Source organism: Microbacterium sp. EF45047, assembly GCF_028472845.1.
GTDB lineage: Bacteria > Actinomycetota > Actinomycetes > Actinomycetales > Microbacteriaceae > Microbacterium > Microbacterium neungamense.
Window position 1 is genome coordinate 2372357 of the sequence record NZ_CP069429.1, and the last position, 110885, is coordinate 2483241.

Sequence of the window (110885 nt, forward strand, 5' to 3'; positions counted from 1 at the left end):
AGCCCGGCGGCGGCGAGGATGACGGCGTCGAGCTCGCCGGAGGCGACCCGCTCCAGCCGCGAGTCGACGTTGCCGCGGATGTCGACCGGCTGCGCGTGCGGGGCACGACGGCGCACCTGCGCGATGCGCCGGGGAGCGCCGGTGCCGACCGTGCTGCCGGAGCGCAGCTCGTGCAGCGGCGTGCCGCCGCGGGTGATCACGACGTCCCTGGCATCCTCCCGCGGCGGGGTGGCGGCGATGACGAGGCCTTCCGGCACGGCGGTGGGGAGGTCCTTCAGGGAGTGCACCAGGATGTCGCAGTCACCGGCGAGGAGCGCCTCCCGGAGGCGGGTCGCGAAGACGCCGCGGCCGCCGATCTCGGACAGGGATGCCCGGTTGGTGTCGCCCTCGGACGTGATCGGCACGAGTTCGACGGGGCGCCCGGCGGCCTTCTCGAGGGCGGCGGCGACCTGGCCGGACTGCGCCTGCGCGAGGGCGCTGCGGCGGGTGCCGAGGCGGATCGGGGCGGACATCACTGCAGGACGTCGGCGATCTCGTCGAAGCGGAGGCGGCGGCCGGTGTAGAACGGCACCTCCTCCTTCACGAAGCGGCGCGCGTCGGTGTAGCGCAGGTCGCGCATCAGGTCGACGAGCTCGACGGGGTCGTCGGCCTCCAGCGGCAGCAGCCACTCGTAGTCGCCGAGGGCGAAGGCGGCGACGGTGTTGGCGATGACGCCGGTGAACGCTGCGCCCTTGCGGCCGTGCTCGGCCAGCATCCGCCGGCGGTCCTCCTCGGGGGCGAGGTACCACTCGGGCGTGCGCACGAACGGATACAGGCAGAGCCACTGCTTCGGCTCGACACCGCGCAGGAACCCGGGCACGTGGGCGCGGTTGAACTCGGCGTCGCGGTGCACGCCCATCACGTTCCAGACCGGCAGCAGGGTGCGCAACAGCTCGGTGCGGCGCAGCCGGCGCAGGGCCCGCTGCAGCTCCTCGGCGGTGTCGCCGTGCAGCCACACCATCAGGTCGGCGTCGGCCTTCAGCCCGCTGACGTCGTAGAAGCCGCGGACGGCGACGCCGGAGTCCTCGATGTGACCGACGATGGTCTCCAGCTCGGTGGCGTCGCTCTCGGTGACGGCGAGGTCGGGGTTGCGCCGCCACACGGCCCACAGGGTGAATCCGGACGGGTTCTCATCGCGCTGCTCGGACATGCTTCCAGTCTGCCCCTTCCGCGCGAGGACGGCGAACCGGAGGACGACGAACCGGGCCGCGGCAGCGGGCTGAGCGCGTCGAGCGCGCCGGATCAGCGGGACAGTGCGCGGGCGATCACCCAGACCAGCCCGCCGACGGCCACCGCCGCGCCGACGGCCGCGGCACCGGCGCCGACCGGATTGCGCTGCGCGAAGATCTTCGCCCTGGCGATGCCGCGCCGGGACGCCTGCTCGATCCGCCGCGGGAAGTTCCCCTTCACCTCGATGGCCGCCAGCGCCGCTTTCAGCTCGGCGCGGGCGGACGCCACCGGGTCGGTGATGCCGGCGGGCACGGCCGTGCGGGGAAGCGGATGCGAGACGGAAAGCGATTCAGGGGTGGTCATGACCGGCGCTCCTCACGATGCGGACGTCTTCGGCGACCGCCTGGGCGGGGTTCTCGCGCCGAAGCACCTTGCGGAACTTCAGGATGCCGAGCAGCGCGAACAGCAGCGCCACGATCAGCAGGATGCCGAACACCGCCAGCGCGGACAGCCAGACCGGCCACCACGAGGAGAGGCCGGCGATGGCGAACACCAGGATGACCGGCACCGCCCAGAACAGGAAGAACAGCGCGATCAGGAACCAGACGCTCCCGATCCCGGCGTCCTTCGCGGTGCGCGACACCCACACCTTGGCCGCGTCGATCTCGGCCTTGACGAGGTTCCCGACCAGCTCCGGGAGGTCGCCGATCAGCGTGAGCAGGCTGTCGTCGGCGCGGTCGCGGTATCCGCGCATCTCAGGCGATCCCGCTGGGACCGGACGCCGACTCGTCCTCTCCGGACGCCGAGCCGGTGGACGCGCCCGCGCCCTTGGCGTCGGACTTCTTCTTCGCCGCGGCGACGGTCTTCTTCGCGGCCTCGCGGGTGTCCTCGGCGGCCTCCGCCACGTCCTCGGCGGCGTCCTTGCTCGCGTCGATCGCGGAGTCGAGCTTCTGCCCCGGCGTGCCCGATCCGGACATCGAACGCACGACCTTCACCGCGCCGTCCCACAGGGCGCCGGGCACGGCCGCGGCCTGCGACTTCGCGAAGTCCTGCACCTTCGCGACCTGCTCCTGCACCGCGTCGCGATTCCACACCTTCAGCCACTGCTTCTTGATCTGCTCGTAGCGCTCGCGCCCTGCCCGTGACCCGAGGACGTATCCGGCTCCGAGTCCGATGACGAGTCCGATCTTGCCCTTCATTGGGGGCCTCCTCACGTTGTGTGCGGCGTGGTCGCGAGCCCGCGATGGGGCGCGACCGGCTTCCCAGGGTAGTCGCATATTCCCGATTCAGCATCTAGTCTTGCGCGACGCGGCCCGGAGGGGGAGAATGCCCGGTCAGTCCCAGAGCAGGGCGTGCCGCAGGCGGTCGGCCTCGGCGACCGCGTCCGGCACCACCTGCGCCAGCCCGGTGCCGGCGAGCCAGGCCCCGACCGCGGCGAGGCCGGGCGTGCGCCGGATCGCGTCGCGCGCGGCGTCCCGCCGTTCCGCGGCGCCGATCAGCGAGGACGGCTGCGCCTGCACGAACCGGGCGCGGTGGCCGGCGCGCAGCTGCGAAGGCTCGAGCGGGACGCCGAGCATGGCGGATGCCTCGGCGAGGGCGAGCCGAGCGGCCTCCGCGTCGTCGAGTGCGGCGGTCGCCGCCGGCTCTCCCTGGCTGCCGAAGGAGACCCGGACCACGTGCCGCCCGGCCGCGGCCTCCCGCAGCCAGCCCCACTTCGCCGTCGAGTGCGTGAGCGCCTTGGCGGCGCGGCTGCCGGGCACGGTGAGCACGCCGCTGCCGCGGGGCGCGGCGTCGAGGGTGGCGGCGTCGAGCAGGAGCGTGACGATCTCGATCTCCGGCGCCGCGCCGGGGGCGCCGAGGGTCGCGATCCCGTCCAGGAGGGCTCGCGCCGCCGGTTCCGGCACGGCGAGGATCACGCCGGTGGCGCGCAGCGCCTCGGCGGCGGCCCCCAGCGGCTCGCAGGCGTCCGCATCCGCATCCGTCGACGCCTCGTCGACGTCGACGATCCATACGCCGCCCTCGCGCCGCAGCGCGGTCGCGCGCACGCCGGTGCGGATGCCGGCGCCGTAGGTCTCGAGGTCTGCGCGGAGGGCGTCCACGAGCCGACCCATGCCGCCGTGGAGCCCCTGCACCGCGGAGCCGGGCGCCGTGCGCGCCTTCTGCTCCTCGCGGAGGACGGCGACCGCACCGGAGAGGGAGCCGACGCGGGTGAGCGCGGCGTTCAGGCCGGGGATCGCGACGTCCACATCGACGTCGTCCGGGTGCGCGGAGTAGACGCCCGCCGTCACCGGGGCGACGAGCCGGTCCAGGACGCGTGCGCCCATCCGGGAGCGGACCAACCTGCCCAGGCTGTGCTCGTGGCCGATGGTCAGCGGCGGCCGCAGCCGGTCGAGGTACGCGCGCCACGCGCCGCGCCAGCCGATGATGCGGCGGACGTCGTCGGCGAACGGATTCGCCGGGATGCCCAGCATCCCGCCGACCGGCAGCGGAGCATCCGCGGCATCCGGGATGCCGGTCAGCCACGCGCCGCCGCCCTCGGGCGACACGATCGCCTCGCCGAGTCCGAGCTCCTCGACGAGCCGGCGCACGTGGCCGCCCCGGGTGGCGAAGCTCTCGGCCCCGGCGTCCACGACCAGCCCGTCCAGCGTCGCGCTGCGCACGGCTCCGCCCAGCCGCTCCTCCGCCTCGAGCACGGTCACCGGCATCCCGACCTTGGCGCACTCGCGGGCGGCGACGAGTCCGCCGATGCCGCCGCCGATCACGACGACGTGCTGCTGTGCGGCGCGGGCGGCGAGTTCGGCGGGATGCTCAGCGGTCATGGTGACTCCAGGTCGGCGCGGTCAGGCGTGGGCGAGCTCCACGATCCGCGTCAGCTGATCGGGGTCGGTCTCCGGGGGCACGCCGTGACCGAGGTTGAGGATGTGCCCCTTCGCGGAGCGGCCGCGTGCGATGACGTCGCGGACGTGCGCCTCGAGCACCGGCCACGGCGCCTGCAGCAGGGCGGGGTCGATGTTGCCCTGCACGGCGGTGTCGGGGCCGAGGATGCGGATCGCCTCGTCCAGCGGCATCCGCCAGTCCACGCCCACGGCGGAGGCGACGCCCTCCAGCCGCATGTCGGCGAGGAACGGTCCCGTGCCGACGCCGAAGTGGATGGTCGGCAGACCGATGCCGTCGAGCGCCGCGCGCGAGTGCGGGGCGACGAAGGCGCGGTAGTCCGCCGGGCTGAGCGAGCCGGCCCAGGAGTCGAAGAGCTGCACGACGGATGCCCCCGCGTCGCGCTGGATCTCCAGGAAGCGGCGCGAGATGCGCGAGAGCCAGCCGGCCAGGCGGTTCCACGACGCGGGGTCGGCGCGCATCATGGCGCGGGCGCGGAGGTGCTCCTTCGACGGCCCGCCCTCGACGAGGTAGGCGGCGAGGGTGAACGGGGCGCCGGCGAAGCCGATCAGCGGGGTGTCGCCCAGCTCCGCGCAGGTGATCCGCACCGCCTCCGCGATGGCGGTGCCGTCGAGATCAGCCGGGTCGATCGCGGTGATGCGGTCGACGTCCTCGGCGGTGCGCACGGGACTCGCGAACACCGGCCCGCGCCCGGGCTCGATCTCGACCTCCACGCCGGCCAGCCGCAGCGGGATGACGATGTCGCTGAAGAACACGGCCGCGTCGACCCCGTGGCGGCGCACCGGCTGCAGGGTGATCTCGGCCGCCAGGTCGGGGGTCAGGCACGCGTCCAGCATCCGGGTGCCGACGCGCAGCTCGCGGTACTCGGGAAGGGAGCGTCCCGCCTGTCGCATGAACCAGACGGGAGTGCGCTCCGGGGTCTCGCCGGCGAGCGCGCGCAGCAGGTCAGTCATGCGCACCATCCTTTCACCGGCTTGCTATGCATCCGCCCAGCCGCGGGCCAGCCTGGTTAGGCCTCCCTTAGAGGCCGTGATCAGCGGCAGCGCGTAGAATCGACGCGTGCTGCTCTGCGTCACGGCGAGTCACAAGACCGCGTCTTTCGACCTGCTCGAACGCCTCAGCCGCCACCCCGAGACCGTCGCCCCGACCCTGATCGAGGCCGGTGCGCAGGGGGCTGTCGTCCTCGCCACCTGCAACCGCTTCGAAGCCTACGTCGAGACCGACGACGCCGAGGCGATCGGATCGGAGGCGCTGCTGGAGGCCGTCGCGCAGGCCACCGGCGTGCCCGCGGACGACCTCGACGGCGCGTACCGCATCATCCGCGACCGCCGCGTCCCGGAACACCTGTTCGCCGTGGCATCCGGTCTCGAGTCCGTCGTGTCCGGTGAGGGCGAGATCGCCGGGCAGGTGCGCCGTGCGCTCACCTCGGCCCGCAAGAAGGGCACCACCTCCCCCGAGCTCGAGCGCCTGTTCCAGCGCGCCAGCGAGGCGCAGCGGAAGGTGAAGAACGTCACCGCGCTGCACCGCGCCGGACGCTCCCTGGTGCGTCTCGCGCTGGAGCTGGCCGACAGCCGCATCGCCGACTGGTCCGCCGAGCGCGTGCTGCTCGTGGGCACGGGGGCGTACGCGGCGGTCACCCTCGCCACGCTCCGCGAGCGCGGAGCCGTGGACATCTCGGTGCACTCCCCGTCCGGTCGGGCCGCCGTGTTCGCGAAGAAGCACGGCATCCGCGCGATCACCGCGGAGGAGTACCCCGCCGTCGCCCGTCACTCCACGCTGCTCATCACCTGCACCGGCGCCACCGAGCCGGTGCTCGGGCCGGAGCAGCTGCGGCGCCCGGCCGCCGTCGGCGGCGGATGCCCGGTGCACGCCGCGACCGGTTCCGGTTCCGGCGCGCAGCTGGTGATCGACCTGGGCATGCCCCGCAACGTCGACCCCGCGGTCGCGCAGCTCGAGGGCGTCGCGCTGCTCGACCTGGAGACGATCCGCCTGCACGCGCCGCTCGAGGAGCTGCAGGCGACGGATGCCGCGCGCACCGTCGTCCGCGAGGCGGCCGAGAAGTTCCACATCGTCGGATCCCGACAGAGCGTGACCCCGGCCGTGGTCGCGCTGCGCACGCACATCTTCGGTCTGCTCGAGGCGGAGATCGAGCGCGCCCGCCGCCGCGGCGACGAGGACGGCCGGGTCGAGCAGGCCATGCGCCACCTCGCCGGCGTCCTGCTGCACACTCCGACCTCCCGCGCGCACGAGCTCGCCGCCGAGGGCCGCGCGGACGAGTTCGTCGCCGCCCTCGAGACGCTGTACGGCCTGACGCCCGAGGCGGATGCCGCGGGCGAGACCTCCGCGACGGCGTAGGTCCCCGGCGTCGCAGACGCGCGGGGTGTCGGCGCCGGCGGGAGAAGAACGCACCTCCCCGGCCCGTCCGCGATGCGTAAAGCTCCCCGCGCCGCAGCATCCGTCCGCCGCCGGGAGAAAACCGCACCCTCCGCACCCTCACGGGATGCGGAAAGCTCCCCGCGGCCCGGCCGCGACGAAGCCGCGCTCCGCGGATCACGACAGCCGGCGCCAGACCGGAGGCATGGCCCTTCACATCACCGGAGGCACCGCGCCGACGACTTGCTGACCAGCAACCCGCTGGCGCTGCTGGTGGGGATGCTGCTCGTCCAGCAGGTGCGCTGGCCATTGCTAGCTGCTATTGACATACGCGTTCCCTCGACGCAGCAGAACTGCCTCCGGTTTCAAAGCGAGCTCTATTCGGCCAGGCAGCGCGTCGGTGTCGTAGACCACAGCTATCATCTGGATCATGCCGCTTAGCCCCGACGACGTATTCATTCCCGGTGGACTTCCGCACGAAACTTATGTGTCTCGTGATCACCTCCGGCTTGAGGAGGACCTAGGCCGTTGGCTCGAGCGCCGTCAGAAGCCGCTCCTATCTGTGTCAGGCCCGACCAAGTCCGGCAAGACAGTGCTTCTCAAAAGGACCATTCCCGATGCGATGTGGCTGTCGGGCGGAGCGATCGACACTGCAGATGACTTCTGGGCAAGTGTCTGTGACGAGCTTGAAGTGTTCACTGAGCACCACCTCAACGTCACTACTGCTCACAGCACCGGAGCGGAGGTTGCGGGTGGAGCCAATGCTGCAGTGGTCTCGCTGTCAGGTACGGGTCGCGTCGAGAACACTCTCGACAAGGGCATCTCCCGTGGCCGCAAGGCTAACTCCCGTTCCGTTGCAAGGAAGGCGCTTGGTGAAAGACGGCCCGTCGTCATCATTGACGACTTCCACTACATCGATGCCGAGCAGCAACTCCTGATCGTCCGTGGACTCAAGGATCTGATCTTCGATGGACTTGCGGTCGTGGTAGCCGCAGTTCCGCATCGCGCGTACGACGTGGTGCGCGTCGAGAAGGAAATGACCGGCCGAGTAGAGCCACTCCCTGTTGCGCAGTGGGAGGAGCAGGACCTGGCGTTGATCGCTACCCAGGGTTTCCAGGCACTTGGGGTCACTGTGTCACCCGATATTGTCTCCCGCCTCGTGGCCGAGAGCTTTGGAAGCCCCCACCTGATGCAGACGCATTGCCTGAATCTGAGCATCGCAAATCGACAGGGTCGCATACTTAGCGAGGTGTTCGTGGAGCCCGACTGGCGGGAGTTCTTCGAGAAGCAGGCGTCCGCGACTTCGAAGTCGGCGTTCGATCTGCTGAAGACGGGCCCTCGTACACGCACTGACCGCATGGTCAGAAGTCTGAAGTCTGGCATCCAGACGGATATTTATGGCGCTGTGCTGGCGGCGATTGAGAACACAGGACCCCGGACGACGCTCGGCTATGACGACATCCGTGCCTCGTTGCGCGAAATCCTTAATTCGGAACTGCCCCAGCGGCACGAGATTACGAATGTTCTCGAGCAGATGACCTCGATCGCGAAGGACAAGATCGAAGGAGAGCCCGTTCTTGAGTACGATGCCGAGTACTCGACGCTTCACCTCGCCGACCCGTTCTTTGCATACTACCTTCGCTGGGCCCCGCCAGGACTAAAGAACATCGCCGTGACCCGGTCGAACGGGAGTGCTTCAACTTAGCCGTTGCGCTACTTAATAGCGGCCGTCTCTGTCCATCTGGATGTCTCCGGTTGCGACGATGCCCTCGGCAGTGAGCAGCGTCGAGCGCATCTGAGGGTGTGAGTTATCAAATACAGCACTTTCGGCGGTCGACCATGCGCGATGTCAGACTGGAGGCATGGCCCTTCACATCACCGGAGACACCGCCGCCGACGACCTGCTGACCACCAACCCGCTGGCGCTGCTGGTGGGGATGCTGCTCGACCAGCAGGTGCCCATGGAGACCGCGTTCGCCGGACCGCTCAAGATCCAGCAGCGCACGGGCGCTGCGGATGCCGCTGCGATCGCCGGCATGGACCCGGATGCCTTCCTCGAGGCGTTCAGGCAGACCCCGTCGGTGCACCGCTTCCCCGGTTCGATGGCCGCCCGCGTGCAGACCCTGTGCCAGACCATCGTCGACGAATGGGGCGGGAACGCGGCCGCGATCTGGACCGAGGGCGACCCGGACGGCCCCGAGGTGCTCCGCCGCCTGAAGGCCCTCCCCGGGTTCGGCGAGCAGAAGGCGAAGATCTTCCTGGCGCTGCTGGGCAAGCAGTACGGCTACACGGGTGAAGGCTGGCGCGAAGCATCCGCTCCCTACGGCGAGGAGGGCTCGTTCCGCAGCGTCGCCGACATCGTCTCCCCGGAGTCGCTCGCCAAGGTGCGCGAGCACAAGAAGGCGATGAAGGCCGCCGCCAAGACGGCGAAGTGACGTCGAGCCCGGCGGTGTCGGATGCCTGGCCGGACGCCTGCGCCTTCGAGAGCGGGTCGGTCTCGGTGACCGCCTGAGACCGACCCGCTCGAACCCGTTCAGCCGTCGTGGACGGTCGCGAGACCGGTGAGCGGCTCGGTGATCGCCGACAGGTACGCCGAGTGATCGGCCGAGGTGAGGTTGTACGTCACGTACACGCCGTACCCCTGGTGCTTCGTGTGCACCGCGAGCTGGCCGGCGAGCTTCTGCGAGGTGGCGGTGAGATCGGCCGCCGCAGCGCCGAGCTGCTCCTAGCACCCACAGGACGGCGGGCCCGACGAGAAGCCAGGGCGTGTACCAACGATGCGATCGCATGATCAGGCTCCTTGTGGGTGCTGGTGTCCGGGGATCACTTGTCGATGCGGTTCTCGTTCGCGTAGTCGACGATCTTGTCGAGCGCCTCCTTCGCAGACATCTCACCGCTGATCGCGAGGGCGATCTGCTGGTTGAAGTAGGTCGACATGTCGCCGGTCCACTGGAACGGAGCGGCCTTCGCCTTCGACAGCGAGTCGAACATCACATCCATGGCCTCCGCCTGCGCCGGCTCGAGGTCGCCTTCGACCGCCGACAGCGCCTCGGCCGGCATGGCCCCGGCGGCGTACGCGTCGGCGTACTTCTGCATGATCGCCTCGGCCTCGGGGGTGTTGAAGGTGAAGGTCCCGTCCTCGTCCATCACCGGGATGCCCGCCGAGATGAACGTGTCGACACCGGGCATCGAGGAGACCAGCTGCACCTTGCCGTTCGAGGCGGTGGCGACCTCCTTGGCGGTGTCGAGCCACTCGTCGGTCGTGGCCGGGAGGTTGTCCTTCGTGATGCCGTAGGGCTCGAGCGCCGCGAGGTTCCACCACGAGGCGTCGCTGCCGAGGTACCAGGGCAGACCGTAGGTGCCCTCGGTGCCGCTGTAGCTGCTGTAGGCGGTCCAGCCGCCCTCGTTGTACTGCGACTCGAGCCCGGGGTCGGCCTCGGCCAGGTCGAGCAGCTTCCCGGCCTTCACGAGCGGGAAGGCGATGTCCGGCGGCCGGTTCAGCACGTCGGGCAGGGTGTTGGAGTTGGCCTGGCTGAGGATCTTGTCCTGGTAGCCTTCACCGGGCTGGTCGAGCCACTCGACGGTGACCTCCGGGTGCTCCTTCTCGAACTCGTCGATGAGGGCCTCGAAGTACGGGGTGAACTTCTCGTTCTTCAGCGACCAGGTCTGGAACTTGATCGTTCCAGTGAGCTCGCCAGAGGTGTCGATCGGGCCTCCCCCGCCGGCCGCACCGGCCCCGCCTCCGCCGGTGCACGCGCTCAGGGCGAGCGCCGTCGCGCCGGCGACGCCGACAGCAAGGATCTTTCGGATCTTCATGGACTTCTCCTTCGAAGGGCCCAGGGTCGTTTCGCCTTCGGGCGTGGCGACCGGTTCCTAAAACGCTATAGTGGCGTAAGCATGCCATAGCGACGACGCATCGTCCAACCCCGATCTGCCGGGGACGGAGCATCCGATTCAGGAAAGGACCGCCATGTCCGCGCCACTCTCGGCCGACGCGCCACTCTCGGCCGACGCGCCGCGCTCGGCCGGCGCGCTGCTGCGCTTCGGCGCGAACTACACGCCGGCTACGCACTGGATGCACTCCTGGCTGCACCTCGACCTCGACTCCGTGCGCCGGGACTTCTTCGCCCTCGCCGAGCTGGGTCTCGATCACGTGCGCGTCTTCCCGCTGTGGACCGTGCTGCAGCCGAACCGCACGCTGATCCGCGAGAAGGCCGTGGCCGACGTCCGCGCGGTCGTCGATGTCGCAGCGGAGTTCGGGCTGGACGCGAGCGTCGATGTGATCCAGGGCCACCTGTCGAGCTTCGACTTCGTGCCGGCGTGGCTGTACACGTGGCACGACCGGAACATGTTCACGCATCCGGACGCGGTGAGCGGCCAGGTGGCACTCGTCGAGCGCTTGGGCGCCGCGCTCGCGGACGCCGGCAACTTCCTCGGGTTCACGACCGGCAACGAGACCAACCAGTTCTCGGCGAAGACGCATCCGTCGCCGTGGCCGGTGACCGAGGCCGAGGCGTCCGCCTGGATCACCGCCCTGCTCGAAGCCGCCGACCGCACCGCCCCGGGCCTGCCCCACGTGCACAGCGAGTACGACGCGGTCTGGTACATGGACGGGCACGGCTTCACGCCGGCGCTCGCGTCGCGCCTCGGCGCGATGACGACCGTGCACTCATGGATCTTCAACGGCACGGCGCAGCGCTACGGCGGGCGCTCGGTGGCATCAGATCGTCACGCCGAGTACATGATCGAGCTCTCCCGCGCCTTCGCGACCGACCCCGCCCGGCCGGTCTGGCTGCAGGAGGTGGGCGCCCCGTCGAACTGCCTCACCCCCGAGGAGACCCCCGGTTTCCTGGAGGCGACGGTGCGCTCGGCGGCGCGCACAGAGAACCTGTGGGGCGTGACCTGGTGGTGCTCGCACGACGTCAGCCGCGAGCTGGCGGACTTCCCCGAGCTCGAGTACACACTCGGGCTGATCGGCCAGGACGGCGCCGCCAAGCCGATCGGCCGCCGCTTCGCCGAGCTCATCCCCGCGCTGCGCGAGCGCCGGCCTGCACCGCCCCGCACCCTCGGCATCGTGATCGAGGTCGACGAGCATGACGTGCCGGTCAGCCGCGGCGCGCTGAGCCCGGGCGGCTCGGTCTTCCAGGCCTGGGTCGACGCGTGCGCCGACGGCGCGGACCCGGCGTTCGTGACGTCGACCACGGCAGCGGATGCCGCGGCGCTCGCCGCCCGCGGGATCACCGAGCTCGTGCGCCCCGGCATCGGAGAGGCACCGGAGTACGCCTCGCAGAACACCGTCGTCGGGCACTGAGCCCGGCCTGGTCCCCCCTGAGCCCCCGAGCCCGTCGACGGGTCACCGACCCGGCGGGCTCGTGCTCTCCCTGGTCGTGAGCGTCGGCAGCGGACCGAGCCGGTCGGGCAGCTTCTCGCCCGACTCGATCTGCGCGAGCAGGAACTGCGCGGCCTGCTCGCCGAGTGCGAAGGTGTCGCGCGTGAGGCAGGTGATCGACGGGTGCACGAGCCCGGTCACCACCGAGTCGACGAAGGACGCCAGGGACAGTCCGGTCGGCACCGCGACGTTCATCTCCTGCGCCACCCGGAGGCCGGCGATCGCCATCACGTCGTTGTCGTAGACGATCGCGGTCGGCCGTTCGCGGCGACTGAGCAGCATCCGCGTGGTGGCGGTCGCGGCGCTCGGCGAGTAGTCCGTGACGAACGTCTCGCCCGCCACGCCGCGCGCGGCCAGATCGCCGAGGACGCCGGCGCGGATGCGGGTGTGCTGGAACTCCTCGGGGCCGGAGACGTACGCCACGCTGCGGTGACCGAGCGCGGCCAGGTAATCGAACAGGGCGTGCGCGGCCTGGCCGTCGTCGAGCCATATCGCCGCCGGCTCCCCGGCATCCGACGCATGGCTGCCGATGACCACGGCCGGCAGACCGAGCTCGTCGAGCAGGGCGAAGCGGGGGTCGTCATCGCGCGGGTCGATCACGATCACGCCGTCGACCTGATGGGCGTTGCGCCAGCGGCGATAGGTGGCCATCTCCTCGTCGATGGACGAGACGAGGACGAGCTGCATGGCGATCCGCTGGGCGGCGAGCGCCGACTGGACGCCGGCGATCAGGTCGGTGAAGAACGCCTCGGTGCCGAGCGTGCGCGCCGGCCGGTTCACGGCGAAGCCGACGACCCCGGCACGCGAGCCGACGAGCGCTCGGGCCGCCGAGCTCGGCTGCCACTGGTGCTCCTCGGCGATCTCCAGGATGCGCCGGCGGGTCTGCTCGCTCACGCCGGGGCGGCCGTTGAGCGCGAACGACACCGCCCCGGGGGAGACCCCGGCGAGGCGCGCGATGTCGGCGATGGTGACGCGCTTCGTCCGTGACATAGACTCACCGTACTAGACCGTTTTAGTCGCCGCGATGGGGATCGCCCGCGCGGGTATCCCCCATTCTCACACCGCCAGAGGAGCACACTGTGCACGAAGAGACCTCGCTCACCGTCGGCCGCGTGAACCGCGTGCTCGTCGAGCGCGTCCGCCCCGCCATCCACTCGGCGCGGATCCCCTTCGAGATCGCGGCGCGCGCCCTGCCCGGCGAGCCGATCGCACCGGCCGAGGGTCTCGCCCTGGACTTCGAGCCGTTCACCGCCGGAAGCCTGTGGGGTCCGGCCTGGGGCACGACGTGGTTCCGTCTGCGCGGCGAGATCCCCGCCGCATGGGCGGGCCGTCGCGTCGAGGCGCTGATCGACCTGGGCTTCGACGTGAACATGACCGGATTCCAGTGCGAGGGCCTCGTCTACCGCCCCGACGGCACCCCGGTGAAGAGCATCAACCCGCGCAACCAGTGGCTGACCGTCACGGAGCAGGCCGCCGGCGGAGAGGCCGTCGAGTACTACCTGGAGGGCGCGTCCAACCCGGTGCTGCTCGACTACCACCCCTTCCTGCCGACGCAGGAGGGCGACATCCTCACCTCCTCCCCCGAGCCGCTGTACCGGGTCCGCCACATGGACCTCGCGGTGTTCGAGCCGGAGGTGTTCGAGCTCTCCCTCGACCTCGACGTGCTCCTCGAACTGCAGGCCGAGCTGCCGGAGACCTCGCCGCGGCGGATGCGGATCCTGCAGGCCCTGGATGACGCGCTCGACGTGCTCGATCTCCAGCGGATCCCCGAGACGGCATCCGCTGCCCGCGCGAGGCTCGCGGACGTGCTGTCCTCCCCGGCGGAGGCGAGCGCGCACCGCATCGCCGCGATCGGTCACGCCCACATCGACTCGGCCTGGCTGTGGCCGGTGCGCGAGACCATCCGCAAGGTCGCACGCACGACGTCCTCGATGACGACGCTGATCGAGGAGCAGCCGGAGTTCCTCTACGGCATGTCCAGCGCCCAGCAGTACGCGTGGATCAAGGAGCACCGCCCCGAGGTCTACGAGCGCATCAAGGACGCCGTGGCCGCCGGCCGCTTCCTGCCGCTGGGTGGCATGTGGGTCGAGTCCGACACCGTCATGCCGACCGGCGAGTCGCTGGTGCGTCAGTTCTCCTACGGGCAGCGCTTCTTCGAGCGCGAGTTCGGCGTGCGCTGCAAGGGCGTCTGGCTGCCCGACAGCTTCGGGTACTCGCCGGCGCTACCGCAGCTGATGCGCCGGGCCGGCTTCGAGTGGTTCTTCACGCAGAAGATCTCCTGGAACCAGCGCAACGTGTTCCCGCATCACACCTTCCTGTGGGAGGGCATCGACGGCTCGCGCATGTTCACGCACTTCCCGCCGATGGACACCTACAACTCCCAGCTCGCCGGCTCGGAGGTGGCGAAGGCGTCGCGACAGTTCAAGGAGAACCGCGTCGCGACCATGTCGCTGGCGCCGGTCGGCTGGGGCGACGGCGGCGGCGGGACGACGCGCGAGATGACCGGCCGCGCCGCCCGTCTGGCGGACCTCGAGGGGTCGGCGAAGGTGGAGTGGAAGCATCCGGACGCCTTCTTCGCCGACGCCCGCGCCGAGCTGACCGATCCCGCCGTGTGGGTGGGCGAGCTGTACCTCGAGCTGCACCGCGGCACCCTCACCAGCCAGCACGGCACCAAGGCGCTGCACCGCCGCGCCGAGCACGCGCTCATCGAGGCCGAGCTGTGGGCGACGACCGCATGCGTGCGACTCGGCACCGGGTACCCGTACGAGGAGCTCGACCGGCTGTGGCAGCTCGTGCTGCTGCACGAGTTCCACGACATCCTCCCCGGCACGTCGATCGCGTGGGTGCATCGTGAGGCCGTCGAGGTGCTCGGCAAGGTCGTGGCGGATGCCCGGCAGCTGGCATCCGACGCCCGGCATGTCCTGGCCGGCGACGGCGACCTCGAGCTCGTCTTCTCCCCCACCGACGGCGGTGCGTCTGCCCGCACCCCGGTCGTCGCCTCCCCGGTCATCGAGCGAGGCGCGGAGCGCCGAGACGACTCGGCCGACAACGCCGTGACCCTCACAGAGGAGTCCGGCGGCTTCCGCCTGGAGAACGAGCTGGTCAGCATCCTCGTCGACGGCTCCGGGCTCATCGTCTCGGCGGTCGACCGCACGACCGGCCGCGAGGCCATCCCCGCCGGGAACCCGGCGAACCTGTTCCAGCTGCACCAGGACTTCCCGAACATGTGGGACGCGTGGGACATCGACCGGTACTACCGCAACCGCGTCGAGGACCTCCGTGAGGCGGAATCCGTCACGGCATCCGTGGAGGACGGCGTCGCGACCGTCGTCGTCCGCCGGGCCTTCTCTGCGTCCTCGCTGGTGCAGACGATCACGCTCGAGCCGGGTGCGCGCACCGTGCTGCTGCGCACCGAGATCGACTGGAACGAGGCCGAGAAGCTGCTCAAGCTCGCCTTCCCGCTCGACATCTTCGCCCGCGAGACCCTCGCGGAGACGCAGTTCGGCTACCAGCGCCGCGTCACGCACGTGAACACGAGCTGGGAGGCGGCGAAGTTCGAGACCTCGATGCACCGCTTCGTGCTCGTCGAGGAGGACGGCTTCGGCGTCGCCCTCGTGAACGACTCGATCTACGGCTACGACACGAGCCGCGACGCCGACGGGGACGAGGTCACCACGACCGTGCGCCTGTCGCTGCTGCGCGCGCCGCGCTTCCCCGATCCGGAGACCGATCACGGACGGCACGAGATCACCGTGGGGCTCGTGGTGGGGGCGGATGCCGCGATCGCGACCGCCGAGGGGCAGAAGCTCAACGCCCCGGCGACCGTCGTCCGCGGCGCGGCGGAGGTCGCCCCGCTCGTGCGCGTCGAGGGCGAGGGCGTCGTCGTCTCGGCGGTGAAGCTGGCCGACGACCGCTCCGGCGACGTGATCGTGCGGGTGTACGAGGCGCTCGGCCGCCGGGCCACAGGCACGCTCATCGCCGACTTCGCGCACTCCGGCATCCGCGAGGTGTCGCTGATCGAGGACGAGCTGGAGAACCCGCGCCAGGGCGGCGAGCTGTCCCTGCGCCCCTTCGAGGTCCGCACGCTCCGCATCACACGCTGACCGCGTCTCCGACCGCGCCGGCGCGGCGGGCTCACCCGTAGCGCGTCACGATCTCCTCGGTGAGCGCCGGCCAGATCCGCTTGTGCGCCTCGCCGAAGGGGACGCCCGACAGGAAGGCGGCGGCGAGGTCGCGGGACCGGTCGATGAAGAGGAAGCTGCCCTGGGCGCCGAAGTGACCGGCGGTCTGCGGCGGCAGCGTGTCGCTCAGCCAGTGCGGCGTCTTGGCGCCCTTCAGCTCGAAGCCGAGACCCCACTGGTTGTCGGCGTACGTGCCGTAGCCGGGGACGAGCCCGCGCAGCCCCTCCCGCGAGACGGTCAGCGCCAGGTCGCGCAGCGCCGCGGGGATCAGCCGGGGGCGGAGCACCTCGCGACCGAAGATGAGCAGGTCGCCGATCGAGGAGCGCGCGCCCGCGGACGGCCGGCCCGTGACATCCGTCTCCGTCATCCCGAGCGGCCCGGTCACCTCGCGGGCCATCCACTCGGCGAAGGGCATGCCGACGGCCTCGGCGACGTGCGCGGCGAGCAGGTCGAACCCGGCGTTGGAGTAGATGCGGCGCTCGCCCGGCGGGCGCTCCGGCCGGTCGCCCTCGAACGGCAGGCCGCTGGTGTGGTCGAGCAGGTGCAGCACCGTCGAGCCCTCCGGGCCGGCGGGGTCCTCGAAGTCCAGCAGCCCGTGCTCGACCGCGACGAGCACCCCCCACGCGGTGAGCGGCTTGGTCACGGACGCGAGGGGAAGCACGGCGTGCGGGTCGCCCTGCACCGCGAGCGTCTCCTCGGCGCCGGTGACCCCGACCAGGGCCGGATGCGGGAACCCGGCGGTCGCGGCGAAGGTCGTCGTCTCCACGGTGGACCGGCCTCCGGTCAGGCGCCGCGCAGACGCTCGCCGAGGTAGGCCTGCAGCCCCTCCAGCGGGATGCGCTCCTGCGCCATGCTGTCGCGATCGCGCACGGTGACGGCGTCGTCCTCGAGGGAGTCGAAGTCGACCGTGACGCAGAACGGCGTGCCGATCTCGTCCTGGCGGCGGTAGCGGCGGCCGATCGCGCCGGCGTCGTCGAAGTCGACGGTCCACTGCCCGCGGAGCCGGTCGGCGACCGACCGGGCGAGCGGCGAGAGCTTCTCGTTGCGCGACAGCGGCAGCACCGCGACCTTCACCGGGGCCAGACGCGGGTCGAGCTTGAGCACCGTGCGGGTGTCGGTGCCGCCCTTGGCGTTCGGCACCTCCTCCTCGCGGTATGCGTCCACGAGGAACGCCATCATCGAGCGGGTGAGACCGAAGGACGGCTCGATCACGTACGGGGTGTACCGCTCGCCGGATGCCTGGTCGAAGTAGGTCAGGCTCTGGCCGGACGCCTCGCTGTGGCTGGACAGGTCGAAGTCGGTGCGGTTCGCGATGCCCATCAGCTCGCCCCACTCCTTGCCGGGGAAGCCGAAGCGGTACTCGACGTCGATGGTGCCCGCCGAGTAGTGGGCGCGCTCGTCCTCGGGGACGTCGAAGCGGCGCATGTTGTCGGGGTCGATGCCGAGGTCGACGAACCAGTTCCAGCACTCCTCGACCCAGTGCTCGAACCACTGCGGCGCCTCCGCCGGCGGGGTGAAGTACTCGATCTCCATCTGCTCGAACTCGCGGGTGCGGAAGATGAAGTTGCCGGGGGTGATCTCGTTGCGGAACGCCTTGCCGACCTGGCCGATGCCGAACGGCGGCTTCTTGCGGCTGGCGGTGAGCACGTTCGTGAAGTTCACGAAGATGCCCTGCGCGGTCTCGGGCCGCATGTAGTGCAGACCGGACTCGTCGTCGACGACGCCGAGGTAGGTCTTGACCAGACCCGAGAACGCCTTCGGCTCGGTCCACTGTCCCTTGGTGCCGCAGTTCGGGCACGGCACGTCGGCCAGCCCGTTCTCCGCCTTGCGGTTCTTGCGGGACTCGAAGTCGTCGAGCAGGTTGTCGGCGCGGAAGCGCTTGTGGCAGCTGAGGCACTCCACCAGCGGGTCGGTGAAGGTGGCGACGTGGCCGGATGCCTCCCACACGCGCTTGGGCAGGATGATGCTCGAGTCGAGACCCACCATGTCGCCGCGCCCGCGGACGAACGTCTGCCACCACTGCCGGCGGATGTTCTCCTTCAGCTCGGTGCCGAGGGGGCCGTAGTCCCAGGCCGAGCGGGAACCGCCGTAGATCTCACCCGCTTGGAACACGAACCCGCGGTGGCGGGCGAGGCTGATGACCTTGTCAAGACGGGACTGTTCGGCCACGGTGGCTCCAATGGTCGGATGCTGCGGGGAGACGCCCGTGATGACGGACATCCCCATCCTATCCGCGCCCGGAGCCGGTCGCCGGTGGCAGGCTGGGGGCATGGAACAGCGTGTGAGCTTCATCACCCTGGCGGTGGCCGATGTCGCCCGCAGCCGGGCGTTCTACGTCGACGGCCTCGGCTGGCAGCCGATCTTCGAGGCAGACGACGTGCTGATGCTGCCGGTCGCGGACCGCATGATCCTGTCACTGTGGAGCGTCGACGGGTTCGCGGCCGAGATCGGCGAAGCACCGGCATCCGGCCTCGCCCCGGTCACCCTCGCGCACAACCTCGCCACCGACGCCGAGGTGGACGCGGTGCTCGCCGAGGCCGAGGCGCTCGGCGCCCGCGTCTGGCCGGCCGAGCGGCGCCAGTGGGGCGGATACTCCGGCTACTTCGCCGATCCCGACGGCTTCCGCTGGGAGATCGCGGTCAACCCGGGCGAGACGGGGGCGTTCGTGCTCCCCCCGGCGGGCTGAGCGTCACTCGGTGAACAGGTACCCGCGGTTCACGTCGAAGCCGGCGATGCGCAGGCCGCGGCCGAGCAGCTCCTCCATCTCGCCGCGCAGGCGCAGACGCCACTCGTGCGCGGCATCCGGATCGGAGACGCGCATGGCTTCGATGTCCGACGGGATCTGCAGGGTCTCCACCACGGCGTCGTCCGCCGGCGGCTTGGCGAGCTCCGCGAGAGCCCATTCGACGTCCAGGCGGTCGCTCTCGTCGCCGGCGTCCCCGCCGCCGAAGATGCCGTACCGGTTGACCGAGTAACCGGTGACGTGCGCGCGCAGCACGGTCAGGAAGAAGTGCGCGTTGCGTGCGACGAGCGGGTCGAAGGTCCAGGTGATGCGGCCGACGTCGCGGGAGAACGCCCACTGACGCTGGTGCTCCTTGAGCTCGCGCCCCCAGCCGCGGCCGCGGTACTCCGGCAGCAGCGCCGTGATGTGCGAGTGCATCGCGCGCCGGGCGGGCTCGCCGAAGAACGCGATGGAGGCGCCGACCATCTTCTCCGTGCCGTCCTCGTCGTCGAACAGGCCGACGACATAGTTGCCCGACTGCTGCAGCGCCCGCAGGGTGCCCGCGTCGATGACGCGCTCGGGCCCGCGGATGGAATCCAGCAGGGCCTGGGCGTCCAGGATCAGTTCAACGGTGTCGAGATCGCGGATGGTTCGCACGTACCCAGTCTGCCCGTCCAGGGCCGTGTGCGGAAACGCGGCGCCGCAGGTGGGTCATCGGGCGCCCCGGCGCGGGTTCAGAACGCGTACTCCATGAGGTCGACGCCGAGCACGCGGAACGCGTCGTGCGCGCGCAGCCGGTGGCTGATCGAGAGGTCGTCGAAGCAGACCGTGAGTGCGTAGGACACGCCGGCGCGGGGCCCGGCGAGCACGCCGGCCTCGGCCCGCACGCCGCGGTCGCGCCCGGTCTTGTCGATGAAGAGCAGCCCGTGCGCGTCGTGGTCGTGCGCGAACGGGTCGAGACCGGCGGATGCCCCGACGAGGCTGAGGTCCTGGTTCAGACTGAGCCACTCCGCCACCTGGGCGCTGACCGTCGCGTCGACGGCCTTCCCGTTCACCAGCGACGAGAACAGTGCCGCGAACTCACGGGTGGTCCCGACGGCGACGTGCGGGGCGTCGTCCGGCCCGCGGTGGTCGCGGAAGCGGTCGAGTACGGCGCTGCGCGGCATCCCGAGCGCGACCATGCGCGCCCGGACGCGCTCGTTCCCGACCAGGTCGAGCAGTGCGTTCGCGGCGTTCGGGTCTCCGGCGGCGGCCGCGAGCACGGCGAGGTCGACGATCGGGAGCGCCGGTGCGCGCAGGTGGCGCCACAGCCCGGAGCCCGTCACCAGCCCGGCATCCGGACGATTCACGAGACGCAGCGGGTCGAGCTCGCCCGCCTCGAGCGCCGCCGCCACCTCGACGAGCACCGGCACGAGGCACAGGCCCGCGACAGGGAGGGGGACGTGGTCGTCGCCGGTGAGCACGGGCTGCCCGGTGTCGAGGTCGGCGACGTGCACGGCGACCTGCGCGCCGGATGCGGCCAGCTCCTCCAGGGCGCGCATGGTGGAGCCGAACGAGCGGCGTCCGGGCGCGGCACGACGCGGTACGCGCCGGGCACCGCGCTGCGAACGGCGCAGCGTCGCCGGCGGCGGCCCGTCGACGGGGCCAGGGGAAGTGCCCACGCGGAGTCCTTTAGCGCTACGGGGCCGTCGCGTCTCGGTCACGGTGCGCGACCTCGTCCGACGGCCGGGGAGGGGAGGCGGCGGGCGTCCGGACGGTTCACGGCGTGCATCCGACGCGGACACCCCGGCTATCGTAACCCCGTCCGCCTCCCCCTCTACCGGGAGCGGAGGCTTCCGTCACCAGATCGTCACACGCTGCTCCGCGGGCAGGTGCAGCGCATCGCCCTCGGTCACGCCGAACGCGTCGTAGAACGCGTCGATGTTGCGCACGATCTGGTTGCACCGGAACTCGTTCGGCGAGTGCGGGTCGATGGTGAGCAGCCGGATCGTCTCGGCGTCGCGGCTCTTCTGCTGCCACACCTGCGCCCAGCTCAGCAGCAGCCGCTGGATGCCGGTGTACCCGTCGATCACGGGCGCCTCGGCGCCGCCGAGCGACAGCTCGTACGCCTTGATCGCGATGCCCAGGCCGCCGAGGTCGCCGATGTTCTCACCGATGGTGAGCGCCCCGTTGACGTGGTGCTCCTCGGACAGACCGGCGGGCACGAGCGCGTCGTACTGCGCGATGAGCACCTTGGTGCGCTCCTCGAACGCGGCGCGGTCCTCATCGGTCCACCAGTCCTGCAGCCGGCCGTCGCCGTCGTAGCGGCTGCCCTGGTCGTCGAAGCCGTGCCCGATCTCGTGGCCGATCACCGCGCCGATGCCGCCGTAGTTCGCGGCCGCGTCGCGGTTCGGGTCGAAGAACGGGTACTGCAGGATCGCCGCGGGGAACACGATCTCGTTCATCAGCGGGTTGTAGTAGGCGTTCACCATCTGCGGCGGCATGAACCACTCGTCGCGATCGATCGGCTTGCCGACCTTCGCGATCTGCCGGTCGTGCTCGAACGTGTTGGCGCGGCGCACGTTGCCGACGAGATCGGATGCCGAGATCTCGACGCCCTCGTAATCCTTCCACTTCTCGGGGTGCCCGATCTTCGGCCGGAAGGTGGCCAGCTTGTCGAGCGCCTTCCGCCGGGTCTCCGGGCCCATCCACTCCAGCGTCTCGATGCTCTGCCGGTAGGCCTCGATGAGGTTCGCCACCAGCTCATCCATCGCCGCCTTCGCGGCGGGCGGGAAGTGCCGCTCGACGTAGATCCGTCCGACCGCGTCGCCGAGGGCGCCCTCGACGAGGGTGACGCCGCGCTTCCAGCGCTCGCGGATGGTGGGCGTGCCGGTGAGCTCGGTGCCGTAGAAGGAGAAGTTCTCGTCGACGATGTCGTCGGGGAGGTAGGCGGCCAGGCCGTGCACGACCTTGGCGCGCAGCCACGCCTTCCAGTCCTCCAGGCGCTCCTCGGTGAGCAGGGCGCCCAGGCCCTCGATGAAACTGGGCTGGTAGACGACGACCTCGGCGAAGGCGTCGACGGGCTCAGCGCCCGCGGCCGGGGCCACGGCGTCCCGCCACGGCGTCAGGTCGACGCCGACGAGCTGCTGCAGCTCGTCCCAGGTCTTCAGGTTGTAGGTCTTGACCGCGTCGCGGCTGGCGACGTTGTCCCAGTGGTGCCCGGCGACCTCGTGCTCGAGGCCGAAGGCGCGGTCGGCGGTGCCGGCGGCATCCGCGATACCGGCGAGCGTGAGGATCCGCTCGAGGTGGGCGCGGTACGCGGCGCGGGTGCCTTCGAAGTTCTCCAGCCGGTAGTAGCTCTCGTCCGGCAGGGACAGCCCGCCCTGCACGACGAACGGCACGTACCGGTCGGGGTTGCCGGGGTCGGGTTCGACGAACACGCCGAGCAGCGAGGCGATGCCGTCGCGGTCGAAGCCGCCGACGGCGGCGAGGAAGGACGGGATGCCGTCGATCGCGTCGACCTTGTCGAGCTGCTCGCGCAGCGGGGCGAGGCCGAGCTCGGCGATGCGCTCGGTGTCCATGAAGCTCGCGAACAGGTCGCCCACCTTGCGGGCGAGGGTGCCGGGCGCGGCATCCTGCGACTCGACGATGATGTCGCGGACGTCCTTCTCGGCCTGTTCGTGCAGGAGGTGGAAGGAGCCCCAGCGCGCCTTGTCCTCGGGGATCTCGGTGCGCTCGAGCCACGCGCCGTTGACGTGGCGGTAGAGGTCGTCCTGGGGACGGATGTCGGGGCTGAACTCGTCGATGGCAAGTCCGGAGGGCAGAACACCGGTGGGGAGCACGTCAGTCATGCGCCCAGCCTATGCGCCGCCTCCCCCACGGCGGCGGCGACGGAACAGCCCGCGTGGTGCCGCCGGCTGCGCGACGGATGCGGCGGCGGCATCCGCCCGGCGCTGACGCCACGCGCAGCAGCAGGGCGGGCGGGCCGAGGCCGGTGAGGTTCTCGGACTCGCAATAGGCTCGAACGGTGCCCGCCCCGACGCTGAACCGTGAGATCCTGCGCCTCGCCGTGCCGGCGTTCGGCGCCCTCGTCGCCGAGCCGGCGTTCCTCATCGTCGACGCGGCGCTCGTCGGGCACCTCGGCACGATCCCGCTGGCCGGCCTGGGCATCGCGAGCGCGGTGCTGCAGACGATCGTCGGGCTGATGATCTTCCTCGCCTACTCGACGACCCCCGCGGTCGCGCGCCGGTTCGGCGCCGGCGACCATGCGGATGCCGTCTCGATCGGCATCGACGGGATGTGGCTCGCCCTGGGGCTCGGCGCCCTGCTCGCCGCCTCCGGCGCGATCGCCACGCCGTGGATGGTCTCGCTGTTCGGTGCGACGGATGCCGTGTCCGCCGAGGCGCAGACCTACCTCGTGATCTCGATGTGGGGCCTTCCCGCCATGCTCATCGTGTTCGCCGCCACCGGGCTGCTGCGCGGGATGCAGGACACCATGACGCCGCTGTGGATCGCGGGCCTCGGGTTCGGGGCGAACGCGCTGCTGAACGCGCTGTTCATCTATGGGTTCGGCTGGGGCATCGCCGGTTCCGCGTTCGGGACGGTCACCGCGCAGTGGGGCATGGTGGCCGCCTACGTCGTGGTGGTCCGGCGGCTCGCACTGCGGCACGGCGCCTCGATGAAGGCGCAGCGCGAGGGCATCCGCGGATCGGCCCGCTCCGGCGGGTGGCTGTTCCTGCGCACGGTGAGCCTGCGCGTCGCCCTGCTCGCCACGGTCGGCGTCGCCACCGGGATCGGCACGGAGGAGCTCGCCGGCTGGCAGATCGTGTTCACGATCTTCTCGACCGCCGCGTTCGCGCTCGACGCGCTCGCGATCGCGGCGCAGGCGCTGATCGGCAAGGGCCTCGGCGCCGGAGACGACGAGCAGGTGCGCCGGGTGCTGCGCCGCACCGTCGCGTGGGGCGCCTGGTTCGGCGTGATCGTCGGAGGACTCATCGCGGCCCTGTCCGGTGTGCTCGGCGTCGTCTTCACCGGGGATGCGGGCGTCGCCGCCCTCGTGCAGCCGGCGTTCCTCGTCCTCGCCATCGCGCAGCCGATCGCCGGCATCGTCTTCGTGCTGGACGGCGTACTGATGGGCGCGAACGACGCGCGCTATCTCGCGGTCGCAGGCGTGATCAACCTGGTCCCGCTGCTGCCGGCGCTGTGGATCATCTCGGCGACGGGCGTGGACGGCGCCGCGGGACTGATCTGGCTCGCCGTGTCGTTCTTCGGGCTCTACCTCCTCGCCCGGCTCGGCACGCTCGGCTGGCGCGTGCGCACCGACCGGTGGATGCGGATCGGGGCCTGATCCTGCACAGCCCCGGCGTCAGCGCGACCTCTCCCCAGCGGCCGGTGTCCGGGGTTCACCCGCACGGGCGACCCTGGCATTGTCGAAGGACCCGGACGACAATGGAGGAATGCTGAGCATGACAGAACCCCAGGTGTGGACGCTGATCGGCGTCTTCGCGGCCGGGCTGTTCGGCATGCTCACCCTGATGTCGACGATGTTCGTCCGGATCATCCGGGCGGAGATGAGCGGTCTCGCAGCGGAGATCAAGGCGATCCATCACCGTCTCGACCGCATCGACGCCGATGTCAACGCGCTGATGCGTCACGCATTCGGCGTCGACCGCGGCTGACCGGGTCAGGCCACGGCCGCAGCATCCGTTCTGGCATAGGGCGATGTGACCGCGCCCTGCTTCTCAGGCGTACCGCCGGCACCACTCGTACATGACGACGGCCGCCGCCGCGCTCGCGTTGATCGAACGGGTGGAGCCGTACTGCGTGATCTCGACATGGGCGGATGCCGCCGCGAGCGCCTCCGGCGACAGGCCGGGGCCCTCCTGCCCGAACAGCAGCACGCAGCGCTCCGGCAGGTCCGCACGCTCGACCGGCACCGCCTCTCCCACGTTGTCCACCGCGACGATCGGGATGCCCTCGCCCCGCGCCCAGGCCGCGAAGGATGCCACGTCCTCGTGGTGCACGACGTGCTGGTAGCGGTCGGTCACCATCGCGCCGCGCCGGTTCCAGCGCCGGCGGCCGATGATGTGCACGGTGTCGGCGAGGAAGGCGTTCGCGCTGCGCACGATCGACCCGATGTTCATGTCGTGCTGCCAGTTCTCGATGGCGACGTGGAACGGATGCCGCCGGCTGTCGAGATCCGCGACGATGGCCTCCATCCGCCAATAGCGGTAGCGGTCGATCACGTTCCGGGTGTCGCCGTGCGCGAGCAGCTCCGGGTCGTATCGGTCGCCCTCCGGCCACGGCCCCTGCCACGGGCCGAGCCCGTGTGTGGAGCGCTCGGGGGTCTGCTCAGCCATCCCGACCAGCGTAGCCCGCCCCGCCGCCCACCCCGCCGGCATGCCGGGCGCGCCCGCACGGGCACCTTTCGGGGCACCGAAAAATCCGCCTACAATTTCGGTATGCCGAAAACTCTCCGCCGCGCCGGCGTCGCCCTCCTCCTCGCCGCGTCCCTCACCGGGCCGCTGGCGTCGTGCGCGCCCGCGTCGGGCGACGGCGCCCCGGCCGGGGAGGACGCCGACCGCCCGGTCGTGCTCACCACGTTCACCGTCCTCGCCGACATCGCCGCCAACGTCGCGGGCGATCACCTCGCCGTGGAGTCGATCACGAAGCCGGGCGCCGAGATCCACGGCTACGAGCCCACCCCGAGGGACATCGCGAAGGCATCCGAGGCCGACCTCATCCTCGACAACGGGCTCAACCTCGAGGCGTGGTTCGCGCAGTTCGTGGAGTCGGTCGACGTGCCGCACGTCGTCGTCTCCGAGGGCGTCGAGCCGATCGACATCTCCGAGGACGCGTACGCCGGCAAGCCCAACCCGCACGCGTGGATGAGCCCGCTGAACGTGCAGATCTATGTCGACAACATGGTCGAGGCCTTCAGCGATCTCGATCCGGCGCACGCCGACCACTTCGCCCGCAACGGCGAGGGCTACAAGGCCGAGCTGCAGGCCGTGCAGGACGAGCTGGTGGCGGAGCTGGCCGCCCTGCCCGAGCATCAGCGCGCGCTGGTCACCTGCGAGGGCGCCTTCTCGTACCTGGCCCGCGACGCCGGCCTCACCGAGGCGTACATCTGGCCGGTGAACGCAGAGCAGCAGGCCACCCCGCAGCAGATCACCCGGGCGATCGCGTTCGTCACCGAGAACGACGTGCCGGCGGTGTTCTGCGAGTCGACCGTCTCCGACAAGCCGATGCGCCAGGTGGTGGAGGCGACCGGGGCCTCGTTCGGGGGCATCCTGTACGTCGACTCGCTGTCCGAGGCGGACGGGCCGGTGCCCACCTACCTCGACCTGATCCGGCACGACGCGGAGACCATCGTCGCCGCCCTCACCGGGGGCGGATCATGAGCGGCCCGCACCCGGCGATCGAGGTCGACGGCGTCGGCGTCCGCTACGGCGAGGTCGTCGCGCTCGAGGACGTGTCGCTGCGCGTCCCGTTCGGCAGCGTGACGGCGCTGGTCGGCATGAACGGCTCCGGGAAGTCGACGCTATTCAAGGCGCTCACCGGCATGGTGCGGCCCGCGCACGGCCGGGTGCGGCTGGACGGCATGACCCCGGCGGAGGCGCGGCGGCGAGGACTGATCGGGTACGTGCCGCAGAGCGAGGCGGTCGACTGGGCCTTCCCGGTCTCGGTGCGCGACGTCGTGATGATGGGGCGCTACGGCCACCTCGGTCCCACCCGCCGGCCGCGCCGTGAGGACCGCGAGATCGTCGACCGCGCGCTGGAGCGCGTGGAGCTCGCCGACCTCGCCGAGCGGCAGATCGGCCGGCTCTCCGGCGGGCAGCGCAAGCGGGTGTTCGTCGCCCGCGGCATCGCGCAGGACGCCCGCATCCTGCTGCTCGACGAGCCGTTCGCCGGGGTGGACAAGAAGTCCGAGGCGATGATCGTCCGGCTGCTCCGCGAGGCGGCGGCCGAGGGGCGCACCGTGCTCGTCTCCAGTCACGATCTGCACGCCCTCCCCGGGCTTGCGGATGCCGCGGTGCTACTGCTCCGGCGGGTGCTGTTCCACGGGCCGGTGGCCGAGGCGCTGCACCCCGAGCAGCTCACCCGCGCGTTCGGGCTGGACATCCTCGGGAAGGAGGGGTCATGAGCGCGATCGATCTGCTCCTGGAGCCGCTGCAGTACGAGTTCATGGTGCGCGCGCTGGTGACCACCGTGATCGCCGCCGTGGTGTGCGCCGTGCTGTCGTGCTGGCTGGTGCTGATCGGCTGGTCGCTGATGGGGGATGCCGTGTCGCACGCCGTGCTGCCCGGGGTGGTGCTGGCGTACGTCGTGGGCGCGCCGTTCGCGCTCGGCGCGCTCGTGTTCGGCTTCCTCGCGGTCGCCCTGATCGGCCTCATCCGGGGCACCAGCCGGGTGAAGGAGGACGCCGCGATCGGCATCGTGTTCACGACGCTGTTCGCGCTGGGCCTGGTGCTCATCTCGGTGACGCCCAGCCAGACCGACCTGAACCACATCATCTTCGGCAACATCCTCGGCATCTCCACGGCCGATCTGGTGCAGATCGCGATCCTCGCCACCGTGGCCTTCGTGGTGCTCATCGCCAAGCGGCGCGACCTCACGCTCTACGCCTTCGACCCGGCGCACGCGTTCGCGATCGGCCTGTCGCCGCGGATGCTCGGCGCGCTCCTGCTCGGCCTGCTCGCCCTGACCGCCGTCGTCGCGCTGCAGGTGGCCGGGGTGATCCTGGTCGTGGCGATGCTGATCATCCCTGGCGCGACCGCCTACCTGCTCACCGACCGCTTCGGCGCGATGCTCGTCCTCGCCCCGGTGATCGCCGCCGCGTCGTCGGTGCTGGGCATCTACCTCAGCTACTGGCTCGACGCGGCATCCGGCGGACTGGTGGTTGTGGTGCAGGGCGCCGTCTTCGCGCTCGTGTATCTGTTCAGCCCCCGTCAGGGCGTGCTCGCCCGGGCGCTGAGCGGCCGGCGCCGGGCGACGGCCGCCGGGATGGCCCGCGGGTAGGCTCGAGAGGTGGCATCCCCCGCGGCCGACGACTACCTGAAGACGGTGTACTCGCACACCGAATGGCAGGACGCGCCGATCACCCCCTCACAGCTCGCGGCGCAGCTGGGCATCGCCCCGTCCAGCGTCACCGAGATGGTGAAGAAGCTCGCCGCGGCGGGTCTCGTCTCGCATGTGCCGTACGGCGCGGTGCGGTTGACGGATGCCGGCGAGCGCCGAGCCCTGCAAATGCTGCGCCGGCACCGCCTGATCGAGACGTGGCTGGTGCGCGAGTTCGGCTACGCCTGGGACGAGGTGCACGACGAGGCCGAGGTGCTCGAGCACACCATCAGCGACCGGCTGCTCGAGGGCATCGACGAGCGGCTGGGCCGGCCCCATTTCGACCCGCACGGCGACGCGATCCCCGACGCCTCGGGCCGGGTGCAGCGCGAGCCGTTCGTGCTGCTCCGCGACGCCGGTCCCGGCCACACCGGCCGGGTGCTGCGGGTGAGCGACCGCGACCCCGAGCTGCTGCGCGCCCTGGAGAACGCCGGGGTCGGCGTCGGCCGCGCGATCGTGGTGGCGGATGCCGGGATCCTGCTCGACGGCAGGCCGGTCGAGCTGCCGGCCGGTGCTGCCGAGGTGGTGTGGCTGAGCGCCTGACCGGCGTCGGGGCCCGCCGATAGGCTGGCCGCATGCGTGAACGTTCCGACATCGAATGCTGGCTCACCGACATGGACGGGGTGCTCGTGCATGAGAACGACGCCATCCCCGGGGCATCCGATCTGCTCGACGGCTGGGAGGCCGCCGGTATCCCGTATCTGGTGCTGACGAACAACTCGATCTTCACCGCCCGCGACCTCTCCGCGCGGCTGCGCGCGAGCGGGCTGCACGTGCCCGAGGAGCGGATCTGGACCTCGGCGCTCGCGACCGCGGACTTCCTCGCCCAGCAGCTGCCCGGCGGCTCGGCCTTCGTGATCGGCGAGGCCGGCATCCTCACCGCCCTGCACGAGGCCGGGTTCATCATGACCGAGACCCGGCCCGACTTCGTGGTGGTCGGCGAGACCCGCAACTACTCGTTCGAGGCGATCACGAAGGCCATCCGGCTCATCAACGACGGCGCCCGCTTCATCGTCACGAACCCCGACGCGACCGGTCCGAGCGCGGAGGGGCCGCTGCCGGCGACCGGGGCGATCGCGGCGCTGATCACGAAGGCGACCGGCAAGGAGCCGTACGTGGTCGGCAAGCCGAACCCGATGATGTTCCGCTCCGCGCTGAACAAGATCGGCGCGCACTCGAAGAAGACCGGCATGATCGGCGACCGCATGGACACCGACATCGTCGCGGGCATCGAGGCGGGCCTGCACACGGTGCTGGTGATGACCGGGATCAGCGACCGGGCCGAGATCGAGAAGTACCCGTTCCGTCCCGACGAGATCGTGCAGTCGGTCGCCGACCTGCTGCCGCGTACGACGGAGGGCTGAGATGGGCGCCCTCGACGACGGCGAGCGCGTGGTGGCACCGGATGCCGCGACCTGGCGGTCCTGGCTCGAGGCGAACCACGCCGTGTCGAAGGGCGCCTGGCTGGTGCGGCCGCGGGCCGGGAACGACGATCTGCACGTCGACTACGAGGACGCCATCCTGCAGGCGCTCTGCTTCGGCTGGATCGACGGCCCGGTGCGCACCTTCGACGAGCGCACCGCCGGGCTGTGGTTCGCCCCGCGCCGGCCGACCAGCGGCTGGGCGGCGACGAACAAGGCCCGGGTGGCGCGGCTCGAAGCGGAGGGGCTGCTCGCGCCCGCCGGCATCCGCGCGATCGAGGTCGCGAAGGCGAACGGGTCGTGGACCGTGCTCGACGGGCCCGAGGCCGGGATCGAGCCGGACGACTTCACCGCGGCGCTGGACGCCGTGCCCGCCGCCCGTGCGCACTGGGACGCGTTCCCGAAGTCGGTGAAGAAGCTCGGGCTCACGCACATCGCCACGGCGAAGCGCCCCGAGACCCGCGCCGCGCGGATCGCGAAGATCGTGGCGGATGCCGCAGAGGGGAGACGGCCGTGACCCAGAACGACCTGCTGTTCCTGGTGCTGATCGGCATCGGCCTGGTGTCGCTGACGATCTTCGCCGTGCAGCTGCTGAAGCGCCCCAAGCGCGACGACCGCGGCGAGTGGTACGAGGGGCCGTGGGAGGACGACGACCGCCGCTGAGCGGGCGCGCTTCGGACCACTCCGGTCGGTCAGCGCAGGGCGAGCGCGGCGGCGCCGATCAGGGGGCCCTCGTCGCCGAGGCCGGAGCGCACCACGCGCGCGCGCCGGGAGTAGTCGTGCACGGCGGATGCGGTCAGCGCCCGCTGCACGAGCTCGACGTAGTCGTCCGAGACGCGGGAGAATCCGCCGCCGACCGCGATCACGTCCAGGTCGACGAGGGTCGCCGCATCCGCCAGCGCCTCGCCGACGGCTTTGGCCGAGCGCTCGATCGCGGCGCGGGCGACGGCGACGCCCGCGGCGGCGTCCATGGCGAGGTCCTCGCCGGTGGCGCCCTGCCAGCCCTGGGTGCGCGCCCACGCGACGGATGCCGGGCCCGAGGCGATCTCCTCGAGCGTGAGCCCGCCCTCGCGGCGGACCTGGCCGAGGTGGCCGGCGTTGCCGGACGCACCGGGGGCGTAGGCGCCGCCGAGCACGAATCCGCCGCCGACCCCGGTGGAGACGACGATCGAGAGCGAGGCGCGGGCGCCGCGGGTCGCGCCGAGCCAGGACTCGGCGAGGGCGAGCGCGCCGCCGTCGTGGCCCAGCACGGCGGGCAGGTCGTGGCCGAGGACGGCGGATGCCGCGCGGCGCACCGCTGCGGCGAGGCCGTAGCCGCGGGCATCCGGCATGTTCACCGGGCTGATGGTGCCGGCCTCGCGGTCGACGGGGCCGGCGCTGCCGATGCCGGCGCCGGCGATCTCGGCATCCGCGGGGCGTGCGGCGAGCGCGTGCGCGACGGCCTCGGCGACGGCGGCGTCGAGGGATGCCGGTGTGGCGCTGCGGCCGGTGGGACGGCGGGTGCGGCTGCCCTCGACGAGGGTGCCGTCGTCGGCGACGAGGGCCGCCTCGAGCTTGGTGCCGCCGACGTCGACGGCGAGCGCGTACCGGGTCATCGCGGGTGCCGGGTCACTGCGGGTCGAGGCCGAGGTCGTCGAGGTCGAAGGCGGCGAGCCACTGCAGGCCCTCCGCCTCGACCGCCGCCTGGGCGCCGGTCTTGCGGTCGACGATGACGGCGACGGCGACGACCTCGGCGCCCTCGCGACGGAGCGCCTCGACCGCCTTCAGCGCGGACTGGCCGGTGGTCGAGGTGTCCTCGAGGACCACAACGCGCTTGCCGGCGACGTCCGCGCCCTCGACCTGGCGGCCGCGGCCGTGGTCCTTGGGCTCCTTGCGCACGACGAAGGCGTCGAGCGGGCGGCCCTCGCCACGGGCGGCGGCGTCGACGGATGCGTGCATGACGGCGTTCGCGATCGGGTCGGCGCCCAGGGTGAGCCCGCCGACGGCGGAGACGTCGAGGTCCTTGATGAGGTCGAGCATCACCCGGCCGATCGCGGGCGCGGCCCGGTGGTCGAGGGTCAGCTTGCGCATGTCGACGTAGTAGCTGGCCTTCTTGCCGCTGGAGAGCGTGAAGTCGCCGTGGAACACCGCCTCCCCCGTGATGAGGTCGAGCAGGGCCTGGCGGTCTGAGGCGAGGTCGGTCACGGCATCCAGTGTATTCGCGGCGGCTCCTGCGACATCCTCCCCTGCGGGTCGTTCACAACCCGCCCGGCCTCGCCTACCGTGGCAGGTGAGGAGGTTCCATGTTCTCGTACGACCCGTATGCCGCCCTTGCCGAGCTCCGTCCGGTTCCCTCGCTGGAGCTGACCAGTCCCGACTTCGACGCGGACGGCCCGCTGCCGCTGTTCGCGTGGGCGTCTGCGCGCGGGGGTGAGGACCGGCATCCGGCGCTGGAGTGGTCGGAGCCGCCGTCCGGCACCAGGAGCATCGCCGTCTCGTGCTTCGACCCGGATGCCCCGACCGGCTCGGGCTACTGGCACTGGGCCGCGTACAACCTGCCCGCCGATCTGCGCTCGCTTCCGGCCGGGGACGGCACGGCGAAGAGCCTGCCCTCCGGGGCATCCGTGCTGCCGAACGAGAAGCGGCTGGAGCGGTTCATCGGCGCCGCACCGCCGGAGGGCACCGGTGTGCACCGCTACTTCTTCGTGGTGGACGCGCTCGATGTGGACCGGCTCGACCTCGAGGCCGGGGCGACCCCTGCGGTGCTCGGCTTCAACCGGCACTTCCACACCCTCGCCCGCGGGGTGCTCGTCGGGACGGCCGACCCCGGCGAACGGTGAGCCCGGCGACGTCGGCACCCGCCCATAGGCTGGTTCCATGCGTCTGGCCACCTGGAACATCAACTCGATCCGCACGCGCGTGTCCCGCGCGGTCGACTTCGCCGTCCGCGAAGACATCGACGTGCTCGCGCTGCAGGAGATCAAGTGCCGGCCGGAGCAGTTCCCGTACGCGCCGTTCGAGGAGGCCGGGTACCACGTCGAGGCGCACGGGTTCAACCAGTGGAACGGCGTCGCGATCGCGAGCCGCCTGCCGATCACGGACGTGCGCACTTCGTTCGAGGGCCAGCCCGGCTTCGCGAAGGGGCATGAGGGTCCGGATGCCCCGATCGAGGCACGCGCACTGGGTGTGATGGTCGACGGCGTGCGGGTGTGGAGCCTGTACGTGCCCAACGGCCGGTCGCTCGGCGACCCGCACTACCACTACAAGCTGCACTGGCTCGAGGCGCTGCGCACCGCGACGGCCTCCGAGCTGTCCGCGAACCCCGACCTCCCGCTCGCCCTGGTCGGCGATTTCAACATCATCCCGTTCGACAAGGACAACGGCGATCCCGCGATCGTGCCCGGCTTCTCGACCCACGTCTCGCAGCCCGAGCGCGACGCCTTCTTCGCCCTGGAGTCGGCGGGCGTGACGGATGTCGTGCGCCCGCTCATCCCCGAGGGCTACACCTATTGGGACTACCAGCGGCTGAAGTTCCCGCGCAACGAGGGCATCCGCATCGACTTCATCCTCGGCTCGCGCACGTTCGCCGATGCCGTCACCGGCGCCACCATTCACCGCAACGAGCGCAAGGGCGAGCAGCCCAGCGACCACGTGCCGGTCGTGGTCGACCTCGACTTCGGCGGCGCGGCGGAAGACGACGACCTCCCGATGATCTTCGCGTGACGGCACCCGGCATCGGCCTCATCGCCACCGATCTCGACGGCACGCTCCTGGGCTCGGACGGGCAGGTGTCGCCGCGCACCCGGGCCGCGCTCGATGCGGCGCGGGATGCCGGCATCGTCACCGTGCCGGTCACCGCTCGTCAGCCGATCGGTCTGCGGCCGATCGCCGAGCAGGCGGGGTTCGACGAGTGGGCCTGGCCGACCACAAGCGCGACCCGGCGACGATGGGCGGCGTGCCACTGGCGGACGTGCTGGCCGCACCGAGCCTGAAGCTGGTGATCCGGCATCCGTCGCGTCCGATCGCCGAGGTCTTCGACGCGCTCCGCGCGCTCGGGCTGACCGGCTTCGAGGCGACGATGTCCGGGGCGCCGTTCGTCGAGGTGATGGCCCAGGGCGTCTCCAAGGCGACCGGGCTGGCGCAGGTCTGCGAGCATCTCGGTGAGCATCAGCTCGGTGCGCAGGATGGCCGCGTCCGGGGGCGTCATCCCATGCGTGCTCGGCGGCCGCGGCGAGATCCTCGACTGGGGCACCGAGAAGCGGCTCTTCACCAGGGCGCAACGGCTCGCCCATCCCGCCGCCGCACGTCGATCCCGCCGGCACGCCGCGGCTCGGCGGCAGAGCGAGGTTCGACTTCGCCACCGCGGCCTGACTGCTGTCGGCCCGAAACGGATCGCGCCCCCAGCGCCGCCGCGGACCGGCATCCGATGCCCTCGTGCACCCGCATCCGTCGCGCGGGGGATGCCGCGGCCTCCATGCGCTCCTACGGTGGAAGCATGCCGTCCTCCGTCCCGTTCACGCGCACGCCCACGCCGCGCGAACTCCGCGGGGATCTCGTGCTCGCGGCGGCGATGCTCGTCGGCGGCATGCTGTCCGCCGCGCTGTCGTCGATCGCGGGCGTCTACGGCGAGGAGCAGGCGCCGCTGTGGACCGCCCTGCTCCTGGTGCCGGCCGTGAGTGCGCCGCTCGCGCTGCGGCGCCGCAGGCCGGCCGTGGTGGCCGTCGTCGTCGCCGTCGCGTTCTTCGTAGGCGTCACCTTCAAGGTGCCCGAGCTGTACGTCATGAACATCGCGATGTTCGTCGCGCTCTACACGGTGGGCGCCTGGATGAACAACCGGCGAACCGCCCTCATCGTGCGGGTCGCGATCATCGCCGGCATGTTCGCCTGGCTGATCGTGGTGATGTACCGCGACGCCATCGACCAGGCGAAGGAGGCGGACGTCGCCGCCGGGCTGTTCTCCCCCTACGTGGCGTTCATGATGATCCAGCTGCTGCTGAACGTGCTGTACTTCGGCGGGGCCTACTACTTCGGCGAGCGCTCCTGGCAGGCCGCCGCGCAGCGCGCGGCTCTCGAGGAGCGCACCGCCGAGCTCGAGCGCGAGCGCGAGGTCACCGCGGCGCAGGCCGTCGCCCTCGACCGCATCCGCATCGCCCGCGAGCTGCACGACGTGGTCGCTCACCACGTCTCGGTGATGGGGGTGCAGGCGGGCGCCGCCCGCATGGTCATCGACGACTCCCCCGCCGAGGCCGCCCGCATCCTCACCGCGATCGAGGCGGGCGCCCGCGACGCGATCCGCGAGTTCCACGGGCTGCTGGAGACCCTGCGGGCGCCGGGAGAGGACGCCGAGGCGGCCGCGCCCGCCGCCGGCGTCGACGACATCGAGACGCTCGCCGCCGCGTCGACGGATGCCGGCCTGCCCACCGCGTTCCACGTCATCGGCACGCCCGTGCCCGTGCCGCCGGTAGTGGCCGTGAACCTCTACCGGATCGCGCAGGAAGCGCTCACCAACGCCCGCCGTCACGCCGGCCCCGGCGCCACCGCGGATGTGCGCCTGCGCTACGCCGCCGACGCCGTGGAGCTGGAGGTGGCCAACACCGGCCGGCCCGTCGCGGGCATCCGTCCCGGTCTCGGCCAGCTCGGCATGCGCGAGCGCGCGCACGCCTCGGGCGGCACCATCGAGTTCGCGCCGCGCGCCGAGGGCGGCTTCCGGGTGCGCGTCGCGGTGCCGCTCACGGACGCCGGAGGAGGACCCGAATGACCGCGCAGACCCCGATCCGCGTGCTGCTGGTGGACGATCACGCCATGCTCCGGGCCGGATTCCGGACCATCCTCGACGCGCAGCCCGACATCACCGTCGTGGGCGAGGCGGCCACCGGCGCGGAGGCGGTCGCCACGGCCGCGCAGCTGCGCCCGGACGTCATCACGATGGACGTGCAGATGCCGGACATGGACGGCCTCGAGGCGACGCGGCGGATCGTCGCCGACCCGGCGGTGTCCTCCGCGATCGCGGTGGTGACCACCTTCGACCGCGACGAGTACCTGTTCCAGGCGCTCGAGGCGGGGGCGAGCGGATTCCTGCTGAAGAACGCGGGCCCGGAGGAGCTCATCGCCGCGGTCCGCGCACTCGCGGCCGGCGACGGGATGCTGGCGCCCGAGGTGACCCGCCGCGTGCTCACCCGGTTCGCGTCATCGTCCGGGCGCGGAGCGCCGGCGCACATCTCGACGGCATCCGCCGGCCCGGCATCCGCCGTCCGAGCCTCCGCGTCCGGGGCATCCGGAGTCCTCGCCGAGCCGCTCACGGAGCGCGAGGCGGAGGTGCTGCAGCTGATGTCGGACGCCCGCAGCAACGCCGAGATCGCCTCCGCGCTGTTCATCGGCGAGGCGACCGTGAAGACGCACGTGTCCCGCATCCTGCAGAAGCTCGGCGCGCGGGATCGCGTGCAGGCCGTGGTGCTCGCGCACCGTCACGGCCTCGCCTGAGGAGGCCGGCCCCCGCGGAGGCCGGCCTCACCCGTCGGCGGTCAGGCGGCGTGACGGCGTGCGGCCTCCACGCGGGTGATCAGCGTGTCGAAGGCGGCGATGTAGCCGCGCAGGAACTCGGCGGTGCTCTCCACGGTGACGTCACCCTCGTCGGTGATCAGGCCCGGGGTGACCTGGACGAAGCCCTCGGGCTGGCCCATGGTGACGGCGTTGAAGTGGCCGAGGATCGCACGCAGGTGCTGCTGCGCGGCCGCGGTGGCGATGCCGCCGCCGGAGGCGCCGATGACGGCGGTCGGCTTGCCGTCGAACGAGCCCTGCCCGTAGGGACGCGCGGCCCAGTCGAGGGCGTTCTTCAGCACGCCGGGGATGGAGCGGCTGTACTCCGGGGTGAGGATGATGACGCCGTCCGCGTCGGCGATGGCCTGCTTGAAGTCGCGGGCGGCCTGCGGGAAGTCGGCCTCGGCGTCCTGCGAGTAGAAGGGGAGGTCCTTGATCGGGATCTCGACGAGCTCGACGCCCTCCGGGGCGAGCTTCGCGAGCGCGGTCGCGAGGCGGCGGTTGATGGAGGTGCTCGACAGGCTGCCGACGATGTATCCGATGGTGCGGGTCATGAGAGTCCTTCTGTCTGATCGTGAGGGGGACGATGGGGACAACCGCCCCGAGCCACCGTTCTATTCCAATGAATAGAGTTACTCCGTCCGAGGACGGATGCCGCGGGATCCGCCCGCCGGGGGATGCCCTCGGCACAGCCGCTTCCTAGCGTGGATGTCATGCAATCGACGAACTGGCCACCGACGCTGCAGCTGCAGGGCGTGACGAAGAGCTACGGCTCGCGCCGTGTGCTCCACGATGTCTCGTTCCCGGTCGCCGCGGGCCGGCTCACCGGCTTCGTCGGCGGCAACGGCGCCGGCAAGACCACCACCATGCGGATCATCCTCGGCGTGCTCGCCGCGGATGGCGGCGCGGTCACCCTCGGCGGCATGCCGGTGACCACGGCCGACCGCCGCCGCTTCGGGTACATGCCCGAGGAGCGCGGCCTGTACCCGAAGATGAAGGTGCTCGAGCAGGTGGTCTACCTGGCCCGGCTACACGGCTTCGGCAGGGCCGAGGCGACACAGCGCGCCGAGCGGCTGCTCACCGACCTCGGGCTCGGCGAACGGCTGGAGGACCGCATCGAGTCGCTGTCCCTGGGCAACCAGCAGCGCGCGCAGATCGCGGCCGCGCTCGTGCACGATCCCGAGGTTCTCATCCTCGACGAGCCGTTCTCGGGCCTCGACCCGCTCGCCGTGGACGTGGTGGCGGGCGTGCTGCAGGCTCGCGCCGCCGACGGTGCCGCCATCCTGTTCTCCTCGCACCAGCTCGACGTCGTGGAGCGGCTGTGCGACGACCTCGTCATCATCGCCGGCGGCGCGATCCGGGCGGCGGGCTCCCGCGACGCGCTGCGCGCCCAGCACTCCACGCGCCGCTTCGCACTGGCGACGACGACGGATGCCGGGTGGCTGCGCTCCGCGCCGGGGATCGAGGTCGTGGATTTCGAGGGCGGCGACGCCGTGTTCGACGCCGAGGACGACGAGGCGGCGCAGCGCGTGCTGCGCACCGCTCTGGAGCGCGGCGACGTGCTGTCGTTCGCGCCGCAGCATCCGTCCCTCGCGCAGATCTTCAAGGAGGTCATCCGATGAACCCCGCATCGACCGGCACCGCGATCTGGCTCGTCGCGGAGCGGGAGATCACGGCCAAGCTGCGCAGCAAGGCGTTCCTGATCTCCACCGGCATCCTGCTGCTGATCGCGCTCGCCGGCATCCTGATCCCCGGATTCGTGAACCGTGACGCGTCCGGCACGCCGGTCGCGGTGACCGCGGAGACGGCGGATGCCGTGCGCGGCGTCGACGGGATCGACCCGACCGAGGTGACCGACCGGACCGCCGCCGAGCGGCTCGTCCGCGACGGCGAGGTGGACGCCGCCCTGGTGCCGTCGAACGACCCCGTCTTCGGATACACCGTCGTCGCGATGGACGAGGCGCCGAACTCGCTGCTGATGATGCTCGCCAAGTCGCCGCCGGTGGAGCTGCTGGATCCCGACGCGACGAACCCGTACCTGCGGGGGATCATCGCGATCGGCTTCGGCATCGTCTTCCTGGTGGCCGCGTCGACCTTCGGCGGCACGATCGCGCAGAGCGTGGTGGAGGAGAAGCAGACCCGCGTGGTGGAGCTGCTCATCTCGGCGATCCCGACTCGCGCGCTGCTGGCCGGCAAGGTGCTCGGCAACACGGTGCTGGCGATGGCGCAGATCCTGGCGCTCGCGGCCGTCGCCGTCGTCGGGCTCATCATCACCGGCCAGAACGAGCTGCTCGCCGGTATCGGCGGGCCGATCGTGTGGTTCGCGGTGTTCTTCCTGTTCGGGTTCGTGCTGCTGGCGTCGCTGTTCGCGGCGACCGCGGCGATGGTGTCGCGGCAGGAGGACATCGGGGCGACAACCACGCCGATCACGATGCTGGTGATGGCGCCCTACGTGCTGGTGATCGTCTTCAACGACAACCCGCTGGTGCTCAAGATCATGTCGTACGTGCCGTTCTCGGCGCCGGTGGGGATGCCGATGCGCCTGTTCGTCGGCGAGGCGCAGTGGTGGGAGCCGCTGCTGTCGCTGGTGATCCTGCTGGCCTCGTGCGCCGCCGCGATCGCCGTCGGCGCGAAGATCTACGAGAACTCGCTGCTGCGGATGGGCGCGAGGGTGAAGCTGACCGAGGCGCTGCGCGGCTGACCGGTCGCCGCCCGCCGCCGTCCGCAGAAGGGGTGGGACGGCGGCGGGCGGCGTGGCAGGATGTGTGCGCACCCATGGAGGAGACATGGCCGACGGAAGACTGCCCGCACACGCCACCAACACGCACCTCTACCGCGGCGCCCGGCTGCTGACCTCGATCCCGGCGAGCGAGCTCGCCGCCGGTCCGCGGGAGCTCACGATCGTGTTCCACGACGGCGTCGAGATCCCCGCGGAACTGCTGCAGAACGAGCACGGCGACCTCGCCCTCGAAGTCCCCTCGTACCGCACCGGGGCCGGCACCCGCGTCGCGATGACGCTGTGGCACGCGACCATCGACGACCTGCCCGACGGCTCGGCCATCGTCCTCGGCACGAAGGTGTGAGCGGATGCCGCGCGTGACCGGGATCACTCCTCGTCGATCACGGCCTCGATCACCTCGTCATCGTCGTCGCCATCGGCCGGCGCAGCCGGCGCCTGCCCGGCGCTGGTGAGCACCAGCCCCGACCCATCGGCCGCGACGTCCACGCGGACGACATCGCCGTCGTGCACGCGGCCGGACAGCAGCGCCGTGGCGAGCCTGTTCTGCACCTCGGTCTGGATCAGCCGGCGCAGCGGCCGGGCGCCGAACACCGGATCGTAGCCGCGCTCGGCGAGCCAGGACCGGGCATCCGGGGTCACCGCGAGCGTGAGCCGGCGGTCGTGCAGCCGGCGCTGGAGCTGGTCGACGGCGAGCTCGACGATCTGCGCGAGGTCGTCCTCGCTCAGCGCCGAGAACATCACGATGTCGTCCAGGCGGTTGAGGAACTCGGGGCGGAACGCCTGCCGCACCAGCTCCATCACCGCGTCGCGCTTCTGCTCCCACGACAGCGACGGGTCGATCAGGATGGGCGAGCCGATGTTGCTGGTGAGGATGAGGATGACGTTCGAGAAGTCCACCGTGCGGCCCTGGCCATCGGTGAGCCGCCCGTCGTCGAGCACCTGCAGCAGGATGTCGAACACCTCGGGGTGCGCCTTCTCGACCTCGTCGAGCAGCACCACGCTGTACGGGCGCCGCCGCACCGCCTCGGTGAGCTGACCGCCCTGCTCGTAGCCGATGTACCCGGGAGGGGCGCCGACGAGGCGGGAGACGGTGTGCTTCTCGCCGTACTCGGACATGTCGATGCGCACCATGGCATGCTCGTCGTCGAAGAGGAACTCCGCGAGCGCCTTGGCGAGCTCGGTCTTGCCGACACCCGTGGGCCCGAGGAACAGGAACGAGCCGGTGGGCCTGCCCGGATCGCTGATGCCGGCCCGGGAGCGCCGCACGGCATCCGACACGGCCGTGACGGCCTCTTTCTGCCCGATGATGCGGCGACCGAGCTCGCGCTCGAGCTGCAGCAGCTTCTCGGACTCGCCCTGCAGCAGGCGCCCCACCGGGATGCCGGTCCACGCGGCGATCACGGCGGCGATGTCCTCGTCGGTGACCTGCTCGTTGACCATCCGCCCCTCGGAGGAGGCGTTCGCCTCGGCCTGCTCGGCCTCCGCGATCTCGCGCTCGAGACGCTTGATCGTCTCGTACTCGAGCTTGGACGCCCGGGTGTAGTCCGCCTGGCGCATGGCGAGGTCGCGCTGCGTGATCGCGTCGTCGAGCTGCTTCTTCAACTCGCCCACCCGGTTCAGACCCGACCGCTCGCGCGCCCAGCGCTCCTCGAGCTCGGCCAGCTCCTTCTCCATGCCGGTCAGCTGCTCCCGCAGCGCCGCGAGGCGCTCCTTCGACGCGTCGTCCTTCTCGCGCTTCAGCGCCAGCTCCTCGAGCCGCATCCGGTCGACCTGACGCTTGAGCTGGTCGATCTCCACCGGGGACGAGTCGATCTCCATCTTCAGCCGCGACATCGCCTCGTCGATGAGGTCGATCGCCTTGTCCGGCAGCTGCCTGCTGGGGATGTACCGGTTGGAGAGGGCTGCGGCGGCCACCAGCGCGCTGTCCGAGATGGTGACGCCGTGGTGGGCCTCGTACCGGCCCTTGAGTCCGCGCAGGATCGCGACGGTGTCCTCGACGCTCGGCTCGCCGACGTACACCTGCTGGAAGCGGCGCTCGAGCGCGGCGTCCTTCTCGATGAACTCGCGGTACTCGTTGAGCGTGGTGGCGCCGATCATGCGCAGTTCGCCCCGGGCGAGCATGGGCTTGAGCATGTTGGAGGCCGCGACCGAGCCCTCGCCGCCGCCCGCGCCCATCAGCACGTGCAGCTCGTCGATGAAGGTGATGATGCGACCCTCGGACTCCGTGATCTCCTTGAGCACGCTCTTCAGCCGCTCCTCGAACTGGCCGCGGTACATCGCGCCGGCGACGAGGGCGGAGATGTCGAGGGCGACGAGCTCCTTGTCCTTGAGGGATTCGGCGACGTCCCCGGCCACGATGCGCTGTGCCAGGCCCTCCACGACGGCGGTCTTGCCGACGCCGGGCTCGCCGATGAGGACGGGGTTGTTCTTCGTGCGCCGGGTGAGCACCTGGCTCACGCGGCGGATCTCGCTGTCGCGTCCGATCACCGGGTCGAGCTTGCCCTGCCGGGCGCGGTCGGTCAGGTTGATGCCGAACTGCTCGAGGGGGCTCTGCTGTTCTTCCTGCTGCTGTGCGGGGATGGTCATTCTGCTCCTCCTGGGGATGCCTTCGCGGTCAAACTTGAGTTGTGTCGACTCAAGTTTACCGCGTCCCAGATCGCCGCCGCCACCTCCCTTTTCGTCCCGGCGGCGGATGCCACGACCTCTCCGCCGTCTCCGATGATCTCGACCGCATTGTCGGCCGCCTCGAACCCGCGCTCGGCGTCGACCAGGTTCACCGCGAGCAGGTCGACGCCCTTGCTCTCGCGCTTGCGTCGGGCGCGGGCGCGGCGCTCACCGGGATCCGTGAGCGTCTCCGCGGCGAAGGCGACGATCGTCTGCCCCTCCGGCATCCGTCCCTCGCGGCGCGCGGCCGCGAGCCCGGCGACGATGTCCTCGTTCTCGACGAGCTCGATCCGCTCCAGCCGCCCGTCCTCCTTCGTGAGCTTCTGGTCGGACGCGCGCGCGGGCCGGTAGTCGGCGACCGCAGCCGCCATCACGATCACGTCGCTGCGGGCGGCGGCGCTCTTCATCGCGTCGGCCATGCGCGCCGCGGTGCCCGCGTCGGTGATGCGGATGCCCGGCCGCCGCGCCTCCGCGAGCACGTCGGCCGCGATGTGGGCGGCGACGAGCTCGACCTCGGCGCCTCGGCTCGCCGCCTCGACGGCGAGCGCGACGCCCTGCCGGCCGCTGGAGCGGTTGCCGAGGAAGCGCACCGGGTCGATCGGCTCGCGCGTGCCGCCGGCCGACACCGCCACGCGCAGGCCGGCGAGGTCCTGCGGGGCGAGGGCGGAGAGCGCCTCGACGAGGATCTCCTCCGGCTCCAGCATCCGCCCCGGGCCGGAGTCGCCGCCGGTGAGTTCGCCGTCGGCCGGACCGGCGATCCGCACGCCGCGTTCCCGCAGCGTGGCGATGTTCGCCTGGGTGGCGGGGTGCCGCCACATCTCGGTGTGCATCGCCGGCGCGATGATCACCGGCGCGGTGGTGGCCAGCAGCGTGGTGCCGAGGAGATCGTCGGCGAGCCCGGCGGCCATCGCCGCGATCGTGTTGGCGGTGGCCGGCGCCACGATGACGAGGTCGGCGGCCTGGCCGAGCGCGACGTGCCGCACCCGCGCGACGTCCTCGTGGACGCTGGTCGTGACCGTGTTCCGGCTGATGGACTCCCAGGTCGGCGCCCCGACGAAGCGGAGCGCGTCCTCGGTGGGGATGACCGTCACCTCGTGACCATTCTTGATGAGCAGGCGCACCAGGTGCACCGTCTTGTAGGCGGCGATGCCACCGGTGACGCCGACGACGATGTTCACGGTTCCGATTCTGCCCCACGCGGCGCGCGCCTAGACTCTCCCTCGTGTGCACGGTCGTGATCGATGTCTCCCGTCCCACGCGGCTGCTCGCCGTCCGCGACGAGGATCCGCAGCGGGAGTGGGACGACCTCGGCGTGTGGTGGCCGGAGCACTACCCCGGCGTGATCGGCATCCGCGACCGGCGCGCCGGCGGCGCATGGCTGGCCGTCGACCCGGCATCCCGTCGCCTGGCGGTGCTGCTCAACCGCGCCGACGTGCTCGATCTGCCCGAGAGCGAGGTCCTCTCGCGGGGGAGCCTCGCCCTGGAGTCCGTCGCGGGGCGGTCACCGGAGCCGCCGCTGCGCACGCACGGCTTCAACCTGCTCGAGGTGTCCTCGGAGCGCTCCCGCGTGCTGTCCTGGGACGGGGTGCAGCTGAGCGAGACGCCGGTACCCGAGGGCGTGCACATGATCGCGCACGACGGGCTGGACGACCCCACCACCGCGCGCATCGCGACCTGGCTGCCCCGGTTCCGCGCGGAGCGCCCGGCCCCGGGCGACGCCGACTGGTCCTCGCGCTGGCTGGAGCTGCTCGCCGAGAGCGGCCGCCTCTCGCGGGACGACGACCGCGCCATCATCCGCGACAACCACGTGCACGGCTACCCCACGATGTCGCTGCTCTACTGCATCGCCGCGGTGTCGGATGCCGGGGCGCACGTGCACTCGCACGTGCTCGCACGGCCGGGCGAGTGGAGCTGACCCGGTACACCGAACCGACGGAAGCCGCTCAGGCGGGCACGGCCTCCGGCAGCGCGTCCGGCATCGCGCACGAGAAGCGGGCGCGGTAGGCGGTCGGGGTGGTGCCGAGCACACGGGCGAAGTTCTGCCGCAGCACCGCGGCGGAGCCGAAGCCGCACTCCTCCGCGATGCGCTCCAGGCCCCAGTCGGTGCGCTCCAGCATCCGCTGCGCGTGGATGATCCGCTGGCGGGTGAGCCACGACGCCGGGGTCGCGCCGAACTCGGCCTTGAAGCGCCGGGCGAACGTGCGCGGGGACATGTGCGCGCGCTGCGCGAGCTCCTCGACCGACAGCTCGTCGCGGATGTTCTCCACGGCCCAGTCCGCGACCGCCGCGAGGGAGTCGCTCGGCGCGGCGGGCAGCGGCCGGTCGATGTACTGCGCCTGCCCGCCGTCGCGCTGCGGCGGCACGACCATGCGCCGCGCGATCCGGTTCGTGAGCTCGGCGCCGAGTTCGATCCGCAGCAGGTGCAGGCAGGCGTCGATTCCCGCGGCGGTGCCCGCGCTGGTGATGATGCGGCCATCCTGCACGAACAGGACGTCGGGGTCGATGTCGATCCGCGGGTACATCGCCGCCATCGTGTGCGCGTACATCCAGTGCGTGGTCGCCCGGCGGCCGTCGAGCACGCCGGCCGCGGCGAGCACGAACGACCCGCTGCAGACGCTGAGCACCCAGGCCCCGCGCTCGACCGCGGCACGGGCCACGTCGATCAGCCGCGGGTCGATGCGCCCCCAGCTCTCCCGCGGCACCGGGCAGAAGACGACGAGGTCGGCCTCGTACGCGAAGCTCAGGTCGTGCTCGACGTTCACCGAGAAGCCGAGCTTCGAGCGCACCGGCCCGGGCTCGACGGCGACGACCCGGAAGTCGAAGTCGGGGACGCCATCCTCCTTGCGGTCCAGGCCGAAGGCCTCGCAGGCCACACCGAACTCGAAGGGGGCGAAGCCCTCGTCGATCACGCAGGCGACGGTCTTCATCGCACTCCTCCCGGCCGAGACGACGTGACAGTTTTCCTACGAACACCGTCCGTTCTGCCACTCGTGACAGGTTCTCTACGATCGTAGCGTTTCTGCCATGATCATCGCCATCCTTCTCGCAGCACTCGCCCTCTGGGGCGTCATCGCCACGATCATCGAGGTGCGCCGGGACGGCTACCGGCCCGTGCCGACCGATTGGTCGCGCGTCGCCGGGATCGACGCCGCGCAGCATCCCGAGCCCGGCGTCGGTTACCGCTGAACCCGGATGCCGGCGGGCCGGCCGTCACTCCGGCAGGGGCTCACTCCGGCAGCGGCTCGCCCCGGTACAGCGCCTCGAAGGTGTCCAGGGTGCGGTTGATGTCGTGCACCGCAACGCCGTCGAGGGACGCGCGCTGCATCCGCTCGTACTCCTCGGGGGCGGCGGTCAGCACGCGCGTGAGCTTCTCGGCGAGGTCGTCGATGTTCCCCGGCTCGAAGAGGTAGCCGTTCTCGCCGTCGTGCACCAGGTGCGGAAGGGCGACGGCATCCGCCCCCACGACCGGCAGCGCCGAGGCCATCGCCTCCATCGTCGCGATCGACTGCAGCTCGGCGATCGACGCGATCGCGAAGACGGATGCCCGGGAGTACAGGTCGCGCAGCTCCTCGTCGGACACCTGCCCGTGGAAGGTGACCCGTCCGTCCAGGCCCAGCTCGTGGGCGAGGTGCTCGAGGCTCTTGCGCTGGTCGCCGCCGCCGACGACGTCGAAGTGCACGTCCAGCGCGGGGTCCAGTTTGGTGAGGGCGCGCAGGATGACGTCGACCTGCTTCTCGGCGGTGAGCCGCCCGACGAAGATGACCCGGTTGCGCTCGCGCGGACCGATGACCGGCCGGTAGTTGGACCGGTCGATGCCGCAGCTGATCGGCACGACGCCCTCGATGTCGATCGTGCGCTCCAGGAAGTCGGCGGCCTTGCGCGTCGGGGTGGTGACGGCGCGGGCCATGTCGAAGGTGCGCTTCGCGTCTGCCCAGGCCAGCTTCAGCACGATGTCGTCGATGAACTTCGGCATCGTGGTGTGGTCGAGGATGTTCTCGGCCATCACGTGGTTCGTCGCGATCACCGGGATGCGGCGCTCGCGCGCGATGCGCATCAGACCGCGGCCGATGATGATGTGCGACTGGATGTGCACGACATCCGGCTGGACCCGGTCGAGCACCTTCCGGGCGTAGTGCTTCGAGCGCCACGGCCAGACGAAGCGCAGCCAGTCGTGCGGCAGCCAGCGCACCGCGGGGAGGCGGTGCAGGGTCATCGGCTCGCCCTCGATGATCTCGGTGTGCGGCGCCGAGCGGCGGTAGGCGGAGTTCGGGGCGACGACGTGGACGCGGTGGCCGCGCTGCACCAGCCCGGCCGCGAGGCGCTCCGCGAAGCGCGCCGCGCCGTTGATGTCGGGGGCGAAGGTGTCGCATCCGATCAGGATGGTCAGGGGGCGATCAGAGGTCGACGGATCCGTCGGTTCGCGATGATCGTCGGAGGTTGTCACGGAGGGCTGCCTATCTGTAGCTCTCGAGTTCGGTTGCCACGGTGGGGCGCAGGCCACTCTACCCGAGGGGACTGCGGCGGCCCGGAGGCCGTGCCGAGGTGCATCCCGTACCGTAGGGTCATGCGCCTCACCTCCTCCGCCGACCCCGCGCTGTGGATCCCCGTGACCGAGTCGTTCGGCTGGCGCGGACGCCGCCATCGCAAGGCGGCGATCCGGATGCTGCTCGACCAGGCGGCCGCCGGCGCCGGACGCGAATCGCTGCCCGGCTCCCGGTTCGGCACCTGGCTGGCCAGCCAGGCCGTGCCGATCGCCATGCGCCGGGCGCGCGGGCGGGTGCTGGCGTGGACGTGGAAGGCCGAGCCCGAGCTCGTGGTCGCGATGGCCACGGTGCAGGAGCTGACCCCGCAGCTGCGCACCGCGCGCGCGATGATGCCGATGGAGTACGACGACACCGAGGCCTTCCCGACTCCGCTCGGCGTGGGGGAGAAGCTCGTGGTGGCGATCCCGCGGACTCCGGCTTCGCCGCCCTTCGCGACCTACACCTGGGACACCGGCACGCACCTGATCACACTGAACGCGGTGTGCAGCGACCGCGAGCGCTTCGGCACGCTGGAGGGCGCGCTGGACGATCTCGCCCGCAGCATCCGCATCGCCGACGACCTGACCGCGGGCGAGTCGGACGTGCTCCGCCTGCCGCCGGCCTGAACTCCGCCCGGCCAGAGCGCGTCCGCCCGACCTCCGCCGTCAGGACCGGAGCGCGGTCTCGATCACCTCGCGAGCCGGCGCGTGCAGGGCCTCCGCGGCCGTCCGGCCGGTCGCGGCGAGGTAGCGGTCCGCGAGGCGGTTGCCGACCGCATAGCCGCCACCGGTCGGCACGCCCACCGGCTGACCGCCGAAGCGGCGCGCGGTGGCGTCGCCGAGCACCCACGCGGCGAAGTTCCGCATCCCCTGGACGTCGAGTCCGGAGACGACCTTGTCGAACACGGCGTCGTCGTGCAAGTGCGGCCGCGCGATCGGGGTGTACCCGAGATCGTCGCCGTACAGCTGCCGCGCGAAGGCGTCGGCGAGCCCCTCCGAGACGACGTGGTCGCCGACCGCGACGGTCGCCGGGTTCCAGACGGCGCCGCCCGGCGCGAAGCGCAGGTTGTGGTGCAGCTCGTGCACCGCGGACGCCTCCAGTCGCGCCAGGTTCTCGTCGGTCGGCCACAGCGTGAGGCTGATGTAGCCGGTCCATCATCGTGATCGTCATGTCTGCCACGGTAGAAGTTGACGCAGCGGACAGGTCAACCTCGGGCATCCGACCCCGCGTGCCGACCCGCGATCAGATGTTCACGTCTCCGACGAGGTTGACCTTGATGCCCATGCCGTCGAACATCGCGGCCTTGGCGAGGAGGGCCTTGTCGGCGGTCTCGGCGTCGGGGGCGTAGACGACCTGCGCGTGGTTGGCCTTGTGCCGGGCCATGAACTGGTCGCGGGTCTGGCCGTGCAGCACCACGTGCGCGATCGGCCACTCCGGATTGGTGGCGTTCTTGCGGCGCTGCGTCTCCTCCTCGGGCAGCTCGATCACGGTGCCGCGGAAGATGTCGGCCTGCAGGATGCCGTCGGCGATGAACACCCGGCTGATCACGACCTCGCCCGGCTTGGAGACGCCGTTGATCGTGGATCCGCCCGCGGGGAAGAAGACGTGCCCCTGCCGCCAGCCCTCGGCCTTGTCCCAGCCGCCGAGGTGCGAGGCAGGCACCGAGCCGGAGATCTCGTAGACCCAGACGAACTCGCCGTCGTACTCCTCCCCCCAGCGCACGTCGTGCAGGGTGTTGTCCGGCACCAGGCCCATGGCGCGCCAGACCCGGTCGGTGACCAGCGCATCCACCGCGACGGCCTCGTCGGCCTCGTTGAAGTGCGGGAACGCGCGGCCCTCGTGCAGCACCCGCGAACCGTCGCGCGAGGTCACCGGCGGCCGCTCCGTGGAGTTCAGGATGCCCTCGGCGAGGTCGGATGCCGGCACGAGGTCCTTCAACCCCTGCTGGTACTGGATGCCGACCGCGTCCAGCCCGAAGTCGTCGGCGATCCGGAGTGCGGCGATGTACATCTTCAGCTGCCACTGCACCTGGTCGCGGGTGAGTTCGGTGGCGGGGTCCTCGCCGTAGCGGAAGGTCATGCCGCGGTCGATCAGCCAGTCGTAGGCGGCGTCCGCCTCGGCATCCGTCACGCGCAGCATCTCGGCGTACAGCGCCGACTGCGAGAGCCGCTCCTTGTAGATGCCGGTCGCGTTCAGCAGCTCGTCATCGAAGATCGCGTTGTACATGCCCATGCAGCCCTCGTCGAACACGCCGATGATCGCCTTGTCCGCGAGCAGCTCGGCGGCGAGCGCCTGGCCGAGCTCCTTCTCCGGGGAGTCGGGCAGCGCGGGCAGCGGGCGCACGTGCGAGGCGTCGTGCGTGATGCGGCCGGTCTCGGTCCACTCCCGGATGCCGGCCTTGAACCAGTCGTCGGTGAAGTCGACCGACCAGATCGTGGCGTACTCCTTGCCCATCTTCGTCAGCCCGGCGTTCAGGCCGAGCAGCCCGACGAGTCCGGGCCAGTCGCCGGCGAAGTTCGCCACCGTGAGGATCGGCCCCTGGTGGGTGCGAAGCCCGGCGAGCACGTGGTGCGAGTACTGCCAGACCGCCTCGGCGACGATCAGGGGCGCGTCGACGGGGATGCGCTTGAAGACCTCCAGGCCCATCCGCTGGCTGGAGATGAAGCCGTGTCCGGTGGCCGGGTCGACGTCGTTCGCACGGATCACGGTCCAGCCGAGGTCGCGGAGCACCCCGGTGACCCCCTTCTCGAGTTCGACCTGCGTCGGCCAGCCGGCGGTGTTCGCCGACTCGCGCAGGTCGCCCGAGGCGATGAGGTAGGCGGTCTTCGGTGCGGATGCCGGGCGGGATGCCGGGGTGGGGAGGGCGTAGCTCATGGTGTGCTCCGGGTGATTCGGGGAGGGTGGTCAGTGGGTCCGCTGCGCGTGGGCGAGCTCGTGCACCACGTCCTTCGTCGCTTCGTACAGCCGCAGGTAGCGGTCGAAGAGCGCGTCGTAGGTCGCGCGGACGGCGGGGTCGGGGGTGACGGTCTCGGCGATCGGGTTCCAGTCCGTGATGACGGGCGCCGCGCCCTCGGCGGCGACGGCGGATGCCGCGAGGAACGCGGCGCCGTAGCTGGCGCCGATCGTCGTCTCCGGCACTTCCTGCACGAGGCCGGTGGCGTCGGAGACGATCTGCAGCCAGAGCCGGCCCTGCGTGCCGCCGCCGACCGCGACGATGCGGCGGATGTCCGCGCCGGCGGCGCGCATGGTCTCCACGTTGTGCCGCACGCCGAGGGCGGTCGCCTCGAGCGCTGCGCGGTAGAGGTCGCCGCGGCCGTGGCGCAGGGTGAGTCCGGCGATCACGCCGCGGGCATCGGGGTCCTGGATCGGCGTGCGCTCCCCCGCAAAGTAGGGCAGCATCACCAGCCCGCGCGCGCCGGGACCGGAAGCCGCCGCCTCGGCGAGCAGCTGCGGGTAGTCCGCCTCGGTGAGGTCCTTCAGCCACGCGGTCAGCGCGCCCGAGGTGGACAGGCCCCCGGCGAGGTTGCGGGTGCCGGGGAAGGCGCCGGCCGTGGTCCACATCGACGGGGTGCGCAGCGTCTCCCCGCCGGTCGCGACGAGGAACATCGTCGTGCCGTACATCAGCATGAGATCGCCAGGCTCGTGCGCGCCGACGCTGACGGCCTCCGTCCAGGCGTCGATGGTGCCGGCGACGACCGGCGTGCCGGCCGGGATGCCGGTGAGCCGGGCGGCCTCCGCGGTGATCGTGCCGGCGATGTCACCGGCCCAGGCGAGCGGCGGACGCTCGAGCCTGCCGGCGTAGCGGTCCCACCACGGCTCGTGCCAGCGTTCGCGCTCGATGTCGTAGAGCGGGGACACCTGGCTGGCGGACTGGTGATCCAGGACGTATGCGCCGGTCAGCTTGCGGGCGAGCCAGGAGGCGGGCATGAACAGCCGACGGGCGCGCGCCCAGGCATCCGGCTCCTCGTCCGCGATCCAGGCGATCTTCGGACCACCCGCCTGGGAGGTGAGCACGGAGCCGCCGATGCGGGTGATCTCGTCCTCACCGAGCTCGTCGGTCATGTGGGCGATCTGCGCGGTGGATCGGGTGTCGACGCCGTACAGGATGGCGGGGCGCACCGGCTCGTCGTGCTCGTCCGCCAGCAGGATGCACGGACCCATGCCGCTGACCCCCACGCCGACGACCTCCGCGTCTTCGTCCGCCAGCAGCTCCCGCGCGATCGCGACGAACTCGTCCCACCAGATGCGACCGTCCATCTCCACCCAGCCGGCGTGCGGGCGGCCGACCTCATGGGCGCGGGTGGCGGTGGCGACGATGGTGCCGTCCTCCGCGACGAGCACGCCCTTGCTGCTCGACGTGCCGACGTCCACTCCGAGCGTGCAGCGCATCTCGTCCTCCTGACTGATGAGACCTGCGACCACGATACGCGAAATCGATTTCATCATGCAACGCGCTCGTCACCGCGCCGCGCGCCGCGGGTCACTCGCCGACCGAAGCGGGATGCAGTTCGCCGTGGAGCACGACGTTCCGCGGCGGGCCGGCCTCGCCGTGCACTCTCTCCAGCAGCATGCGCGCCGCTGTCATGCCCATCTCCCGAGCGGGGAGCCGCACGACGCTCACCGCCGACGGCGACAGTGTGGTGAACGGCAGTCCGCCGATGACGGCGACAGCGACCTTCGGCGGCGTGAGCGCGCGCTCGCTGAGCACCTGGATCGCCCCGACGCCGATCAGGTTGTTGCCCGCCACGACGGCGTCCGGCGGCTCGGGCAGCGCGAGCAGCCGCTCCATCGCCTGGCGCCCGCCGTCGACCCGGAACGACGAGAACAGCAGGAGGTCTTCGGGCGCCTCGAGGCCCGCATCATGGTGCGCTTGCCGCCAGCCCTCCGCACGTTCGGCCGCGGTCTCGATGTGCTCGGGTCCGCCGATGTACGCGACCCGGCGGTGGGTGCCCAGCAGGTGCGCAGCGGCGGCGCGTCCGGCCTCCCGGTTCGCCATCACCACGCTGTCGATTTCCGCTCCGGCGTGACGGTCGACGGCGACGACGGGGCGGCCGGAGTCGAGCAGCACGTCGAGCGCCGGCCGATCCGAGGCCGGCGCCAGGATCACCCCGGACATGTGCTCGGCCACGGCGATGCCCAGGTAGGTCGATTCCTTATCCGGCTCGGCATCCGAGTTGCACAGCACCACGGAGTACCCGGCCTCGGATGCGACGTCCTCGACCCCGCGCGCCACCTCGGTGAAATAGGGGTTCTCGATGTCCGGGATGATCAGCCCGATCACCTCGGAGCTCCGCCGCCGAAGCGTGCGGGCGGTGCGGTTGGGAACGAACCGCAGCTCTCGGGCCGCCGCACGCACCGCTTCGGCCTTCTCCGCCGACACGCTCGTCCCGTTGAACACGCGCGACACGGTCGCCGGCGACACTCCGGCGGCGCGTGCGACGTCGTAGATGGTGGCCATGACGGTCCTCGGGTGATGGCTTGCAGGACTTCTGACCTTACCTGCGTCGGTCATCGCCTCCCCGAACTCACTGCCGCGGCCGAGGCCGCGACGAACGTCTCGTCGACTCAGGCGTGAGCCCGCACCACGCGCGCGACCTCCGCGCGCCCGGCGTCGTCGGGCGCGGCGATCGCCATCCGGCAGTGCGCGTCGGTGACGCCGAGCACCCGGTAACCCTCTTTCATGCGCGCCATGTCGCCGCCGATCAGGGCGACCACCTCGTCGACGGCTTCCTGAGCCGCGGCGACGGCCGAGGCGTCGCCGGAGCGAGCCGCATCCGCGAGAGCGCGGAACGGCTTCGGCGTCACGGCAGACACGCCAGACACGACGCCCTGCGCACCCGCCCCGGCGGCGGCGACCAGGTCGCGATCGGCTCCGGTGTACAGCTCGAAACCCTCCGGCACCGCCGCTCGGTAGGCCGCGAGGTCGTCCAGCGTCAGCTCGCTGACCTTGGCACCCACCACGTTCGGCAGCTCGGCGAGCCGCACCAGCAGCTCGGGCGACACGGGGTTGCCGCTGCGCGCCGGGTAGATGTAGACGTACAGGCGCCCGTTGCCGACGGCATCCGACACCTGCCGGAAGTAGTCGAACACGGCGTCGTCGGTCGAGCGCAGGTAGTACGGCGTCAGCGCGGCAAACTCGCGCACCCCCAGAGCCCGGGCGACCCCGACCAGGCGCACGGCCTCGAACGCGCTCGGCCGCCCGACGTGCACGATCACGCGCATCCGATCGGCGAGCTCCTCCATCGCGGCCGACACAAGCGCGGTGAACTCGTCGACGTCGACAGCGGGGAACTCTCCGGTCGTGCCGAGCACGAAAGCGCCCTCGTGGCGAGGCTGTAGCTGCTGAACGAGATTTACAGGCTGTAGATCATCGCGCCCGCGGTGAAGACGAGGAACCCGATCAGCCACGGCGCGATGAACAGGTACCCCGCGATCGCCTCGCGCTTGTCGTAGCGGTCGCGTCCGGCACGCCGGACCTCGCGGGCACGCGTGGCGCGTCGGCCGGCCGTGCGTGCCTCGGTGACCGCCACGATGCACCTCCTCGAAGTGAGCGGGGTGGCCATCCTCTCGGCGCACGCGGGACGGTGTCGAGGGGCTTGCCCGCCGATCGTTCCTGTGCAAGCGCTCAGCCCCGTCCGAGACAGACGGATGCCCCGGGCGATATAATTCCGTCGCGCCCCTCGTCGCTCGACGACTCCGCCAGACGCCCGCCGTTCGGGTGCCATCGCACCCCGGCAGCGCTTCCGCGGCATCCGCGACGGCGCGACACGCTCATTCCGAGCACGGTCCCCGGTCCGCCGGCGGTGCTCGGCCGACCCCGCGAAGGAGGACGATGATGACGACACTCTCGGCGCTGCCCCGCACCCGCCACCGCAGCACCGATCTCATCGCACGACCGGACGTGCTGCTGGATCGGGGCCTGCTCCATCTCGTCCACGACGACGTCACGCCGTGGCAGGCGCGCATCGACGACCTGCGCGCCACCGCGGACGCCCTCGAAGCCGCCGGCATCGATGTGATGCTGATCCGCCGCGACCGGTCCACCCCGTCCTTGGTCGTGGACGCCGAGAACCGCGAGGCCGCCATCCACGCGCTGCGCGCGCACCTGCCCGAGGACCCGTTCTACGTCAAGCTCAAGGGACGGCCCGCCGTACCGGTGGAGGATGCCGTCGCACCCGCCGGCGCGCCCTCCGCGCTGCGCGTGTTCCGCCCCCGGATCACACCGGGCCGCACCCTCCGCTACGGAGCGTCGCTGGCCGCCCGCGTCGAGTTCTGGCGGTTCGGCGCAGACCTCGTCGAGGCGCCCGACGACAACGTGCTCACCCGGCGGCTCACGCCGGCATCCGACCTCTCCTTCACCGAGGTCGAGCGGTACGGCCGGGTCTGGCGCACGATCGACGGCATGTTCGACCCGCTGCCGGACGAGTTCCGCGAGGACGTCGACATCGTCTTCTCCTGGGTGGACGGCTCCTCCACCGAGTTCCAGCGGCAGCGCGCGGCGCAGCTGGCCGCGCACGTGGTCGGCGAGGGCGACGACGGGCCGGCCCGCTACCGGCACGTCGACGAGCTGCGCTACGCCCTGCGCAGCGTGCACATGTACGCACCGTGGATCCGCCGGATCTTCATCGCCACCGACTCGCCGGCACCGCGCTGGCTCGCCGAGCATCCGAAGGTCACCATCGTGCGCAGCGAGGAGTTCTTCGCCGACCCGAGCGTGCTGCCCACGCACAACTCGCACGCCGTGGAGGCGCAGCTGCACCGCATCCCCGGCCTGTCGGAGCACTTCCTGTACTCGAACGACGACATGTTCTTCGGACGGATGCTGGAGCCGGAGCTGTTCTTCGCCCCGGGCGGCACGACGAAGTTCGTGGAGAGCGAGATCCGGATCGGCGCGGGCGCCCCGCAGGTGGAGCGCAGCGGCCACGACAACGGCCTGCGGGTGAACCGCGCCCTGCTGCGGGAGCGCTTCGGGCGGACGATCGTGCGCGACCTGGAGCACTGCGCCGCCCCGATGCGCCGCAGCGTGCTGTTCGAGCTGGAGCAGACCTTCCCCGAGGAGTTCGCCCGCACCGCCGCCGCGCGGTTCCGGTCGATGACCGACATCTCGGTGACGAACAGCCTGTACCACTACTACGCGCTGTTCACCGGGCGCGCGGTGCCGACGACGCGGCCGCGGGTGCGGTACGTGCACACCACCACGGCGGGTGCGCTGGAGCGGGTGGACCGGCTGGTCGAGAGAAGCGACCTGGACATGTTCTGCCTGAACGACGGCGCCGAGACCGACATCCCGGAGCAGCTGCGGATGCGGGCCGTGCGCGACGCGCTGGAGCGGCTGTTCCCGATCCGCGCGCCGTGGGAGAAGGCGGATGCCGCGGAGGACGCCGACCGGGCATCCGCCGCGATCAGCGGCTAGCCTCCGGCCGGCTGGTTCCCCGGCCGGCGCGGCTGCTGTCGTGCCGGCTGCCCGCCCGGCACCGCCTCCCCGCCGTCGTCCTCGCGGCCGGCGGCGGGGATGCGCGGGCGCCACAGCACCACCTCGGTGGAGCGGCGCACCCGGCGGCCGGAGGGCAGGGTGATCACCTGACCCGACGGCCCGGCGGCGAACACGCGCACGCCCGGGCGGTTCTCCCGCTCGGCGCGCAGCGCGTTCTCGAGTTCGGCGACGCGGCGGCGCAGCATCCGCACCTCGTTCTCGAGGTCGAGCAGCTTCGCGATGGCGGGCAGGTTCATCCCCTCGCTGGAGAGCTGCGCGACCTCCCGCAGCTGCTCGATGTCGCGCATCGAGTACCGCCGCGAGCCGCCGCGGGTGCGCCCGGGCACGACCAGCCCGAGCCGGTCGTACTGCCGCAGCGTCTGCGGGTGCATCCCGGCCAGCTCGGCCGCGACCGCGATCGCGAACAGCGGGGAGTCCGCGTCCATCGTTACACCTGCGCTTTCGCCATCATCTCCGCGCGCGGGTTCTCCTTCGGCTCCAGCTCCTGGAACCGCTCCAGCGCCTCGCGCGCGGCGGCATCGAGGTGCGACGGCACGACCACCTGCAGCTCGGCGAGCAGGTCGCCGGAGCCCTTGCCGGTGGTGATGCCGCGGCCCTTGACGCGCAGCACACGGCCGGACGGGGTGCCGGGGGCCACGCGCAGCCGGACGGTGTCGCCGTCCAGGGTGGGCACCTCGATGGTGGCGCCGAGCGCGGCCTCGGTGAAGGTGACCGGCACGGTGATGCGGAGGTTCTTCCCCTCGCGCCTGAACACCGGATGCGGGCGCACGGTGACCTGCACCACGATGTCGCCGCTCTCCCCGCCGTCCGGCGAGGGGCGGCCGCGGCCGCGCAGGCGGATCTTCTGCCCGTCGGCGACCCCGGCGGGGATCTTGACCTTGAACGGCTTGCCGTCCTCGGCCTGCAGGGTGATGGTCTCGCCCTTGGCGGCCGTCATGAAGTCGATCGTGGTGCGGGCCGTGACGTCGGCGCCGCGCTGCGGACCGCCGAACCCGCGGAAGCCGCCCGTCTGCTGCCCGAACCGACCCGACCCGAACCCGCCGCCCTGCGTGAACATCGAGAAGATGTCGTCGAAGTCCGCGGTCTGGCCGCGGCCGCCGAAGCGGCTGAAGACGTCCTCGAACCCGCCCGCGGCACCCGGGCCCGCGGTGAAGCGGGCACCGGAGCCCATCGCGCGGATCTCGTCGTACTCGCGGCGCTGCTCGGGGTCGCTCAGCACGGCGTACGCCTCGCTGATCTCCTTGAACCTCGCCTCGGCGGCGGCGTCGCCCGGGTTGGCGTCCGGGTGGTACTTCCGCGCGAGCTTGCGGTACGTCTTCTTCAGGTCCGCGTCGCTGACGTCCTTCGAGACTCCCAGCGTCTTGTAGAAGTCCTTGTCGAACCAGTCCTGGCTAGCCATCGATCACCTAGCCCTCCGTGCCCGGCGACGCCTCGTCCGGCACAGCGACGACGACCTTCGCCGGGCGCAGCTCGACCTCGCCCAGCCGGTAGCCGACCTCGACGACCTCGAGGACCGTCGGCTTCTCGACGTCCGGCGAGGGCTGCTGGAAGATCGCCTCGTGGTGCTGCGGGTCGAACTCCTCGCCCTTCTCACCGTAGGCGACCACGCCGAGGCGCTCGACCGCCGCGCGCACCTTGTCGGCGATCACGGCGAACGGGGAGCCCTCCTCGAGGTCGCCGTGCTGGCGGGCGCGGTCGAGGTCGTCGAGCACGGGCAGCAGGCCCTTCGCCACCTCGCCCTTGGCGCGGGCGATCTCGATGCCGCGCTGCTCCTCGGTGCGCCGGCGGTAGTTGGCGTACTCCGCCTGCAGGCGCTTGAGGTCGGTCAGCAGCGCGTTCTCGGCGTCCAGCAGCGCCGCGTCCTCGGCGGCAGCCTCGGCGGTCTGTTCGGTGCCGAGGATGTCGTCGACCGTCAACTCCAGGTCGTCGTCGGAGCCCTCGGCGGCCGCGGCCTCCGCGGCATCCGGGTTCTCCGCGGCATCCGGGTTCTCGGGAGCCGGCGCGGCATCCGGATTCTGCGGCTCGGGGCCGGATGCCTGAGCATCCGACCCCTCACCGGACTTCGCCGGACCGTTCCCGTCTTCGGGTCCCTGAGCCTCCTCGAAAGGCTCGTCCAAGTTCTTGTCCGTCATGATTACTTCTTCTCGTCCTCGTCGTCGACGACCTCGGCGTCGATGACGTCCTCGTCGGAGCCGCCGGTCTCCTCAGCGGGCTCGTCCGCGGCGCCGGCGGCAGCGTTCTGGTTCTGCGCGTAGATCGCCTCGCCGAGCTTGGTCTGCGACTGCGACAGCTTCTCGAACGCGGCCTTGACCTTCTCGTCGTCGTCCCCGGCGAGCGCCGCCTTGAGCTCGTCGACGTCGCCCTTCACCTCGGACTTGACGTCCTCGGGGAGCTTGTCGTCGTTCTCGGAGATCAGCTTCTCGATCGAGTACGCCAGCGCCTCGGCCTGGTTGCGGGTCTCCGCGGCCTCGCGGCGCTTCTTGTCCTCGGCGGCGTGCTCCTCGGCCTCGCGCACCATCCGGTCGATGTCCTCCTTCGACAGCGACGAGCCGCCGGTGATGGTCATCGACTGCTCCTTGCCGGTGCCCTTGTCCTTGGCGGACACGTGCACGATGCCGTTGGCGTCGATGTCGAAGGTGACCTCGATCTGCGGCACGCCGCGCGGGGCGGGGGCGATGCCGGTGAGCTCGAAGGTGCCCAGCGGCTTGTTGTCGCGCGTGAACTCGCGCTCTCCCTGGAAGACCTGGATCGCCACGGACGGCTGGTTGTCGTCGGCCGTCGTGAAGGTCTCGCTGCGCTTGGTCGGGATGGCCGTGTTGCGCTCGATGAGCTTGGTCATCATGCCGCCCTTGGTCTCGATGCCGAGGCTGAGCGGGGTGACGTCGATGAGCAGCACGTCCTTGCGCTCGCCCTTGAGGACACCGGCCTGCAGGGCGGCGCCGACGGCGACCACCTCGTCCGGGTTCACGCCCTTGTTGGGCTCCTTGCCGGTCTCGCGCTTGACGAGCTCGGCGACCGCGGGCATGCGGGTCGAGCCGCCGACGAGCACGACGTGGTCGATGTCGGACACCTTGATGCCGGCCTCGCGGATGACGTCCTCGAAGGGCTTCTTGGTGCGGTCGAGGAGGTCCTTGGTGAGGTCCTCGAACTTGGCGCGGGTGATGGTCTCGGACAGCGACACCGGGCCGTTTTCGGTGAGCGACAGGTAGGGAAGGTTCACCGAGGTGCTGGTCGAGGACGACAGCTCCTTCTTGGCCTGCTCCGCCGCCTCCTTCAGGCGCTGCAGCGCGATCTTGTCGTTCGAGACGTCGACGCCGGTCGAGTCCTTGAACTGCTTGATCAGGAAGTCGACGAGGCGCTGGTCCCAGTCGTCGCCGCCGAGGCGGTTGTCACCGGCGGTGGCGCGCACCTGGATCGTGGAGAAATCGTCATCCTTGCCCACCTCGAGCAGCGACACGTCGAAGGTGCCGCCGCCGAGGTCGAAGACGAGGATGAGCTCGTCCTCCTTGCCCTTGTCGAGGCCGTAGGCGAGGGCCGCGGCGGTGGGCTCGTTGATGATGCGCAGGACGTTCAGGCCCGCGATCTCGCCGGCCTCCTTGGTCGCCTGACGCTCGGCGTCGTTGAAGTACGCCGGGACGGTGATGACGGCATCCGTCACCGTGTCGCCGAGGTAGGACTCCGCGTCCCGCTTCAGCTTCTGCAGGATGCGCGCGGAGATCTCCTGCGGGGTCCACTTCTTCCCGTCGACCGAGAAGGTCCAGTCGGTGCCCATGTGGCGCTTGACCGACGAGATGGTGCGCTCGACGTTGGTGACGGCCTGGCGCTTCGCGGTCTCGCCGACGAGCACCTCCCCGTCCTTCGTGAACGCCACCACGGAGGGGGTGGTGCGGAAACCCTCCGCGTTGGCGATGACCTTGGGCTCGCCGCCCTCGAGGACGCTGACGACGGAGTTCGTCGTCCCGAGGTCGATACCGACAGCACGTGCCATGTGTCTCTCCTTCTTGTCGAAGCCTGCTCTGCTGTGTGTGAAGCCTGGCGCGACCCGGAAACCTGAGTCGCGATGGCTCAAGGATACGCCGTCCGAGCCGGGCATGTCAACAAAGTTGATATTCCCGGACTCAAGTTTGCGAAGAATTCCGCGGCGGGAACAGCGGAGCACCGGCCCGGACCGGCACGTGTCGTCAGGTCAGCAATCGCCCCCACTTCGGGTCGAGCAGCGGGGCCTCGGCGAGCACCAGACAGTGCCAGAGGGTGACCGCGACCGAGTCGAGCACCGGCACCCCGGTGCGCTTCTCGACCTGCTCGGTGATCGGGGCGCCGTACAGGTTCGTGCAGAGGTACACCAGCGCATCGGGGCCGGCCTCGGCGAGCGCTAGCGACGGCTCCACCAGGCTCTCCGGGACCACCCGGCCGAACGACTCGTTGTCGCTCAGGCCGAGCGCGTGATGCCCGGCCACCGCGATGCCGTGCTCGGCGTACCGCGCCGCCACCTGCTCGTTGACGTCGGCCGCGATCGCCCGGTCGTGATCGACCCCGAGCCAGGAGCCCGAGGTGCCGTTCCAGGCGATCACGTCGACGTCCGCCGTCGCCAGCAGTTCGGCGGCGGCGCGCATGCCGGCCGCGTCGAACTGCTGGTCGGAGCCGGCGTCCAGTGCGATCCGGGTCACCGGGCGTCGGCCGCGCCTCGCTGAGGACCGCGGTGCTCTCCATGGTCAGGCGCCCCTTCCGGCGAGCACGGGTTCGGCATCCGCTCTCGCGGCGTCCTCGCCCTGCGCGTGCCGGCCGATCAGGCGCCCGACGGCGCCGGGGTCGTGGAAGCCGTCCTCGTCGAGCACGACCCGGCCTGCGGCGATCACCGCCTGAGGCCAGCCGCGCAGCATCCGTCCGTTGAAGGGCGAGAAGTCGGTGCCCATGTGCAGCGCGCCGCCGTCCACGCGCCGACTCTCGTCCGGGTCGAAGATCACCAGGTCGGCGTCGAACCCGGCCGCGATCCGCCCCTTGCCGGCGAGCCCGTGGATGCGGGCGGGACCGGCGGAGAACAGGTCCGCGAACCGCGCGAGCACGGCGTCGTCGGCCGGCGCGTCGCCCGCCAGTGCGGTGAAGCCCGCCGGCATCCGCGTCTCCACGCCCGGCAGCCCGTGCGGCATCTCGCGCACGTCGTCGGTGCGCTCGCGCTTCTGGGTCAGGTCGTAGCAGGAGTGGTCGCTGGAGAGGGTGTCGACGGAGCCGTCGGCGAACCGCTCCCGCAGCGCGGCCACCGTCTCGGCCGAGCGCATCGGCGGGCAGCATGCGAACCACTCCGGGTAGCGGGACGCGTACACGCCGTCGTCGAGCAGCAGGTAGTGCGGGCAGGTCTCGGAGTACGCCTCCACCCCGCGGGTGCGCGCCTCGGCGAGCTCGGGACGGGTGTGGTGCAGGTGCTCGATGCCGATGCGGCCGGCATCCGCGTGCTCCTCGGTGCAGTCCACGATGATCGCGTCGTGCTCGGCGTGAATGATGGTCAGCCCGCCGAGGCGGCGCATCTCCTTCATCACCCGCAGCACGGTGTCGTTGTCGCTCATCGTGGAGCCGCGGTTGGTCATGTACATCTTGACCGAGCGGATGCCCATGGCCGCGAGCTCGTCCAGCTGTGCCGGCACGGTCTCGTCCCAGGTGATCACCGAGCCGTGCAGGGCGACGTCGCAGCGCGCCTCGCGCGCCAGGTCGCGCTTGTTGCGCGCGGCTTCGAGCGGGGTCTCCATCCCGGCTCCGGTGCTCGGCGGCGTCGGGATCGTGCTGTTCGGCACGGTGGCGGCGAGCGGCATCGCGACACTGGTTCACGGTGATCTTCAACTCGGCGATCAGCTCGACCACGGTGGTCGCGGTGCTGCTGAACATCGTCTTCAACCATCTCGTGCGCGGCTCGGCGCGGAACGAGGGACGCAACGAGTTCGTCGCCGCGTCGGAGCATCCGACCGCGTAGCCGGGGCGCCGCGGCGAAGGCGGTCAGCGGCCGCCGGGCGGGCCGAGGATCAGCAGCACGACGAAGAGCGCGGCGACCGCGGCGAGGATCAGCACCGCCAGCGCCCACGGCCGTCGCAGCAGCCAGCGCATGCAGCGGTCGTACCAGGTGCGGTCGCGGGGGTCGTCGGTCTCGTCGAGGCGCCAGTCGCCGTCGAGGCGGCCGGTGCGGTGCAGCCACAGCTCGGCGGGGACGGTCGCGTAGGGGATGACGGCGCTCGCGATCGCGAGCATCGCGGCGCCCGGATGCCAGCGCTGACGAACGGCCAGGAGCACCGCCGTGGCGCCGTAGGAGAGGAAGACGAAGCCGTGGACGCCTCCGGCGATCGTCACCAGCACCGGCGGGAGGCCGGCGGCTCGGGCGATGAGTGCGGCGATCAGCAGGCTCCAGGTGATCGCCTCAGCGATCGCGAGCACGCGGAACAGGCGGGCGGGGGTGCGGAACATCGGTCTCCTCGGGTCCTGTCCAGCCTACGGGTGCCCCCGGAGAGCACACTCCGGGGGCACCCCGCGCCGGCGGTCCGGCGGGACACCGCCCGAAAGCAAGGGTTCCGCGGCCCCGGTCAGAACGGCGCGGTTTCCGCGGCCGGGACGGACGCCCACAGGTCGCGGGACGGGTCCGGATCGGGCGGCTGGAAGGTGACGGTGTTCTGCGGCGGCGGCCGATCGATGTACAGCCGGCCGGTCGGGCTGGTCCAGGCGAAGACACCGCCGCCCAGCTGTTCGACGTGCCAGGGACTGTGGTGTTTCAGGATGTGATGCCGTCGGCAGAAGTCGCCGAGGTTCTCGGCCGAGGTCGCCCCGCCGGCGGAAGCCGCGCGGTTGTGGTCGAGGTCGCACTGCGACGCCCTGCGCCCGCAGGTGGGGAAGCGGCAGCGCTGGTCCCGGGCATGCAGGTAGCGGCGCAGGTGTGTCGACGGCCGGTACCGGTCGACGGCGAGGACGCCGCCGGTGATCGGATCCGTGAGCACGCGGTCCCAGCCGGATGCCGCCCCGGCCAGGCGCCGGGCCGTGTCGAGGTCGATCGGACAGGCGCCGTCGAGCTCGGCCGGCGGCAGCGGCACGCCCGCGCGATCCAAGCCCATCAGGGTGAGGATCGGGACGGTCACCTGGACGTGCGGGACGATCCGGGCGAGCAGGCCGTCCTCGGTGTCGTGACCCGTGGGCACACCGCTCAGCACGAGGTCGGCGAGGAGGTCGGCGCGCAGCTGGGCGACCGTGCGGTCGTCCGCGACGAACACCGCGCCATCCGCCGCCGACCCGAACGCCGACGACCCCGCCGCCTGCCGGGCCGCGGCATCCGACGCCGGCACGACCCGCGCACCGGCGGCGCGCGCCTCCGCGGCGGCCTGGGCGTTGTGGTTCTTGAGCTCGGTCGCCATCTCGCTGAGCCGGTCGAACATGCCGTGCGCGAGTGCCGATGAGGTGATCGCGGTGATCTTGGAGTTGCCGTCCTCGAGATCGTCCAGCCAGACGCCGCACTTCTTGCGCGCCCTGCGGTGACGCTCGTCGATCGGCAGCGGCTGATACCGCTCCGCGAGCCGTCGCGCCATCGGGCGGAGACGGTTCGGCGATTCCTGTTCGGCGATCGCGAGCACGCTCTCGGCGTAGGCGGCGCGCTCGGCGGGATCCTCGAGATGGCTCCCCGCTTCCACGATCACACGGGCGTGACCCGCGCTGATCCGGCCCGCGCCCTGCGCGGCCCACACCTGCGGGAACCGGGTCACCAGCCATTCGGCATCCGCCATCCAGCGCTGCACCGTGCGATCGCTCACCCGCTGCGCCGCCCCGATCTCGGCCGCCACCGTGCGCAGGGTCAGGTCGCCGTGATCCGGATGCCCGCCCTGCTCGGCGACGGTCAGCGCAAGACGGGAGGCCAGCGCGAGCATGCCGTCGCGCACCGCGAGCACGCTGCTCAGCGTGGCGTCGGTCTGACGCAGCGAGGACACGATGGAATCCAGGGCGGCGACCTGCGCGTCACTGGCGTCCATCAGTGCGTTTGTCATATTCTCAGTGAACCACGAGCCACCGACATTCGAACAAAGCCACGATGCGGAGTCCGCCCGCCGTCACGCGAGGACGCGCGACACACGCCGGTAACGCGGCGCCGCTAGGCTCACCCGACATGACGACACCCGCTCTGCTCGCCGTCTCGCACGGGACCGCCGACGTCGACGGCGCGGCTGCGGTCGCCCGCCTCGTCGCCCGCGTCGCGGAGGAGCTGCCCGGCGTCGCCGTGCACGAGGCGTTCGTGGACGTGCAGCAGCCGGAGGCGGCCACCGCCCTCGCCGCGATCGACGGCCCGGTCGTGATCGTGCCGCTGCTGCTGTCCAGCGGCTTCCACGTCAACGTCGACATCGGCGGGCTCGCCCGCGACGACCTCGCGATCGCCCCGCCGCTCGGCCCCGACCCCCGCCTCGCGGACGTGCTCGCCGAGCGGCTCGCGCAGGCCGGCGGCGCGCTCGGCACAGCGTCCGGCGCCTCCGGCAGCCCGGACACCCCGGTGATCCTCGCCGTCGCCGGATCGCGCGACCCCGCATCCGAGACGGACGCCCTCGCGATGGCGGGCCTGCTCGCCGCCCGGCTCGGCCGCCCGGTCGAGACCGCGTACCTGGCCGCGCGCGAGCCGCGGCTCGACACGGTCGCCGCACAGCATCCGGATGCCGTCGTCGCGGCGTACCTGCTCGCGCACGGCTACTTCCACGACCTCGCCGTCCGCCAGGCGGGCGCATCCGTCGTCACCGAGCCCCTGCTCGACGCGGCCGAACCGCCGGCCGCGCTGGTCGACCTGGTCCTCTCCCGCTACCGCGACGCCGCCGCCTCCCTGGGCTGATCGACCGGCTCCTCCACTTCGAGCGGCGGGCAGACGCAGTCACGGCTATGTAACCGCACGTTGCTGAGCGAGAGCCCCTCCGTGACGAACTGTGACCTCCCGTTTCCGGGTGTTCGTCATGTCCTCGCATCCGGCGCCCGAGTCTCCTTACCGTGTTCACACCTTCACGAGAGCGAGACCCCCGATGACCCTGGAAGCGACGACCCGCGGCGCCCGCACCCGCACTGCGCGCGTCCCCACCAAGCCGCACGGGCAGTGGAAGGTCGACGGCACCGAGCCGCTGAACGCGAACGAGGAGTTCAAGCTCGCCGACAACGGCCTCAACGTCCGCGAGCGGATCGAGACGATCTACGCCAAGGGCGGCTTCTCGTCCATCGACCCCACCGACCTGCACGGCCGGTTCCGCTGGTGGGGCCTGTACACGCAGCGCAAGCCCGGCATCGACGGCGGCCGCACCGCCCAGCTCGAGCCGCATGAGCTCGAGGACGAGTACTTCATGCTGCGGGTGCGCATCGACGGCGGCCAGCTCACCACCGAGCAGCTGCGCGTCATCGGCGGGATCTCCACCGAGTTCGCCCGCGACTCCGCCGACCTCACCGACCGGCAGAACGTCCAGCTGCACTGGGTGCCGGTCGAAGACGTCCCCGAGATCTGGCGGCGGCTCGAAGCCGTGGGCCTGAGCACCACCGAGGCGTGCGGCGACGTACCGCGCGTGATCCTCGGCTCCCCCGTCGCGGGCATCGCCGCCGACGAGCTCATCGATCCGACGCCGCAGATCGCCGAGATCGCCGAGCGCTTCCTCGGCGACGAGTCGCTGGCGAACCTGCCCCGCAAGTACAAGACCGCCATCACCGGCCACCCCAGCCAGGACGTCGTGCACGAGATCAACGACTGCGCGTTCGTCGCCGTCGAGCACCCCGAGCTGGGCATCGGCTACGACCTGTGGGTCGGCGGCGCGCTCTCCACGGTGCCCCGCCTGGGCGAGCGGCTCGGCGCCTTCGTGCCGCCGGCGCGCGTCGCCGAGGTGTGGCACGGCGTCACCCGCGTCTTCCGCGACTACGGGTACCGCCGGCTGCGCAACAAGGCCCGTCTGAAGTTCCTCCTCGCGGACTGGGGCGTGGAGCGCTTCCGCGAGGTGCTCGAGACCGAGTACCTGGACGCCCCGCTGCCCGACGGCCCCGCCGCACCGCGGCCGCTCGGCCAGGGCGACCACGTCGGCGTGCACCGGCAGAAGGACGGGCGCTTCTACGTCGGCGCCGCCCCGGTCGTCGGCCGGGTCTCCGGCAGCATCCTCACCGCCCTCGCGGATCTCGCCGAGGCGCACGGCTCCACCCGCATCCGCACCACCCCGTTCCAGAAGCTGCTCGTGCTCGACGTCGCCGAGGACCGGGTGGAGTCGCTCGTGGCGGGCCTGGACGCGCTCGGCCTGTCGGCGCGCCCCAGCCTGTTCCGCCGCGGCACGATCGCGTGCACCGGCATCGAGTACTGCAAGCTCGCGATCGTCGAGACGAAGGCGAACGCCGCGGATGCCGTGGCCCGGCTCGAGGAGCGCCTGGGCGCGCTGGAGCCGGAGATCGGCCAGCCGATCACCCTGCACGTGAACGGATGCCCGAACTCGTGCGCCCGCATCCAGATCGCCGACATCGGGCTGAAGGGCCAGCTGATCACCAACGCCGCCGGCGAGCAGGTGCCCGGCTTCCAGGTGCACCTCGGCGGCGGGCTCGCCTCGCCGGACCGCCCGGATGCCGGGCTCGGCCGCACCGTCCGCGGGCTCAAGGTCGAGGCGGACGGCATCGCCGACTACGCCGAGCGGATCATCCGCCGCTACCTCGCCGACCGCGAGGAGGGCGAGACCTTCGCGCACTGGGCGCACAGAGCTGATGAGGAGGCGCTCCAGGCCGCGCCCGAGCAGGAGGCCGTGCGATGAGCCGGCGGGACGCCGACACACTGCGCGCCCTGGCCGCCGAGGGCGCGCAAGCGCTGCGCAGCGGGGCCTCCGACGAGGCCTCTCCCGCCGAGGTCGTGGCGTGGGTCGCGGAGAACTTCGACGTGCGCGCCGTCGCGGTCGCATGCTCGATGGCGGATGCCGCGCTGCCGCACCTCGTCGCCGAGCAGCTGCCGGGCGTCGACGTGCTCTTCCTCGACACCGGGTACCACTTCGCCGAGACCATCTTCACCCGGCACGAGGTCGCCCGCACCCTGGACGTGCGGATCGTCGACGTGAAGCCGGCGCAGACCGTGGCGGAGCAGGACGCCGAGTTCGGCCGCGACCTGTTCGCCCGCGACCCGGGCCTGTGCTGCGCCCGCCGCAAGGTGGAGCCGCTGCAGCGGGCGCTCGGCGACTGCGAGGTGTGGTTCACCGGGGTGCGCCGCGAGGAGGCGCCCACCCGGGCCGCCACGCCGCTGGTGACCTTCGACGAGCGCAACGGTCTGGTCAAGGTCAACCCCGTCGCCGCCTGGACCTTCGACGATCTGATCGGCTACGCCACGGCGCACGAGGTCGTGGTGAACCCGCTCGTCGCGAACGGCTACCCGTCCATCGGGTGCGCACCCTGCACCCGCCCCGTCGCCCCCGGCGACGACCCCCGCTCCGGCCGCTGGGCCGGACTCGCCAAGACCGAATGCGGACTCCACGTATGACTTTCAGCACTGCACAGACCGTTTCGTCAGAGAGTGTTTCGTCCCGGTCGGCTGCGCCGTCCTCGCTCAACGACCGGGAGGGGCGGCCGGTGTCGTCGACGGCGCACCTCGGCCGGGTCCCGGACGTGCCCGCCCTCGGCGAGGGAGCGCACCTGAGCACGCTGGACCTGCTCGAGGCGGAGGCCATCCACATCATCCGCGAGGTGGTCGCCGAGTTCGAGCGGCCGGTGCTGCTGTTCTCCGGCGGCAAGGACTCCGTCGTCGTGCTGCACCTCGCCGCGCGGGCGTTCGCACCCGGCCGCATCCCGTTCCCGGTGCTGCACGTCGACACCGGCCACAACTTCCCGGAGGTGATCGCGTTCCGCGACGAGACCGTCGCCCGGCTCGGCCTGCGCCTCGAGGTCGCCTCAGTGCAGGACTGGATCGACGACGGCCGGCTCACCGAGCGTCCCGACGGCACCCGCAACGTGCTGCAGACGCGGCCGCTGCTCGACGCGATCGCGCGCGGTCGGCACGACGCCGTGTTCGGCGGCGCCCGCCGCGACGAGGACAAGGCCCGCGCCAAGGAGCGCATCCTGTCGCTGCGCGACGAGTTCGGGCAGTGGGATCCGCGCAACCAGCGCCCGGAGCTGTGGAGCCTGTACAACGGCCGCCACCTGCCCGGTCAGCACGTGCGCGCCTTCCCGATCTCGAACTGGACCGAGCTGGACGTGTGGCGCTACATCGCCCGCGAGCGCATCCCGCTGCCGCCGCTGTACTTCGCCCACGAGCGCGAGGTGTTCCGCCGGGACGGCATGTGGTGGGCGGTCGGCCCGTACAGCGCGCCGCGCGCCGGCGAGCAGGTCGAGCGCCGCGTGGTGCGCTACCGCACGGTCGGCGACATGAGCTGCACCGGCGCCGTGGAATCGGATGCCGCGGACGTCGACGCCGTGGTGGCGGAGGTCGCCCGGTCGACGCTCACCGAGCGCGGCGCGACGCGCGCCGACGACCGGATCAGCGAGGCCGCCATGGAGGACCGGAAGAAGGACGGGTACTTCTGATGACGACGACCACCCTCGAGGGCATCCTGTTCCGGTTCGCGACGGCCGGCTCCGTGGACGACGGCAAGTCGACCCTGGTGGGCCGCCTGCTGCACGACGCGAAGGCGATCCTCGCCGACCAGCTGGAGCAGGTCGCTCGCACCTCGGCCGAGCGCGGCTTCGCGCACGGCGAGTTCGACTTCGCGCTGCTCACCGACGGCCTGCGCGCCGAGCGCGAGCAGGGCATCACGATCGACGTCGCCTACCGCTACCTCGCCACAGACCGGCGCACCTTCATCCTCGCCGACTGCCCCGGCCACGTGCAGTACACCCGGAACATGGTCACCGGGGCGGCGACCGCGGACGCCGTCTTGGTGCTCGTCGACGTCCGCAAGGGCGTGCTCGAGCAGACGCGCCGGCACCTCGCCGTCGCCTCGCTGCTGCGTGTGCCGCACGTCATCCTCGCCGTGAACAAGATCGACCTCGTCGGCTTCGACGAGCGGGTGTTCCGTGCCGTGGAGGCGGATGCCCGGGCCGTGGCCCGGGAGCTCGGCATCCCGGCGGCGCACGTCGTCCCGGTGTCGGCGCTGCAGGGCGACAACGTCGCCGCGGCATCCGACCGCACCCCGTGGTACGACGGGCCCGCTCTGCTGGAGCTGCTGGAGACGCTGCCCGCCGAGTCCGAGATCGACGACGTGCGCGGACGGTTCCGCCTGCCGGTGCAGTCCGTGATCCGGCCCCAGGGCGGGCTCGCGCCGGGAGAGGATGCCGAGGCGCTGCGCGACTACCGCGGCTTCACCGGCCGGGTGTCCTCGGGCTCGGTGCGCGTCGGCGACCGCGTCGAGGTCTTCCCCGGCGGGCACGAGACGACGGTCACCGGCATCCGCGTCGCCGGGCGCGAGAGCGATGAGGCGCACGCTGCGCAGTCCGTCGCGCTCACCCTCGCGGACGAGATCGACGCCGCCCGCGGGTCCGTGATCGCGGCGGCCGGCACCGGGCTCACCGGCTACCGGCAGGCGGAGGCGGAGATCTTCCACCTCGACCCCCGCCCGCTCATCCCCGGCGACGAGGTGCTGGTCAAGCACGGCACCGCCACCGTCCGCGCGCTGGTGAGCGAGGTCACCTCCAGCCGCGACCTGGAGACCCTGGCCCACCAGCCCACCTCCGAGCTGCGCGTGAACGACATCGGCCGGGTGCGCCTGCGCTTCGCCGCCGAGCTCCCGCTGCAGCGCTACGCCGACGACCGCGACGGCGGCGCGCTGCTGCTCATCCACCTCGGCGACGGCGCCACGCTCGCCGCCGCGACCATCACGTCCCTGGGCTGAACCGGCCCCGGGCATCCGACACCGACCCGCAACACCCGACCCTGCGAAGGAGGCGACAGTGAACACCGTCCGTACGACCGCGACCATCACCATCCTGGGAGTGGCCGCCGCCATGCTGGCCGGCTGCCAGTCGGCATCCGCCGAACCGCAGGAGGAGGCGGCCGCGCTGCGCCTCGGCTACTTCGCCAACCTCACCCACGCGCCGGCGCTCGTCGGCGTCGAGGAGGACCTGTTCGAGGACGCCCTGGGCGGGATCGACCTGGAGACGCAGATCTTCAACGCCGGGCCGGCCGCCGTCGAGGCGCTCTCCGCGGGCGCGATCGACGCCGCCTACATCGGCCCGAGCCCGGCGATCAACACCTACATCCAGTCCCGCGGGAAGTCCGCCGTGATCGTCGCCGGCGCGGCATCCGGTGGTGCGGCGCTCGTCGTCCGCGAGGGCATCGACACCCCCGAGGACCTGGAGGGAGCGACCCTCGCCACCCCGCAGCTCGGCAACACGCAGGACGTGGCGCTGCGCGCCTGGCTGGCGGACGAGGGCTTCGAGACCTCGACCTCCGGCGGCGGCGATGTGGCGATCGTCCCGACCGAGAACGCCCAGACGCTGACCCTCTTCCAGTCCGGCGACGTCGACGGCGCCTGGCTGCCGGAGCCGTGGGCGTCGCGCCTGGTCGTCGATGCCGGCGCGCACGTGCTGGTCGACGAGCGCGAGCTGTGGCCGGATGGCGAGTTCCCGACCACGGTGCTGCTCGTGCGCGCGGACTTCGCGCAGCAGCATCCGGATGCCGTGGAGAAGCTGCTGCAGGGCCACCTCGCCGCCCTGGACTGGATCGAGGAGCACCCGGACGAGCTGGGCGGTGCCATCAACGCGGCGCTGGACCAGGCGACCGGCAAGGCCCTCGCCGAACCCGTGCTCGCGCGCGCCCTGGAGAACGTCGCGTTCACGGCCGACCCGCACGCCGCCGCGTTCGAGGAGCTCGTCGCCGACGGCGTCGCCGCCGGCACGCAGAAGGACGGCTCGATCGAGGGGCTGTTCGACCTGTCGATCCTGAACCGGCTGCTCGAGGAGTCCGGCGCGGAGCCGGTGGACGACGCCGGGCTCGGGAGGGCGGAACCGTGACCGCCGAGCCCACCCTCACGGTGGAGCGGACCATCGGCGCCACGGCCCCGCTCGCCCCGAGCTTCGACGGCGTCACCCCGTTGCGCCCGCCCGCGGAGCCGGTTCCGCCGGCCGTCCGCATCGACCACGTGTCCAAGCGCTACGGCTCCGGGCCGCTCGTGCTCGACGACATCTCGCTCGACATCGCACCCGGCGAGTTCCTGTGCCTGCTCGGGGCATCCGGATGCGGCAAATCGACGCTGCTGAACCTCATCGCCGGCCTGGAGCCGGTCACCTCCGGCAGCATCGTCACCCCCGACGGCGGGGCCGCGGTGATGTTCCAGGAGGCCGCGCTGATGCCGTGGCTGAGCGCCGCCCGCAACGTCGAGCTCGCCCTGCGGCTGCGCGGGATGCCCCGCGGCGAGCGCCGCGTCGAGGCGCGCCGGCTGCTGGCCACCGTGAACCTCGCCGACGCCGCCGACAAGCGCCCGCACGAGCTCTCCGGGGGGATGCGGCAGCGCGTCGCCCTGGCCCGGGCACTCGCGCAGGAGCGCTCGGTGCTGCTGATGGACGAGCCGTTCGCGGCCCTGGACGCCATCACCCGCGACCTGCTGCACGAGGAGCTGGAGCGGGTGTGGCGGGCCACCGGCCGCACCATCGTGTTCGTCACCCACAACGTGCGCGAGGCGGCGCGCCTCGGCCAGCGGGTCGTCCTGCTCTCCAGCCGGCCCGGCCGGATCGCCGGCGAGTGGCGGGTGTCCAGCACGGGCCCGCGCCGGATCGAGTCCCCGGAGGTGTCGGCGCTCGCGACCGAGATCACCGCCGAGCTGCGGAAGGAGATCCGCCGCAATGCCCACTGACCTCCGCACCCCCGGCGACGTCGACCTCCGCCCCGCTCCCGAGGACGAGCTGCAGACGCTCGCCGCGGGCCTGGACCGTCTGCAGTCCGAGGAGTCCCGGCGCCGCTCCCCCTGGCGCGAGGTGCTGTCGAAGACGCTCCCGCCGGTCCTGCTGCTGCTGACCCTGCTGGCCGCCTGGCAGGCGTACGTCGTCATCGCGCAGCCGCGCCCCGACCTCGCCCCCGGCCCGCTCGACGTCGCCGCGGCGATCGGCGACGCGTGGGCGCAGGGGCGGCTGCAGGAGGCGGTGCTCACCAGCCTCGAGCGCGGGATCCTCGGCTTCGCGATCGCCATCCTCGTCGGCACCCCGCTGGGGATGCTGCTGGCCGAGTCGCGACCGCTGCGGCGGGCCGCGGGTCCCCTGATCTCCGGACTGCAGGTGCTGCCCTCCGTGGCATGGGTTCCCGCCGCGATCATCTGGTTCGGCCTGACCGACGCGACGGTCTACTTCGTCATCCTGATGGGCGCGATCCCGTCGATCGTGAACGGGCTGCTCTCCGGCATCGACCAGGTGCCGCCCCAGCTGCGCCGCGTCGGCACCGTCCTCGGCGCCTCGCGGTGGCAGCTGGCCACCGAGATCGTGCTGCCCGCGGCCATGCCCGGATACCTCGCCGGCATCAAGCAGGGCTGGGCGTTCGCGTGGCGCTCCCTGATGGCGGCGGAGATCATCGCCTTCGGCGGCACGATCGGCTTCGGCCTCGGCTCGATGCTGCAGCAGTCGCGCGAACTCGCCGACCTCGCCGGCGTCCTCGCCACGATCCTGCTGATCCTCGCGATCGGCATCCTCATCGAACTCGTCCTGTTCGGGCCGCTGGAGCGGCGACTGCTGCGCCGCCGCGGGCTGCTCACGGAAGGAACCTCATGACCACCGGAACCGTCACCCTGGTCGGCGCCGGCCCCGGCGACGCCGGCCTGCTCACCCTCCGCGGCCTGCGCGCGCTGCGCGCCGCCGACGTCATCGTCGCCGACAGGCTCGGCGCCCGCGCCGTGCTCGACCAGCTCGCCGCCGAGGGCGAGCGGCTGCGCGCCGAGATCGTCGACGTCGGCAAGCATCCGGGCCACCACCCGGTGCCGCAGGAGCGCATCAACGCCCTGCTGGTCCGGTACGCCCGCGAGGGCAAGGCGGTCGTCCGCCTCAAGGGCGGCGACCCGTTCGTGTTCGGCCGCGGCCGCGAGGAGCAGCTGTACTGCCAGGCCGAGGGCGTGCCGGTCGAGGTCGTCCCCGGGGTGACCAGCGCCGTGTCGGTGCCAGCGGTGGCCGGCATCCCGCTCACGCACCGCGGCGTCGCGGCGGCGTTCACAGTCGCCAGCGCGCACGATCCGCTCGAGGAGCTGCCCGGCGGCCGCGACCACACCGTGGTGCTGCTGATGGGGGTGGGCACGCTCGCGCACGCCGCGCACGTGCTCTCGCTCGGCGAGCGCGGCACCGGATGCCCGGTCGCGATCGTCGAGGACGGGTACGGCGACCGCGAGCGCGTCACCGTCGCCACCCTCGGCGACATCGCCCGGGTCGCCGCGGCCCGCCGGGTGCGCAACCCGGCCGTGATCGTCGTCGGCGACGTCGTCCGGCTCAGCCCGCACGCCCCCGCCGGCCTCGGCACCACCGCCGCCGGGGACGCGGCCCCGAACACTTCGGGGGTCGACACGCCACGTGTCGGACGGGATGCCCCGCAGCATCCGGCATCCGGCGTGTCGACCCCCGAACTGCAAGCCCTGGTGACCCGCATCGTCGCGGCGTTCGACGCCGGCCTGGCCGTCGACGCCGGACTCGCCGACAGCACCACCTCGCGCACCCGTTGACCCCGCGCGAACCGTCCACCCGAAAGGCCCCGTCATGACCTCTCACCCGCTGCGCGTCGCGATCGTCGGCGCCGGTCCCGCCGGCATCTACGCCGGGAACATCCTCACCGCCGCCGTCGCCGCCGGATCCGCCGGCCCTGACCTCAGCGGCGTCGAGATCGACCTGTTCGACTCGCTGCCCGCGCCGTACGGGCTGATCCGCTATGGCGTCGCCCCCGACCACCCGCGCATCAAGGGCATCGTCACCTCGCTGCACGAGATGCTCGACGCGCGGACCGAGGGGGCCGGGCGCCGCGGCATCCGCTTCCTCGGCAACGTCGAGGTCGGGCGCGACGTCGCCCTGGACGAGCTGCGCGGCCGCTATCACGCGGTGATCCTCGCCACCGGCGCGATCCGCGACGCCGCCCTGGACATCCCCGGGGTCGACCTGCCCGGCTCCTACGGGGCGGCGGACTTCGTGGCCTGGTACGACGGGCACCCCGACGTGCCGCGCACCTGGCCGCTGGACGCCCGCGAGGTCGCGGTGATCGGCAACGGCAACGTGGCCCTCGACGTCGCGCGCGTGCTCGCCAAGCAGGCGGAGGATCTGCGCAGCACCGAGGTGCCCGACAACGTCCTGGCAGGCCTCGAGGCCTCGGCCGTCACCGACGTGCACGTGTTCGGCCGCCGGGGCCCGGCGGACATCAAGTTCACCCCGATCGAGCTGCGCGAGCTGGGCGAGGTGCGCGACCTCGACATCGTGCTGCACGACGAGGACTTCGAAGGCGTCGACCCGGCATCCGCCCCCAACAACCAGCTCAAGGTGATGCTGCGCACCCTCAACACGTGGCGCACCCGGCCCGCGATCGGGGCGTCGCGGCGGCTGCACCTGCACTTCTGGCACGCGCCGGTGGAGATCACCGGCGACGGCCGCGTCGAGGGCATCCGCTTCGAGCGCACCGCGCCGGACGGCACCGGCGGCATCGCCGGCACCGGCGAGTTCCGCGAGTACCCGGTGCATGCGGTCTACCGCGCGGTCGGATACTTCGGCTCGGAGGTGCTCGGCGCGCCCTTCGACGCGCGCCGCGGCGTGGTGCCCAACGAGGAGGGCAGGGTGACGGATGCCGACGGCGCCGCCATCCCGGGGCTGTACGCCACCGGCTGGATCAAGCGCGGCCCGGTGGGCCTGATCGGTCACACCAAGTCGGACGCCACCGAGACCATCGCGCACCTCGTCGCCGACGCCGCCGCCGGGCGGCTGGACGCCCCGGCCGAGGCCGAGGACATCGCCGCGGTGCTGGAAGCCCGCGGGGTCGAGGTCACCACGTGGGACGGCTGGCTGGCACTGGATGCGCACGAGCGCGCCCTCGGCGAGACGCACGTGCACACCCGCGAGCGGGTCAAGGTCGTGCCGCGGGAGGAGCAGGTCGCGATCTCGCGCGCGGAGGTGCTGACCCCGTGACCTACGTGATCGCGCTGCCGTGCGTCGATGTGAAGGATCGTGCCTGCATCGACGAGTGCCCCGTCGACTGCATCTACGAGGGGGAGCGCTCGCTGTACATCCACCCCGACGAGTGCGTCGACTGCGGGGCCTGCGAGCCGGTCTGCCCGGTGGAGGCGATCTACTACGAGGACGACCTGCCCGAGGAGTGGCAGGACTACTACACCGCGAACGTGGAGTTCTTCGACGAGATCGGCTCCCCCGGCGGCGCCGCGAAGGTCGGCGTCATCCCGCGCGACCACCCACTGGTCGCGGCCCTGCCAGCGCAGGACGGCGGCCATGACTGAGTACGACGTCCTCATCGTCGGCGGCGGGCCGGCCGGGCTGTCGGCGGCGCTGAACCTGGGCCGGTCCCTGGCCCGGGTGCTCGTGGTGGACGCCGACCGGCCGCGCAACGCCGCCACGCTCAACTCGCACGGGTTCCTCACCCGCGACGGGGTGCCGCCGTTCGAGCTGCGCCGCATCGCCCGGGAGGAGCTCGCCGCGTACCCGAACGTCGAGATCCGCTCGCGGGTGCGGGTCGCCGACCTGCGGGCGACGGATGCCGGATTCGCCGCCGGCATCGGGCGCCGCGAGGCCACCGAGACGGTGACCGCCCGCACCGTGCTGCTCGCCACCGGGCTGCGGGAGACCCTTCCCGATGTGCCGAACCTGCGCGGCTACTACGGCATGAGCCTGTTCAGCTGCGCCGCCTGCGACGCCTGGGAGCTGCGCGGCCGCCGGCTGGCGCTGATCGGCGAGTCGGCCGATCTCGCCGACCGCGCCCGGCTGATCGCGCGCTGGACCGAGAGCCTCACCGTGTTCACGCACGGCTCGGACGCCGTCACGACCACGGAGGAGGCGGAGCTCGCGACCGCCGGCGTCGCCGTGGTGCGCTCGCCGATCGCCGAGCTGGAGGGAGACCGCGGGCGGCTGGAAGGCATCCGTGTCGCCGATGGGACGCGGTACGCGGTGGATGGCGGGTTCGTGCGGCCGGAGTGGGATGCCGACCTGTCGTTCCTGGACGGGATCGCCCCCGCCCGCGACGCGCACGGGCACCTGCACACCGACCGGTCGGGGCGCACCGACGTGCCCGGGCTGTACGCCGCGGGCGATGTGGCCTCCCCCGGCCCGCAGCAGCTCATCGTCGCCGCGGGCGCCGGGGCGCGCGTGGCGGCCGTGATCGTGCACGACACGATCGGCGTCGCAACCGCCCACTGACAGGTGACGTCAACGACGGGTGGCGTTTCGTCTCGCTCCGCTCGCTCAACGACCGGTGGCGGCGACCTGGGCGGCGAGGAGGGTGACGAGCTCGTACACGACGTGGCTCGCGGCGATGCCGGTCATCTGGGCGTGGTCGTAGGGTGGTGCTACCTCCACGACGTCCGCGCCGACCACGTTCCGGTCGGTGAGCGCGCGCAGGATGCGCAGCAGCTCCCGGCTGGTGAGCCCGCCGGCCTCGGGCGTGCCGGTGCCCGGCGCGTGCGCGGGGTCGAGCACGTCGATGTCGATCGAGATGTACAGCGGCTTGTCGCCGATGCGCGTGCGGATGCGGTCGATGCCGGCCTCCACGCCGTGCTCCTCGATGTACTCGCTGGAGACGATCGAGAAGCCGAGCCGCTCGTCGTCCTCCAGGTCCTGCTTGGAGTAGAGCGGACCGCGGGTGCCGACGTGGCAGCTCGCGGTGAGGTCGATCAGCCCCTCCTCGCTCGCGCGGCGGAACGGCGTGCCGTGCGTGATCGCCGCCGATCGTCACGATCCGCTGCACCTTCTCGCTCAGCTCCTTCGCGGCCTTCTCGATGCCGTCGACGGCTTCGGTGAGGTTGAACGGGTTGGCCGGGATGTCACCGGCATCCACCACCTGCGCGATCGCGAAGGGCGACACGTCCTGGGCCGGGTTGTACGGGCGCAGCAGCCGTCGCCGGTCCGCTCCAGCACCGACAGCACGAGCTCGGGGCCGGCGGCGCGGATCGCCTCGTCCTCCAGGTCCCGGTCGGCACCGAAGAACCCCGCGGCGCGCAGCGCCGCATCCGGATCGGCCGGCCACGCGGCATCCGGACCGCCGGCCCACCCGGCATCCGGGCCCACCGACGACCCGGCATCCGGATCCAGCGGCGCGCCGAGGCGGCGCGCGGCCACGTCGAGGGCCTGGCGATCGCTGCGCCCCTCGACCAGTACGACCGTGTGCGTCCTCGGCATGGAACGACCCTACTGGGCACCTGCCGGGCACGCCCGCGGACGGCGCGCCGCCACCTCCCGTTCACCGGGGAGCGCCAGACTGCGAGCATGAGCGATGATCCTCCGCCCCCTGACGCCACGGCGAGCAGCGGCGCCGTCGGCGTGATCGGCCTGGAGCTGCGCGGGGACGAGCCGCCCTCGCGGAAGCAGATCTACTCGTGGGCGCTGTGGGACTGGGCCACCCAGCCGTTCAACACGGTGATCCTCACCTTCATCTTCACGGCGCTGTACCTCACGACCGACCGGTTCCTGCCGGCGTCGCTGCAGGGCCTAGCCGAGGACGACCCGGCCCGGGAGGCGGGCATCGCCGACCTCACCTCGGGTCTCGGGCTGGGCTCGACGATCGCGGGGCTGGCGATCCTGCTCGTCGCACCCGTGCTCGGGCAGCGGGCGGATGCCGCGGGGCGGCAGAAGCTCTGGCTCGGCATCGGCACCGGGGCGCTGGTGCTCTGCACCGCCGGCCTCTGGTTCGTCGAGCCGTCGCCGTCGCTGTTCTGGCTCGGGGTCGCCCTGATCTCGGCCGCGAGCGTGTTCGGCGAGATCGCGGCGGTCAACTCGAACGCGATGCTGATCGGCATCGCCACCCCGCGGACGGTCGGCCGGATCTCGGGCCTCGGGTGGGGCTTCGGCTACCTCGGCGGCATCCTCGCGCTGGTCATCGTCGTGGTGTTCTCCGTGTTCGACTGGTTCGGGATCAGCGAGGAGGGCGGGCTGCCGTTCCGCATCATCGCGCTCGGCTGCGCGCTGTGGACCGTGGTGTTCTCCATCCCGATCTTCCTCAACGTCCCTGAGCCGTCGCTCGGCCGGCCGGAGCGGCGGGTCGGCTTCTTCGCCTCGTACGGGCTGCTGGTGAAGGACGTCATCGGGCTGTACCGCAATCCGGTCACCCGGCCGACGTTCTGGTTCCTGCTCGCCAGCGCCGTCTTCCGCGACGGCCTCGGCGGCGTGTTCGCGTTCGGCGCCGTGATCGCCGCCGCGGTGTTCGGCTTCGGCTTCCTCGACCTGGTGTTCTTCGGGATCGCCGCCAACCTCATCGCCGGCGTCTCCACGATCATCGCGGGCCGCTTCGACGACCGTTTCGGGCCCAAGCGCGTGATCGTGTGGTCGCTCACCGCCATGGTGGCGGCGGGGCTCGCGGTCTTCCTGCTCACGGATGCCGGCAAGACGGTGTTCTGGATCGGCGGGCTCATCCTGTGCGCCTTCGTCGGCCCGGCGCAGTCCGCCGCGCGGTCGTTCCTGGCCCGGGTGACCCCCGCCGGACGCGAGGGCGAGATCTTCGGGCTGTACGCCACCACGGGCCGGGCGGCGAGCTGGATGGCGTCCGGGGCGTGGAGCCTGTTCATCCTGCTCACCGGTCGCACCGCCTTCGGCATCCTCGGCATCGTGCTGGTGCTGCTGGCCGGCCTGCTGCTGCTCCTGCCGCTGCGCGAGCGCCGGCCCGGCGGAGCCCTCAGGACCCGATGAACTCCTCGGCCTCGCCGAACGACGGCTCCTCACGGATCTCGACCGCGGCTCCGAGCCGGTCGGTGTCGAGCACGACGAGGTCGTTGCGGCCCTCCCGCCACAGCGGGGCGGGAGGGTACAGCGTCTCCTGCGGCCCGCGCTCCCAGTAGCGACCGAGCAGGAAGCCGTTCAGCCAGACCATGCCCTTCGCGCCGCCGGGGAAGGCGAGCCACGCGTCGAGCGGCTCGTCGATGTCGAAGGAGGCCACCGCGGACCCTGAGCCCCCCAGCGCGGACTCTGAGCCCCCCAGCGCGGACTCTGAGCCCCCCAGCGCGGACTCTGAGCCCCCCAGCGCGGACTCTGAAGCCCCCCAGCGCGGACCCTGAGCCCCCCAGCGCGGACCCTGAGCCTGTCGAAGGGTCGGCCGGCGCTTCGACAGGCTCGGCGTCCGCCCGTCCCGTGAGCACGCGTGCGTCCAGCCGTGCACGTACCGCCGTCCGATCACGACGCCCTGCAGGATGCCCTTGCGCTCCCCGGTCAGCGGCCCGTAGTTGATCCCGGCCGAGGCTCTCCACCAGGATCGTCAGGCGCCCGGAGCCGCCGGCCTCGGGCATCCGCAGCTCGTGCGAGCCGTCGTGCTCAAGGGTGCCGAGCCGCACCCCGTCGAGCAGGACGGTGGCCCGGTCGCGCAGCCCGAGCACGCCGAGCACGGCATCCGCCGGATACGAGACGTCGGCTTCGTAGGCGACGAGACCGTCCTCGGCGCCGAGCTCCTCGAAGCTGAGCGGCACCGGCGCGACGGCCCGCACCGGCAGCGCCCGCAGGATCTCCGGCAGCGAGGCGACGGGACGCAGGGGGGCGGATGCCGCGCGCCGGCGGCGCGGGGCATCCGGGATCGGCGGCAGGTCGCCGTCGTGGAACGGCGCGAACGCCGCGCGCAGCGCGTGGAACTTGTCGTTCAGCGTGCCGTCCTCGCCGATCGGCGCGTCGGAGTCGTAGCTGGTGACCGTCGGCTGCAGCACGCCGTCGTGGTTGGCGCCGTTCCACAAGCCGAAGTTCGTCCCGCCGTGCGCCATGTACAGGCTGACCGAGCCGCCGGCGTCCAGCAGCTCCTGCACGGTGCCGATCATGCTCGCAGCCGAGCGGACGTGGTGCTTCTCCCCCCAGTGGTCGAACCAGCCGCCCCACAGCTCGCTGCACATCAGCGCCTCGCCGTCGCGGCGCAGCTCCACGGCCTTCGGCACGCCGGTGCCGTCGCGCAGATGCGCGAGATAGGCGCCGTCGCTGCCGAAGGAGCCGTACTCGTTCTCCACCTGCACCAACCGGATGGGACCGCCGTGCGCGGCCTGTAGCGGCGCGAGCCGCGGGATCAGCACGTCGTACCAGGCGTCCACCGCGGCGAGGAAGACCGGATCGCTGGTGCGGAGCGCCCGCGTGCGCCCGCTCAGCCAGAACGGGATGCCGCCGTTGGACCACTCCGCGCAGATGTACGGGCTCGGGCGGAGGAACACGTCCAGCCCCACCGCGCCCGCGATGCGGATGAACCGCTCCACGTCGCGCCAGCCGGTGAAGTCGGGCCTGCCCTCGACCCGCTCGTGGAAGTTCCAGGCGACGTAGGTGTCGACCGTGTTCGCTCCCATCGCGGCGAGGCGGCGCAGCCGGTCCTCCCACTGGCCGGGGTGGATGCGGAAGTAGTGCACGGCCCCGGAGAGGATGCGGTGCGGGCGGCCGTCCCGGAGGAGCCCGCCGTCACGCCAGGTGAGGGACGGTGCGGCAGAAGGGGACATGGGGCTCCGAGCGGCGAGTGTTTGCGCTCACAGTACCGATGAGCTGATCGCCCTCGACCCCGCCCGGCTCAGCCTCGTGTACGTGCTCGACGGGGTGGTGCGCCCGCTCTCGCATCCGCGCCTGCCGGACGAGCTCCGCGCCGGCGACGCGCTGCTCTCCCGCGAGCCGCTCGCCCTGCTGCTGCCGGCCGGGTCGGGCATCCTGCTCTCCGAACTCGATCTGGACGAGCGCTCCGCCGAGGTCGCCGGGCTGCTGCCGACGGCGGCATGGATCCAGGGCTTCGACCGACTCGAGCCGGCCGCCGCGGCCCTCGCCCAGCACATGGGCGCCGACCGCGAGGGAGACTGCCCGAAGCGGGAGGGCGACCTCGTCATCTGCCGGATGATGGCCACCACGCTGCTGCAGTCCCTGATCCGCGCCTGGTCGACGATCGGCTGCGCCCCCGAGGGCTGGCCGCATCGCGCCGGCGACCCCTTCCTGGACCGCGTCCTCGACGCCGTCCATGCCGACCCCGGCCGGGAGTGGAAGCCGCCGATGCCGAACAGGGCGAGCAGCAGCACGATCCTGCCCGCGTCCACGGCCTGCCCGTCGGCCTGCACCCGCTCCAGCGCGAGGCGGATGTAGGTGTAGGCGAGGAAGTGGCCGAGCACCACGAGCACGTGACCCGCGACGCCGAGGGCGATGCCCGGGCGGCGCAGCGTGTCGAGCAGCACCGAGAGGCGGGCGACGTTCTCGGCCGGGACCGACGGCAGCAACAGGCGCAGCGCCACGGCGAGCAGGCCGGTGGCGAGGGCCGCGAGGGCGAACACGCCCCGCCAGTCGATGACGGCGCTGAGCATGACGCCGATCGGCACGCCGGCGACGGTCGCCAGCGACGTCCCGGCGGAGGTGAACATCACCGCGCGGCCGAGCCGCTCGGGGCCTGCGATCCGGGCGGCGACCGTGATCGACATCGCCCAGAAGCCGGAGAGGGCGGCGCCGAGGAGGACGCGCGCGAGCAGCAGGAGCGGCAGGGTGGGGGCGATGGCGACGATCGCGTTGGACGCCGCCGCGGCCGCGGCCATCCACACCAGCAGCGCGCGGCGGTCCAGGCGCGGCAGCGCGAGCCCGATCGTGGGGGCGACGAACAGGCCGACGAGGGCGGTCACGGTCACCATCTGCCCGGCCTGGCCCGGCGTCACCCGCAGCTCGGCGGCGATCTCGGTGAGCACGCCGTTGGGCAGGAACTCCGCGGTGACGAGCAGGAAGCTCATCGTCATCATGGCGAGCAGCGCGCCGTAGCGCAGGCGGGGCGGGGCGGCGGATGCGACGGGCAGGGGTGCGGTCGTGGTCATGCTTCCAGCCTCGCCCGGCGGCGGGGCGGATGCCCGACCGTCCGTCCGCGGCATCCGACGGATCGTCCGGAAGCCCCGCGCGGCGGTTCAGCCGCCGACGGACCCCGCGTCGGTGACACCGACGTCGGTGCGGTGGAAGTTGTGGAAGGACCGGGATGCCGTGGGCCCGCGCTGCCCCTGGTAGCGGTTGCCGTACGGACCGGAGCCGTACGGGTTCTCCGCGGGCGAGGTGAGCCGGAAGAAGCAGAGCTGTCCGATCTTCATGCCCGGCCACAGCTTGATCGGGAGCGTCGCGACGTTGGCGAGCTCGAGCGTGACGTGGCCGGTGAATCCCGGATCGATAAACCCGGCCGTGGAGTGGGTGATCAGGCCGAGGCGGCCCAGCGACGACTTGCCCTCCAGGCGGGCGGCGATGTCGTCGGCGAGGGTCACCCGCTCGAAGGTCGCGCCGAGGGCGAACTCGCCCGGGTGCAGGATGAACGGCTCGTCGGGCGACACCTCGATCAGCCGGGTGAGCTCGGGCTGGTCCTCGGACGGATCGATGAACGGGTACTTGTGGTTGTCGAAGAGACGGAAGTAGCGGTCGAGCCGGACGTCGACGCTGGACGGCTGGACCATCTGCGGGTCGTGCGGGTCGAGGCCGATGCGGCCTGACGCGAGCTCTGCTCTGATGTCGCGATCGCTGAGAAGCACGGGATCAGCCTAACGGGCGGCGGGAGGGCGGACCGGGCCGCGTGACGGCGGACGGCGGGCGAGGGGCGGACCGGTCCGCGCGTCGGCGCGGTGCGACCGCGAGGTTTGTTATGCTGGCCAGACGCCGCAAGGCTCCGGGGCTGTAGTTCAATGGCAGAACTTCTGCTTCCCAAGCAGACAGCGCGGGTTCGATTCCCGTCAGCCCCTCCACACGCGAAGAGCGCCCCGCCACCACACGCCGGGCGATCTTCGGCATCCGGCGCCTTCCGTGGCCCCGCCGTCACTCGTGATCGTCGCCCTCCATCAGCATTCCGACCGAGGTGGCACACGTGTCCCCGCTCCAGGCCTCCACGCCCTCACGCACCGCGAAGCCAGCGATGACGAGCGCGGCGAGCGAGTCCGCCCACCACCAGCCCAGCCCCGCGTGCAGCACCAGCCCGACGAGAAGCGCCGCGCTCAGGTACGTGCAGATGAGAGCCTGCTTCGAGTCGGCGACCGCCGTCGCCGATTCCGCCTCCCGCCCGGTGACGCGCTCCCACCAAGACAGGAACGGCGTGACGAGCACGCTCACCGTGGCGATCGCGATGCCGAGCGGCGAATGCTCCGGCTCCACCCACCACCCGGCGAGCGTGAGCGCGGCGCTCACGGCGACCCAGGCGGCGAGCGCGAAGAACGCGATTGCGATGATCCTCAGCACCGGCTTCTCCCAGCGCCCCGGGTCGCGGCGCGTGAACTGCCAGGCGACCGCCGCGGCCGAGGACGCCGCGCTCCCCGCGGCGAGCGCCACGACCGCTTCGAGCACGTTGTATCCGATCGTGATGCCGACGATGAGACGGATCCGGCGATACAGCAGCGCCCGCCGCGCCGCCGTCCCGGCGGTCACTCCGCTCCCGCGCAGCATCCGAGGACGTCGCAGGCCCCGTCGCAGCACGTCTCGTTCTCCGCGACCGCGACGGTGACACGCAGCAGCTCGCGGATGGCCGCGGCGAGGTGCGGGTCCGCGACCTCATAACGGGTCCGCCGGCCTCGGGGTTCGGCGACGACGAGACCGCAGCCGCGCAGGCACGACAGGTGGTTCGAGACGTTCTGCCGGGTGAGGCCGAGCTCCTCGGCGAGGTCGGCCGGGTACCGGCCGCCCTCGAGGAGCTCGAGCAGGATGCGGGAGCGCGTGCGGTCGGACATGGCGCGGCCGAGCCGGATCATCACGTCGGCGGCGGTCATGGCGGGCATGAACAGATAATACATCATTGGCTGTACTATTGGCGATGTCGGTGGCTGCCACGAGAATCGTCCACACCGAGCAATCCAACGGGCGTCACTTCCGCCTGTCTGCCAGTGATGGCGCCCGTGAGAAGCGAGAATGGAGACGTGACGTCCGTGACCCCCGAACAGCTTGCAGATACGGCGGAGCTGCGAAAGGCGCGCGGGGCGTTCTTCACCCCCTCCGAGATCACGGAGTTCATCGCCGGGTGGGCACTGCGGGATGCCTCCGACCGAGTGATGGAACCTTCTGCTGGAGATGCAGCGTTTCTCATCGCGGCCGTGAAGCGCCTTCACTCCCTGGCGGATTCCCCGCAGATCGCGCCCCGAGTCGACGGCGTCGAGATCCATGCTCACAGCGCGGAGGTTGCCCGGCGGCGGGTGATGGAAGCCGGAGGCATACCGGCGATTCAGCACGACGACTTCTTCTGCGTCGAACCACTACCGACCTATGACGCGGTGATCGGCAACCCGCCGTACATCAGATATCAGGACTTCTCCGGCGAGTCCCGGATGCGCGCGCGCGCAGCTGCTCTCCGCGCGGGCGTTCCGCTCACCGGCCTCGCGTCGAGTTGGGCGGCGTTCACGGTACACGGCGCGCAGTTCTTGCGCCCCGGCGGTCGGCTCGGCCTCGTGCTTCCCGCGGAGTTGCTCTCGGTCAACTATGCGGCCCCGGTGCGCCGGTTTTTGTTCGACAGTTTCGCCGACGTCACCCTCGTCCTTTTCGATGAGCAGGTCTTCCCCGAGGCCGAGGCCGACGTCGTGCTGCTCCTCGCCGATGGCTTCGGTCTTGGCCCGGCCACACATGCGACGATCCGGCAGACAAGGAACGCCGAGACCTTGCCTCTCCTCGACCGTGGGTCGAAGTGGCAACCCATGGACCCTTCCGCCAAGTGGACGAGCAGCCTCATCACCGCAGCCGCGGCCGACTCCCTGATCTCCCTCGCGGACGACGGAGCCTTCCGCGACCTTGAGACGTGGGGCGACACCACCCTCGGCATCGTCACCGGCAACAACCGCTTCTTCACGATGTCACCCGCGCGGGCGGCAGAGCTGGGGCTCGCTCAGGAGGAACTTGTTCGGCTGTCCCCTCCAGGCAGCGCGCACCTCCGCGGTCTCTCACTGACGACGGGGATGCTGACTCGGCTCGGGGCGGACGGATCCTCAACGCTGCTGTTCGCCCCGGGAGAGACCTTGAGCTCCGCTGCGGCGGCGTATATCGAAAGCGGGCACCGCACCGGTGTCGACACCGCGTACAAGTGCCGCGTGAGAAAGCCGTGGTACAAGGTCCCGCTCGTCCCACCTGCCGACCTGCTCCTCACGTGCATGAACGCCGACACGCCTCGGTTGACGACGAATACAGCCCGAGCCCACCACTTGAACTCGGTGCACGGCGTGTACCTCGCGGACCAGCATCGTGATCTCGGTGTCGAGCTCCTTCCGCTCGCAAGCCTGAACTCCGTGACCGTGTTGCACGCCGAGCTGGTCGGGCGCGCGTACGGCGGTGGGATTCTGAAGATCGAGCCCCGGGAAGCGGACCGATGGCTGATGCCGAGCCCGGCACTAGTGCGCTCCCGCGCAGAGCGGCTGCGCGAGATCAGGCCGGCGATCGGGAGGCTGCTCCGACAGGGACGCCTTCTCGACGCCGTGCACCAGGTCGATGAAGTGCTTCTCGAGGACCCGGGCGTGATGGCAGGCGAGCGGCTCGCACTGGTTCGGGACGCACGCATCGAGATGGCCAGGCGACGGACAGCGAGGGGGCAGCGTGCCCGGTGAACCGAGCGCGAAGGAGAGAGCGTGGGTGCTCTTCGACCGGATTGTCGCGGATGCGGCCCCGGCCGGTGAACACTCGAATCCCTGGTACCGAGACGATGAGGGGACGCTGCGATACGGCCCCGACTACGAAACCCTGAGCCGGCTGCTCGGGGTGCCGCTCTATCTCGGGGCGGATACGCGCACGGGCGTTCCCGCCCTCGCGCTGGACGTGTGGATCAGCTACGAACTGCGCCGCGCTGGTTTCGACGAGGACGCTGTCTGGCCCCGTCCGATCCACCCGCGCATCCTTCCGGCGCCTGTGGCCAACCTACGTCGCGCACTACGAGGCAAAGAGCGGGTGATGTTGGACGCACGGCTTGCCAAGAAGGCGACGGTTCCGGGAGTCACCGCGGCGAGCGCCAGCATCCTCGGTAAGAACTACTTCAAGCAGGTCGACGTCATCATGACCGACTGGGCGACGGGACCCGAGCTGCTGATATCCACGAAGCGCATGGACTCGTCGTATGGCAAGAACGCGGCGAATCGGGTCGAGGAGTCCTACGGGGATGCCAAGAACCTGCGGCTGCGCCATCCGCTGGCGGCCCTCGGATTCGTGTTCGGCCTGCGCTCGGACATCCTTGAGAAGGAGCCCGAAACGGCCGAATGGCTGGTCGATCTGCTCGCCAAGCTAGGGCGCGAGGACGATGCGTACCATGCGACGTGCCTCATCATGATCGAATATGACGACGATCTCGTGGTCCCCACCGAAACGGGAGAAGACCCCGAGAACCCGCTCATCGCCGCCGGACTGGTCGAGGACCCGGATGCCGAGGAGGACGTTCTGGACGTACCGGCCCCAGATGTCGAGCGCGACCTCGCCGCTCTGCCTCCTGTGCGGATACGCCACGATGCGATGCCGCTCCACCTCACGCCGAGCCGATTCCTCGAATCGATGGTCGACCGCGTGCTCGACGCGACGCCTGTCAACCTCCACAAAGCGGCGCGGCAGCGCCGGCGCACCCCGGCAGCCCTCGGCTAGGCTCCGCCCGGCATTGTGCTGCAGGGCGCCTCGGTCAGGCCTCGCCGGCCATCCGGTACGCCCCGCTCTCCAGTCGTGCGATGAGCTCGCGCACCCACCGGGCGGCGCTGTCGACGGTGTGCGCCCACAGCTTCACCGCCTCGATGTGATGCTCCCAGTCCTCTCCCTGGTGACGGGCGAGCTCGTCCGCGATCTGCGCCCGCTGCCGCTCGTGGGCGGCCAGGCGTTCGGTCAGGAGCTCGATCACCCGCGAGCGCGCGAGAGCCGGCATGAAGCCGATGCCCGCCATGGTGGCGGAGAAGTCGTCGTCCGCCCCGCCCAGCGCCCGTTCCAGCAGCTGGAGGAACGCCTTCTCGCCGGCGGGGGTCAGTGCGTACTCGGTCTTCGCCGGCCCGGCCGCGGGCGCGCTCGGGGCGACCTCCGCCAGCAGGCCCTCGTCGCGCAGCTTGCGCAGGCCGTGATAGATCGAGCCGCGCTCGACGCTGCCCCAGCGGTGCACCGCCCAGGACTCCAGGTCGCGGCGCACCTGGTAGCCGTGCGCGCTGCCGCGCTGCCGCACCGCCCCCAGGATCAGCAGCCTCGTCGCCGTCATGACTCCTCCTCCCCGCCCCAGACTAGTCCAGTTTGACTAGCAGCTCCCCTCGTTTTAGGGTCTAGTCAAGTTGTACTAGCTCGCGAGCGGGGAGGACCGCAGCATGCACATCGTGATCGCCGGAGCATCCGGCGCGACCGGCCGTCTTCTGACCGCGCAGGCGCATGCGGCCGGGCACGAGGTCACCGCCCTGGTCCGCCCTGCCAGCTCGTGGGCACCCGGCCCCGGCATCCGCGTGCTCCGCGCCGACGTCGTGGCCGACCACGCCGTGCGGCTGCCCGAAGGCACGGATGTCGTGATCTCCACCCTCGGCAAGCGCTCGTACGACGACACCGCACCGGTGTGCGCGGGTGGCGTGACCAATCTCCTCGGCGCCATGCGCCGCCAGGGCGTCTCGCGGATCGTCGCCACCTCGGCATCCCCCGTCCTGCGTTCGGGTGCGGGCGAGCCGTGGTGGTTCCGCGGGATCGTGCGCCCGCTCGTGCGGCGCTCCGGCCCGAACATCTACAGCGACCTCGAGGCGATGGAGCAGGTGCTGCAGGCATCCGGCGACGACATCGAGTGGACGGTGCTGCGCCCCGGTTACCTCGTCGACAAGCCGCGCACCCGCTACGAGCTGTTTCCCGAGATAAACGGCATCGGACGCGTCCATCGCGCCGACCTGGCCGCGGCTCTGCTCGACGTGGCGACGCGGTCGGACCTGGGTGGACGCGCATTCGGGCTCGTCAGCCGTCCTCGCAGGCCGATTCCGGCCAGGAACGCGACGGCCGCGGCATGAGCCGGTCGGGGCGCGAGCGGCTTCTCGCGTTCGGGTTCGCAGCGGACGGCGTGTTCAAGCTCGCCGTCGCCGTGGCACTGACGGTGCTGATCGCGCCGGCGAGCACGCTGCTGCACGCGGACCCGCCGCTGGCGCTCCTCACGGCGCTGGTGATCGCGGGCAGCGGCATCGTGGAGATCGGCTTCGCGATGCGCGCGGCACGCCTGCGCGGACACAGCCGGTTCCTCGCGACCTACGACGCCGGCTTGGTCATCGCCTCGCTCGCTGCGTGGTGGCTCGCCGGAGAGGATCGCGGCGGGCTCGTCGGGGCGGTGTGGCTGGGGTACCAGCTGGCGGCGTCCACGGTCCTCGCCGCGCTCCTTCTGCGGAAGCTGAGGAGCGCGGCGAGGGATCTCGGCTGAGGCCTGAGGCTACTCGGCGCCGACCTTCTTCGCGTCATCGGCGTTCAGCACGCGGAACAGCACCGCGCCCACCACCGCGCCGAGGACCGGCGCGATGATGTAGAGCCACAGCGAGCTCCAGGCGACGTGACCGCTCATCGACAGGCCGAGGGCCACCGCCGGGTTGAAGCCGCCGCCGGAGATGCTGCCCACGGTGGTCGCATCCTGGGCGACGTCCTCGGCGCCGGCGTCTACGCGCTGATGGGCGTGCTGTCCGAGAAGGTGGGCGGGATGCTGTGGGTGCCGCTGCTGCTGGCCCTGCTGCTGGCCCTGCTCACCGCCGGCTCCTACGCGGAGCTGGTCACGAAGTACCCGCGCGCCGGCGGGGCGGCGGTGTTCGCCGAGCGCACGTTCCGCAGCCCGCTCCTGGCCTTCCTGGTCGGGTTCAGCATGCTCGCCGCCGGCGTCACCAGCGCCGCCGGGCTCGCGATCGCGTTCTCCGGCGAGTACTTCCAGACCTTCCTGCCGCTGCCGGTGCTGCCGGTCGCTCTCGTCTTCCTCGCCGCCATCGCCGCGCTGAACGCCCGCGGCATCCGCGAGTCGATGGGCGCCAACCTCGTGATGACGGTCATCGAGCTCAGCGGCCTGGTCATCGTCGTGGTCGTCGTCGCGCTCTTCCTGGCCCGCGGCGGGGGCGACCTCGCCCGCGCGATGCAGCCGCCGGAGGGCACCGGCGTCGGCCTCGCCCTGTTGTCGGGGGCGATCGTCGCCTACTACTCCTTCGTCGGCTTCGAGACCTCCGCCAACGTCATCGAGGAGGTGAAGCGCCCCAGCCGCACCTACCCGCGCGCACTGTTCGGCGCCCTCGTCACGGCCGGCGCCGTCTACGTCCTGGTCGGCCTGGCCAGTGCGGCGGCGCTCCCGGCATCCGAGCTGCAGGAATCCACAGGCCCGCTGCTCGCCGTCGTCGAGGCGACCGGCGCGGGCATCCCGTCCTGGCTGTTCAGCCTCATCGCCCTCATCGCCGTCGCCAACGGCGCCCTGCTGACGATGATCATGGCGAGCCGCCTCACCTACGGGATGGCCGACCAGGGCCTGCTGCCCGAGGTGCTCGCCCGCGTGCTGCCCCGCCGGCGCACGCCGTGGGTCGCGATCCTCGCCACCACCCTCGTGGCGATGCTGCTCACTCTCGTCGGCGATCTCGCCACGCTCGCCGAGACGGTGGTGCTGCTGCTCCTCTTCGTCTTCCTGAGCGCGAACGTCTCCGTCCTGGTGCTGCGGCGCGACGCGGTGGCGCACGAGCACTTCCGGGTGTGGACGGCGGTGCCGGTGCTCGGCATCGGCTCGTGCATCCTGCTGCTGACCCAGCAGCGCCCGGTGGTGTGGCTGTTCGCGGCGATCCTGCTCGCCGCCGGCGCCGTGCTCTACGCGCTCGCGCGGTGGTCGCGTCGTCGCGAGCGGCGGCAGACGGATGCCGCTACAGCCAGCCTTTCTTCTTGAAGACCACCCACAGCCCGAAGCCCATCGCGAGCATCAGCCCGATCGCCATCGGGTAGCCCCACTCCCAGTCCAGCTCCGGCATGGTGTCGAAGTTCATACCGTAGATGCCGCCGATGATGGTCGGCGCGAAAAGGATCGCCGCCCAGCCGGAGATCTTCTTCACCTCGTCGTTCTGCCGGATGCTGAGCTCGGTCATCCGCCGCATCTCCTCGTTCTGCCGCCGGGCGACGATGGTGGACTCGACGGTGAGCGCGTTGTCGAGGATGGTGCGGAAGGTGGCGGCGCGATCGGCGATGCGGATGCTGTGGTCGTGCACGTCCCGCAGGTGGCGCTGCAGCTCCTCCTCCACCGCGTACTTCTCACCGCCGCGCAGCAGCGCCTCGATCATGCCGGTGAGCGGCTGCGCGGCGCGCTGGAAGTCGATGACCTCGCGCGCGAGCTCGTAGATGCGCTGGGTGGCGTCGACGTCCTCGACGAACAGTTCGCTCTCGATCTCGTCGATGTCGTTCTCGAGGCCCGCGACGACCGGCCCGTACTCGTCCACCACCTCGTCGACGATCGCGTACAGCACCGCCTCCGGCCCGAGCGCGAGCAGCTCGGGCTGCGACTCCATGCGCCGGCGCACCTTGGCCAGGTTCGGCGACTCGGCGTGGCGGATCGTGACGACGAAGTCGGGCCCCACGAAGACGTGCAGCTCGCCGAACTCGACCTCCTCCTCGGCGTCCAGGTAGCGGGCGGGGCGGAGGACGACGAAGAGGATGTCGTCGTAGCGCTCGATCTTGGGCCGCTGGTGGCCGCTGAGGGCGTCCTCGACGGCGAGCTCGTGCAGCCCGAACTCGTCCGCGACGGCGCGGACCTCGTCCTCGCTGGGCCGGTACAGGCCGATCCAGCCCATGCCGCCGCGGCTCCGCATCAGCTCGAAGGTCTCGGCGAGACTCTCCGGGTTCTCGGTGCGGATGCCGTCGACGTAGATGCCGTTGTCGATCATCGCCATGGGCCTGCTCCTCCCGTACGCCCTGCCGACTCTAGCGGGCACGCCGGCGCGCGGGGCTCTCCCGCGCGCCGGCGCGGGGCGGTCAGGAGCGGCGACGGCGGAGCCGCAGGACCGCGGTCACCGCGGCCGCGACGAGCACGAGGGCGCCCAGGCCCCAGAGCAGCGCTGCGGGCACCGCGTCGGCGGCGGGCGCCTCCTCGGGCTCCGCGCTCTCGTCCGGGGCGGCGGTCTCGGCCGGCTCGGTGGTCTCGGCCGGCGCGGCGGTCTCCGGGGTCGCGGATGCCACGGTGAAGCCGAACTCGCCCGAGATGGGGTGCCCGTCGCTGGAGACCACCTGCCAGGCGACGCGGTAGGCGCCGTCGGCCATGCCCTGCCGCAGCGGCACCGTGACGGTCTCGGCCTGGACGACGGGCGCCCCGTCGGCCCACTCGCGTCCGGCCTCGTCCGTGACGACCACGGCCGTGCCGCTGTTCTCGCCCTCCAGCGCGAGCAGGCTGTTCGAGTAGGTGAGGACGAGCTGCTCGGGCGCGGCGGTCAGCTGCTGCCCGTCGGCCGGGTCGCTGGAGACGAGCTCGTCGTGGGCGGATGCCGGGCCGGCGACCGCGAGGACGGCGACGGTCGCGACGGCGAGGCCGGCGAGGAGGGTGCGGATGCGGGACATGAGGGAACCTCTCTTTCGGATGCCGCGGAGGGCATCTTTCGGATGCCGCACGGGGCGGCGTCATCGTCTGGGCGCCCGGGCGTCCCGGGCGCGGGGAAGCGCCGCGCGTCGTGCGCGGGCCGGCCGCCGTCGGCGGCGGAGGACTCAGACGAGGCGGAGAGGGGGACCGCGGCGGCACAGATCCCGCAGCGGCGGGTCCTGCCGCACCGGGGCGGGGACGGCGACCGGCAGCGGCGTGCGCGGCGCGGTGTGCGGCCGCGCGGGGACGAGGGCGGGGCGGCCGAGCCACGCCGCGAGAGCGGATGCCAGCGCGCGCAGCGCGTGCACGATCCGCTCACCGCGGTACAGCAGCACCACGGTCAGCGCCGCGGCGACCGCGTGCCCCGCCCACATCGCGGCGGTGTCCGGCACGAAGGCCGCAGCGGCGGCCGGGCTCCCGACCGGGCCTCCGACCGGCCGATCCGCGAGCGCCGGCAGCGCCGGCACCCCGTGCTCGTGCGGGCCGAGCCCGGTGCGCGGGGCGATGCCGCCGAGCACGAACAGCGCGTGGAACAGCAGCTGCGAGATCGCCACGGATGCCGTCAGCCGCACCGGCGACAGCCGCCGGCCGGCGAGCAGCGTGCACACCATGAGCGACAGCAGCCACGGCACGGCGATGCCCAGCATCCCGGGCATCCCGCCGCCGGCGAAGACGTGCGACGCGAGCGCGACGAAGGTCGCGACCGAGGCGGCGGCGAACCCACGGATGACGTGGGGCCTGCGGGACGTGCGCACCCCTCCATCCTCGCACGCGCGCCCGAGGCGCCCCCGGGCGCGGACCCGACGCGGCCAGCGGCACCTCGGCCTCGGGCAGCGCGTTCCGGTCGCGGCCCTCCCACACCGCACCCGCGCTGGCCACCACGACGAGCGCGATGCCGGCGACCTCCAGAGGGGACAGGTGCTGCCCCAGCACCAGGAAGCCGGCCAGGCTTGCGGTCGCGGGGCCCAGGCTCATCAGCACGCCGAACACGGCCGGCGCGAGCCGGCGCAGCGCGATCAGCTCGAAGGCGTACGGGATGGTCGACGACATCAGCGCGACGGCGGCGCCCAGGGCGACCAGCTCGATCCGCAGCAGCGCCGACCCGGCATCCGCGATCCCGAACGGGAGTGCCATGATCGCCCCGAACCCCATCGCGAACGCGAGTCCGTCCAGGCCGCGGAACGCGCGGCCGACCCGGGCGGAGCATAGGATGTACGCCGCCCAGCTGACCGCCGCCCCGAGCGCGAACAGGACGCCGGGCAGCGTGAGCCGGTCCCAGCCCCCGCCGCCCAGGGCCAGGATGCCCAGCAGCGCCACGCCCGCCCAGATCCATCCGGCGCGGGTGCGGCCGACGATCACCGAGAGCGCCAGCGGGCCGAGCACCTCGATCGTCACCGTGACCCCGAGCGGCAGCTCGCTCAGGGCGAGGGAGAACATCCCGTTCATCGCCGCGATCACCGCGCCGAACAGGGCGGCGGCGCGCCAGGCCCGTGCGGTGTGACCGCGCAGCGCCGGCCGCGCCACGAGCATCAGGATGACCGTGGAGAACACCAGCCGGAGCATGACCATGCCGAGCGGCCCCACGGCGGGGAAGAGCAGCACGGCGAGCGCGGCGCCGGCCTCCTGCGCGAGCAGGCCGGCGACGACGAGGCCGACGGCCCCGGCCGCCGGGCGTCCCGCGCGCGGTCGCCGCGGAGACGGTCACTCCGCAGGTGCCGGCGGCGCGCACACGGCGGCGTCGAGCACGGCCTGCTTGTACTGCTCGGCGGTGAAGGGCAGACCGAACTCGGGGGCGGTCTGCCCCGCTGCGGCCGGCGCCTTGGACGCGATCGCGGCGAGTTCCCACGCCAGGTACCCGGCGATGGCGCCGCCGGAGGTGGAGTTGTTCAGGGTCACCGCGACGGTGAAGCCGGTCTCCGGGTCGGCGTAGGCGGCGGTGGCGTAGCCGGGCGTCCAGCCGTGCTGGCCGATCATCGATCCGACCAGGTAGCCGCCGCCGGTCGCCTGGTGCCAGGACGGCGCGCCGGGGCCGGCCGGCAGCGGGCTGCCGAAGCGGGCCGGCTCGGCCTTCTCCCCGCGCAGCGCCTGCCGGGCCTCGGCCTGGACGTAGCGCCCGAGCTCCTCGATGGTCGACACGGCGCCCGAGTCCGTGAAGCCCGTGCTCGCCGACATCCCGGTGATGTCCACGGGGGCGGCGCAGTCGTACCCGCCCTCGATCGCCGGCAGGTAGTAGCCCTTGAGCGCGGGAGCCGGCTGCGGCGGGGCGGCCTTGTCGCCGGGCAGCGACGTGCTCTCCAGGCCGAGCGGCCGGGTGACGTACTCGGCGATCAGCTGGGACGCGCTCTTGCCCGATTCGCGCTCCAGCGCCATCCCGAGCATCAGGTAGCCGGCATCCGAATCGCGGTACGCGGTTTTCGCCTCGCTGCGCGGCTGGCCCAGTCCGAAGCTCGCCAGCTGCAGCGGCGCCCACACCCGCTCCGGCGTGTTCAGCAGGTACGGCTTGACCTTCTCCTCCGAGGAGCCGGCGCCGCTCGTGCCATTGCACAGGTCGAGCAGGGTGATGTCGGCCATGTCGGCGACGCCGGGCACGTAGTCGGGCACCTTGCCGTCGAGCGGGATGAGCCCGTCGTCGGCCATGCCGTACAGCACGTCGCAGGTCATCAGCCGGGTGACGTCGGCGATCCGGAAGGACATGTCGGTGGTCACCTCGGCATCGTCGCCCGCTCCCTGCGTGCCGACGCCGGTGACCCAGCTGCCGCTCCACGGCACCCACACGCCGACGATGGCGCCGGATGCCCCGGCCGCCGCCATCGCCTCGTCGACCGCGGTCTGCAGCTGCGCCACGGTGTCCTCGGGCAGCCCGCCCTCCGCCTGAGGCGGCGGGGTGTACGTGACGGTCGGGTCGGCGGAGGTGCATCCGGTCAGGGTCAGCGCGAGAACGGCGGCGGCGCCGAGCACGGTGCGCAGACGGCGGGACGGACGATGCGGCATGAAGGGACCCCCAGGGACGATAGTTCCGAGTCTAGAACGCCGATCCTGAAAGGCCGGCATGCCCGCCGGGCCGGCATCCGTCGACGATCACGACGCCCCGGCGACCTGCCGCGCCTCCCACGCCTCGCGCATGAACCTGCGCACGTCGGGGTCGACGCGGATGTCGCTCGGCCGCAGCGGGCGGGTGAGGTAGAGCCCGTCCAAGGAGGTCAGCCGGGACAGCGCCACGTACGTCTGGCCCGGCGCGAACGCCCCCGAGCCGAGGTCGATCACGGCCTGGTCGTAGGTCTTGCCCTGCGACTTGTGGATGGTCACCGCCCACGCCAGCCGCAGCGGGAACTGGGTGAACTCGGCGACGACCTCGCGGCTGAGCGTCTTCGTCCCGGGGTTGTAGGCGTAGCGGAAGCGCTCCCACACCGCCGGTTCGACGTCGAACTCCTCACCGTCGACCTCGACACGGACGGTGCCGCCGAGGATGCGGGTGACCGTCCCGATCGAGCCGTTCACCCAGCGCGGCGGCTCGCCCGACATCGACGTGTCGTTGCGGAGGAACATCACCTGGGCGCCCACCTTCAGCTTGAGCTCCAGGTCGGCGGGGTGGTTCGCCTCGCCGCGTCCGAAGTCGCCGCTGACCTCCGCTCGGGCGGTCTGCTCGCGGCCGGGGAGCGCGGCGAGGTGGCGCCGGTTGATGGCGTTCACGATGTCGTTGCGGGTGGCGAGGGTGATGATCGGGGTCTCCCCCGGCTCGGGCTCGGGCGGGGTGCGCGCGCCCTGCGCGTTGAGCACGCCGGCGATCTCAGCGGTGACTCGGCCGTACCGTACGGCGTTCAGCATGGCCTTGAACCCGTCGTCGGACTGGCGGTGGATCTCGACCAGCTCGCGCACGTGCAGCTTCGCGCCGTGCGTACCGAGGTCGAGCATCGGGGCGTCCCCTGCGCCCGCTGACGGGGCGCCGCCGGTCCACACCTTGGCGTCGAAGAACCAGAACGACCGGTAGTGGTCCTGGATGTAGCGCAGCTCGTCGCCGCGGGGCGGCACCGGGGCCAGCTGGTACGGGTCGCCGAACATCACCACCTGCACGCCGCCGAACGGCTCGGCCCGCCGCCCGCGTGCCTGCCGCAGCGAGCGGTCGATGGCGTCCATCAGGTCGGCGTTCACCATCGAGACCTCGTCGATCACGAGCGTCTCGATCGCGTTGAGGATGCGGCGCGTGGCATCCGTCTGCTCGATCTCGCTCTCGGCGATGAGGCCGATCGGCAGGCGGAACAGCGAGTGGATGGTCTGCCCCTCGACGTTCAGCGCGGCGACGCCGGTGGGGGCGCAGATCGCGATCTGCTTCTTCGTGTTCCACGCGAAGTGCTGCAGCAGCGTGGATTTGCCGGTGCCCGCCCTGCCGGTGATGAAGACGTGCTCGTGCGTGTCTTCGATGAGCCGGAACAGCTCCTGCTGCTCAGCGGAGAGGGCGGGGAGGGACACGCCCCCATGGTAGGCCGAACGCGGCGGATGCGGGCCGCGCGTCACGGCGTCGTCCCAGCGCCCCCTCCTAGACTGACGCCATGGAGCAGGCGAGGACGAGGACGCGACGTCGCGCCGGTCTCGCCTCCGATCTCACCATCCTCGGCATCGTCGGGGTGCTACTGCTCGCCGCCATCGCCGCCGGCGGCCTCTCGCTGTACCGCGACTTCTACGGGCCGTCCGCCTTCGTCGAGCGCTATCTGGACCTGCTGTCGTCCGGACGGGCGGCGGACGCGCTGCGCGTGCCGGGCGTGGCCGTCGACCGCGCCGCGCTGGAGGAGAACGGGATCGACGGCGCCGCCTCCGAGGCCCTGCTGCGCCGCGCGGCTCTCGCCCCGCTGGACGACGTGGAGATCGTGTCGGAGACCGAACAGGACGGCTCCTTCCTGGTCACCGCCGATTTCCGGGCGGGCGGCGCGAAGGGCCGCACCACGTTCACGGTGGTGCAGGACGGCTGGGTCGGCGTCACCCCGAACTGGAGCTTCGCGGTGAGCCCGCTCGCCGAGGTCGAGCTGCGGCTGCGCGGCGCCGACCGCTTCGCCGTGAACGGCTTCGAGGTCGACCGGCGGCAGGTGTCGGCGCAGGGGGCGGATGCCGATCCGCTCGAGCCGCTGCATCTGCTGGTGTTCACGCCCGGCGTGTACTCGGTCACCGTGGACACCGCGATCTCGCACACCCCCGGGGTGAAGGTGCTCGCCGACACGCCCCTGGCCCGCACTCCCGTGGAGGTGCAGGCGCAGCCCACGGAGGAGTTCCGCGAGGTGGTGCAGCAGCGGGTCGAGGAGTTCCTCGAGGGCTGCACCACGCAGGAGGTGCTGCAGCCGACCGCCTGTCCGTTCGGGCTCACCGTGCGCAACCGGATCGCTTCGCCGCCGAAGTGGTCCATCGTGCAGCATCCGACCGTGACCGTCGTGCCCGACGGCGCGAACTGGGCGATCCCGCCCGCCGACGCCGTGGCTCACATCGAGGTCGACATCCAGTCCCTGTTCGACGGGTCGATCGATCACGTGTCCGAGGACGTGCCGTTCCGCATCAACGGGACGATCGCGATCCTCCCGGACGGGTCGGCGTCCATCCGGGTCGGGTCGCCGGACGTCGAGAGCGACTGACAGTGATGATGGTGGTGGGAGCCCCGCAGCGGTTGTCCTGACTCAGCGACTGACTGACTACGGGTCTTGAACGCGATCTGTCGTTCGATCGCTGCGGGGCTGCCATGCACTCACCGTGCGAGGGTTGTGACCTCATAGGAGCCTGTGCCAGCAGGCACCCATCACTGTCTTGTCCGCTCGCTCTCGGATGGTGCGTGCCGTCCGATCGGAGAGTTGAGAGGAAGGGACGGCGATGACCACCATCGCACGAGAAGAGCAGCAGGACCAGGTCATGATCGTGGCGGGTATCGACACGCATGGCGATTCCCACACCGCGGCGGTCATCGACACCACCGGCCGGCTGCTCGGGAGCGCGCAGTTCCCCGCGAATCGTTCCGGTTATGCCGCGTTGCTGAGTTGGGCGTGTGCGTTCGGTGTGCTCGTGATCGCGGGGATCGAGGGCACCGGCGCATACGGTGCCGGTCTTGCCCGTCACCTGCGCGCTGCGGGTGTCGAGCTGCGGGAAGTGGACCGACCGGACCGGAAGTCGCGGCGCTTTGCCGGTAAGTCCGACCCGCTGGACGCGGAAGCTGCCGCCCGGGCAGCGTTGGCAGGCACACGATCGGGGATCCCGAAGGACCGAGCAGGGAAGGTGGAAGCGCTCCGCAATCTGCGGATCGCCAGGCGCAGCGCCGTGACCCAGCGCGCCGACTGTCAACGCCGGATGAAGGCGATCATCGTCACCGCACCCGACGCGCTCCGCGAACGGTTGCGGGGGCTGTCAGACCGGGAGCTGATCGAGGTATGTGCCGCTGCACGTCCCGACACCACACGCGCCGACGAACCCGAGCAGGCATCGAAGATCGCGCTGCGCGCTCTCGCACGCCGCCACCAGTCGCTGACCGCCGAGATCGCCGAACTCGACGCACTCATCGACCCTCTCGTCGCGGACATCAACCCGCGGCTGCTCGCCCTCAACGGGGTCGGCGCCGATGTCGCCGGGCAACTGCTCGTCACCGCTGGCGAGAACCCCGGCCGGCTCCGTTCCGAAGCCGCATTCGCGATGCTCTGCGGCGTCGCGCCCATCCCCGCCTCATCAGGCAAAACCCACCGACACCGCCTCAACCGCGGCGGCGACCGCCACGCGAACGCCGCGCTCTACCGCATCGTGCTCTGCCGGCTCCGCTGGGATCCCAGAACCCGCGCTTACGCCGCCCGACGCACCACCGAGGGCCTCTCGAAGAAGGACATCATCCGCTGCCTCAAACGCCTCATCGCCCGCGAGATCTACACCGCCCTCACCACTTGACATCCATAGGAGCATCGCACCCGGGCCGAGGCCGGGGCAGGGGCGCGGGCTCACGTCGCGAGTGGCTACTCCAAGTCTTCAGCAGCCAGCGTCTCAGGGAGCTTGTCTCCCTCCTCGAACGGACCGTGAACAAACATGCCGTCCTGCTGAGCGTAGATCCCGGCCGACCCTCCCGTGACGTAGAAGTGGCCTGCTGCCTCACCTTCCAGCATCGACGGTGTAAGGAACAACAGATAACGCTTCCCTTCCTCCAGGTAGGGGAAGGGCGCGACGTCTCCTGGAACACCCAACTGTCACACGATCACAGTGTCTCCGGAAACGGCGGGCGCTTCGGAAAGCGACGAAGCGAGGCTCGGGGGCTCGAAAGAGGTGATGACGGCCGCCGTTGACAGAGTCTCTCGAAACTTCCCATCGATGATGTTCTGGTCATCGATCTCCACCACACCGATGAAGGAGCTGGCGGCCGCAAGCGAGTCGACGCTTTCGAACAGCTCGTGACGTGAACCTTCGTTGTGCGTCACTGGTCCCGATTCCAGGTGACTGTTCCGGTGGCCGTCGGCCACGTGCACCCCGTCGTCGTATATGCGGCCGCAGGGCTGGCCGGTAACACGACAGCCAGAACAATCCCAAGCACTGCCACCATGGCGGCATCGCGTCTATAACCTCGCCTGGCTTTCATCGGCGCACCCCCCGAGCAGCTCCCCGCTCCGGAAGCTGGCACCACTGAGGAACCACCACAAGAGTTCAGTGGTTTGCTCACACAGGCCCTGGTCCACCTTCTTCTCTGCCACACGTGCCTCAGCGCCGCTCGCGCTCCGCGATGCGCCGGTCCCGCTCGGCGATCTCGGCGAGCCGGGCGTTGTACTCCGCCAGCTCGGCGTCGCCGGTGCGGTCGGCGTGCCGGTCGCGGCGGCGCTGCAGCCGGGCATCCGATCGCGACCACTGGATCGCGACCGTGATCGCCAGGATCAACGTGGGGATCTCGCCGATCGACCACGCGATGCCGCCGCCGACGTACTGGTCCTCGTACGGCGTCGGGCCCCAGGTGCGCCCCATGGCGCCGAACCACTCCGCGACCATGAGCCCCTCCTGCATCATGATCGCGATGCCGAAGAAGGCATGCATGGCCATCACCGCGATCAGCGTGATCAGGCGGCCCGGATACGGCAGCCGGTACGGGACCGGGTCGGCGCCGATCAGGCTCATCACGAACAGGTAGCCGGAGAGCAGGAAGTGGATCACCATCCACTCGTGCCCGAGGTGCTCGTATATCGCCCACCGGACGAGGTCGGTGAAGTAGAACGCCCACAGCGACCCGATGAAGATCGCGGCGGCGACGAGCGGCTGCGTGATCACACGCGCGAACGGGGAGTGCACCGCCCACATGATCCACTCCCTGCCGCCGCGGGTGCCGTCCTCGCGCTTGTGGATGGCGCGCAGCGCCAGGGTGATCGGGGCCCCCGCGACGAGGAGCAGCGGGATCGCCATGCTCAGCATCATGTGCCCCAGCATGTGGATGCTGAACAGGTACTCCTGGTAGGCGTTGATCGGGCCGCAGGTGACCCACACCAGCAGGAGCATGCCGAGGGTCCAGAGAACTGTGCGGTGGACCGGCCACCGGTCGCCGCGGCGGTGCAGCCGCCACACGCCGGCGGCGTACAGGAACAGGCCGAAGCCGGCGGCCACCAACCAGAGGATGTCGATGTCCCAGGCGGTGAACCAGCGGTCCAGGGTGAGCTCGGGGGGCAGCGGGGAGCGGGTGAGCCGCTCGGCCGGCGTCTGCGCGGCCGGGGCCTCCTCGCCGACCGGCGGCGGCGTGCGGGCGAGCGCGGCGGCAGCGCCGGAGGCCAGGCCCATCAGGGCGAGCTCGCCGAGGATGAGGGTCCAGAAGGCGCGGCGGGGGCGGGCGGCCGCGCCGCCGCGGGTGCCGCGGGTGCCGCGGGTGCCGTCATCCAGGTGCGGGATGAGCCGCATCCGGTACCACGCGCCGAACAGGCCGAGGCCGGCGAGCAGCGCTGCTTTGGCGAGCAGGATGCCGCCGTACGGGCTCCACAGCTGGCTCCACGTGCCGAGGGCGACGACGCTGCGGGCGATGCCCGACACCGCGACCACCGCGAACGCGGCGAGCGCGATGCTCGAATAGCGGCGGATCAGGGCCGGGAGGTCGATCCGGTCGGCATCCGTCCGGCTCGCGCCCCGGCCGGCATCCGTCCGCGACGATGCGCGACCCGGGGCCGGGCGGAGCACGACGAGCAGGATCACGCCGCCGAGCCACGCCGCCGCGCCGACGGTGTGCAGCAGGATGGCGTTCACAGCGACGGTGTGGCCGGCGAGGTCGCCGGAGTGCCCCTGCGTGGCCATCGGCAGGAGCGCGGCGGCGGCGAGCGCAGCGGTGAGCAGGGTGCCGGTCCAGCCGCGCCAGGCGAACGCCATCACGGTGATCACCGCCCCCATCAGCGTGGTGATCAGCCACGCCTGGCCGAGCGGGATCTCGAGCAGGAAGCTGCCCAACTGCTCGCCGAAGGCGCGGTCGGCGGTGAGGCGAGGGTTGAACGCGGCCATGAAGGTGAGGAAGCCGGAGAGGCCGGATGCCACCGTGAACACGGCGGCGCCTACGGATGCCGTGTCGACGGCGACCTCGAACGGGCGCGTCTGCGTGCGCAGGGCGAACAGCGCCAGGCTGAGCGATCCGAGCATGGCCGCGGCACCGAGGTTGCTGACCAGTTTCGCCGCCGGGAGGCCCCACAGCACGACCGGGCCCGGATCGAGCAGGATCGGGGCGTTCGCTCCGCCGCCGAACAGCAGCGCCGCCACGAGGGCCGCCGCCGAGGCGGCGACGAGGATCGCGAGGCCCGCGACGCGGTAGGGGTTCACCCTCCCAGCCTACGGACCCGGAGGACGCGCGAAGGCCGCCCCCGGAAGGGGACGGCCTTCGTGCGAACTGCGGTCTTACTTGACGGCAGCCTTGAGCTTGGAGCCCGCGGTCACCTTGACGCGCTTGCCGGCCGGGATCTTGATCTCGGCGCCGGTCTGCGGGTTGCGGCCGGTGCGAGCAGCGGTCTCGACCTGCTCGAACGAGATCCAGCCCGGGATCGAGACCTTGCTGCCCTTGGCGACGGCGTCGGAGACGGTGCCGAAGAGCGAGTCGAGGACGCGCGAGACGGTGGCCTGGCTCTCGCCGGTGGCGGAAGCGATGCTCGCGACGAGCTCGGTCTTGGTGATGGACTTGTCAGCCATGTCATCCTCCAGCGACGAAGATCCCGTCGCATCATGTTGGGTCCGAGGGGCGGACGCACCCCGGTGGTCGATCGACCGCTCCGAATGTATCAACGGCACCCCGTGTTTCCGCGTCATTTCAGGGGTTTCGGGCGATTTCTGCGGCGTGTCGCGCCACATCCGCCCCATCTGTCACACCCTTCCCCGCTCAGGCGGCGCGCGTCCCCCGGGCAGGCGGCGCCCCGGCCCCTCCCGGTCGGGAGGCGCCCCCGCCCCTCCCGGGCGGGAGGAGTTCTCACGTTCGGGAGGACGAATCACCGGGAATCCTCCGCCCGAGTGAGAGAACTCCTCCCGACGCGGTGCGCGAGAGCAGGCCGCGCGGACCGCTCGGGCGGGTGATGAGGGATGCCAGCGGGCCCGGAGGCGGCGGATGTCAGCGGGCCCGGAGGCGGCGGATGTCAGCGGGCGAGGTGGAGGCGCTGGGCGATGGCGGCCATGATCACGGCCTGCACGGCGGGCCAGTCGTCGAACAGCTGGGCGTAGCTGATCCGGATCACGTGGTACCCGTGCAGCTTCAGCAGCGCGTCGTGCGTGATGTCGCTGCTGCGCTGGGCACCCACGTGATGGCCGCCGTCGATCTGCACGACCAGGCGCTCGCCGATCAGGCAGTCGACGGGCCGACCCAGAACCCATGCCTGGGGAAGGACCGGGATGCCGAGCCAGCGCAGCCTGCTGAGGAAGATCGTCTCGGTGCCGGCATCCGCGAACGGCTGGGCGTCACGGAGCATCCGTCTCGCATCCGGCGGCAGCGGCGCCCGATCGAGCACGCCCGGATCGACGGCTCCCTTCCGAAGCGCCGACTCCCACACCGCCAGCGCCTCCTCATACGGACGGCAGCGGGCGACGAGGACCAACGCGTTCTCTATCGCGTCCTCGCAGGAATCGGGGTCGCGCGGGAAGAGCGGAGCACTCCAGTGGATGACGCCGCGCGTCACTCGTGCATGCCCGGAGTGCGGAGGCGCGGCGACGTGCGGCTCGCAGGCGTCGAGCACCCACAGTCCGCGCCGCGCGGCGAGGGTCACGCAGCTGAGCACCACGCCGCGCTTCACGGCAGTGACGAGCATCGGATCCGCGCCCGGCAGCGCCACCCAGCCGCGGCGGACGACGATCAACGCCCCGGCCTCACGGGCGCGCCGGAAGGAGTGGGCGCTGACGCCGCGCCGCCGGAGGGTCTGCACACGGGCGATGCCGCCCGCTCGCCGCAGTGCATCGATCGGATCCATGCGGCGATCCTGCGGCACCGGCGAGCGGCCCGAACCGCCGGAACCCGGCCGCTGTGGACAGTCCGCTCCGGCATCCGTTCCGTGCAGGACGAGCGCAAGGGGCGGGGCGGATGCCGGGGCATGCAGAAGGGCGGGGATCCGAAGATCCCCGCCCCTACCCTTCGACGCGCTCAGGGTCCCTTCGACGCGCTCAGGGTGCGATGCTCACCAGCTCGACTTGGTCACGCCGGGCAGCTCGCCGCGGTGCGCCATGTCACGGAAGCGGACACGCGAGATGCCGAACTTCGTGAGGACACCGCGCGGGCGGCCGTCGATGACGTCGCGCGAACGCAGGCGCACCGGCGAGGCGTTGCGCGGCAGCTTCTGCAGGCCGACGCGAGCGGCCTCGCGCTGCTCGTCGGTCGCGTTCGGGTCGACCAGGGTCTTCTTCAGCTCGGCGCGACGCTCGGCGTAACGGGCGACGACAGCCTCGCGCTGCTTGTTGCGGGCGATCTTGCTCTTCTTCGCCATGATTAACGCTCCTCGCGGAATTCGACGTGCTTGCGGACGACCGGGTCGTACTTCTTCAGCACGAGACGGTCCGGGGTGTTGCGGCGGTTCTTCTTGGTCACGTAGGTGTAACCGGTGCCCGCCGTCGAGCGCAGCTTGATGATCGGACGAACGTCCTGAGCCTTCTTCGCCATCAGAGCTTCACACCCTTCGCAAGCAGATCCTTCACGACGTTGTCGATGCCGCGGACGTCGATCACCTTCATGCCCTTGGCGGACACGTTGAGGGTGACCTTACGACCGAGGGTCGGCACGTAGTAGGTCTTCTTCTGCACGTTCGGGTCGAAGCGGCGCTTCGTCCGGCGGTGCGAGTGCGAGATGTTGTGACCGAAGCCGGGAACAGCACCGGTCACCTGGCACACTGCTGCCATGTCGGTGACTCCTTCACTACCGTGAGGCCGGACGGCCCCACCCAAGATCCCTTGTCTGCCCCTTCGACAGGCTCAGGGACCGGCATCGGGCCGATCGAGCATGAAGGAGGGACGAACTGCGCACCAGGAGAGTGCGCAGACGAAGAGCAATCCTAGCACGGATCACTTCTCGGCCCCTGCCACCATCCCCTTGATGAAGTAGCGCTGCAGCAGGAGGTAGACCACCAGCACCGGCAGCACGGAGAGGAGGGATGCCGCGGCCGCGGCCCCGAGGTCGCTGGACGAGGTCGCGAAGAACGTCCCGATCGCCGGTGCGATGGTGCGCATCTCGGGGCTGCGCATGAGATAGACGCTGATGGCGTACTCGTTCCACACCGCCACACCGGTGAGGATCACCACGGTCGCGGTAACCGGCTTGAGCATCGGGAACACGATGCGGAACAGCAGCTGCACCGCATTCGCCCCGTCGACGGATGCCGCCTCCTCGATCGACAGCGGCAGGCCGCGCATGAACGAGGCGTACAGGAAGATCGCCAGCGGCAACTGCATCGCCACCATCACCAGGATGGTGCCCCAGAACGTGTTCACCGCCTTCAACTGGTTCATCATCGAGTACAGCGGCACGAGGATGGACAGCGGCGGCACCATGATCAGCCCGACGATGCCGGCGAAGACGAGCCGGTTCCCCCGCGTGGGGCGGCGCGCCAGCGGGTAGGCGGCGAGCGCCCCGAGCAGGCACACCAGCACGGTTGTGCTCCCGGTCACGATCGCGCTGTTCCCGATCGCGCGCAGGATGTGCCCCTCCTCGACAGCGGTGGCGAAGTTCTGCCAGTGCCACGCCCCGATCGGGAACGCCCACTGCGAGGACAGGTCGCTGCGCGCCTTCAGCGCCGAGGTCACCGTGATGTAGAACGGCAGCAGCTGCAGCAGCACGGCCAGGAGCACGCCTCCGCCGATGGCGAGCCGCGCGCCCCAGGAGGCGGATGCCCGGGGCGCGCTCACAGCAGCTCCAGGCGCCGGCGGTTCAGCACGGTGTTCAGCACGAGGGTGAACACCGCGATCATCAGGAACAGCACGACGCCCATCGCGGAGGCGTAGCCGGCGCTCTGGTTGTCGAAGTACATCTTCGCGATCAGAGTCGACACCGAATTCGTCGCGTACCCCGGCCCGCCGCCGGTGAGCACCTGGATGACGTCGAACAGCTTCAGGCCGCCGATGAGGTTGAGCACGATGCTGGTCGCGAAAGCCGGCTGCAGCATCGGCACGGTGATGCGCAGGAAGGACTGGATGCTGCTCGCGCCGTCGATCCGCGCGGCTTCGAAGTACATCGTCGGGATGGACTGCAGCCCGGCCAGGTAGATCACCATCGAGACGCCGACGAACTGCAGCGAGTTGACCGCGACGATGAGCGCGATGGCCGTGCCGACCTCGCTGAGCCAGGCGGTGCGCTGCCCGCCGAGGGCGATCACGAGGTCGTTCAGCCCGCCGGAGTTGTACGCGAAGAACAGGTAGTACATCGTGCCCATCACCACCGGCGAGACGAGCACGGGCAGGTAGATGATCGCGCGGGCGAGGTTGCGCCCGCGCACCGCGCGGTCCAGCGCGAGCGCGAGCGCGAGGCCGATCACCTGCTGCACGAGCGTCGACCCGAAGCCGTAGATGAAGGTGTTGCCGAGGGCGGTGCGGAAGTTCGGGTCCTCGAACAGCCGCAGGTAGTTCGCCGCGCCGACCAGGTCGCGCGCCGCGCTGTACCCGTTCCAGTCGGTCAGCGACAGCAGCACGCCGTTCAGGAGCGGCCACAGCATGAACAGGCCGAGCACGGCGAGCGCGGGCAGGTAGAGCAGGTTCAGCCCCCGACCAGCGAAACGGGGGACCGCCCCCCTGGTCCCCCGTTCGCCCTTCGGCACCGTCACCGCGGTGGTCGCCGTCATTGCAGCGAGTCGAAACTCGACTTCATCTGCGCGACTGCATCCGCCGGGGTCATCTGGCCCGTGATGACGCCATCCGTGGTCGACACCATGGTGTCCCAGATCCCGTTGGGCAGGTACACGCGATCGAAGTACGGCTTCAGAGGCACCTCCCCCGGTGCGACGAAGGTCTCGTAGCTCTCGGTCAGCACGCCCAGGTCGCTCTCGGCGTTCGTCAGGCCGGGGATGCCGCCGATGGACGCGGCCAGCACCCCGAGGTTCTCCGGCTCGGCGAGGAAGGCGAGGTAGTCGAGGGCCTGCTCCTTGTCCGGCGAGTCCTTCGCGACCCCGTACGCGCGGCCCTCGCCGCCGACCAGGAACGGCTGCCCGGTCTGCGACGGGATGGGCATGTACGCGATGCGCGCAACCGGGTTGAACTCCAGCGCGGTGGCGACGAGGTAGTTCTGCACGAAGATGAACGCCGTCTTCCCCTCCGCGAGCGACCGCCCGAGGTCGTCCATGGTCGCGGACGAGTAGTCCGGGTTGAAGTACCCGTTCTGCCGCCAGGTGTCGATCATCTCCATGATCCGGGTGTACCCGGCCTCGTCGAAGGTGCCGTCCTTGAACCCTTCGAACGCCTCCTCGCTGAAGTCACCCGAGCCGATGAAGTCGGTGATGTTGCCGGCGAACCAGCTGTCCTTGCCGGAGGAGGAGATCGGGATGACCCCGGCATCCTTCAGCTTCTGCAGGGCCGCTCCGAACGCGTCCCAGTCGGTGAGGGACGCCGGGTCGATGCCCGCGGACTCCAGCACCTCGGCGTTGTAGACGATGCCCGCCACGTCGGTCTCGATCGGCAGGGCGTAGAACCGGCCGTCCTCGTCCTTCATGGCCGGTGCGAGCGCCTCGTTGAAGTTCTCCGCCCAGGGCTGGCCGTCCAGCGGCTCGAGGAACTCCGCGTAGCGCAGCAGCGACCACCCGTGCGTGGCCCAGATGTCCGGCACGTCGCCCGAGGCGAGGCGCACCTTGACGTCGGCCTCGTAGGTGTCGGTGGAGGGCACCAGGTCGATGGCCACCCCGGGGTGCTCCTCGAGGTACCGGTCGGTGATCTCCTGCAGCACGTCGAGGGACGGATCGGTCGAGCCGAAGTTCGTCTGCACCTCGAGCGAGACCTCGTCGCCGCCGGAACCTCCCCCCGTGCAGGCGGTGAGCGCCAGTCCGGTGACGGAGATCAGCGCCAGGGCGGCGACGGGATGCTTCATGATGCGTACCTCTCGTCCTTCGACTTCATTGTCCTCGACATCCGGAGATGCGGCGACGCTCGGTTCGTGATATGTTACCCGCGTAGATCGCTGGGGGAAAAGATCCCGGAACCTTTTCGAGGGGGGCTAGGTTCCGGGATCACCCGCCTTGTTGACACCGGTAGACCTCGGTGGAAGACTTCCACGCATGGCGTTCACACTGGGGATGGTCGGCGCAGGCCAGTTCGCCGGTCAGTTCGCCACACTCTTCCATCATCATCCGGGTGTCTCCGCCGTGCACGTCACGGACGTCATCCGCTCCCGCGCCGACGACCTCGTCGCCAGCGCCGGGCTGGCCGGCACCTTCGACAGCTTCGAGGACATGCTGGCCTCGCCGATCGACGCCGTCGCGATCTTCACCCAGCGGTGGACGCACGGCCCGCTCGTGGTGCAGGCGCTGCGCGCCGGGAAGCACGTGTACTCGGCGGTGCCGATGGCGGTGTCGGCGGAGGAGATCGCAGCGATCATCGAGGCGGTGCGGGAGACCGGGCTGACCTACATGATGGGCGAGACCAGCTACTACAACCCGGCCACGGTGTTCGCCCGCGCCAAGCTCGCCGAGGGCGCGTTCGGGCGCCTCTTCTACGGCGAAGGCGACTACGTCCACGACATGGATCTCGGCTTCTACGAGGCATATCAGTATTCCGGTGGCGAGGACTGGCGGTCGACCGCGAGCTACCCGCCGCTGCTGTACCCGACGCACTCGATCGGCGGGGTGCTCGGCGCCTGGCCTACCCACGCCACCGCGGTGTCGGCGATCGGCGTGGTCGACGAGCGCGGCGACGGCGTCTTCGACCGCGACGTCAGCCAGTTCGACAACGACTTCTCCAACGCCACCGCCCTGTTCGAGCTGGCCGGCGGCGGCTCGATGCGGATCAACGAGTTCCGCCGCGTCGGCTACCCCACGCACCTGCGCGAATCGCGGTTCCGCTGGTTCGGCACGGAGGGCTCGTTCGAGCAGCTCGCCCGCACCACGGTGTGGCAGACCAGGGAGGGGGTGGAGGACATCTCGCACCTGATCGACACCCACGCCTCGGCATCCGTCGACGACCCGTCGCTCGCGCACGTGGCACCCGCGCTGCGCGAGGCGTTCGTGTCCGGCTACGCCGCGATCCACGACCGCGAGCGCATCCCCGAGGAGCTGCGCCGCCTGCCGAACGGGCACGAGGGCAGCCACCACTTCCTCGTCGACGACTTCGTGCGCGCGGTCACCGACGGCACTCTGCCGCCCGTGAACGCCTGGCAGGCGGCCCGCTTCACGCTCCCCGGCGTGATCGCGCACGAGTCCGCGCGCCGCGGCGGGGAGCGGCTGCGCATCCCGGACATGGGGGACGCGGATGCCGGGTGAGCGCCGAGCGCGCTCGGTGACGCGCGCGGACGTGGCCCGCTACGCGGGCGTGAGCACCGCCGTCGTCAGCTACGTGCTCAATGACGGCCCGAAGCCGGTCGCACCGCTCACCCGGGAGCGGGTGCTCGACGCGGTGCGCGTGCTCGGGTACCGGCCGAATGCGGCCGCGCGGGCGCTGTCGATGGGATCGGCCGACATGTTCGGCCTGCTCGTGCACGACAACCGGAACCCGTTCTTCGCCGAGCTCTGCCACGCCCTGGACAAGGCGAGCGCCGACCAGGGCCGGTCGCTGCTGATCGTGAACTCCGACCGCGACCAGGCCGACCCGGGCGAGCAGATCCGCGAGCTCGCCGCGCGTCAGGTGGACGCGCTCCTGATCGCCACCGTGCTCACCGCCGGGGAGCAGGCGCTCGTGGCGTCGCTGAACATTCCGACGGTGATGATCGGGCAGTTCGGCGAGACCGAGGGGCTCGCCGGGGTCGGCGTGGACTTCTGCCGGGGCGCGCGCGAGGTCGTCGAGCATCTGATCGGGCACGGCTACCAGGACATCGCGTTCGTCGGCAGCGCCGCCCGCTACGACGAGCGCGAGCGCGGCTGGTCGGAGGCGCTGTCGGCCGCGCGCCTGCCGCTGGGCCCGCTCATCCACACTCCGTTCACGTACCAGGGCGGCTACGAGGCCGGCGTGCGGCTCGCGAACGCCGAGCGGATGCCGCGGGGCGTGCTGGCCGCATCCGATCAGATCGCGATCGGGATGCTCACCGCGCTGCACGAGCACGGCGTGCGGGTGCCGGAGGACATCGCAGTGGCCTCCTTCGACGGCACCGTCCCCGCCGACTTCGTCTGGCCGCGGCTCACCACCGCCGTGCAGCCGCTCGCCGAGATGGCGGAGACGGCGATCGCAGCGCTGGTGAACCCGGACCCGGAGCGGCGCTTCCACGAGCTGACCACGCGCCTGCGGGTGCGGGAGTCCTGCGGCTGCACCTCGGCATCCGGGAGCTGACACCGGGCCGTGTGCGGGGTGCGCGCGTGCGCGCCGGCCTCCGCGCCGCGGGCCCGGCTCAGCCGGCGGATGCCGCGGCGGCCGCCCCACGGCCCCAGCGGAACGGCGAGACCGTCGGGTCGCCCGGGATCCAGAACCGCCATGGGAACGCCTGGGTGCCGGCGTGGCCGGCGACGCCGACCCGCGGGCCGGTCGCGACATCGGGGAGCGGGTCGCCGAGCCACAGCTCCGCCGTCGCGCCGTGCAGCGGCATGCCCGTGACGGCGTCGATGCCGTCGTGGCGCGGATGCCGCAGCCCCGACACCTGGCCGAGCCGGCCGGGCCCGCGGGCGAGGTCGCGGCCGGTGCGGCCGGAGCGGGCCGCCGCGGCATCCGTCCCGCCGACGACTTCGGCGGCGCGCAGCAGCACCCCGCCGGCGACCCCGTCCGGGGCGCAGACCACGTTGACGCAGGAGTGGATGCCGTGGCTGAGATAGATGTACAGGTGCCCCGGCTCGCCCCACATGGTGGCGTTGCGGGCGGTACGGCCCATGCGGGCGTGCGAGCCGGGGTCGGGCTGATCGCCGGTGCCGCGGCCGTGATAGGCCTCCACCTCGGTGAGCCGCAGCCGCACCTGGGCGCCGTCGACGACGGTGCGCAGCTCGCCGCCGAGGAGCCGCGGGGCGACCTCGAGCGGCAGGCCGAGGAGGTCGTCGCGGCCGGCGCGACGCAGGGTCGCGCTCACGGGCGCGGCGCCACCCGGCACCACGAGATGTCGAAGCCGTTCAGCGTCGGCAGCTCCTGCTCCCCGGCCAGGTCGATCAGCCGGGTGTGCAGGGTCGTCGGCAGCGGGAGCAGCAGGTCGTCGTAGGGGTTGGTCGGCAGGTCGGGCGCGACGACGACGCCGGCGTACTGGCCGCTCGGCGAGGCGCACGCCTGCAGGATGGCATCCGTCCCGCTCACCTCGGCGATCGGCGCGGCGCGGCCGTCGGCGTCGACCCGGATCACCGCCTGCCCCGTGGGCATGCCGCTGTCGTCGCGCTGCACGACGTGACGCAGCGTGCCGCCCGGGTAGGGGACGATCGTGGTGGGGCGGCCGTAGTCGGGGTCGGTCGGGGCGAGCGGCTGCTCACTGCCGTCGAGGAGGTTCAGCTCGACGAGCGAGGCATCCGTGCGCTCCACGATCGCGGTGTAGGTGCCGCGGCTGATGCCGAGGATGCTCGCGGCGAGGCCGAGCGGCTTGACGCCCTCGTCCGAGGTCGGGTCCTCGACGGCGAGGGCGCCGTCGAAGTCGATGAACAGGAGGGAGGACGAGTCGGGCACGAACTCCCAGTCGGCGACGCTGGCCTCCGCGCCGCCGACCTCGACGATGCGCGGGGCGCCGGTGCCGCTGAGCGGCTGGGTGACGAGGATGCTGGCGCGGCCGGAGGTGTCGGTGAGCTCGCGGTCGGAGTAGCTGTAGCCGACGAGGCCGCCGCGGTCGGAGACCTGCACCGAGGAGACGTGGCCCTCCCCGGGCAGCTCCAGCTCGCGCTGGCCGGATCCGTCGCGGTCCATCACCAGCAGCCGGGAGCCGTCCTCCTCCTCGACCGCGACCACGAGAGCGTCGGGGGTGCTGCGGAAGTCGCTGATCCGCGGGTGCGCGAACACCGGCACGCCCTTCTCGCCGGTGAGGTCGGTGCTGAAGATGCGGTCCTCGCCGTCCGCGGAGCGCTGCAGCAGGAAGATCTGCGCGGCCGGGGTGCGGAAGCTCGTGGCGAGGTCGGCGGCCGGGCCGCCGCCGGCGGCGGTGACGTCGGAGACCCGCACGGTGTAGTCGGTGGCGTCGTCGAGCGGGGCGGTGAAGCGGATGCCGATGCTGCGCCCGGCCGCGTCGACGGTGAAGGGGGCGGCGGGCTCGACGGTGACCTGCTCGGGATCGACCTCGGCGAGCGCCTGGTTCGCGGTGAGGATGACCCGGCTGCCGGAGGTCTCGATCGCCTCGGCGGGTGAGGCCTGGACGTCGCTCAGCCGCGGTCCCTGCACCAGGCTGACGACGCCCAGCACCCCGACCACGAGGGCGAGGATGCCGAGGACGGCGAGGAGCGTCAGCGGGAAGCGGCGGCTCGCCCCACGAGACGAAACGCTCCGACCGGCGGAACGCGTTTCGTCTCGCTCCGCTACGCGGTGCTCGCTCAACGACCGGGATGGGACGGCGTCCTGCTCGCCGGAAGGTGCGGACGCTGAGCCCGTCGAAGCGTCCGCCGCGGGGCGGGGATCCGCCGCGGGGGGCGTTTCGTCTCGCTCGCCTTCGGCGTGCTCGCTCAACGACCGGGAGCCGTCGGCGTGCTCAGTCGACGACTGGGAAGCACGGAGGGCGCGGAGCTGGGCGCGGGTGAGGGGCCGGTCGCCGTCAGTACTCATACGGGTCCTTCGGCTCGTCGACCTTCGTCACCGAGGCCGGCTCGATCCGCAGGGTGCCGTCCCCGTCGGCGCGCACGGTGCCGGTGACCTCGATCCAGTCGCCGGTCGCGAGGCTGCCGGCGTCCTCCGGCTCGGCGAGCGGGACGGATGCGGGCTGCGCGTCGATCACGCAGTGGGTGATCACCATGCGCGTGAGGTTCAGGCCCCCGGCATCCGACGGCGTGACGAAACCGGTGAGCGTCACGGTCGAGCCGTCGTACGCCTCCGGCCGCGTGGCCGTGGCGAACACGCTCGACCACTCGCCCACCCCGAACGTGGTGGTGTCGGCGATCCCGAGCGAGACGTCGTCGGCGCCGGCGAACAGGGTCGTGCGCTCCCCCGCGCGGGACATCGCGAGCTCGGCCGACAGCGACGCCGGCGGCAGCACCAGGGCCGCCAGCACGGTGCCGGTCGCGATGACCCCGCCGCTGATGACCGCCGCGGTCGCGAGGGTGCGGCGGGCGCCGGCATCCGTCCCGTGCTCGTGCGCGTGATCGTGCGCGTGGTGCTCCTCGGCGCCCAGCGGCAGCGTGCACGACCACACCGCGACGCCGAGCGTGACCACGGCCGCGGCGCACGCGAACCAGACCGTCTCCGGGCTGATGTAGAGCGTCAGCCGCCCGGTGACGCCGAGGACGATGGTCACCACGGCGATGACGGCGGCGAGGCCGACGCCGAGCCAGCGGTTCAGGAGGGCGCGGTTGCGCTCGGAGAGGCGCTCAGACAAGGACGTTCACCCCGATCCCGATGGCGCAGGCGGCGAGCACGACGACGCCGACGATCCCCGCCAGCACCCGGCCGGTGAAGGTGGTGCGC

General features: G+C 71.6%; 113 protein-coding genes, 1 tRNA gene and 4 pseudogenes (2 of these 118 running past the window's edge). 52 read left to right on the forward strand and 66 right to left on the reverse strand.

Going from position 1 to position 110885, the window contains the following annotated elements; all coding sequences use genetic code 11:
• The 7 genes from hemC to hemE form a co-directional block, all read right to left on the reverse strand.
• Positions 1-512: the 5' portion of a hydroxymethylbilane synthase gene (gene hemC / locus JRG78_RS11600; protein WP_259606807.1), read on the reverse strand. 475 nt of this gene lie to the left of the window's left edge; the window shows 512 of its 987 coding nt (coding positions 1-512); its start codon is at positions 510-512; its stop codon lies beyond the left edge, outside the window.
• The gene (hemQ, locus tag JRG78_RS11605) at positions 512-1189 is read right to left on the reverse strand and encodes a hydrogen peroxide-dependent heme synthase (protein ID WP_259606808.1); all 678 of its coding nucleotides are present in this window, start codon (positions 1187-1189) and stop codon (positions 512-514) included. Before hemQ ends, hemC begins: the two co-directional genes overlap by 1 nt.
• Before the next feature lie 92 nt (positions 1190-1281).
• Complete coding sequence (locus JRG78_RS11610) at positions 1282-1572, reverse strand: hypothetical protein (protein WP_259606809.1); 291 nt, start codon at positions 1570-1572, stop codon at positions 1282-1284.
• The gene (locus JRG78_RS11615; RefSeq protein ID WP_259606810.1) at positions 1559-1963 is read right to left on the reverse strand and encodes a phage holin family protein; all 405 of its coding nucleotides are present in this window, start codon (positions 1961-1963) and stop codon (positions 1559-1561) included. The genes JRG78_RS11610 and JRG78_RS11615 overlap by 14 nt, the downstream gene beginning before the upstream one ends.
• Position 1964: 1 nt before the next feature.
• Positions 1965-2408, reverse strand: a complete 444-nt coding sequence (locus JRG78_RS11620) for a hypothetical protein (RefSeq protein ID WP_259606811.1) — start codon at positions 2406-2408, stop codon at positions 1965-1967.
• Between the two features lie 135 nt (positions 2409-2543).
• Positions 2544-4028: a protoporphyrinogen oxidase gene (gene hemG / locus JRG78_RS11625; protein ID WP_272653413.1), complete on the reverse strand. Its 1485-nt coding sequence runs from the start codon at positions 4026-4028 to the stop codon at positions 2544-2546.
• 21 nt (positions 4029-4049) lie between these two features.
• Positions 4050-5057, reverse strand: coding sequence for a uroporphyrinogen decarboxylase (hemE, locus tag JRG78_RS11630; RefSeq protein ID WP_432806413.1), 1008 nt, complete (start codon positions 5055-5057; stop codon positions 4050-4052).
• A 106-nt stretch (positions 5058-5163) separates the two neighbouring features.
• Here hemE and JRG78_RS11635 point away from each other — a divergent pair, with 106 nt between their 5' ends.
• The 3 genes from JRG78_RS11635 (at position 5164) to JRG78_RS11645 (ending at position 8912) form a co-directional block, all read left to right on the forward strand.
• Complete coding sequence (locus tag JRG78_RS11635) at positions 5164-6459, forward strand: glutamyl-tRNA reductase (protein ID WP_259606814.1); 1296 nt, start codon at positions 5164-5166, stop codon at positions 6457-6459.
• 448 nt (positions 6460-6907) lie between these two features.
• Positions 6908-8182 carry an ATP-binding protein gene (locus tag JRG78_RS11640; RefSeq protein ID WP_259606815.1) on the forward strand — a complete coding sequence of 425 codons (1275 nt, stop codon included), beginning with the start codon at positions 6908-6910 and terminating at the stop codon, positions 8180-8182.
• 157 nt (positions 8183-8339) lie between these two features.
• Complete coding sequence (locus JRG78_RS11645) at positions 8340-8912, forward strand: HhH-GPD-type base excision DNA repair protein (RefSeq protein ID WP_259606816.1); 573 nt, start codon at positions 8340-8342, stop codon at positions 8910-8912.
• A 98-nt stretch (positions 8913-9010) separates the two neighbouring features.
• Here JRG78_RS11645 and JRG78_RS11650 read toward each other — a convergent pair whose 3' ends face one another.
• Entirely contained in the window at positions 9011-9136 is a 126-nt protein-coding gene (locus tag JRG78_RS11650) for a hypothetical protein (RefSeq protein WP_259606817.1), read from the reverse strand.
• Between the two features lie 164 nt (positions 9137-9300).
• Complete coding sequence (locus tag JRG78_RS11655; RefSeq protein ID WP_259606818.1) at positions 9301-10293, reverse strand: ABC transporter substrate-binding protein; 993 nt, start codon at positions 10291-10293, stop codon at positions 9301-9303.
• Between the two features lie 154 nt (positions 10294-10447).
• Between JRG78_RS11655 and JRG78_RS11660 the strand changes: the two genes are divergently transcribed.
• Entirely contained in the window at positions 10448-11788 is a 1341-nt protein-coding gene (locus tag JRG78_RS11660) for a glycoside hydrolase 5 family protein (protein WP_259606819.1), read from the forward strand.
• Between the two features lie 42 nt (positions 11789-11830).
• On the opposite strand, the gene JRG78_RS11665 is transcribed toward JRG78_RS11660, so the two are convergent.
• Positions 11831-12856 carry a LacI family DNA-binding transcriptional regulator gene (locus tag JRG78_RS11665; RefSeq protein ID WP_259606820.1) on the reverse strand — a complete coding sequence of 342 codons (1026 nt, stop codon included), beginning with the start codon at positions 12854-12856 and terminating at the stop codon, positions 11831-11833.
• 89 nt (positions 12857-12945) lie between these two features.
• Here JRG78_RS11665 and JRG78_RS11670 point away from each other — a divergent pair, with 89 nt between their 5' ends.
• Positions 12946-15969 carry an alpha-mannosidase gene (locus JRG78_RS11670; protein WP_272653414.1) on the forward strand — a complete coding sequence of 1008 codons (3024 nt, stop codon included), beginning with the start codon at positions 12946-12948 and terminating at the stop codon, positions 15967-15969.
• A gap of 31 nt (positions 15970-16000) precedes the next feature.
• Here JRG78_RS11670 and JRG78_RS11675 read toward each other — a convergent pair whose 3' ends face one another.
• Both JRG78_RS11675 and JRG78_RS11680 read right to left on the reverse strand, forming a co-directional pair.
• The gene (locus JRG78_RS11675) at positions 16001-16813 is read right to left on the reverse strand and encodes a serine hydrolase domain-containing protein (RefSeq protein ID WP_272653415.1); all 813 of its coding nucleotides are present in this window, start codon (positions 16811-16813) and stop codon (positions 16001-16003) included.
• A gap of 17 nt (positions 16814-16830) precedes the next feature.
• On the reverse strand, positions 16831-18216 hold the full coding sequence (locus JRG78_RS11680) for a glycine--tRNA ligase (RefSeq protein ID WP_259608208.1): 1386 nt from the start codon (positions 18214-18216) through the stop codon (positions 16831-16833).
• 100 nt (positions 18217-18316) lie between these two features.
• Between JRG78_RS11680 and JRG78_RS11685 the strand changes: the two genes are divergently transcribed.
• Entirely contained in the window at positions 18317-18733 is a 417-nt protein-coding gene (locus JRG78_RS11685) for a VOC family protein (RefSeq protein WP_259606823.1), read from the forward strand.
• A gap of 3 nt (positions 18734-18736) precedes the next feature.
• Here the strand turns inward: JRG78_RS11685 and JRG78_RS11690 are convergent, their stop codons facing one another.
• From JRG78_RS11690 to JRG78_RS11700, 3 genes are all read right to left on the reverse strand, one after another.
• A complete protein-coding gene (locus tag JRG78_RS11690) occupies positions 18737-19426 on the reverse strand; it encodes a GNAT family N-acetyltransferase (RefSeq protein WP_272653416.1) in 690 nt (229 codons plus the stop codon).
• 77 nt (positions 19427-19503) lie between these two features.
• A complete protein-coding gene (locus JRG78_RS11695) occupies positions 19504-20430 on the reverse strand; it encodes a class A beta-lactamase-related serine hydrolase (RefSeq protein ID WP_259606825.1) in 927 nt (308 codons plus the stop codon).
• 177 nt (positions 20431-20607) lie between these two features.
• Positions 20608-22599, reverse strand: coding sequence for a M13 family metallopeptidase (locus JRG78_RS11700; RefSeq protein WP_272653417.1), 1992 nt, complete (start codon positions 22597-22599; stop codon positions 20608-20610).
• Between the two features lie 176 nt (positions 22600-22775).
• Between JRG78_RS11700 and JRG78_RS11705 the strand changes: the two genes are divergently transcribed.
• The gene (locus JRG78_RS11705; protein ID WP_259606827.1) at positions 22776-24095 is read left to right on the forward strand and encodes an MATE family efflux transporter; all 1320 of its coding nucleotides are present in this window, start codon (positions 22776-22778) and stop codon (positions 24093-24095) included.
• A gap of 118 nt (positions 24096-24213) precedes the next feature.
• Positions 24214-24426: a hypothetical protein gene (locus JRG78_RS11710; RefSeq protein WP_259606828.1), complete on the forward strand. Its 213-nt coding sequence runs from the start codon at positions 24214-24216 to the stop codon at positions 24424-24426.
• A gap of 63 nt (positions 24427-24489) precedes the next feature.
• On the opposite strand, the gene JRG78_RS11715 is transcribed toward JRG78_RS11710, so the two are convergent.
• The gene (locus JRG78_RS11715) at positions 24490-25107 is read right to left on the reverse strand and encodes a TrmH family RNA methyltransferase (protein ID WP_272653418.1); all 618 of its coding nucleotides are present in this window, start codon (positions 25105-25107) and stop codon (positions 24490-24492) included.
• 102 nt (positions 25108-25209) lie between these two features.
• Between JRG78_RS11715 and JRG78_RS11720 the strand changes: the two genes are divergently transcribed.
• Genes JRG78_RS11720 through JRG78_RS11750 form a run of 7 tightly spaced genes read left to right on the forward strand, consistent with a single transcriptional unit; the run spans position 25210 to position 29952 of the window.
• Positions 25210-26151 carry a metal ABC transporter substrate-binding protein gene (locus JRG78_RS11720; RefSeq protein ID WP_259606830.1) on the forward strand — a complete coding sequence of 314 codons (942 nt, stop codon included), beginning with the start codon at positions 25210-25212 and terminating at the stop codon, positions 26149-26151.
• Entirely contained in the window at positions 26148-26894 is a 747-nt protein-coding gene (locus JRG78_RS11725) for a metal ABC transporter ATP-binding protein (RefSeq protein ID WP_272653419.1), read from the forward strand. Before JRG78_RS11720 ends, JRG78_RS11725 begins: the two co-directional genes overlap by 4 nt.
• Positions 26891-27769, forward strand: coding sequence for a metal ABC transporter permease (locus tag JRG78_RS11730; RefSeq protein WP_259606832.1), 879 nt, complete (start codon positions 26891-26893; stop codon positions 27767-27769). The genes JRG78_RS11725 and JRG78_RS11730 overlap by 4 nt, the downstream gene beginning before the upstream one ends.
• A 9-nt stretch (positions 27770-27778) precedes the next feature.
• Positions 27779-28411: a metal-dependent transcriptional regulator gene (locus JRG78_RS11735; RefSeq protein ID WP_259606833.1), complete on the forward strand. Its 633-nt coding sequence runs from the start codon at positions 27779-27781 to the stop codon at positions 28409-28411.
• Positions 28412-28443: 32 nt separating this feature from the next.
• On the forward strand, positions 28444-29232 hold the full coding sequence (locus JRG78_RS11740; RefSeq protein ID WP_259606834.1) for an HAD-IIA family hydrolase: 789 nt from the start codon (positions 28444-28446) through the stop codon (positions 29230-29232).
• Between the two features lies 1 nt (position 29233).
• Positions 29234-29806 carry a YdeI/OmpD-associated family protein gene (locus tag JRG78_RS11745; RefSeq protein WP_259606835.1) on the forward strand — a complete coding sequence of 191 codons (573 nt, stop codon included), beginning with the start codon at positions 29234-29236 and terminating at the stop codon, positions 29804-29806.
• A complete protein-coding gene (locus JRG78_RS11750; protein WP_259606836.1) occupies positions 29803-29952 on the forward strand; it encodes a hypothetical protein in 150 nt (49 codons plus the stop codon). The genes JRG78_RS11745 and JRG78_RS11750 overlap by 4 nt, the downstream gene beginning before the upstream one ends.
• A gap of 29 nt (positions 29953-29981) precedes the next feature.
• On the opposite strand, the gene JRG78_RS11755 is transcribed toward JRG78_RS11750, so the two are convergent.
• A complete protein-coding gene (locus JRG78_RS11755) occupies positions 29982-30884 on the reverse strand; it encodes an ROK family protein (protein WP_259606837.1) in 903 nt (300 codons plus the stop codon).
• A 13-nt stretch (positions 30885-30897) separates the two neighbouring features.
• The gene (gene pyrE, locus JRG78_RS11760; RefSeq protein ID WP_259606838.1) at positions 30898-31473 is read right to left on the reverse strand and encodes an orotate phosphoribosyltransferase; all 576 of its coding nucleotides are present in this window, start codon (positions 31471-31473) and stop codon (positions 30898-30900) included.
• Between the two features lie 98 nt (positions 31474-31571).
• Here pyrE and JRG78_RS11765 point away from each other — a divergent pair, with 98 nt between their 5' ends.
• From JRG78_RS11765 to JRG78_RS11785, 5 genes are all read left to right on the forward strand, one after another.
• Positions 31572-32108 (forward strand): YbhB/YbcL family Raf kinase inhibitor-like protein, encoded by a 537-nt coding sequence (locus JRG78_RS11765; RefSeq protein WP_259606839.1) that lies wholly within the window; start codon positions 31572-31574, stop codon positions 32106-32108.
• A gap of 37 nt (positions 32109-32145) precedes the next feature.
• A complete protein-coding gene (locus JRG78_RS11770) occupies positions 32146-32991 on the forward strand; it encodes an exodeoxyribonuclease III (protein WP_259606840.1) in 846 nt (281 codons plus the stop codon).
• Positions 32988-33260 (forward strand): HAD family hydrolase, encoded by a 273-nt coding sequence (locus JRG78_RS11775; RefSeq protein WP_259606841.1) that lies wholly within the window; start codon positions 32988-32990, stop codon positions 33258-33260. Before JRG78_RS11770 ends, JRG78_RS11775 begins: the two co-directional genes overlap by 4 nt.
• 503 nt (positions 33261-33763) lie before the next feature.
• Positions 33764-35026: a sensor histidine kinase gene (locus tag JRG78_RS11780; protein ID WP_259606842.1), complete on the forward strand. Its 1263-nt coding sequence runs from the start codon at positions 33764-33766 to the stop codon at positions 35024-35026.
• Positions 35023-35748: a response regulator gene (locus JRG78_RS11785; protein WP_259606843.1), complete on the forward strand. Its 726-nt coding sequence runs from the start codon at positions 35023-35025 to the stop codon at positions 35746-35748. The genes JRG78_RS11780 and JRG78_RS11785 overlap by 4 nt, the downstream gene beginning before the upstream one ends.
• A 41-nt stretch (positions 35749-35789) precedes the next feature.
• On the opposite strand, the gene JRG78_RS11790 is transcribed toward JRG78_RS11785, so the two are convergent.
• Positions 35790-36359 carry an NADPH-dependent FMN reductase gene (locus JRG78_RS11790; protein WP_259606844.1) on the reverse strand — a complete coding sequence of 190 codons (570 nt, stop codon included), beginning with the start codon at positions 36357-36359 and terminating at the stop codon, positions 35790-35792.
• A gap of 159 nt (positions 36360-36518) precedes the next feature.
• Between JRG78_RS11790 and JRG78_RS11795 the strand changes: the two genes are divergently transcribed.
• The 3 genes from JRG78_RS11795 (at position 36519) to JRG78_RS11805 (ending at position 38888) form a co-directional block, all read left to right on the forward strand.
• On the forward strand, positions 36519-37427 hold the full coding sequence (locus JRG78_RS11795) for an ABC transporter ATP-binding protein (RefSeq protein WP_259606845.1): 909 nt from the start codon (positions 36519-36521) through the stop codon (positions 37425-37427).
• Entirely contained in the window at positions 37424-38506 is a 1083-nt protein-coding gene (locus JRG78_RS11800; RefSeq protein ID WP_259606846.1) for an ABC transporter permease, read from the forward strand. The genes JRG78_RS11795 and JRG78_RS11800 overlap by 4 nt, the downstream gene beginning before the upstream one ends.
• An 85-nt stretch (positions 38507-38591) precedes the next feature.
• Positions 38592-38888 (forward strand): hypothetical protein, encoded by a 297-nt coding sequence (locus JRG78_RS11805; RefSeq protein WP_259606847.1) that lies wholly within the window; start codon positions 38592-38594, stop codon positions 38886-38888.
• Positions 38889-38911: 23 nt separating this feature from the next.
• On the opposite strand, the gene JRG78_RS11810 is transcribed toward JRG78_RS11805, so the two are convergent.
• Complete coding sequence (locus tag JRG78_RS11810; RefSeq protein ID WP_259606848.1) at positions 38912-41131, reverse strand: ATP-dependent Clp protease ATP-binding subunit; 2220 nt, start codon at positions 41129-41131, stop codon at positions 38912-38914.
• Positions 41128-42387, reverse strand: a complete 1260-nt coding sequence (gene coaBC, locus JRG78_RS11815) for a bifunctional phosphopantothenoylcysteine decarboxylase/phosphopantothenate--cysteine ligase CoaBC (protein WP_259606850.1) — start codon at positions 42385-42387, stop codon at positions 41128-41130. The genes JRG78_RS11810 and coaBC overlap by 4 nt, the downstream gene beginning before the upstream one ends.
• Positions 42388-42431: 44 nt before the next feature.
• On the opposite strand from coaBC, the gene JRG78_RS11820 reads away from it, so the two are divergent.
• Positions 42432-43124, forward strand: coding sequence for an NRDE family protein (locus JRG78_RS11820; protein WP_272653420.1), 693 nt, complete (start codon positions 42432-42434; stop codon positions 43122-43124).
• A 28-nt stretch (positions 43125-43152) separates the two neighbouring features.
• Here the strand turns inward: JRG78_RS11820 and JRG78_RS11825 are convergent, their stop codons facing one another.
• A complete protein-coding gene (locus tag JRG78_RS11825) occupies positions 43153-44136 on the reverse strand; it encodes a GlxA family transcriptional regulator (protein ID WP_272653421.1) in 984 nt (327 codons plus the stop codon).
• 97 nt (positions 44137-44233) lie between these two features.
• Between JRG78_RS11825 and JRG78_RS11830 the strand changes: the two genes are divergently transcribed.
• Positions 44234-44395, forward strand: coding sequence for a hypothetical protein (locus tag JRG78_RS11830; protein ID WP_272653422.1), 162 nt, complete (start codon positions 44234-44236; stop codon positions 44393-44395).
• A gap of 40 nt (positions 44396-44435) precedes the next feature.
• Here JRG78_RS11830 and JRG78_RS11835 read toward each other — a convergent pair whose 3' ends face one another.
• Positions 44436-45653: a glycosyltransferase gene (locus JRG78_RS11835; protein WP_272653423.1), complete on the reverse strand. Its 1218-nt coding sequence runs from the start codon at positions 45651-45653 to the stop codon at positions 44436-44438.
• A gap of 120 nt (positions 45654-45773) precedes the next feature.
• Between JRG78_RS11835 and JRG78_RS11840 the strand changes: the two genes are divergently transcribed.
• Entirely contained in the window at positions 45774-46358 is a 585-nt protein-coding gene (locus tag JRG78_RS11840) for a hypothetical protein (protein ID WP_272653424.1), read from the forward strand.
• Between the two features lie 39 nt (positions 46359-46397).
• Here JRG78_RS11840 and JRG78_RS11845 read toward each other — a convergent pair whose 3' ends face one another.
• The 6 genes from JRG78_RS11845 to JRG78_RS11870 all read right to left on the reverse strand — a co-directional run bounded on the left by JRG78_RS11845 (position 46398) and on the right by JRG78_RS11870 (position 52262).
• Positions 46398-46874, reverse strand: a complete 477-nt coding sequence (locus tag JRG78_RS11845; protein ID WP_272653810.1) for a DUF2268 domain-containing protein — start codon at positions 46872-46874, stop codon at positions 46398-46400.
• 100 nt (positions 46875-46974) lie between these two features.
• Positions 46975-48606: a fucose isomerase gene (locus tag JRG78_RS11850; RefSeq protein WP_259606856.1), complete on the reverse strand. Its 1632-nt coding sequence runs from the start codon at positions 48604-48606 to the stop codon at positions 46975-46977.
• Positions 48607-48636: 30 nt separating this feature from the next.
• Positions 48637-50121, reverse strand: coding sequence for an FGGY-family carbohydrate kinase (locus tag JRG78_RS11855; RefSeq protein ID WP_259606857.1), 1485 nt, complete (start codon positions 50119-50121; stop codon positions 48637-48639).
• A gap of 91 nt (positions 50122-50212) precedes the next feature.
• Positions 50213-51190 carry a LacI family DNA-binding transcriptional regulator gene (locus JRG78_RS11860; RefSeq protein WP_259606858.1) on the reverse strand — a complete coding sequence of 326 codons (978 nt, stop codon included), beginning with the start codon at positions 51188-51190 and terminating at the stop codon, positions 50213-50215.
• 107 nt (positions 51191-51297) lie between these two features.
• A complete protein-coding gene (locus JRG78_RS11865; protein ID WP_259606859.1) occupies positions 51298-52140 on the reverse strand; it encodes a dihydrodipicolinate synthase family protein in 843 nt (280 codons plus the stop codon).
• Positions 52086-52262: a hypothetical protein gene (locus JRG78_RS11870; protein ID WP_259606860.1), complete on the reverse strand. Its 177-nt coding sequence runs from the start codon at positions 52260-52262 to the stop codon at positions 52086-52088. The genes JRG78_RS11865 and JRG78_RS11870 overlap by 55 nt, the downstream gene beginning before the upstream one ends.
• A 305-nt stretch (positions 52263-52567) precedes the next feature.
• On the opposite strand from JRG78_RS11870, the gene JRG78_RS11875 reads away from it, so the two are divergent.
• Positions 52568-54145, forward strand: a complete 1578-nt coding sequence (locus JRG78_RS11875) for a stealth family protein (protein ID WP_259608210.1) — start codon at positions 52568-52570, stop codon at positions 54143-54145.
• On the opposite strand, the gene JRG78_RS11880 is transcribed toward JRG78_RS11875, so the two are convergent.
• The 6 genes from JRG78_RS11880 to JRG78_RS11905 form a co-directional block, all read right to left on the reverse strand.
• On the reverse strand, positions 54142-54651 hold the full coding sequence (locus JRG78_RS11880) for a heat shock protein transcriptional repressor HspR (protein ID WP_259606861.1): 510 nt from the start codon (positions 54649-54651) through the stop codon (positions 54142-54144). The genes JRG78_RS11875 and JRG78_RS11880 overlap by 4 nt on opposite strands.
• A 2-nt stretch (positions 54652-54653) precedes the next feature.
• Positions 54654-55625: a DnaJ C-terminal domain-containing protein gene (locus JRG78_RS11885; RefSeq protein WP_259606862.1), complete on the reverse strand. Its 972-nt coding sequence runs from the start codon at positions 55623-55625 to the stop codon at positions 54654-54656.
• Between the two features lie 7 nt (positions 55626-55632).
• Entirely contained in the window at positions 55633-56358 is a 726-nt protein-coding gene (locus JRG78_RS11890) for a nucleotide exchange factor GrpE (RefSeq protein WP_259606863.1), read from the reverse strand.
• 2 nt (positions 56359-56360) lie between these two features.
• A complete protein-coding gene (dnaK, locus tag JRG78_RS11895; protein WP_259606864.1) occupies positions 56361-58214 on the reverse strand; it encodes a molecular chaperone DnaK in 1854 nt (617 codons plus the stop codon).
• A gap of 193 nt (positions 58215-58407) precedes the next feature.
• Positions 58408-58893: a hypothetical protein gene (locus tag JRG78_RS11900; protein ID WP_259606865.1), complete on the reverse strand. Its 486-nt coding sequence runs from the start codon at positions 58891-58893 to the stop codon at positions 58408-58410.
• A 45-nt stretch (positions 58894-58938) separates the two neighbouring features.
• Positions 58939-60030, reverse strand: coding sequence for a dihydroorotase (locus JRG78_RS11905; protein WP_259606866.1), 1092 nt, complete (start codon positions 60028-60030; stop codon positions 58939-58941).
• A 17-nt stretch (positions 60031-60047) separates the two neighbouring features.
• On the opposite strand from JRG78_RS11905, the gene JRG78_RS12780 reads away from it, so the two are divergent.
• The gene (locus JRG78_RS12780; RefSeq protein ID WP_432806414.1) at positions 60048-60188 is read left to right on the forward strand and encodes a hypothetical protein; all 141 of its coding nucleotides are present in this window, start codon (positions 60048-60050) and stop codon (positions 60186-60188) included.
• Positions 60189-60211: 23 nt separating this feature from the next.
• Here the strand turns inward: JRG78_RS12780 and JRG78_RS11915 are convergent, their stop codons facing one another.
• Both JRG78_RS11915 and JRG78_RS11920 read right to left on the reverse strand, forming a co-directional pair.
• Complete coding sequence (locus JRG78_RS11915; protein ID WP_259606867.1) at positions 60212-60673, reverse strand: DUF3817 domain-containing protein; 462 nt, start codon at positions 60671-60673, stop codon at positions 60212-60214.
• Between the two features lie 116 nt (positions 60674-60789).
• The gene (locus JRG78_RS11920; protein WP_272653425.1) at positions 60790-62232 is read right to left on the reverse strand and encodes a DUF222 domain-containing protein; all 1443 of its coding nucleotides are present in this window, start codon (positions 62230-62232) and stop codon (positions 60790-60792) included.
• A gap of 119 nt (positions 62233-62351) precedes the next feature.
• Between JRG78_RS11920 and JRG78_RS11925 the strand changes: the two genes are divergently transcribed.
• The 12 genes from JRG78_RS11925 to JRG78_RS11980 all read left to right on the forward strand — a co-directional run bounded on the left by JRG78_RS11925 (position 62352) and on the right by JRG78_RS11980 (position 74521).
• Complete coding sequence (locus JRG78_RS11925; protein ID WP_259606869.1) at positions 62352-63059, forward strand: sirohydrochlorin chelatase; 708 nt, start codon at positions 62352-62354, stop codon at positions 63057-63059.
• A gap of 184 nt (positions 63060-63243) precedes the next feature.
• Positions 63244-64986, forward strand: a complete 1743-nt coding sequence (locus JRG78_RS11930; protein WP_259606870.1) for a nitrite/sulfite reductase — start codon at positions 63244-63246, stop codon at positions 64984-64986.
• Positions 64983-65699 (forward strand): phosphoadenylyl-sulfate reductase, encoded by a 717-nt coding sequence (locus JRG78_RS11935; RefSeq protein WP_259606871.1) that lies wholly within the window; start codon positions 64983-64985, stop codon positions 65697-65699. The genes JRG78_RS11930 and JRG78_RS11935 overlap by 4 nt, the downstream gene beginning before the upstream one ends.
• A gap of 125 nt (positions 65700-65824) precedes the next feature.
• Positions 65825-66739, forward strand: a complete 915-nt coding sequence (cysD, locus tag JRG78_RS11940; RefSeq protein ID WP_259608211.1) for a sulfate adenylyltransferase subunit CysD — start codon at positions 65825-65827, stop codon at positions 66737-66739.
• Positions 66739-68043, forward strand: a complete 1305-nt coding sequence (locus JRG78_RS11945; RefSeq protein WP_272653426.1) for a sulfate adenylyltransferase subunit 1 — start codon at positions 66739-66741, stop codon at positions 68041-68043. Before cysD ends, JRG78_RS11945 begins: the two co-directional genes overlap by 1 nt.
• 58 nt (positions 68044-68101) lie before the next feature.
• A complete protein-coding gene (locus tag JRG78_RS11950; RefSeq protein ID WP_259606873.1) occupies positions 68102-69163 on the forward strand; it encodes an ABC transporter substrate-binding protein in 1062 nt (353 codons plus the stop codon).
• A gap of 80 nt (positions 69164-69243) precedes the next feature.
• A complete protein-coding gene (locus JRG78_RS11955; protein WP_432806454.1) occupies positions 69244-70002 on the forward strand; it encodes an ABC transporter ATP-binding protein in 759 nt (252 codons plus the stop codon).
• Entirely contained in the window at positions 69992-70906 is a 915-nt protein-coding gene (locus JRG78_RS11960; protein ID WP_259606874.1) for an ABC transporter permease, read from the forward strand. Before JRG78_RS11955 ends, JRG78_RS11960 begins: the two co-directional genes overlap by 11 nt.
• Positions 70903-71841, forward strand: coding sequence for a uroporphyrinogen-III C-methyltransferase (gene cobA / locus JRG78_RS11965; protein ID WP_259606875.1), 939 nt, complete (start codon positions 70903-70905; stop codon positions 71839-71841). Before JRG78_RS11960 ends, cobA begins: the two co-directional genes overlap by 4 nt.
• Positions 71842-71875: 34 nt before the next feature.
• Positions 71876-73282 carry an FAD-dependent oxidoreductase gene (locus tag JRG78_RS11970; RefSeq protein ID WP_259606876.1) on the forward strand — a complete coding sequence of 469 codons (1407 nt, stop codon included), beginning with the start codon at positions 71876-71878 and terminating at the stop codon, positions 73280-73282.
• Complete coding sequence (fdxA, locus tag JRG78_RS11975; protein WP_259606877.1) at positions 73279-73608, forward strand: ferredoxin; 330 nt, start codon at positions 73279-73281, stop codon at positions 73606-73608. Before JRG78_RS11970 ends, fdxA begins: the two co-directional genes overlap by 4 nt.
• Positions 73601-74521, forward strand: coding sequence for an NAD(P)/FAD-dependent oxidoreductase (locus tag JRG78_RS11980; protein WP_259606878.1), 921 nt, complete (start codon positions 73601-73603; stop codon positions 74519-74521). Before fdxA ends, JRG78_RS11980 begins: the two co-directional genes overlap by 8 nt.
• A gap of 45 nt (positions 74522-74566) precedes the next feature.
• Here JRG78_RS11980 and JRG78_RS11985 read toward each other — a convergent pair.
• A pseudogene (locus JRG78_RS11985) lies at positions 74567-75371 on the reverse strand (arginase family protein).
• Positions 75372-75586: 215 nt separating this feature from the next.
• On the opposite strand from JRG78_RS11985, the gene JRG78_RS11990 reads away from it, so the two are divergent.
• Complete coding sequence (locus tag JRG78_RS11990; RefSeq protein ID WP_272653427.1) at positions 75587-77002, forward strand: MFS transporter; 1416 nt, start codon at positions 75587-75589, stop codon at positions 77000-77002.
• Here JRG78_RS11990 and JRG78_RS12640 read toward each other — a convergent pair.
• From JRG78_RS12640 to dcd, 4 genes and pseudogenes are all read right to left on the reverse strand, one after another.
• Positions 76989-77486 carry a hypothetical protein gene (locus JRG78_RS12640; protein ID WP_336297714.1) on the reverse strand — a complete coding sequence of 166 codons (498 nt, stop codon included), beginning with the start codon at positions 77484-77486 and terminating at the stop codon, positions 76989-76991. The two genes, JRG78_RS11990 and JRG78_RS12640, sit on opposite strands and share 14 nt — an antisense overlap.
• 112 nt (positions 77487-77598) lie before the next feature.
• Positions 77599-78768: pseudogene (locus tag JRG78_RS11995) on the reverse strand (beta-galactosidase); the annotation flags it as partial.
• 27 nt (positions 78769-78795) lie between these two features.
• Entirely contained in the window at positions 78796-80103 is a 1308-nt protein-coding gene (locus JRG78_RS12000) for an MFS transporter (protein WP_259606881.1), read from the reverse strand.
• A gap of 87 nt (positions 80104-80190) precedes the next feature.
• The gene (gene dcd, locus JRG78_RS12005) at positions 80191-80796 is read right to left on the reverse strand and encodes a dCTP deaminase (protein ID WP_259606882.1); all 606 of its coding nucleotides are present in this window, start codon (positions 80794-80796) and stop codon (positions 80191-80193) included.
• Between the two features lie 136 nt (positions 80797-80932).
• On the opposite strand from dcd, the gene JRG78_RS12010 reads away from it, so the two are divergent.
• Positions 80933-81006 (forward strand) — tRNA-Gly (locus tag JRG78_RS12010).
• Between the two features lie 70 nt (positions 81007-81076).
• Here JRG78_RS12010 and JRG78_RS12015 read toward each other — a convergent pair.
• Together JRG78_RS12015 and cmtR are read right to left on the reverse strand one after the other, a co-directional pair.
• Positions 81077-81679, reverse strand: a complete 603-nt coding sequence (locus JRG78_RS12015; protein WP_259606883.1) for a cation transporter — start codon at positions 81677-81679, stop codon at positions 81077-81079.
• Positions 81676-82026 (reverse strand): Cd(II)/Pb(II)-sensing metalloregulatory transcriptional regulator CmtR, encoded by a 351-nt coding sequence (cmtR, locus tag JRG78_RS12020; protein WP_259606884.1) that lies wholly within the window; start codon positions 82024-82026, stop codon positions 81676-81678. The genes JRG78_RS12015 and cmtR overlap by 4 nt, the downstream gene beginning before the upstream one ends.
• Positions 82027-82164: 138 nt before the next feature.
• On the opposite strand from cmtR, the gene JRG78_RS12025 reads away from it, so the two are divergent.
• Both JRG78_RS12025 and JRG78_RS12030 read left to right on the forward strand, forming a co-directional pair.
• Positions 82165-83832 carry an HsdM family class I SAM-dependent methyltransferase gene (locus tag JRG78_RS12025; RefSeq protein ID WP_259606885.1) on the forward strand — a complete coding sequence of 556 codons (1668 nt, stop codon included), beginning with the start codon at positions 82165-82167 and terminating at the stop codon, positions 83830-83832.
• 25 nt (positions 83833-83857) lie between these two features.
• Positions 83858-84850 (forward strand): hypothetical protein, encoded by a 993-nt coding sequence (locus JRG78_RS12030; RefSeq protein WP_259606886.1) that lies wholly within the window; start codon positions 83858-83860, stop codon positions 84848-84850.
• A gap of 34 nt (positions 84851-84884) precedes the next feature.
• Here the strand turns inward: JRG78_RS12030 and JRG78_RS12035 are convergent, their stop codons facing one another.
• A complete protein-coding gene (locus JRG78_RS12035) occupies positions 84885-85442 on the reverse strand; it encodes a PadR family transcriptional regulator (RefSeq protein ID WP_259606887.1) in 558 nt (185 codons plus the stop codon).
• Positions 85443-85545: 103 nt separating this feature from the next.
• On the opposite strand from JRG78_RS12035, the gene JRG78_RS12040 reads away from it, so the two are divergent.
• On the forward strand, positions 85546-86220 hold the full coding sequence (locus JRG78_RS12040; protein ID WP_259606888.1) for an NAD(P)-dependent oxidoreductase: 675 nt from the start codon (positions 85546-85548) through the stop codon (positions 86218-86220).
• Positions 86217-86621 (forward strand): hypothetical protein, encoded by a 405-nt coding sequence (locus tag JRG78_RS12045; protein WP_259606889.1) that lies wholly within the window; start codon positions 86217-86219, stop codon positions 86619-86621. Before JRG78_RS12040 ends, JRG78_RS12045 begins: the two co-directional genes overlap by 4 nt.
• Before the next feature lie 9 nt (positions 86622-86630).
• Here JRG78_RS12045 and JRG78_RS12050 read toward each other — a convergent pair whose 3' ends face one another.
• Positions 86631-86813, reverse strand: a complete 183-nt coding sequence (locus tag JRG78_RS12050; protein WP_259606890.1) for an aquaporin — start codon at positions 86811-86813, stop codon at positions 86631-86633.
• A gap of 9 nt (positions 86814-86822) precedes the next feature.
• On the opposite strand from JRG78_RS12050, the pseudogene JRG78_RS12055 reads away from it, so the two are divergent.
• A pseudogene (locus tag JRG78_RS12055) lies at positions 86823-88100 on the forward strand (APC family permease); the annotation flags it as partial.
• On the opposite strand, the gene corA reads toward JRG78_RS12055, so the two are convergent.
• The 4 genes and pseudogenes from corA to JRG78_RS12075 all read right to left on the reverse strand — a co-directional run.
• On the reverse strand, positions 88078-89094 hold the full coding sequence (gene corA / locus JRG78_RS12060) for a magnesium/cobalt transporter CorA (protein ID WP_259606891.1): 1017 nt from the start codon (positions 89092-89094) through the stop codon (positions 88078-88080). The pseudogene JRG78_RS12055 and the gene corA overlap by 23 nt on opposite strands.
• Before the next feature lie 82 nt (positions 89095-89176).
• The gene (locus JRG78_RS12065) at positions 89177-89755 is read right to left on the reverse strand and encodes a copper resistance CopC family protein (RefSeq protein WP_259606892.1); all 579 of its coding nucleotides are present in this window, start codon (positions 89753-89755) and stop codon (positions 89177-89179) included.
• A gap of 144 nt (positions 89756-89899) precedes the next feature.
• Positions 89900-90529, reverse strand: a complete 630-nt coding sequence (locus JRG78_RS12070) for a hypothetical protein (RefSeq protein ID WP_259606893.1) — start codon at positions 90527-90529, stop codon at positions 89900-89902.
• Positions 90530-90698: 169 nt separating this feature from the next.
• Positions 90699-91169 (reverse strand): annotated as a pseudogene (locus JRG78_RS12075) (EamA family transporter); the annotation flags it as partial.
• Here JRG78_RS12075 and JRG78_RS12080 point away from each other — a divergent pair.
• Positions 91075-91275, forward strand: coding sequence for a hypothetical protein (locus tag JRG78_RS12080; protein WP_259606894.1), 201 nt, complete (start codon positions 91075-91077; stop codon positions 91273-91275). The pseudogene JRG78_RS12075 and the gene JRG78_RS12080 sit on opposite strands and share 95 nt — an antisense overlap.
• Positions 91276-91475: 200 nt before the next feature.
• Here the strand turns inward: JRG78_RS12080 and JRG78_RS12085 are convergent, their stop codons facing one another.
• Positions 91476-92765 (reverse strand): serine hydrolase domain-containing protein, encoded by a 1290-nt coding sequence (locus JRG78_RS12085; protein WP_259606895.1) that lies wholly within the window; start codon positions 92763-92765, stop codon positions 91476-91478.
• A gap of 87 nt (positions 92766-92852) precedes the next feature.
• The gene (locus JRG78_RS12090; protein WP_259606896.1) at positions 92853-94241 is read right to left on the reverse strand and encodes an ATP-dependent DNA helicase; all 1389 of its coding nucleotides are present in this window, start codon (positions 94239-94241) and stop codon (positions 92853-92855) included.
• Between the two features lie 80 nt (positions 94242-94321).
• Between JRG78_RS12090 and JRG78_RS12095 the strand changes: the two genes are divergently transcribed.
• A complete protein-coding gene (locus JRG78_RS12095) occupies positions 94322-95389 on the forward strand; it encodes a hypothetical protein (protein ID WP_259606897.1) in 1068 nt (355 codons plus the stop codon).
• A gap of 232 nt (positions 95390-95621) precedes the next feature.
• Entirely contained in the window at positions 95622-96677 is a 1056-nt protein-coding gene (locus JRG78_RS12100) for an IS110 family transposase (RefSeq protein WP_432806392.1), read from the forward strand.
• 293 nt (positions 96678-96970) lie between these two features.
• Here JRG78_RS12100 and JRG78_RS12105 read toward each other — a convergent pair whose 3' ends face one another.
• From JRG78_RS12105 to JRG78_RS12150, 10 genes are all read right to left on the reverse strand, one after another.
• Positions 96971-97198, reverse strand: a complete 228-nt coding sequence (locus JRG78_RS12105) for a hypothetical protein (RefSeq protein WP_259606898.1) — start codon at positions 97196-97198, stop codon at positions 96971-96973.
• 277 nt (positions 97199-97475) lie between these two features.
• On the reverse strand, positions 97476-99551 hold the full coding sequence (locus JRG78_RS12110) for a cytochrome c oxidase assembly protein (RefSeq protein ID WP_259606899.1): 2076 nt from the start codon (positions 99549-99551) through the stop codon (positions 97476-97478).
• A 75-nt stretch (positions 99552-99626) separates the two neighbouring features.
• Positions 99627-99914 (reverse strand): HU family DNA-binding protein, encoded by a 288-nt coding sequence (locus JRG78_RS12115; RefSeq protein WP_259606900.1) that lies wholly within the window; start codon positions 99912-99914, stop codon positions 99627-99629.
• Between the two features lie 437 nt (positions 99915-100351).
• Positions 100352-101176 (reverse strand): type IV toxin-antitoxin system AbiEi family antitoxin domain-containing protein, encoded by an 825-nt coding sequence (locus tag JRG78_RS12120; protein WP_259606901.1) that lies wholly within the window; start codon positions 101174-101176, stop codon positions 100352-100354.
• A gap of 204 nt (positions 101177-101380) precedes the next feature.
• A complete protein-coding gene (rpsN, locus tag JRG78_RS12125) occupies positions 101381-101686 on the reverse strand; it encodes a 30S ribosomal protein S14 (RefSeq protein ID WP_259606902.1) in 306 nt (101 codons plus the stop codon).
• Positions 101687-101688: 2 nt separating this feature from the next.
• Positions 101689-101859, reverse strand: coding sequence for a 50S ribosomal protein L33 (gene rpmG / locus JRG78_RS12130; protein WP_046014935.1), 171 nt, complete (start codon positions 101857-101859; stop codon positions 101689-101691).
• A complete protein-coding gene (rpmB, locus tag JRG78_RS12135) occupies positions 101859-102095 on the reverse strand; it encodes a 50S ribosomal protein L28 (RefSeq protein ID WP_259606903.1) in 237 nt (78 codons plus the stop codon). Before rpmB ends, rpmG begins: the two co-directional genes overlap by 1 nt.
• Positions 102096-102257: 162 nt before the next feature.
• Positions 102258-103097, reverse strand: a complete 840-nt coding sequence (locus tag JRG78_RS12140) for a carbohydrate ABC transporter permease (RefSeq protein WP_259606904.1) — start codon at positions 103095-103097, stop codon at positions 102258-102260.
• The gene (locus tag JRG78_RS12145; protein ID WP_259606905.1) at positions 103094-104026 is read right to left on the reverse strand and encodes a carbohydrate ABC transporter permease; all 933 of its coding nucleotides are present in this window, start codon (positions 104024-104026) and stop codon (positions 103094-103096) included. The genes JRG78_RS12140 and JRG78_RS12145 overlap by 4 nt, the downstream gene beginning before the upstream one ends.
• Positions 104023-105261, reverse strand: a complete 1239-nt coding sequence (locus JRG78_RS12150; protein ID WP_259606906.1) for an ABC transporter substrate-binding protein — start codon at positions 105259-105261, stop codon at positions 104023-104025. Before JRG78_RS12150 ends, JRG78_RS12145 begins: the two co-directional genes overlap by 4 nt.
• A gap of 187 nt (positions 105262-105448) precedes the next feature.
• Between JRG78_RS12150 and JRG78_RS12155 the strand changes: the two genes are divergently transcribed.
• Together JRG78_RS12155 and JRG78_RS12160 are read left to right on the forward strand one after the other, a co-directional pair.
• Positions 105449-106648: a Gfo/Idh/MocA family protein gene (locus tag JRG78_RS12155; protein ID WP_259606907.1), complete on the forward strand. Its 1200-nt coding sequence runs from the start codon at positions 105449-105451 to the stop codon at positions 106646-106648.
• Positions 106649-106679: 31 nt separating this feature from the next.
• Positions 106680-107648 carry a LacI family DNA-binding transcriptional regulator gene (locus JRG78_RS12160; protein WP_272653428.1) on the forward strand — a complete coding sequence of 323 codons (969 nt, stop codon included), beginning with the start codon at positions 106680-106682 and terminating at the stop codon, positions 107646-107648.
• A 58-nt stretch (positions 107649-107706) separates the two neighbouring features.
• On the opposite strand, the gene JRG78_RS12165 is transcribed toward JRG78_RS12160, so the two are convergent.
• The 4 genes from JRG78_RS12165 to JRG78_RS12180 form a co-directional block, all read right to left on the reverse strand.
• A complete protein-coding gene (locus tag JRG78_RS12165) occupies positions 107707-108372 on the reverse strand; it encodes a DNA-3-methyladenine glycosylase (protein WP_259606909.1) in 666 nt (221 codons plus the stop codon).
• The gene (locus JRG78_RS12170; RefSeq protein WP_259606910.1) at positions 108369-109805 is read right to left on the reverse strand and encodes an Ig-like domain-containing protein; all 1437 of its coding nucleotides are present in this window, start codon (positions 109803-109805) and stop codon (positions 108369-108371) included. Before JRG78_RS12170 ends, JRG78_RS12165 begins: the two co-directional genes overlap by 4 nt.
• A gap of 214 nt (positions 109806-110019) precedes the next feature.
• On the reverse strand, positions 110020-110796 hold the full coding sequence (locus JRG78_RS12175) for a TIGR03943 family putative permease subunit (RefSeq protein WP_259606911.1): 777 nt from the start codon (positions 110794-110796) through the stop codon (positions 110020-110022).
• On the reverse strand, positions 110789-110885 hold the final stretch of the coding sequence (locus JRG78_RS12180) for a permease (protein WP_259606912.1). 932 nt of this gene lie beyond the right edge of the window; the window shows 97 of its 1029 coding nt (coding positions 933-1029); its start codon lies beyond the right edge, outside the window — the gene reads right to left on this strand; the stop codon is at positions 110789-110791. The genes JRG78_RS12175 and JRG78_RS12180 overlap by 8 nt, the downstream gene beginning before the upstream one ends.

What these genes read in the sequence shown, in the direction of transcription:
- JRG78_RS11855 (WP_259606857.1), bottom strand. Translation starts at nt 50,121, where the DNA reads ATGCGCTGCACGCTCGGAGTGGACGTCGGCACGTCGAGCAGCAAGGGC.
- JRG78_RS12145 (WP_259606905.1), bottom strand. Translation starts at nt 104,026, where the DNA reads ATGACGGCGACCACCGCGGTGACGGTGCCGAAGGGCGAACGGGGGACC.
- hemE (WP_432806413.1), bottom strand. Translation starts at nt 5,057, where the DNA reads ATGACTGACCTGCTGCGCGCGCTCGCCGGCGAGACCCCGGAGCGCACT.
- JRG78_RS12000 (WP_259606881.1), bottom strand. Translation starts at nt 80,103, where the DNA reads ATGACCACGACCGCACCCCTGCCCGTCGCATCCGCCGCCCCGCCCCGC.
- JRG78_RS12120 (WP_259606901.1), bottom strand. Translation starts at nt 101,176, where the DNA reads ATGGATCCGATCGATGCACTGCGGCGAGCGGGCGGCATCGCCCGTGTG.
- JRG78_RS11890 (WP_259606863.1), bottom strand. Translation starts at nt 56,358, where the DNA reads ATGACGGACAAGAACTTGGACGAGCCTTTCGAGGAGGCTCAGGGACCC.
- JRG78_RS11920 (WP_272653425.1), bottom strand. Translation starts at nt 62,232, where the DNA reads ATGACAAACGCACTGATGGACGCCAGTGACGCGCAGGTCGCCGCCCTG.
- JRG78_RS11805 (WP_259606847.1), top strand. Translation starts at nt 38,592, where the DNA reads ATGGCCGACGGAAGACTGCCCGCACACGCCACCAACACGCACCTCTAC.
- JRG78_RS11945 (WP_272653426.1), top strand. Translation starts at nt 66,739, where the DNA reads ATGACGACGACCACCCTCGAGGGCATCCTGTTCCGGTTCGCGACGGCC.
- JRG78_RS11990 (WP_272653427.1), top strand. Translation starts at nt 75,587, where the DNA reads ATGAGCGATGATCCTCCGCCCCCTGACGCCACGGCGAGCAGCGGCGCC.
- JRG78_RS11660 (WP_259606819.1), top strand. Translation starts at nt 10,448, where the DNA reads ATGTCCGCGCCACTCTCGGCCGACGCGCCACTCTCGGCCGACGCGCCG.
- JRG78_RS11685 (WP_259606823.1), top strand. Translation starts at nt 18,317, where the DNA reads ATGGAACAGCGTGTGAGCTTCATCACCCTGGCGGTGGCCGATGTCGCC.
- JRG78_RS11770 (WP_259606840.1), top strand. Translation starts at nt 32,146, where the DNA reads ATGCGTCTGGCCACCTGGAACATCAACTCGATCCGCACGCGCGTGTCC.
- JRG78_RS11620 (WP_259606811.1), bottom strand. Translation starts at nt 2,408, where the DNA reads ATGAAGGGCAAGATCGGACTCGTCATCGGACTCGGAGCCGGATACGTC.
- JRG78_RS12095 (WP_259606897.1), top strand. Translation starts at nt 94,322, where the DNA reads ATGGAGCAGGCGAGGACGAGGACGCGACGTCGCGCCGGTCTCGCCTCC.
- JRG78_RS12115 (WP_259606900.1), bottom strand. Translation starts at nt 99,914, where the DNA reads ATGGCTGACAAGTCCATCACCAAGACCGAGCTCGTCGCGAGCATCGCT.
- JRG78_RS11790 (WP_259606844.1), bottom strand. Translation starts at nt 36,359, where the DNA reads ATGACCCGCACCATCGGATACATCGTCGGCAGCCTGTCGAGCACCTCC.
- cobA (WP_259606875.1), top strand. Translation starts at nt 70,903, where the DNA reads ATGACCACCGGAACCGTCACCCTGGTCGGCGCCGGCCCCGGCGACGCC.
- JRG78_RS11785 (WP_259606843.1), top strand. Translation starts at nt 35,023, where the DNA reads ATGACCGCGCAGACCCCGATCCGCGTGCTGCTGGTGGACGATCACGCC.
- JRG78_RS11930 (WP_259606870.1), top strand. Translation starts at nt 63,244, where the DNA reads ATGACCCTGGAAGCGACGACCCGCGGCGCCCGCACCCGCACTGCGCGC.
- JRG78_RS11795 (WP_259606845.1), top strand. Translation starts at nt 36,519, where the DNA reads ATGCAATCGACGAACTGGCCACCGACGCTGCAGCTGCAGGGCGTGACG.
- JRG78_RS11745 (WP_259606835.1), top strand. Translation starts at nt 29,234, where the DNA reads ATGGGCGCCCTCGACGACGGCGAGCGCGTGGTGGCACCGGATGCCGCG.
- JRG78_RS12100 (WP_432806392.1), top strand. Translation starts at nt 95,622, where the DNA reads ATGACCACCATCGCACGAGAAGAGCAGCAGGACCAGGTCATGATCGTG.
- hemQ (WP_259606808.1), bottom strand. Translation starts at nt 1,189, where the DNA reads ATGTCCGAGCAGCGCGATGAGAACCCGTCCGGATTCACCCTGTGGGCC.
- JRG78_RS12085 (WP_259606895.1), bottom strand. Translation starts at nt 92,765, where the DNA reads ATGCCGCATCGTCCGTCCCGCCGTCTGCGCACCGTGCTCGGCGCCGCC.
- JRG78_RS11765 (WP_259606839.1), top strand. Translation starts at nt 31,572, where the DNA reads ATGTTCTCGTACGACCCGTATGCCGCCCTTGCCGAGCTCCGTCCGGTT.
- JRG78_RS11710 (WP_259606828.1), top strand. Translation starts at nt 24,214, where the DNA reads ATGACAGAACCCCAGGTGTGGACGCTGATCGGCGTCTTCGCGGCCGGG.
- JRG78_RS12150 (WP_259606906.1), bottom strand. Translation starts at nt 105,261, where the DNA reads ATGAAGCATCCCGTCGCCGCCCTGGCGCTGATCTCCGTCACCGGACTG.
- JRG78_RS12040 (WP_259606888.1), top strand. Translation starts at nt 85,546, where the DNA reads ATGCACATCGTGATCGCCGGAGCATCCGGCGCGACCGGCCGTCTTCTG.
- JRG78_RS11825 (WP_272653421.1), bottom strand. Translation starts at nt 44,136, where the DNA reads ATGAAGACCGTCGCCTGCGTGATCGACGAGGGCTTCGCCCCCTTCGAG.
- JRG78_RS11915 (WP_259606867.1), bottom strand. Translation starts at nt 60,673, where the DNA reads ATGTTCCGCACCCCCGCCCGCCTGTTCCGCGTGCTCGCGATCGCTGAG.
- JRG78_RS11655 (WP_259606818.1), bottom strand. Translation starts at nt 10,293, where the DNA reads ATGAAGATCCGAAAGATCCTTGCTGTCGGCGTCGCCGGCGCGACGGCG.
- JRG78_RS11860 (WP_259606858.1), bottom strand. Translation starts at nt 51,190, where the DNA reads ATGGCCACCATCTACGACGTCGCACGCGCCGCCGGAGTGTCGCCGGCG.
- JRG78_RS11780 (WP_259606842.1), top strand. Translation starts at nt 33,764, where the DNA reads ATGCCGTCCTCCGTCCCGTTCACGCGCACGCCCACGCCGCGCGAACTC.
- rpsN (WP_259606902.1), bottom strand. Translation starts at nt 101,686, where the DNA reads ATGGCGAAGAAGAGCAAGATCGCCCGCAACAAGCAGCGCGAGGCTGTC.
- JRG78_RS11810 (WP_259606848.1), bottom strand. Translation starts at nt 41,131, where the DNA reads ATGACCATCCCCGCACAGCAGCAGGAAGAACAGCAGAGCCCCCTCGAG.
- JRG78_RS11800 (WP_259606846.1), top strand. Translation starts at nt 37,424, where the DNA reads ATGAACCCCGCATCGACCGGCACCGCGATCTGGCTCGTCGCGGAGCGG.
- JRG78_RS11830 (WP_272653422.1), top strand. Translation starts at nt 44,234, where the DNA reads ATGATCATCGCCATCCTTCTCGCAGCACTCGCCCTCTGGGGCGTCATC.
- JRG78_RS11840 (WP_272653424.1), top strand. Translation starts at nt 45,774, where the DNA reads ATGCGCCTCACCTCCTCCGCCGACCCCGCGCTGTGGATCCCCGTGACC.
- JRG78_RS11875 (WP_259608210.1), top strand. Translation starts at nt 52,568, where the DNA reads ATGACGACACTCTCGGCGCTGCCCCGCACCCGCCACCGCAGCACCGAT.
- JRG78_RS11730 (WP_259606832.1), top strand. Translation starts at nt 26,891, where the DNA reads ATGAGCGCGATCGATCTGCTCCTGGAGCCGCTGCAGTACGAGTTCATG.
- JRG78_RS11905 (WP_259606866.1), bottom strand. Translation starts at nt 60,030, where the DNA reads ATGCCGCTCGCCGCCACCGTGCCGAACAGCACGATCCCGACGCCGCCG.
- JRG78_RS11935 (WP_259606871.1), top strand. Translation starts at nt 64,983, where the DNA reads ATGAGCCGGCGGGACGCCGACACACTGCGCGCCCTGGCCGCCGAGGGC.
- JRG78_RS11720 (WP_259606830.1), top strand. Translation starts at nt 25,210, where the DNA reads ATGCCGAAAACTCTCCGCCGCGCCGGCGTCGCCCTCCTCCTCGCCGCG.
- JRG78_RS11715 (WP_272653418.1), bottom strand. Translation starts at nt 25,107, where the DNA reads ATGGCTGAGCAGACCCCCGAGCGCTCCACACACGGGCTCGGCCCGTGG.
- cmtR (WP_259606884.1), bottom strand. Translation starts at nt 82,026, where the DNA reads ATGCCCGCCATGACCGCCGCCGACGTGATGATCCGGCTCGGCCGCGCC.
- JRG78_RS11755 (WP_259606837.1), bottom strand. Translation starts at nt 30,884, where the DNA reads ATGACCCGGTACGCGCTCGCCGTCGACGTCGGCGGCACCAAGCTCGAG.
- JRG78_RS11885 (WP_259606862.1), bottom strand. Translation starts at nt 55,625, where the DNA reads ATGGCTAGCCAGGACTGGTTCGACAAGGACTTCTACAAGACGCTGGGA.
- JRG78_RS11970 (WP_259606876.1), top strand. Translation starts at nt 71,876, where the DNA reads ATGACCTCTCACCCGCTGCGCGTCGCGATCGTCGGCGCCGGTCCCGCC.
- JRG78_RS11960 (WP_259606874.1), top strand. Translation starts at nt 69,992, where the DNA reads ATGCCCACTGACCTCCGCACCCCCGGCGACGTCGACCTCCGCCCCGCT.
- JRG78_RS11610 (WP_259606809.1), bottom strand. Translation starts at nt 1,572, where the DNA reads ATGACCACCCCTGAATCGCTTTCCGTCTCGCATCCGCTTCCCCGCACG.
- JRG78_RS12065 (WP_259606892.1), bottom strand. Translation starts at nt 89,755, where the DNA reads ATGTCCCGCATCCGCACCCTCCTCGCCGGCCTCGCCGTCGCGACCGTC.
- JRG78_RS11645 (WP_259606816.1), top strand. Translation starts at nt 8,340, where the DNA reads ATGGCCCTTCACATCACCGGAGACACCGCCGCCGACGACCTGCTGACC.
- corA (WP_259606891.1), bottom strand. Translation starts at nt 89,094, where the DNA reads ATGGCGATGATCGACAACGGCATCTACGTCGACGGCATCCGCACCGAG.
- JRG78_RS11725 (WP_272653419.1), top strand. Translation starts at nt 26,148, where the DNA reads ATGAGCGGCCCGCACCCGGCGATCGAGGTCGACGGCGTCGGCGTCCGC.
- JRG78_RS11925 (WP_259606869.1), top strand. Translation starts at nt 62,352, where the DNA reads ATGACGACACCCGCTCTGCTCGCCGTCTCGCACGGGACCGCCGACGTC.
- rpmG (WP_046014935.1), bottom strand. Translation starts at nt 101,859, where the DNA reads ATGGCGAAGAAGGCTCAGGACGTTCGTCCGATCATCAAGCTGCGCTCG.
- JRG78_RS11980 (WP_259606878.1), top strand. Translation starts at nt 73,601, where the DNA reads ATGACTGAGTACGACGTCCTCATCGTCGGCGGCGGGCCGGCCGGGCTG.
- hemG (WP_272653413.1), bottom strand. Translation starts at nt 4,028, where the DNA reads ATGACCGCTGAGCATCCCGCCGAACTCGCCGCCCGCGCCGCACAGCAG.
- JRG78_RS11665 (WP_259606820.1), bottom strand. Translation starts at nt 12,856, where the DNA reads ATGTCACGGACGAAGCGCGTCACCATCGCCGACATCGCGCGCCTCGCC.
- JRG78_RS11740 (WP_259606834.1), top strand. Translation starts at nt 28,444, where the DNA reads ATGCGTGAACGTTCCGACATCGAATGCTGGCTCACCGACATGGACGGG.
- JRG78_RS11880 (WP_259606861.1), bottom strand. Translation starts at nt 54,651, where the DNA reads ATGGACGCGGACTCCCCGCTGTTCGCGATCGCGGTCGCGGCCGAGCTG.
- JRG78_RS12035 (WP_259606887.1), bottom strand. Translation starts at nt 85,442, where the DNA reads ATGACGGCGACGAGGCTGCTGATCCTGGGGGCGGTGCGGCAGCGCGGC.
- JRG78_RS12080 (WP_259606894.1), top strand. Translation starts at nt 91,075, where the DNA reads ATGCCCAGCAGCGCCACGCCCGCCCAGATCCATCCGGCGCGGGTGCGG.
- JRG78_RS11700 (WP_272653417.1), bottom strand. Translation starts at nt 22,599, where the DNA reads ATGACTGACGTGCTCCCCACCGGTGTTCTGCCCTCCGGACTTGCCATC.
- dnaK (WP_259606864.1), bottom strand. Translation starts at nt 58,214, where the DNA reads ATGGCACGTGCTGTCGGTATCGACCTCGGGACGACGAACTCCGTCGTC.
- JRG78_RS11850 (WP_259606856.1), bottom strand. Translation starts at nt 48,606, where the DNA reads ATGAGCTACGCCCTCCCCACCCCGGCATCCCGCCCGGCATCCGCACCG.
- JRG78_RS11615 (WP_259606810.1), bottom strand. Translation starts at nt 1,963, where the DNA reads ATGCGCGGATACCGCGACCGCGCCGACGACAGCCTGCTCACGCTGATC.
- JRG78_RS12155 (WP_259606907.1), top strand. Translation starts at nt 105,449, where the DNA reads ATGGCGTTCACACTGGGGATGGTCGGCGCAGGCCAGTTCGCCGGTCAG.
- JRG78_RS11640 (WP_259606815.1), top strand. Translation starts at nt 6,908, where the DNA reads ATGCCGCTTAGCCCCGACGACGTATTCATTCCCGGTGGACTTCCGCAC.
- rpmB (WP_259606903.1), bottom strand. Translation starts at nt 102,095, where the DNA reads ATGGCAGCAGTGTGCCAGGTGACCGGTGCTGTTCCCGGCTTCGGTCAC.
- JRG78_RS12045 (WP_259606889.1), top strand. Translation starts at nt 86,217, where the DNA reads ATGAGCCGGTCGGGGCGCGAGCGGCTTCTCGCGTTCGGGTTCGCAGCG.